Origin of the sequence: Chrysiogenes arsenatis DSM 11915 (genome assembly GCF_000469585.1) — a bacterium.
GTDB classification, from domain to species: domain Bacteria; phylum Chrysiogenota; class Chrysiogenetes; order Chrysiogenales; family Chrysiogenaceae; genus Chrysiogenes; species Chrysiogenes arsenatis.
On sequence record NZ_AWNK01000009.1, the window covers coordinates 1 to 113,295 of the forward strand.

Genomic DNA, 113,295 nt, shown 5'->3' on the forward strand with positions numbered 1-113,295 from the left:
GAAAGCGGCTCTTAATCAGTTTTGTATTTTCTTTGAGGGGAGGGTGCCAATGCAAAATTGATGTCTGCCGCTACTTACACAAAATTATTGACAGACCCAAAAAACTGGTCAGAATATCTGCTTCTCCGCTTAGCAATGCCTGTTGTGCTTCGAGAAAGCTGGTGTCAATAAAGCGAGCATGGAAACCAACTTCAGAACTGATCCAACGTGCAAGCTCAATCATCATCCCACTGCGCGTTCCATAGTCGTCGATAAACTCAAACGGTGGGTAGTGTGTTTGACTGACAAAGACAATTTCGTGATGCGAATCAAGGAACTCTTTTTCCGCAGGTGTAAGCTGAAGCCCTTCTGGGCGCGCAAAAGAATTCTTTACTGCGAAAACGAGTAGGCAGCACAGGAAAGTGAACCCAAAGAAATGGCGAGTGGTGCGACGTAAAGGTTGCATATATAGTTAATTCCATTGTGGAGTGAATGACATATTGAACGTATCACGTGGAGGCGATCCCGCGCAATTGAGATATTTATGTGATATTATTTGCTTTTGGGAAGCGATGAGTACTGGACATACGTGCTTCGCGCGAGATCAGCAACCCACAGCGTCGTAGGGTTTGCAGTGTAATGTTTGAGGTCGTCAAAAGAAACCCAGCGACAGGCGAAAACGTCCGAACTGGCGCGTAACTCTCCATTTACATAGCGGCACAGGTAATCAAGAATGACATAATGGTGTGGGAAGTTGGGGGAGTCGAGCCCCATTTTTTCAATGGCACAGAGGGGAATTTGAGGTGTTAAAACCTCTATTTCAATATTGCACTCTTCGCGGATTTCGCGCTGTAATCCAGCTTCAAGTGTTTCGCCCACTTCTAATTTCCCGCCAGGAAATGTCCACGTCCCTTTGGCTGGTTCCTGTCCACGTTCAGCAATACACACCTCTCCTGCGTGATTTACTATGACAGCCGCCACGCCAATTACGGGATATACTGGTTTTGTCGTCATTATTTTCCTCCATCTGCTTCGTGTTGCGCTTCTGTGTTGACCATGGTACTTTTAGCACGAAAAAAGGGGGCATAGATGCAAAGAAGACACTTTCGCGTTCCATGTAGGTATAGTATTTCGACGTTGATTCTCTTGCTAATCGCTTTCTCTTTCCTCGCGGGCTGCGCGAAACGCCCACCGATTCAATCGCGACCGACCACCTATGATATTCCAACGGATCGCGACTACGGTACTCCGGCACGCGATACCCCCGCAACTTTGCGCCCGTATGTTATTAAAGGTGAGAAGTACTACCCGATATCGAATGCCGATGGGTATGTTGAAGAGGGGAATGCTTCATGGTATGGACACCCGTTTCATGGTCGCAAAACCAGTAATGGTGAAACCTATAATATGCATCACTTCACCGCAGCACATAAAACACTCCCCATGAATCTCTATGTGCGGGTCACCCACCAATTGAATGGAAAGTCGACTATTGTTCGCATCAACGATCGTGGCCCGTTCGTTGCTGGGCGAATTATTGATCTTTCACGAGCCTCTGCTGAAGCCATTGACATGATTGGCAGTGGAACCGCGCCCGTATTAGTCGAAGTGCTGGGGTATCATATCGGCGATCCACGCGCTCGCGTGACAACGTATAACCCTGCCGAATTCCGCAGTGCTGGCGATGTGACCCATGGCAACTTTACGCTGCAAGTTGGTGCCTTTGCGCAGCGCGATAACGCCAATCGCTATGCCGACAGGTTCCGTAGTCAATATTCAAATGTCCACGTTGTGCCGTATGATTCTCCTGATCGTGGTATTCTCTACCGCGTCAGAATTGGCGGTTACACGACGCTTGAAGCCGCAAAAGCTGCCAGTATCCAGTTAGAAAATCATCGGATCGATAACTTTATCGTCGCCGAGTAGAGAGTATTCTATTTTAATGGAGGAACACTTGACGGAATTATCACCCTTGAAACGCCTTGTAACCGGAATGCAAATGCTCTTTGTAGCGTTTGGCGCATTGGTACTCGTCCCGCTTTTGACTGGTCTTGATGCTTCTGTTGCCCTATTTACCGCTGGAGTTGGCACGCTGATTTTTCAGATCGTAACCCGTCGCACGGTGCCGATTTTTCTCGCCAGTTCCTTTGCCTATATCGCGCCGATAATTTATGCCACACAAACGTGGGGGCTTGCCGGAACACTTGGCGGATTGATGGCCGCAGGTCTGGTGCAAGTGCTTTTCTCGTTTCTGATTCGGATCAAGGGTGATGGATTTCTGGAAAAATACCTTCCGGCGATAGTTATTGGGCCGACGATTATGCTGATCGGATTGATTCTTGCTCCCGTGGCGGTCAATATGGCGAAAGGGTTAACGGGTGATGGGTCGTTCGAACTAGTGCCCTATTCGCAAGCCATTGTGATTGCCACTATTTCATTGGCGGCAACCATTATCACGTCGCTGTGGGGCAAAGGGATGCTCCGCCTCATTCCGATTTTGGTCGGGGTTGCTTGTGGATACATTACCGCGCTGTTGTATGGTATCGTTGATTTCAGTAGCGTAACAAATGCCCCATGGTTTGCTATTCCCAACTTTACTGCGCCAACCTTTGAGCTGGCCGCTATCCTCTATATGATTCCTATCGCGCTTGTGCCAACCATTGAACATATCGGTGACGTTATGGCTATTTCGCGTGTGAGTGGAAAAAATTACCTTGAGAATCCAGGGTTGAAAAATACCCTGCTAGGCGATGGCTTAGCGACGACATTCGCCAGTTCCCTTGGTGGGCCGCCGAATACAACCTATTCAGAAGTAACTGGTGCCGTCGCACTCATTCGTATTTTTGATGTATCCCTGATGACGATAGCTGCTGTTGGTGCTATTGCGCTGGCATTCCTGGGAAAACTCGGTGCTTTTTTAAGCACGATTCCGGTTCCCGTTATGGGCGGAATTATGATTTTGCTCTTTGGTATGATTGTCTCTATCGGTATCAACACGATGGTGAAAGCCAAAGTCGATATGAGCATACCGCGCAACATGGTGATTGTCGCAGTGATTCTCGTATTTGGTATTGGTGGTATGACGTTTGGGTATGGTCACTTGCAACTTGGAGGGATTGGCCTAGCGGTCGTGCTGGGGATGATTCTCAATCTGGTACTCCCGAAACATTTTGGCGAAGAGGTGTAACGCATGCTCACCATTGTCGATCACCCGCTGGTGCAACATAAACTCTCGATTATCCGGGATAAACATACTTCGAAGAAAGAGTTCAAGGAGCTGGTCGAAGAAGTTGCCATGCTGATCGCCTACGAAATTACCCGCGATCTTGAGCTTGTGGAGTGTGAGGTGGAAACACCGCTTACAAAAACCATCTGTCGCTCGTTAGGGGGTAAAAAATTGGCGATTATCCCTATCCTCCGTGCAGGGTTAGGGATGGTAGGTGGTATCGAAAAACTGATCCCCAGCGTACGGATTGGCCACATCGGCATGTATCGCGATCACGACACCTTGCAACCCGTCGTCTATTACGCAAAATTGCCGCAAGATATGGCGCAGCGCGATGCGATTCTGATCGATCCAATGTTAGCGACTGGCGGCAGTGCTGTTGCCGCTATTGATTACCTGAAACAGCAAGGGGCGCGCAGTATCCGCTTTATGTCGCTGATTGCAGCTCCTGAAGGGGTGAAAATTGTGAGCGATGCCCATCCTGAGGTGCCGATCTACACCGCCGCGCTGGATGAAAAGCTGAATGAGTTAGGGTATATCCTCCCTGGTCTGGGTGATGCAGGCGACCGATTGTTCGGTACACGGTAACTTTCGCGAATGGCTAACCTTATTTTACTGGGATTTTGTTTTTTTATGGGCATGACGCTCCGTCGCATCGGTCGATTTCCAGAGTCGACCGCGACGGTACTCAATGCGTTTATCATCAATATCTCGCTCCCTGCACTCACGCTTTACCACATACATAACATCACTATCGATCGCGAATTGCTGATGCCGATGAGTATGCCGTGGGTGATTTTTCTTGTCGGGATTCCCTTCTTTCTGTTGCTCGGCAAGTTGTTGAAGTTGAAACGCGAAACCATCGGCTGTTTAATTCTGGTCGGCGGCCTCGGGAATACTTCGTTTGTTGGATTACCGATGATCGAAACCTTTTACGGGAGTGAGTTTGTCGGAATCGGCATTGTGGCTGATCAGGCAGGGAGTTTTATTGTTCTCTCTACCCTTGGAATAGTCGTGGCGAGTATTTTTGCGGCGACGGAACCGAATATCCGCTTTATCGCGAAAAAAATTGCCCTTTTCCCGCCGACACAAGCACTGGTGTTGGCATTGTTACTGCGCAGTTGGGAGTATCCCGTGTGGCTGAGTGCTATCTTGATGCGTTTGGGGGATACGCTGACTCCGATAGCTCTGGTTTCAATTGGATTCCTGTTTCACATACAATCAGTACGGCAGCATGCCCGTGCCTTGGTGCTTGGACTGAGTTATAAACTTCTTTTGGCTCCAGCGCTCATCCTGATGACTTTTATGAGTCTATGGGGTGCGAGTGGGAGTGTGTTTCAGGTGACCGTCTTTGAGGCCGCCATGCCACCCATGATTAGTGCGGGGATTATTGCTATGGAACATCGGTTAGATGTTTCACTGGTCAGCACGATTCTTGGTGTGGGTTTACTCATTTCCTTTCTTACTCTTGCGGGGTGGTGGTATATTCTACTGCCGTTGTAACCCACGTATTCAGGGTGACTTTTTCCGCTCATTTCGCTACGATTCGGCAATTGATTTTTTATACAAAGGTGATGTCTATGCTTGATATGAAGGCTCTTAGTGAAAATATCGATTTTTTTCAAACGCAACTTTCGCGCCGTGGTGGGTCGTGGTCGCTTGAACCCTTAGCGCAACTCAATAGTACAAAAAAAGCACTTACGGCGCAGATGCAAAAACTTCAGGAAGAACGCAATGCAACGAGTAAGCAAGTCGGGATCTACAAAAAAGAGGGGCGCGATGCCACACTGATTATGGAGCGGATGCGTGAAGTGGGTGAAACGATTAAAGAGCTCGAAGCGCAGGTAAAGGAACTGGAAGAGCAAGAGCGTACCATTGCTTTGGGATTACCGAATATACCCCACGAGTCGGTTCCGGCTGGTGCTGCTGAAGCCGACAATGTCGAAGTGAAACGGGTTGGCGCGATTCCGGTATTCGATTTTCCGGTTCGTTCCCATGACGATATCGGCACAGCGAACGATTGGCTTGATTTTCCGCGTGGTGTAAAAATTGCGCAGACACGCTTTACCGTTGTGAAAGGGGCTGCCGCTCGTTTAGAACGTGCGCTCATTAATTTTATGCTCGATATTCACACGCAAGAACACAACTATACTGAGGTTCAGGTGCCGCTATTGGTCAACCGTGAATCCATGACCGCTACCGGACAGCTTCCAAAATTTGAAGAGGATCTCTTTGCCTGTGAAGAGGGAAATCTCTTGTTGATTCCTACGGCAGAAGTCCCCGTAACGAATATTCATCGTGATGAAATTTTGTCATTGGCAGCGCTGCCAACAGGCTATGTCGCGTACACTCCGTGCTTTCGCCGCGAAGCGGGTTCGTATGGGCGTGACACCAAAGGGTTGATCCGTCAGCACCAATTCAATAAAGTTGAATTGGTCAAATTTTCCCATCCAGAGAGCTCATATGACGAACTTGAAAAGCTTCTTGCCAATGCCGAAACCATATTACAGCGGCTGGAACTTCCATACCGCGTTGTCGCTCTATGCGGTGGTGATCTGGGATTCAGTGCCGCAAAAACGTATGATATCGAAGTATGGCTCCCTTCGCAGGGGTGCTATCGTGAAATATCTTCATGCTCCAATTTCGAAGATTTTCAGGCACGTCGCGCGCAGATTCGCTTCAAGGATGAGAAGGGGAAAAATCGCTTGGTGCATACGTTGAATGGCTCGGGTCTTGCAGTAGGTCGGACACTCGTAGCGATTATGGAAAACTATCAGCAGGCCGATGGCTCAGTGAAAGTGCCGACGGCATTGGTGCCATATTTGGGTGGCGTAACCATACTCGCTGCAAAATAGCGACGAAAATGATCTGATCAAAAGAGGTGTTTGATGTTGAAGAAAAGTTTAGCGCTTCTGCTTTTGGGAGTAAGTTGTGCACTACCGTCTTTTGCATCACCTGATTACGACCATTTGCGACAAGGAGTACGTGCCCTTTTAAAAAACGATTTTCATCGCGCGGGTGAAGTGCTTCTTCCAGCAGTGCAACACGCGTCTGAATCGGTGCAGGACGTCTTGCTGTATGTTTCAGCGCAAACCCTCTTCGGGCAGGAGCAATATGCCGATGCACATGCGCTGTTTACGCAAGCTATTGCGAAGCGGCAGAGCGATTCGTTCCTCAATCGTGCTCGGTATTATCGTGCGCTCTGTGCCGCACGGCTGGGGATTACGTCGCAGTTTATGTTGGATGTGGCTGACGTAGATATCGCGTTACTCACTCGGGCAGAGCAGGCGGAATTGCTGATGTTGCAGGCGGATACTCTGGATAAAAAGCAAGCGATAGCGTTTGACTATCCCGACACGGCAGCTGGCCGTGAGGCGCTCAAACACGTTGCAAAGCCGCTTACCGCGGCACAGCGCACTGTGTTAGCAACGGTGCTCTATCAGCATAAATACTACGATCAAGCCATTCAGCAGTACGAAGCGATTGGCCGTTCAAAGCTTGATCTGACTTCATTAGAGCGGTTAGCGCGCAGCTATTTTTCCCGTCGCGATTATCCGAAAGCGACCGTGGTATTTCGTGAGTTATATGCGCGTGATAGCAAGAACGTAGAAGCCCGTTCTAGTGCGCTGTATTATTTGTCTCGCATCTATTTGCGTGAAGATAAAGACGAAAACGCCATTATCAACCTGCGCCGTTTAGTCGAACACTATCCTGAATCGCGCGATGCCAGTAACGCATTGTGGCTTCTCGGGAATCACTTCCGCAATCGCGACCCGCAGCAGGCGCAACACTACTATCAATGGCTGTTTAAGTCGTATCCCGAATCACGACATGCTGGCGAAGGGATGTGGCGCTTAGCGTGGAGCGATTATCAGCAAGGGAAACTTGATGTTTTTCGCCAGCGGGCAGAGCTGATTGCCGAGCGGTACGATGATGGCCATTATTTAAATCATACCGCGCGGTATTGGATTGCCCAAAGTCACCGATTGGAAGGTGATACGGCGACCTATCGCAGCACGTTACATACTCTGACAGAGGCTCCATCGGTGAGTTATTATGTGATGATGGCTGCGCGTGATTTGAATATTGCGCCACGCTTTCTGGAAAGTGCGATCCATTCATCAGGCGACACGGCTGCGTTGTTGACTCCCGTTTTGCTTGAACGGTTTCGTGTGCTGGCGCGTTTGGGGTTATACGAGTTGGGTGCGATTGAAATTCAAGCACTACTCGCGCAAACGCCCGCCGAACAAAAGGTACTTTTGAGTCGTGAACTTTTAGCGACGGGTATTTATCACCCTATCATTCGCAATTTTTCGCGCTCTTCACCGGAGGCGTACCCCCTTGCCTATTGGGATCGGGTTTCACCGATTGCCGAACGGTACCAGCTTGATCCTTTGTTAGCTCTGAGCATAATGCGTGAAGAAAGTGCGTACGATCCACAGGCCACCAGTTGGGTCGGGGCGATGGGTTTGATGCAACTGATGCCCTATACCGCGGAAGATGTCGCGAAGCGAATAGGGCTTCCATTCGGGAATCCGTCCGAAGCCTATGATATCGATACTAACATAACGCTTGGTATTTCATATCTTTCGTCGCTGGTTGCGTCACAAGAGATACTGCCGTTTGCTATTGCCTCATATAATGCTGGGCCGGGCAACGTGAATCGTTGGAAAACGCGCTACGGAACGGACGATATCGAAGCATTTATCGAAAATATCCCATTTGCAGAAACACACGCTTATGTGAAGCGGGTGTTGACAAGTTATGAGATATATAAGAGATTGTATCAGCGATAGTTACAAACACTGTTCTCTTATGCTCCTAAATGCGCTATATTTCGCAGGGAACAAGAAAAATCAAGGAGAGGTACATGAAGCGGGAAAAGACCGATTACATTGTGCAGTCAGTATATAATGCGCTTGACATACTTGAAGCATTTCGCGAGAGCCACAGCGGAGAATTGGACATTACCACTATTCGTGAAAAATTCGGATTGAGTAAAAACACCGTTATACGACTCCTAGCAACACTCGAAAAACATGGGTATGTCGAAGAGAATCACTATACAAAAAACTACCGTCTTGGCCTGAAAAACTTCGAAATTTCACAGGCGTATATCAGTAAAATCGATTTATTAAAGATGACTGAGCCTATCTTGCAAGAAATCGTCGATACCGTTGATGAATCAGCGTATATCGGAGTGCTTCGCGGGAAGCGGGTGGTCTATCTTAACGTCGTTGAAACGACACAGGCGGTTCGGATTATGCCGCGTATTGGTATTGTCGGTCAGGCTTACTTTACCGCGATTGGCAAAAGTCAGCTTAGCGACTTTTCAAATCAGCACATTCTGGAACAGCTTGAGAAGGAAAATCTAACGATCTGTTCTTCTGGGAAACCATTTCAGGGGAATGAATCATTTCTGGCTGAAATGGATCGCGTGCGCGAACATGGATTTTCGATGGATGATGAAGAGTTTGAAGAAGGAGTACGTTGCGTTGGTGCGCCGATTCGCAATTATACCGGAAACATTGTGGCTGGACTGAGTATCTCCGGCCCTGTGCAACGGATGAGTGATGAGCGCATCGCTCAGGAAATAGCACCACTGGCGAAACTTATGTCGGAAAAAGCAAGTCGCAAGCTGGGCTATAATGGTGGCCATATACAGTTTGACCACGTAAGTACACCCTGAACAACAGTAGAACACCCACCATAAAACGGAGCACAGACGTTTCAAGTGGTGGGTGTTTGCCTTTTTATCTAAAAGGAATACGCTCGTATCTCTTCTATTCATCTGATGTTCCAGCCTCACAACCGCTCGTGTACGGAGCGAACACCACCTTGCTAGGAAACCCATGACAACTAACGAGAGTATTCCGGCATCTTATATTGAAAAATTGCGCGGTTTCGATGAAATGCTTGATGCGAATAGTGACATTCGGCCACATTGGAATTCATTTATGTCGCTCGCAACAGGCCTTGAGGCTGGGTTTCTGGAGCGCAGTGCTCAGGAAATTCGCCGCCTGTTACGCGAAAATGGTGTGACCTATCACTTTCATGATGACGCGGCGAAAGATCACCGCCCATGGGAACTCGATATAGTTCCTTTACTGATATCGAGCGAGGAGTGGCACACCCTTGAAAAGGGTTTGACGCAACGCGCCGAGCTATTAAACCTTATTTTGGAAGATATCTATGGGCCACAAAACCTTATCCGCCAAGGACACCTTCCGATGGAAGTGGTCTATGCGCACAATGGATTTGCGCGCCAGTGTGCTGGAATCCGGCTACCCGGCAATCATCAACTCATCATCTATGGTGCCGATATTGCTCGCTCGACCGATGGCGTGCAGTGGGTTATGTCAGACCGTACGCAAGCCGTCTCAGGATTGGGCTATACACTCGAAAACCGCACCGCCATGGCGCGTACGTTGCCAAACTTATTACGTGAATGTAAAGCGGAGCGTTTGGCACCGTTTTTCCGTTCCTTACGCGAGTCATTGAGTGACATAACACCAGAACAAAAGGCCAATCCGCGCACCGTTTTATTAACGACTGGCCCGATTGATCCCACCTATTTTGAACACGCCTATTTGGCGGCGTATTTGGGATACACACTGGTTCAACCAGATGATTTGACGGTGCGTGATGGCCGGCTTTGGTTGAAGTCCATCAACGGCCTGCAACCCGTAGATATTATCTTGCGCCGTACCGAAGACAGCCAATCCGATCCTTTAGAACTCGGGCGACTTTCCTCTGTTGGTATTCCGGGGCTTATCGAAGTAGTACGACGGGGCAATGTTGCGGTCGCGAATCCTATTGGCAGTGCAGTGCTCGAAAATCCTGGATTATTCCCTTTCCTGCCGACTATTTGCAAAGTACTGCTTGGAGAAGAAATACTGCTTCCATCGGCACCAACGTGGTGGTGTGGTCAGCCGTTGGAGCTTGGATATGTGCTGGAACACCTGAATGAACTCGATATCCTCTCCATTCATCAAGTAGGCGATTCACACGTGGTGGCTCACGGGCCACTGCTGAGTAAACGGGAGTTGGAAGCACTCCGCCGTCGCATACTGGCACGGCCATACCTCTACGCTGGGCAAAGGAAACCGACCATTTCAACTTCTCCGACATTGGTTGACGGAAACCTTACGCCAAGGCCGACGAAATTCCGCACTTTCATGACCGCGTCACTCGACAACTATATTTTGATGCCGGGAGGGCTGGCACGAGCTGCGACGAGCGAGCCAGAAATGGCGGCGGGAGCCGCATCCTACACCATCAGCAAAGACACGTGGGTCATATCAACCAACGTTCAGCGGCACCAATCGTTGTGGCACCAAGGGAGTAGCCTCGCCGCGACGCCAGGCTATTCAGAAGACAGCAATCTTTTACCAAGTCGCACTGCCGAAAACCTTTTCTGGGTTGGGCGCTATTTGGAGCGTGCCGAAGGGACGGCTCGTTTTCTGCGTACAACGGTTCACCGCCTGTTAGAGCAGGGTGAAATGGAAGATGAAACGGTAGAGCAGTGTCGCCATACCTTACTGATGACCCTTTCGCACTTAACCGGGACATTACCTGGCTTTACTGGTGTCGAAGGGGAACATCTGCGTGCCAATCCCGAAGCAGAAATCCTCAGCCTGATTTATGATCGCAACCGCGTCGGGAGCCTTGCGTTTACGCTTCATAGTATGATCCATGCGACGTCAGCGGTGCGCGAACGGTGGTCGAGCGACTCATGGCGGTTGATTGATGAAACCGAAGAGCGGTGGGGGAAAATCAGCCGTAGCAGCAATCAACAAAAGAAACTGCCACGGGCGCTGGATGACATTAGTCAATTGATCACCAACCTTGTCGCGTTCACCGGTTTAACGCTTGAAAGTATGACGCGTGAAATGGGATGGGTGATGCTTGACCTTGGCCGTCGTATTGAGCGCGGCATGCACGTACTGGAAGTGCTACGCCTCGTATTGTCGCAACACTACGACGAAGCATTGGAATATCAGGTGTTGGAATCTATCTTGGCGGCCAACGAGAGTTTGATTACCCATCGCCGGCGCTATCGCTCGTATCTGAAACCGCAAACGGTGCTCGAATTGCTCCTTTTCGATGCCTCGAACCCACGTTCGTTGGCCTATCAGATCGAACAATTGCAGCACCATATTTCCCTGCTGCCTGGCGAAAAACGGGGCTTTGCGCTGCGCGAAGTGGAACGTGATGCGTTGAAAGCATTTAGTACTCTCAAACTCTCCCGTATCGAAGAGCTTTTAGCAACCGAAAATGGCGAAGCAGGTACGCCAGTGAAACTCGAAAAATTTCTTGAATCGATAGAAACCTGCTTGGTTAATAGTGCCAATAGCATTAACCACACGTTCTTTACCCACGCGCTGCAACGTCAGCAACTCGTTGCCAAACCAGCAGAGGCGGAATTATGAGCCATTATCGCATTACACACACCACGTCCTATCACTATTCGGACATGGTTAGCCTTTGTTACAATGAAGCCCGCTTAATTCCGCGTACATTTGCGGGGCAATCGTGTCTGAAATATGAACTGCAGATCGAACCACTCCCCGCTGATTATCAAGAGCGGCTCGACTTTTATGGCAATAAAGCGAGTTATTTTAGCATTAGTACACCACATTCCGTGATGTCAGTGACCGTTCAATCAGAAGTACTTGTCCATAGCTCATTTGATCGTGCCGCCTTAGAAGGGACTCCGACGTGTAGCGAAGTGACCAAAGCCCTCTTTTGTGCCGATAGTGATCCTGCTCTTATTGAGCCACGTTCAATGATGCTAGAGTCTCCGTACGTCCCGCAAATGAGTGAGCTGGCGAGTTACGGGCGCGAAATTTTTACTCCCACGAAGCCTTTTGGTGTCGCGGTGCATGAGTTGATGGAAAAAATTTTCCGTGAATTCCGCTATACACCTGGCGCGACATCGATTGCGACACCACTGCGCGAAGTCTTTACCAAAAAGATCGGCGTGTGCCAGGATTTCGCCCAAATCGCTATTGGCATCTTGCGTTCGCTCGGCTACAGTGCCCGCTACGTGAGCGGATACTTGGAAACTGTTCCTTTGCCGGGACAAACCAAGCTGATTGGATCAGATGCCTCGCATGCGTGGTTTGCCGCATGGATACCTGGGCTTGGCTGGGTCGATTTTGACCCAACCAATAATACCATGCCAACCGGACGGCATATAACCTGTTCATGGGGCAGAGATTACTCGGATGTTATACCACTTGGCGGGGTAATTTATGGTGGTGGCGACCATATTCTGAAGGTCAGCGTTGACGTCCATAATCTTGATACCGATAAGCGTGGTCAATAACTCTGAGTACAGTAGTGAAAGGATAACGAGGATGTTTAAAGGAACGACTATTCTGTGCGTTCAACGCGATGGAAAAGTAGCCCTTGGCGGCGATGGCCAGGTGACACTGGGCAATACTATTATGAAAGCGACTGCTCGTAAGGTGCGTCCTATGGCAGAAGGAAAAGTTATTGCTGGCTTTGCGGGGTCAACTGCCGATGCGTTTACTCTTTTTGAACGTTTTGAGGCGAAATTAAAAGCGCACAATAATCTGTTGACACGTGCCGCCATTGAAATGGCCAAAGAGTGGCGTTCTGACCGGATGTTGCGTAAGCTCGAAGCTATGCTCATCGTCGCGAATGCCGAACATGCGTTTATTATCAGTGGTACGGGAGATATCATCGAACCTGAAGATGGTATTCTTGCTATCGGTTCCGGTGGCGCGTACGCCATGGCCGCCGCCCGTGCTCTGATGCGCCACAGCCAACTCAGTGCACGGGAAATGGTTCAGGAATCCCTGACTGTCTCTGGTGAAATTTGTATTTATTCTAACTGTGAACTCACGATACTTGAACTGTAAAACTTTGAGGAGATACTGAGAGTGGAACAACTTACCCCGCAACAAATCGTTTCAGAACTCAATAAGTATATTGTTGGTCAATCGAAAGCCAAGCAAGCCGTAGCGATTGCACTGCGCAATCGCTGGCGTCGTCAACAACTTGATGATTTTCTACGCGAAGAAATTTCACCCAAAAATATCATCATGATTGGTTCCACGGGGGTGGGCAAAACAGAAATTGCACGCCGGTTAGCCAAGCTGACCCAATCGCCATTTTTGAAAGTAGAAGCCAGTAAGTTTACCGAAGTGGGGTATGTCGGACGTGATGTTGAGTCAATTATCCGAGATCTGACCGAGATCGGGGTGAAAATGGTGAAAGATGAGCTCACCGAAAAGCACGCTCAAGCAGCGGAAGAAGCCGCTATTGAACGAGTGCTGGACGCGCTTATTCCGCCGAATGAAAGCCCAAATTACAGCGAAACACGGCAGAAATTCCGCAAAAAACTGCTCGAAGGGAAATTTGACGAAAGCGATATTGACATAGATGTCGCCGTTGCTCCACCGAAAATCGAGATGATTGGCGCCACTTCCGGCGGGCAGATGGATGATTTTGCCTCTGGCATTAAAGATATGCTGGGCGGCATGTTCAGCAACCAACGCAAAGAACGGAAGATGAAGGTCAAGCATGCGCTGAAGGTGCTGCGTGATGAAGAAGCGTCGAAAATGGTCGATATGGATGAACTGAAAGCGCAAGCGATTGATCGTGTTGAACAAACGGGGATCGTCTTTTTGGATGAAATTGACAAAATCGCTTCGTCACAGGAAAATCGCCGTAGCGGAGCCGATGTCAGTCGTGAAGGGGTGCAGCGGGATATTCTGCCAATCGTAGAAGGTTCTGCCGTTTCGACAAAATATGGCATTGTCAAGACCGATCATATCCTCTTTATTGCGGCAGGTGCGTTTCATGTCTCCAAGCCAAGCGATCTGATTCCTGAATTGCAAGGACGATTTCCTATCCGCGTCGAACTAGAGTCTCTTGGGAAAGACGATTTCATCCGTATTCTTACCGAACCTCGGAGTGCATTGATTAAGCAGTATCGTCATTTGCTCGAAACCGAAAAAGTGCAGCTCGATTTTAACGAAGAAGCGGTGGCCGCGATTGCGGAATATGCCGTACGGGCGAATGATAAAATGGAAAATATCGGTGCGCGGCGCCTGCATACGGTATTAGAAAAATTACTCGAAGAAGTGAGCTTCCACGCCCCTGATATGGCGGGAACCACTCTGATTATTGATCGTGATTACGTGGATCGTAAATTACGTGACCTTGTGGAAGACGAAGATTTAAGCCGTTACGTTCTGTAAGATCGCGTTCATATGATGAGGGGGCAAAGAGAACTGCTATGAATTTCACCGCAGCTATCGATCCATTTATTCTGAAAACTCAGAAGAAGCACCACTTGATGGTGATACTTTTTGTTTCAGTGGTACTGATTGCTATGGCGGCGACGTTTCTCGATGTTGCGCGGCGGAACCACATTGAACAAACCATTGCTGCGTATCAAGGATCGCAAGAGATAGCGTGGCGCTCGATGGTGCAAATCCATAAAAATTCTCTGTCTGAAGATGAATATTCCTACACACATGACATCACCCTCCCGCTCGCAAGTTTAATGCACAATATGCAGCGCCTGTATCCAAAGCGATCCTTTTTCTTGCTCATCAAAGAAGAGTATCTTCACCGAGTAGCGCTTGATTTTCTTTTGCAAGTCGACCTAGAGTGGCCATCGCAATTTTCGCTCAGAACAGTTGAATTTCAAAATCGTTCTCTTGCCGAAGCGCACCCACGAGATAATAGACGGTTAATTCAAACCTTGTCGCAGTATCCCGCGCTCCAAAGTGCGGTACGCTATGGTACGAGCGATGTTGTCTATAGCTCCCCGCTCGGTCTTCCTGCGGTATCAATTATTAATCCGATTGTCGATTTGCAAAATAACGTTTTTGGATACGTTATCGGCTACGAAGAAACAAACCAGTTTTATAAGGAAAACCTCACATTTTGGATGCATTTATTGATAGCGGCGCTGCTCGTTTTTATGGCGGGATACGCGTGGTATGTCGTTTTGAAAAGTCGACTGGATAGCGAGCGTCAAAAGCAACGTCTCGAAGCTATCAGTGACACGATGGACGAAGGGATGTATGTGATTGATCGTGCGGGTGTTGTCATCTATGCCAATGCTGCTGCTGAGAGAATTCTTGAATATCCCGTCAGTGAAATGGTTGGCAGAAACGCGCATCAACTTTTTTGCCATAACGTAGACACAGAGCTTATGGCATGCCCTATTTATCAAACGATTGAAATCAACGCGCCATATTTCGGGGAAAACAGGTACACCCGTCGTGATGGCTCATTTATCATCGCACGGGTCGCAACGCGGCCATTATTGGAAAATGAAAGTGTTGTTGCTGCCGTAACGACTTTTTTTGATATCACGGAACAACAACTGACGCAAAAACAACTGGAACGCTCGGAGCAAAAACTCCGACTGACGTTCGAGGCGGCGGCTATTGGAACATGGGACTGGGATATTGCCACGGGTGTTATCGAGCTCGATCACTGCTGCTATACTATTCTTGGATATCCGGATAAAGCGTTTGTGTTCTCTCTATGGCTTTGGAAAGAGATGGTGCATCCTGATAATACGGAAAGTTTGTTTGATCAAATATTGCGCCACGTGCATGCGGGAGAGCCTTTTGTAGTGGAGTTTCGCCTTCGCTGTGCCGATGGCTCGTGGAAATGGATTCAGCAACGGGGACGTGTCGTTGAGAACACCGATGCGACGGTAACGACCCGCCACGTGATTGGTACCATTATCGATATCACGGAGCGGATGGAATATGAGCAGGCCTTGATTATCGCTACACAGCAAGCAGAGTCGGCCAATCGTGTGAAATCGGAATTTCTTGCCAACATGAGTCATGAAATACGGACGCCGCTGAATGCGATTCTTGGTCTTACCGAAATAGGGGTTGATGAATGTGCCGGCAAAGAGTGCCACGGACTTTTTGAAAAGATACATAGCTCGTCACGACTGCTGCTGGGGATATTGAATGATATCCTTGACTACTCGAAGATCGAAGCCGGAAAACTTGAAATCGAAAAGCGAAATTTTCAGTTAGAAGAAATTATCGGACAACTCACCATCCTTTTTGAAAATATGGCGGCGAGTAAAAATATCAGTCTCCATTTTCCTGATCTTAGGCGACTATCTCGTTGCGTTGTAGGTGACTCGCTACGCATTACGCAGGTGCTGACAAATCTCCTGAGCAATGCGCTCAAATTTACGGAAACCGGATCAGTCACTCTTTCCATTGATGGGTCGGGCGAGGGAGAGAACTACTTGTTGACTTTTTCCGTAATAGATACAGGTATTGGTATGGATACCGCGCAAGTCAACACGATTTTTTCCCCTTTTTCGCAGGCGGACTCATCAACGACCCGCCGTTTTGGAGGTACGGGACTGGGGTTGACTATCAGTCGAAAATTGGTTGAGGCGATGGGAGGAGTGCTATCGGTTGTCAGCGAGCCGGGAGTTGGGTCAACCTTCACGTTTACTCTCCCTTTGCCCAGTGAAGTATGTACTGAACGCCGTACTTTCAAAGTAGCCGAAGTGAACACGTTCGATACGCTCAAGGGGATACGTGTGCTATTGGTGGAAGATAATGAATTGAATCAGCGTGTTGCCAGCCGCCTGTTACAGCGCAAAGGGATACTCGTTACCACGGCCTCTAACGGTAAAGACGCGGTAGCCATGGCGCTCGCAAATGAATTTGACCTTATTCTGATGGACTTACAAATGCCAATTATGGATGGGTACGAAGCGGCGAAGCAGATTCGAAAAAACAATAAACACGTGCCAATTATCGCACTGACGGCAGCGACGCTTGCAACAGAACGGCAAAAGGTGATTGATTCGGGGATGGATGACCATCTCGCGAAACCAATTAACTCGGAAAACATGTTCAAAGTTTTAACGCGCTGGACGACAAAAGAAGCGTAATTTACGGTATAAACAGCATGCGCGGCAAGAAGAGGAAGGGCACTATGGGGTATTCTCGACTCGTTAGAATCATTTGTGCGGTGCTCACTTTTTTAAGCGCTGTTGCCTCTTCGACGTATGCCGCAGAGAAGGTTGTACTGCAACTCAAGTGGTATCACCAATTTCAATTTGCGGGCTATTACGCAGCGCTTGAAAAAGGCTTTTTTGCCGCAGAAGGGTTGCAAGTTGAACTCCGCGAACGTGATCGCTGGAAAAATAATATCTCAGAAGTGCTTGATGGTCAGGCTGACTATGGCGTAGCCGACTCCGCCCTGTTCCTCTATACCACGCACAATGCAGGAATTTTCATTGTCGCGCCGATTTTCCAACATTCTCCAAACGTCCTTATTACCCTTAAATCGAGCAATATTCAAAGTCCGTTAGATCTCATTGCCAAGCGCGTTCGCCTGTATAGCAATAATGCTGAAGGGTTTTCAATCATGGCGATGCTTGCTGAACATGACGTGCTTAACCGCGTTATTCAACAACCCTTTACCACCGATTACAATGTGCTTATTTCCGGCGAAACTGACGCTATCTACGGCTATAGCTCGAATGAACCCTACCAATTGCGTGAGCGCTATGGGGTTGATGTTAACATCATGAATCCAATGAATTTTGGGGTCGATGTCTACGGCGATATGCTGTTCACAACGAAACACGAAGCTCAAACACATCCCGAACGTGTTGCCGCCATGCGCCGCGCCGTCATAAAAGGGTGGGAATACGCTTTGGATAATAAAGAGGAAATGGTCGAACTGATACGGGCCAAATATTCCACCGAAAAATCCTACCAGGCGCTTATGTTTGAAGCACATGGTATTGAGCAGGCTGTTGGGCGATTTGCCACACCGCTTGGTACAATGAACCCCGGTCGCATCGAATATATTACCCAGATCTTCGCAAAGCATGGACTTTTGAACGAAGAGAACTTCAAGGCGGAACAACTTTTTTATCAGGTTTCCCATGCTGACGAACTGGCGCTGACAGAAAAAGAACAGGCCTTTCTGAATACTCATCGCACTATCAAAGTCGGTGTTGATCGTGACTGGGCGCCAATTGAATACGTTGATAATCGGCAACGTTATCGTGGTATTGCTTCGGAGTATCTTGAAAGTATTTCCCTGAAAACCGGTATCGCATTCGAAATCGTGCATGATGCGCCGTGGAATGAACTTTTACGAAAAGCCAAGTCGCATGAGATAGATGTGCTCGCAGCGGCTGCCATCACGCCGGAGCGGGCACGCTTTCTGAGTTTTACGCGACCGCATATCACCTCGCCCATGGTGCTGGTGACAGATAAATCGGTTGAGTATGTTGATCGTCTCAAAGGACTTACTGGGAAAAAAATTGCTGTTGTGAATGGGTACGCCTCGCACGAATGGTTACTGGCGCATCATCCAGAAATTGTCACGGTTGTCGTCGATTCGACCAGTGATGGGTTACGCGCGGTCAGTGCTGGCGAGGTGTTCGGGTTGATAGACAATCTCATGGTTGTTTCGCACATGATGAAAGCGCGTGGCTTCGCGAACCTGAAAATTTCCGGTCAAGTTCCCTTTACGTTCGACCTTTCGATAGCGGTGCGCGACGATTGGCCGGAGTTGCACTCTATTCTGCAAAAAGGGTTAGATGCTATTTCGCCCGAGGAAAAAAGTACTATTGCCAACCGTTGGCTTACGGTGGAGTATACAACAGGGACGAATTTCAAGGCCGTGATGCCGTATTTTTTCGTTGGTGCACTGGTGCTGTCTATCGCGCTTATTTACTCTTTTCGCTTGCGACGGCTCAACTATCAGGTGCAGGAAGCTCACCGGAAACAACAAAAACTTGCGGCAGATGCCGAAGCGGCGAATAAGGCAAAATCGGAATTTCTCGCCAATATGAGTCATGAAATCCGTACCCCGATGAATGCTGTTATCGGCCTTTCAGAAATGGCACTGGAGCAGTGTCGTGATTGCGAGCAACAAGAAAATCTGACGAAAATTCATCGCTCATCGTTACTCTTGTTAGGGATTATCAACGATATTCTGGATTTTTCAAAAATCGAAGCAGGAAAGTTAGAAATCGAATATTCGCCGTTCCAACTGAGTCAGGTTATTGATTCGCTCTCTATCCTTTTCTCCGATACGGCGCACCACAAGGGGCTGGAGTGGCGCGTGCATATCGACTCCAATGTTCCTCCTACGGTTGCGGGCGACGTGCAACGCGTTACCCAGATTTTGACGAATCTGGTGGGGAATGCTATTAAATTCACTGATCATGGTTTTGTAGCAATAGAAGTCTCGCGCATTGAAGATCCCCATCATGCACTCGTGTTGCAAATTCGGGTTTGTGATAGTGGCATCGGTATGAATCAGGAACAGGTGTCACGCCTTTTTACTCCCTACACTCAGGCCGATAGTTCTACCACGCGACGCTATGGGGGAACGGGACTTGGCCTTACTATTGCGCGCCGTTTAAGTGAGCTGATGGGTGGTGCTATTGCGGTTGAAAGCACGCTCCATGTCGGGAGTGTTTTTTCGGTGACGCTCCCGTTTCAGGTAGTAGCGGAAACGGTAACAGAGGAGGCGAATGCTCACGTGCATACTGGAGCGTCAAGTGCGGATCTTGCTGGCCGTCATGTGCTGGTGGTTGAGGATAACCCTATCAACCAAGAGGTGGCACGACACCTTTTAGAGCAATTCAAGATGAGCGTGACAACTGCCGATAATGGTGCAGAAGCGGTAGCACTTGCATCGAAAGAGCCACACTTTGATGTTATTTTAATGGATATTCAAATGCCGATTATGGATGGATTTGAAGCTACCAAACGTATTCGGCAGGTGTTGCCGGATATTCCGATTATCGCTGTAACGGCGGCGGTATTTTCCGAAGATCGTCGTAAAGTGTTAGCGTGTGGCATGAATGATCACCTCAGTAAGCCAATCAATCGACATAAAATTTTTGATTGTCTGTGTAAATGGATAGCACCGTCCGTTATAAACCCATCACATTCGAAAGTGCAGGAAAAAATGGAAGAGAAACCGTCTGCAAGGCACGATGATCCAGCCGGAATTGATTTTACAATCGCGCTACAAATGGTTGATGACGATCGAGAATTTCTTGACTCATTGTTGGCGAAGTTTGCCAACCAGCTCGCCACAGTCTTTACTCCTTTGCCGCACTTAGTAGCGACGGGTGCGACAACCGAAGCTTCAGCTCTCTGTCACTCGCTCAAGGGGGTGGCGGCGAATCTAGGCGCAACACGACTTCATGCCATTGCCTCCGAAATTGACCAATGCTACAAGCAACACATCCCTATCGAAAAACATTTACAGGAAGAGCTTCAAACGGCGCTGGGAGAACTTCGCGCCTCGTTGGAAGTGTACTGTGCGAAATAAACATTTTCGCACCATATTGTTTTTTCTGGCGTTTGCTTTGCTCTGTGTACCATGGAACGTGCCTGTGGCTGCGCAAGCGTATGAGCCTGTCAAGCCCCTCGTTATATCAGGCAGTACGACCCCTCAACCATCTATCGAAGCGGTTGCCTCGCTCTTTACCAGCGAAACTGGAATCCATCTTTATATTTTTGGCGAGGGGAGCGAAACCGGTTTGCAGAATATGCGTAACGGCACAACCGATGTAGCCATGGTCAGCCGTCCGCTTTCGCCAGAGGAACACAAGGAATTTGCCTCCGTTGTGATAGGGTATGATGCGTTAGCGATCATTGTAAATCAACGCAATCCGATCGAGGGCCTTGACTTTGCCACACTGCAACAAATCTATGCTGCTCCAATCCAGAATTGGAATGAAATTCCAGCGGGTGACGATCGTCAACTGATTGTTATTTCAAAACAGCTCAATCGTGCCACCTTGCGTATTTTTGAGGAGTATATCGGTCTCAAGTCACTTCGCCCTGATATGAGTACCGCAGAAGCAACCACAACTATTCGCGCTGACGCGTGGTTAGGTGATTCAAACGGAAATATCACCTCGTGGGTGGGTGGGATTCCCGGTGCTATCGGGTATGTTTCGTATGGTACCGCGCTGATGCATCAGAAGGCTGGTATGCCGATAAAATTTATTGCGCTCGATGGGGTGCTTCCCTCATTTTCAGCGATTTCCAATGGGCAATATCCTATGCGCCGTGAGCTCAATCTCGTCTACCTACCGGGAAATCAACGAGCAGATCAGTTTGCTCACTGGATGCTCGGTCAATCCGGGCAAATGGCTATTACTGCGGAAGGTTTTGTGTCAAGTGTCGATACGCTTCTTTCCGCCCCTGAAGCGAATCGGCCATGAATAAAAAGCTACTTTTTGCCAAACTGGTATTGCCAACATTTGCCGCGGTTCTTATTGCCCTCGCTTCGTTTGGGACGATTTATTCGTTTCTTAATCAAGAGCTGGACAGTACGTTAATTGAACGCGAGCACGTATTTCGTATTAAAGAGAGTATTGATGATATGGCCAAGGCAATGCAGCAATCAGTGTTAGCGCGGGAAATTGCGCTTCTTGCCGAAGCTGCACAGTTGTCGTTATTGGTCTATGATCGCATTGATACCCTGAACGATCGCAATCCCCAGCATGCCCATTCTTTGCGAGAGATGTATACCGACTACTATCAGCAACTTTCCATTACGATGACATTACTGCAAGAAAATCGTTTTGACGAAGGGAGACCACAACGGGTTCTGACGGCTGAAATTCATGATCATCTTCAAATAATGCTGGATCAGGTTATTTTTGAAATTGAATCGAGGCGACAGAGTACGACGCAAAATGTCAACATACTGATTTTCATTTCAACAGTTACGTTATGCGTCGTAGTACTGCTGAATGCCTTGTATCTCATACCATTTCGGGTCATTAAACCAATGACGGAACAGCTCGAAGCGCTTCAGGAACATCAGCAGAAGTTGCAAAATTTATTAACAACCTTACAAGCACGGATCGACGATGCGGTTACCAAAGCACGTGAGCAGGATCGCTTAATTTTTGAACAAAATCGTCGCCAATCCTTGGCGACTCTGCTGATAAATCTGGCTCATCATTGGCGCCAACCGCTGAATATTACCGGGTTACTGATTCAAGAAATCGAAGAAGAATTTGCTGAAGGGACTGTTGATCAGGAATGGATACACAAACAAGTTGACGCGGCCATGGAACATCTCACCCGCCTTTCTGACTCTCTGACAAGCTTTACTGATCTTTACGCCAGTAGTAATGCTACCTTACGCAATTATTATGTGATAACGGCTATGGAGCATGCCCTTGCCTTTGCCTCAGCGGCTCCATGGTACAAACGGATTACGATTCGTACTGATATTCCGCCACACGCCCATATTATGGGGATTCCAAGCGATATGGTTGAAATATTCAGCGAGCTCCTGCAGAATACCGGAGAGGTCGTCGATGCGCGAAACCTCTTCAATGTGACCGTTACGATTAAGGTTGTAGAAGTTTCGGATGATACACTTTCGGTTGAGTATCGCGATACTGCAGGCGGTATTGTGCCGGAAATTTTGCCGCAAATTTTTGATCCTTATGTGACAACGGCATTTAAAGCACGGGAAAAAGGGCTTGGACTCTTTATGCTTAAACGACTTATTCAAGAACGGTATAATGGAACGATAGCGGTGCAAAATGAGGGTGAAGGGGTACTTTTTACCTTAACACTCCGCAACAACAGCACGAAGCATAACACGACCATTTTTCGGTAAGTGAAGAGAGGGTAACATCATGGATACAAAACGAATGATCCGCATTGCCATTGGGAGCACTCTATTTATTGTGTTTATCGTGCTTTGTGTGGTTTTTTACGATAAGAATCGTGAAATGGGCAAAGGTTTCAGCGAAATGGTACGCCAGAAAAACGAAAATATGAAACTGCGCGAAGAGACCTCGCGTCGTCCATGGGGTGCTGTTCAATAGTCGTTTTCACTCAGTTCTGGCGTATCCAAGGGTGCGAGTACCATCCGTAGCGACCACTCCCGTCGGCCATTGGAACCGTGCAATTAAAGCGGTTTCGTTTCTGCGTTGCACTCACAAGTGGGGCGTTGGTGCTCATGGTAAATATCCCCGGTTCCGGCCTCTTCATCGTCAGAGGTGTGCCATCAAACGTAAAGCATGCCACTTGATTCCAGCGAAACGGGCTTGCCTGATTGACTTGAAGTGTGAGTGTCGCGCCGCTGCCAGAGAGTAACAATGGCGAAAGAGGCACTACCTTTTGAATTGGTAGTGCTACGGTACGTGCTTTTCTCGCAAACTCATCTATCTGGGCGTAGCGCTGTGCCATGGGGAAACGAGGGAGTGGTACTGGACTGATTCCTGCAGGAATGGCTCCTGAATGTTGTCCGAACGCAAAATACCCCATTTCGGTCACTATGGCGTGGGCTTCAGAACGGTACTCGCCATATGGGTAGGCGAAAAGCCGTGGTTGGGTTCCAAGTTCTTGGTCGATTCGTTGTTGTGCGCCCTCCACTTCGCGATGAATGCGGGCATGATATTCGCTGTCACTTTCTTGTGCTCCGCGTTCGGCAAATGAGGTGTGGCTCAGGGTGTGATTGCCGAACACGATTCCGTGCGAGGTCATTTCGCGCATCTGATCCCAGCTCATATAACCACGAAGGTTGCTATCAATAGCATCCGTTGGCACAAAAACCGTTGCCGGGAATTGATACTGTTGCAGCAATGGGAATGCTACCACGTAGACAGACGCATAGGCATCATCGATGGTAATTGATACGGTGCGCGGTGGAATCGCTTCTCCATGAGTACGCGCAGCAATCAGCCGCTCCAGTGGCCACACAGAAAAATCGTTTTGTGCAAGGTACGCAAGATGCGCGGCAAACTGCTCATGTGTGACATTGGTCGAAGGGTGTATATTTTCGCCAAAACGGTGATACATAAACACCACCGCGCTGGGATATTCGTCAGATTGTGTCGTCGCATATCCACCCTGCACCACACCGAGAGCACAGCAGAAAAGCACACTATAAAAAAAACTGACTGCCAAGGATTTCATTCTTTGTGCCCATCTTTCTTGAGTATCTTGCCCAACTTATCAAAATACTTGTCAGCCACGCGCACGACACCATCCATCGTTTTGCGATACACGCGCATAATAGGAACTTCGTTGATAAGCATCGCACCGCTTTCGTTACGGTTCAGCATCATACTGTCGCCGGGTTTCAGGTGCGTGAGATGTTCATAGTTTTCTGGGCCGGTGCCAATCAAGAAACGGTAATTTTTCTTCTCATAGGCCGCCTCAAAAACGACCAGCACGTTTTGCGGTGTGCCGCTTTTCCAGTGGAATTTACTGGTGCTGGCAACTATGCGCGCCTTAATTTCATGCTGATCGCTAAACAAGGTTTCAAGCGAGATGTGCTTCGGGCGCATCTGGTTCGCTTTGGGCAGATCGGTCGGGCGGAACGGACGGTTGGGGCGGTTTTCGTAGTGCACGGTGTTTTCAAGTATGATGACAACGTTATTATTGATCGGGCCACCAATCGAATGGCTGATGGCGACCTTTAGTCTATTGTTCTGCCGCAGAATGTCAAAGTTTTCAGCAATTTGTACCATGCCAGTCGCCCCGAGAGGGTGACCGCGCCCTTTCAGACCACCAGTCAGATTCGTGGCAAAGCGGCCATTTTCACCGGAGATCGCTTCGTCAAGCAAGAAGGTAAAGAGTTCACTGCGATCACTAAAGCCCAGATCGACCATATTGATCGGGCCAAAACCGTTGAAAGGATCGTGCATATTGATGTGAACGCGGTTTTCCAGTTCGCGCACCTGACGAATACCCGCCATGCCATATGCATGACGCGACGCAATCACGGTTGCGGGAAAAGTGGTGAGCGACGTCCGTTCTGCTATCGTTGGAATATCAGTCGCTGAACCGACGCCAGCAACGATGATATCTTGCGGTGTGGCCGTCAGAATACACGCCGAAACGGCATCGCTCATGGGGCAGAAATCGTGATAGCGCAGCGGTTCGTAATACAGGTAATTTTTCCCTTCAGCAATATCAGAGAAATACTGCTCCGTCGGGAGAAGAAAGTTGTTATGCGCTTTCGGATTCTGTGCGGCATAGTGATGCGCGCGAGCCGTGAGTTTGGCGCTGAATTCGCTCCATTTTTCGTTGGATAAATTGTTTTCATGCATCAGGGCGCGTGCTACCAAGGCGCCACAGGCAGGCATGGTCAGCCCGTACTCACTCTCTTCCTTATCAATAACGCCAGCGATGATCTTGGTCGCATTTTCGGTCGAAATATCGGACATTTTTTGGATGCCAATCACAAGGACGTTTTCATAGCGTCCAGAAGCTATTTCAAGGTAGCCGTTTTCAAACGCGCTGGCACCAGAGCTGGAAGCGGTGTCAAGCAGAATGCTTTTTGCACCCGAAATACCCAAAATACCAGCAATTTTTGCGCCGAGGTTATCCACTCCGTTAAAGGCAAAAGGGTTCTGTGAGCCGACGACGACAGCATCAATTTGCGATTTGTCAATCGGACTATTCAGGAAGACTTGCTCGGCTTGTTCAGCCAAAGCAAAAAAGTCGAGCTTCTCTTTTTCGCGACCGTTATATTTCCCCACTTCACTTGACATAGCAGCGGCGACATAGACTTTTCGTCCACGATACATACTCATTGATTTCCTTCTTTCTCTCGCTGTGGTTCGCGGGTGCGTTCGCTTGAGGCGGTGCGTTCCAGAGAAACAATCCGCCCCTGTGCATGACCGATGACCTCTTCGGCGCTGACGCTGGAATTGCCGGTCACTAACGCCATCCGAAACGTTACCGGGAAATCCTTGCCATCAACTTCAATAATCTCTTTTTCGACGTGCTCGCGTAAGGAGAGCAAGTAGCGTTGTTGATCTTGTTCCGGGCAATCCGCTGGAATAACGACGGCAAATTGCCCTGGCTTAAAGGCCGCCACGACCATGCCAAAGTATGAAATCTCTTCGAGCCACGAAGCAAACTTCCGCAACAGTTTTTCTATAGTACTGTAGCCATATTTCTTGACAAGCTTATCAACGCGCAGCATTTCAATGTAAGCAACTTGCACCGTGCCATCTTTCTTGGCAAGTGTTTCGTAAATACGGCGAAAGTATTTTTCATTATAGAGTTTCGTAAAAGGATCGGTTTCGTTGAACTTCTGTTTTAGGTTAATGTATTCGCGGGTAATGGTGGCGTAATTGGCAATAAATTGCAGCGTCGCCTGATCGGTTGGACTAAAAAATTCTTCTTCCGGGCTAGCCAGTGCCAGTACCATAACGGCTTTTCCCGCCTGCAAAATAGGGTAACCAAGGAACGATTGCAGTTGGCAGTCCTCGTTGCGTGAGTAGACGCAGGTAGCGTTCGAGCTGTGTTTGATATTGCCCAGCAGTAAGGGACGAGTGTTTTGTACCACCCAGCCAATCAAACCATCGCCAATCGGTACGTTGGGATGGACTTGTTCGTAAAAGCTTTTTTCAGTCGAAAAAGTGATGGTGTAACTGGTCTGTTTTTCATCAACCACGGCTAAAAAGCCGTGCTCGATCCGCAGTGTGTCGCAGAGCAGGCGGATGGCTTTAATCAGAATAAGATTGAGATCGTACCCTTCACCAAGAATTTTACTGAAGGCATACAGGATATCAAAATAGCCCGCTTTTTCGTCCATGTACATGAACCGTTGATAGTTGTAAATGGCGCGTCCCATCTGTTCCGCAAACATGTTCAATATTTTTTTGTCGCGATCATTAAAACCAAACTGCCGTTTTGAATCGATAATGAGAATGCCGCGATTGGATACCGGAATACCAAGGAATGACTTGATATCTTCAGTCTGCGAATAATAGGGGAAGCGGCTGAGGTCGCGATCCACTTTGGAAATGTCATACGTTTTGCCGTACTTATAGATGACGCCCAGAAAGGAATCTTCCACAGGGACAACGGCATTGGGCAGCAGGTTTTTGCTCAAACTATGACTGGCAACCATTTTCAGTTGGGTTGACGAGGTGTTGACCACAAAAAAGGCTGCTGTGAACGCATCCGTTACCGAGGCGATAATTTTTATCAGGTGGTCGAGTTCTTTATTGATATCCACGTTCGATCGCTCCTGAGGGTACGAGGTCATTGTATCGAGTTTTTGGTGGCGCAGCGCCTGGTCGCGAAACTATCCCGCGACCGATTTCATAAAGTGTTCGTCGATGATAGATAAATCGACGCTGACGATTTTACTGACACCGGGTTCTTCCATCGTCACACCGTAAAGCCGATCAGCCGCTTCCATCGTCCGCTGATTATGCGTGATGATAACAAACTGTGTGCCGTGTGCCAACTCTTTGACCATTTCGCTGAAACGGATAACGTTGGAGTCGTCGAGCGGCGCATCAACTTCGTCCATAAAACAAAATGGACTCGGTTTCACAAGGAAAATAGCAAAGATGAGTGCTGCTGCGGTCAGTGTCTTTTGGCCGCCACTGAGTAAGTTGAGTGTTTTCGGGCGTGTGCCGGGTGGCTCGGCGATGATTTCGAGCCCGGCTTCCAGCACATCGTCGTCGGTGAGCTTCAGGTACGCTGTGCCGCCACGGAATAGGCGCGGGAAAACGATCTGGAATTGTTCATTAACCGCATGAAAGGTTTCCATAAAACGTTTTTTAGTCGATTGATCTATTTTGTTAATTCCCTCTTCAATCGTAGCGACACTTTTTTCCAGATCCTCTTGTTGCGCTATCATAAAGGTATAGCGGTTTTCTATCTCTTGGTAGGCGTCGATCGAATCAAGGTTGACACTGCCAAGCGATTGCAGTTTTCCCCGCAAATTCCCCAGCTCCATCGTTGCTTCTTTTTCGTCGAAGAGTTCCGGGCCGAGGGCGTACCGTTCGAGATTTACCAACTCAATGGATTTTTCCTCTGCCTGACGGGTCAGGTTATCGAGGAGGATTTTATGGCGTTCGATTTCGAGGTGAACCGCATTGGCTTTCTCCTCGAGCTTGGCAAGTGAGTCGCGGAAGGCGGCTAACCGTGCTTTGAAGCTTTTGGCCTCTTCGCCCATTTGGTCGAGTTCGCCATTCACTTCTTGCAAAATGGTGTTGTTTTCGTCCAACGTCCGTGCAATCACGTCTAGGCGCGTGGCGATTTGTTCCATCTCGGTTTTGGCATCGGCTTCGCGCTGGCGAAAATCGGCCATACGGGTCGTTAAAGCCGCGATGCGCGTAGTGGTGTCGTCGAGTTTTGCCTCTTTGTCCTTCAGCGTATAGGTTTCCGCCTGAATGATTTCTTCGATACGCGCTAGGCGGATGCGCGAGTTATTGACGTTTTCCATCTCCTGTTCGATTTCCGGTTGGATATACTCGATGGAATGGGCGATATCTTCGAGTTCAAACTCAAGGTCTTGTTCGCGCGAACCGAACTCTTTGATTTTTTTCTTGAGCGCGTCGATTTGTTCGTTGGCTTGTGCCGCACGACTTTCGATCCGTTCACGATCATGCGCGATGGTAGCCAGATGGCGCTGCAACATCCCAAGGCGCGACGCATATTCGGCAACGGTGCGGCGACGAGCATCGCCTTCTGGTGCCAAACTTTGTGTGCGGTGTTGCAGTTCCGCCACCGCCATTGCGCTGGTGCGGGTGGCAGCCTCGCCATTGATGAGCTCTGCATCAAGGCGCTGCACAACCTGTTCGGCGTCAGCAATCTCGCTTGCGAGTGTGATGAGCTGCGTTTGCAGGGCGTAAATGTCGGTTGCGGCACCCGTTCCCGCACCAAAACAACAGTTCGCGTGGTAGAGAACCCCCTGTTGGTTCGCAAAAATTGCGGTGGGATGCTGTCTGGCGAGGCTGGCGGCAGCGTCGGCATAGTAAAGATTCGGCGGAAACGCAAATGGGGGTTGTTCGTCGACCAAGGTGCTAATGTGCTGCGCGCCGTCTATTGTTACCGGTTGAGTGGTAGCGCCCGTCGCAATCTGTGCCCCTTCACCTTGAAAACTGTCTGCAACAATGTATCCGTAGGCGGCGGCTCCCAAGAGGGTGAAAAATGGTGTTTCATAGCCGGGGCGAATTTTGAGTGTACTCAGTACGTCGCCTTGGTGTTCGTCGGGTGGCGCTGTCTGCGCTTTGGCAATCATTTTTTTCAGTGTTTCGCTTTGCGAGAGCCGTTCGTACAGGGTTCCTTTGGCTTCGCCCTGTTGGCGTCGCAGCGAGTCGAGTTGTTCGGCAGCGGCATTTTTCGCCGCTTCAGCCGCCTGTATTTGCTCGCGCAACGCGGCAATTTCCGTCTCAATCTCAGTGAGGGCGAGGGTTGCTTGATGATGTTCGTCGGTCGCGGTCGCTACTTCCTGACGGACTTCGTTTTCTTCTTTTTGACATTTTTCGATGTCAGAAACGGTTTGTTTTAACGCGGATTCCAGGTCGATAACACGGTTGCGGTTGTTGGTGATTTCGGTCTTGGCGGTAAACGAATCTTTGCGTGCGAGTTCGAGTTCTTCGCGCAGACCTTCCAGCTTTTTGCGCTTCATCAGGAGCGCTTTCTCCTGTTTTTCCATCTCTTCGCGCAAGGTTTGCTGACGGCTTTGGTTCTCGGTGGCTTTGGCGCGGAATCGTTCGACTTCGCCTTCCAGTGCTTCGCGCATCCGGTCAAGTTCGGTCAACTCTACCGATTCTTGCCCGGCATAGGTGTCAAATTGCGTGAGCGAGTGGGTGATGCTTTCCTGCTTTTGTGTGAGGAGTAAATGCTCGCGCGTGAGTTCTTCTTGCTGCTTCAGGTGCCATGTTTGTTTCGCTTCCAGACGAGTCATGTGCGCGTATTCGGTGCTCAAACGCTTTTGGAGATCGTCCATCTGCTGTTGTTGCGTTGTCCGTTGCTCGGCAGTCTGCTTGGCCTGCTCAAGGTACGCTTGCAGGCGCGCGCTGTTATCGTGGTATTGCTTGGAAAGGATTTGTGTTTCGAGTTCGTAGATTTCCGCTACCAATTCTTTGTAGCGGAGGGCTTTGCTCGCTTGGTTTTTTAGGTAGTTGTATTGTTTACGGACTTCTTCGGTCACATCTTGCACGCGCAAAAGATTGGTGCGCACCCCTTCGAGTTTGGTGAGCGCCTCTTTTTTACTCTCTTTAAATTTATTGATTCCTGCCGCTTCTTCTATAACGGCGCGCCGCTCTTGTGGCCGTGAGGTGACGATTTGGTGGATTTGTCCCTGTTCGATGATCGACATGGCACGAGTGCCGACGCCGGAATCGAGAAAAATACTCCGCACATCGCGTAAACGCGCCGCGGTGCCGTTAATCATATATTCAGAGCCACCGCGTGTGGTGAGGCGACGGATCACTTCGAGTTCTTGGAATTCGTTATAAGGGTGCGGGAAGGTTTCAGAGACGAGGCGAAGTTTCACTTCCGCCATTTCGGCTGGTGGGCGGCGTTGCGTGCCACCAAAAATAACATCGCTCATACTGGTGCCGCGCAAATCTTTGGCTTTTTGCTCACCCATTACCCAGCGGATGGCATCGGAAATATTGCTTTTGCCGCAACCATTTGGTCCAACGATACTGGTAATTCCATCGCGGAATTCCAGCACCCCTTTGTCGGCAAATGATTTGAAACCACGGATTTCAAGACGTTTAAACTTCACTCAGCACTCTCATCAGCGATATTGGAAATCAGGTGTATAGATACTATAAAAGCGCGGTGGTTTCACGAAAATAAAACATCGCTCTACGAACTTGGCAATAGTGGCTTATGTTTTCGGGAGAAAGTGCCGACAAGTGAGGCAGCGGTGCGTATCGTCGTCGCTTGAGTTGTCAGCATATTTCAAGGAGGAAATCATGCGCACTTTGATTATTACAGGCTTGATCCTGTTCAGCTCGGTGGCTCTTGCCAATACAGCCAAAACGCTTCCACCTTCGCCACCGATGGGCGGAATGGTCGCTCCAGCGCCTCAGTATTCCTATCCGCAAGCCAGCAGCATGTACTATGGTGGCCAACAAGCCGGATACTATCAACAACCACCCGTCGCGACGTATTCCTACACCCCACAGCCAGCGTACGAGGAAACCGAGGTCTATGTGCCGGTCATTCGGTACGAAAAACGGAAGGCGTTTAAGCCAGTTGGGGCGGTAATGCCGGGGCAATTGCCAACGATTCAGTCGCATCCGGTAGGAGCGATGCCGCCGCAGTATCCAGCGTATCGTTAAGACTAAAAAAGTTGAAATGGGTTACTGCAACGCTGACTCTTCACCATTTCTAGGGGAAGATTGAGCGGTGTTAGCAGTGATTCCATCAGATCAGCAAAAATATACTCACTCCCAAAATGGCCGCAATCAATAAGATTGAGGCCATTTTCGCGTGCCCACACCGCATCGTGATACTTAATGTCGCCGCAGAGGTAGACATCCGCCTTTTTGCGTGCCGCTTGTTGCACCGCACTGCCACCGGAGCCCGTGAGAATCGCGATGCGCTGGAGCGGTTTGTCGTTCGCCTGCGTCGCGATCACGTAGGGGAGATTCAGGGCGTGTTTGACTTGCTGGCACAACGTGGCCAGTGAAACAGGCGTTGCCAGCCGTGCCATGCGGCCGATGCCGAATATTTTTTGAGTATCAAACATACGGGCGAGTTTTTCGGCATGTGCTGGCGCAACGGTTATCTCTTCTAATACTCCTTCAATGGTCGCGCCAATGAGGTGTGCTAGATAGTCGGATAATCCGCCGGGCACAATATCCAGATTGGTATGGGCGGAATAGATTCCAATTCCTTGGCGTAGCGCACGGCACAGGACAGCGACTTCCGGTGTTGATGCGACAATTTTTTGGAGTCCGCGAAAAATCACGGGATGATGCGTGACAATCAGCTCAGCGCCACTGGTCTCGGCTTCATCAAAAACGTCACGTGTGAGTTCGAGAGAGAGAAAGATTTTCGAGACAGTTGGGCTGGGAGCGTCAATCAGGAGGCCGCAGTTATCCCAATCCTGTGCCAGGCAGAGTGGAGCGATGGTGTCGAAGTGGTGCAGTAGCGTGCTGGTTTTAATAGGCATGCGGTATCCTTCACTGTTTTTTGGTTAATCAATACGGCCATTGCCTTCAACTATTTCGTGAAGTTCGGGGTTGTACGAGTAGGTGCGACCGGTGAGTGGTGTGAAAATGACTTGCTGCAGCCCATAGGTATCAATTACGGTCATAGCAGCAATTTTCCCAGGAATATTGATCGTTCCGACGCACTTTTTCATGGTGCTTTTAATTGCCGAACGAAAACGCCTGAGGAGGCGAAAGTTTTTCAAAAATAGATTTGCGATATTTTGTTGATCGTGCGAGAGGCGCGTCAAATCAAGCTCTCCCGCCAGTAATTTGCTATGATCGACCTTCAGGTCAGTCATTTGCAAAGAAAGGAGTTCCTGCCGGAATTTGATATTGGAATATTCACTGCGGAGCTGGTTGAGCCATTCGAGTACATTCGGGTCGTAGCGCAACGTCAGATGAGTGGGTACCATGTCCGAAGGATTCACCACAAGGATACTTAATGACTCATACGCCGTAACGTAAGAGGCTGTAACCATATCGATATCAACTGACTGTCCAGTAAGACGTGAGCGAAGCGCTTTTTTAACCGCTATCGATCGTCCAGCACTAACCGTGGCACGTTCTAAAAAAGAGGCTTGCAGATTGCGACGGGCGTGCACGATCCCATAGCACCCTTTTTTCAGGACGACGTTATTCCCTTCAATGACGGCCTTGGACTCGACAAATCCTTCTATGAGCACATCTCCTTTCGCTTCAACGCGAAAGCCCCCCAGTACGTTCCCTGAGACAACGACGGATCCATCAAAGCGTATATGACCTGTGCTATAATCGACATCTTGATTAATTCGAAGTACCTGACTAACGCTGAGCTTGGTGCGTAAGAAGAGTGCTACCCCTTTAATGGCAGCAAAATAACTTTTTCCTAACGGAGTTTCTTCCACGCGCACTCCGCCATCAAGCTCAACTAACGTGCGCTCATCGCCATCATTCGCTTCAATTTCTTTGCCAAAAATATTCTCTCCGGCGATTCCAAGTGTTGGCTTATGTACTTCCAGTAAAAGGGTGCCTTCTTCAACTTCTTTGACGAGGTCGCGCTCTTTAAAGTCCATTACGCCAGTTTTAGGATCAATTTTTCCTGGCGACATGTTGAAATCAACGTGGAGTACGAGCTGTGATGGTGCGCCATGTTGCGGAGCAACACCCTGAGCGAGGATAAAATCTCTTTGCTCACCGCTCTTGGCCTCCCGCGCAAAACGGGCGATATCTTCTGATAAATTTTTGACATAGCGTGGTTCGATACGGCATTTTTCTGCTGCCCAGCGCCAGAGGTTTGGCGTGACAAAATCGGCACGTTTTTCCTGAGTATCGGGGCAAATAATAGTGAGAATGGCCTGCAGCGAATGCTTGGTATAGGTAACTGAAGCTGCGGCATTTATTGTGATGCTGTTTGCCATCTCCTCGCTCTCATATAAAGATTTGCTAATGCGATAGGCCATAAACTGTGTTATATCTTTTTTCTGGTAAAAATTCAGAAAAAAATGGCGGACGAGATGAGCGATCGACGCGTATATTTGATTTCTGTTGACGATTTACTGCCTGGACAAATTACCGCCGAACCAATTTATACTCCAGACGGACTTTTGGTTGTCGCATCGCAAGCCCGCTTAACCGATGCGCTTATCATGCAGTTTGAGCAGTTAAAAATACCTCATGTTAAAGTTCATATGCCTGTGGTCGATGATGAAGAGAGCGCAGGGATCCCTTTTGCGTTGCCTGACTCCACTACTGTGGAGTTGCGTGAAGATACTCCTCTCCAGATTGAATTTAAAAATGGCAAAGAGGCCTATCTTGTGCTGGCTTCTATGCTGAATGTCGCACGCACGCAAGTGATAGCTGGGAAATACCCTTCGCTCCCTGAAAAAACCATTCGGCTTAAAGTTGAACAAATGATAGGAACTTACCGGCGCAACTATCGCGCCTTAATGATTCTGTCGCGCACCAATATGCGTCAGCATGAATCGGTACAGCATGCGCTCAACCGGGCTATCGTCAGCCTTGCAATCAGTATTCAAATCACCAACGATCAAGAAGAGATAATCGATACGGTTATTGCTGCATTAGTGGCTGATATTGGCATGTATTCGATTCCTGATTCATTGACAAAAAACCCAGGTAAACTCTCTGCCGAAGATAAAAAAATTATCGAAAGCCACCCGCTGGTATCCGCAAAGCTCTTGCGGACGAAAGGCTTTTCCAATAGAGTGCTCACGAACGTACTTGATCATCATGAACGGTTTGATGGCACCGGTTATCCGCGCGGCATGCAGGGTTTTGAAATATCGGTTGGTGGTGCCGTCATTGGACTGGCTGACACCTATTGTGCCATGACATCAAAGCGGAGCTACAAGGGTTCTTTTAGTCCGACAAAAGCGCTTTCTGAGCTAAACAGTAAAAGGAATGTGGCGTTTCAGGGCGATCTGGTTGAAGTCCTGATTCGCAATGTCGGCATTTTCCCTATCGGTACGCTCGTCGAACTGAGTAACGGTGAAGTGGGTATTGTGAATCGCCCGAACCCTGACGATCCGCTTTTACCGCGGGTAACTCTGGTAATGGGTAGCGAAGGAAAGAGAAAGAACTATCTAACACAAATCAATCTTGCCGATCTTGAAGATGTGCAGATTGTTAAGGCGCTTGACCCCGACAAGTTCGGAATGGATGTATCGAGCTTCCTTTTTATGCCTTGAGTGAGGGAGAAAATGGACAAGCAACTGCTCTATAGTGCTCTTGATGCTCAAAAAAGTATAATACTGGTGTATCAGCGGGATGTTTTGGTCTTTGCGAACCGCCGGTTCTTTCAGGTATTTCCACAGTTCTCTTCCCTTGAAGAGTGCACGCTGAACCATCGGTGCGTTAGCGAGCTGTTTACTGATATTGATGGACAGGATTTATCAGTAGAGACTTTTGATCAGAATGAAACGTTGATGGCGCGAATCAAGCACGCAGAGGGTCTTATTACCGTGTATCAAATTGATACGCAACTGATAGAGAATGGCAAAGTGTTAACGATTAGCGAAGTTTCTTCAACCGAAACGGCTATGTCGTGCAATCTCGCGCATCGGTCACTCTATGACAATATTGACGTGATTGATACACTGGTGATGATGGTACGCGTGGATGAATTTGGTCGCATTATCAGTGCCAGCTCGGCTTTCTTGCGACTTTCGGAATTCGAAGCGGTTGACCTGATTGGAAAACCGATGAGTATTATTCGCCGCCCGAACATGCCGCAACGGACGTTTACCCGTTGGTGGAAAACTATACAAGAAGATCCGCGCTGGTCCGGTGAACTGAAGCTTCGTAAAAAAGATGGCACGCTCTATTGGGTGTATACCGCTGTTGCACCCGCCTACGTTTCCCCATCACAAACCAAATCGAATGGGTATTTTTTTGTGATGGAAGAAATCACTGGCCAAAAAGAGATGGAACAAACATTGATTAAGCTGTACGAGGTGCGGCAACTTTCCATGACCGACCCGCTTACCCAACTGTATAATAGGTATAAATTGAACGATTCCATCACGCGGGAAATTGAGCGGACGCGCCGCTACGATGTCCCGCTATCGATGATTCTGATTGATATTGATCACTTTAAGCCGATTAACGATAATTTTGGCCATTTGGTGGGCGATCAGGTGCTTGTTGAAATGTCAAAACTGCTGAAAGCACATATACGCACCTCAGATATTTTGGGACGGTGGGGTGGCGAAGAATTTATTATTCTTCTGCCACATACGGTGAAAGAACATGCTGCAGCAAAAGCAGAAAGCATCCGTTGTGCCATTGAAAAAAGAGTGTTTGCTTGTGGCAATATAACCGCCAGTTTTGGTGTAACACAATTCCGTCTGAGTGATTCGGAGGATGACTTTATCCGTCGCACGGATGATGCGTTGTACGAAGCAAAAGGGAGTGGTCGAAATATTGTGATAGTTGTTTAGACGTTTTATTTTTATTTACTTACAATCGGAGGTTCGTATGCGTACCGTAAGTCGTACAGTCGGCATTCTTCTTGCTCTTGTCGTGATTATTGTTGTGGCAGTCAAGATGTATGCCGGTTCTGTGATTAAACTCGCTGTTGAAACGGAAGGTTCCAAGCAGCTGGGAGCGAAAGTTGATGTTGCCAGTGCATCAATGACGTTTTTCCCTGTCGGTGTTGAACTGTTTGGCGTCCAAGCGACCGACCCGACGAACCCCATGAAAAATATGGTTGAAGCGAAGCGCATTGCTGCCCGTGTCGAAATCGCACCCCTCTTTCAACAAAAAGTGGTTATTCCCGAAGCGTTTCTTGATAATTTACTATTTAACACCGATCGCGCACACTCAGGCGCACTTCCAGGTGTTTCTGCCGCGCCAAGAATGCCTGCACTTTCTTTGACACTTCCTGACCCCGCTACAATTATCGCCCAACTTGATCTTGAAACACTGCGTGTTGTGCAGGCGCTTCAAGATGAACTTGCCAGTGGTAAAGAACAATGGATGGCGAATGTCGCGCAACTTACAAATACCGCAAAAATAGATTCTTGGAAAAAACGGACGGATGATATCCGCGCCAATGCGTCCGGTGGAGCTGCGAAAACGGTTCAGGCTATCAGCGAGGCGCAGCAAATTCTGAAAGAGGTGCAGGGAGAGTTTCAGGCACTTGACTCTACCGAAAAGCAATTTCGGAGTGATGTAGCCCGTTGGCAACAATTGGCGCTAGCGGCATCCAAAGCGCCAGCGGCTGACTTGCAGGCCATTAAAACACGTTTCCCTTTCAATGCCGCTGGGGCAACTGCCTTAGGTGAAATTCTCCTTGGTCAGGAAATTCGCCCGTGGGTTGAGCGTCTGGCGCCATTCTTTGAAGCGAAAGAACCACAAGCGCCATCCGAAAACCCTTGGGTGGTCTTTGTTAATCAATTAAATGCAACTGCAAGCCATGACGGTGGCACACTTGCACTAACAGTGCGCGGTATCAGCACAGAAACCGTGATGAGCACTCCCGTTGCTGTACTGCTTAATGCGGAAAACTTCGGCATCCTCAGTGCTCTGAGCGGCGAAGGGGAGTTTAGCGCGGCGAATATCAGAGCAAAATTTAACGGTGCACTTGCCTCGCAAGCCTTTGCCGATAAAATCACTGTATCGCAACCACTGGTAGCCAGAGCACTACAGGGAGCGCTTAAGGCTCAACCGAGAGTACCAATTGAAGCTGAACTGACTGGCAACTGGGATCAATATGCTTTGCGGATTCGTTCCGCAATTGACCAAATCGCGGGACAGGCATTAAATAACGCTCTCAATCAACAGCGCAAAGAGTGGGAAGGTAAAATACAAAGCGCCATTACCAGCGCAACGAGTGGCGATTTGCAAACGCTACGCCAAGAGCTGAGTGACATGCAAAATTTACAACAGCACTTTACCAATCAACGTACTTCACTCAAGGAACTAGAGACGCAACTGATGTCAATTGGCAAAGGTGGGTCTCGAGTCAATATAAAAAATCTATTCCGGTAAGAGTCTAATCCGCCGGAGTTACATCCCTTATTCAGGAGCTTTCATGTCATTTCAACCACGCGGTGCGCTTCTCAAACAGTGCGCCGCAAACGCTATTCTTTGTCTTGATGGTGCCACTGGAACAGCTTTACAAAATTATCAGCTCACGGCAGCTGATTTTGGTGGTGAAGCGTTGGATGGGTGCAATGAGCACCTCGTGCTGACGCGCCCTGATGTCGTGCAGGATGTTCATCGCCGCTATCTTGAGGCGGGTGCCGATATTATTGAAACGAATTCTTTTGGCAGTACGGCGGTTGTCCTGCGCGAATATGGACTCGAAAATCAGGTGGAAATTCTCAACGTTACGGCGGCACGTTTGGCGCGTGAAATAGCGGAACAGTATTCTACACCAGAAAAACCACGGTTTGTCGCCGGTTCTATGGGGCCAACTTCGAAGTCGTTGTGTATTACGGGTGGCATCACGTTCGCTGAACTTATCACGGCGTTTGCCGATCAAGCCGCCGCCTTACTGCGCGGTGGTGTCGACTATCTGCTCCTTGAAACGTGGCAGGATACGCTGAACCTCAAAGCAGCCTTGATCGGTTGTACGCAGGCGATGCAGACAACGGGGTTGGAAGCACCGATTGCCGTCAGTATCACCATTGAACCGATGGGAACGATGCTGGCGGGTCAAGGGGTGGAAGCGCTCTATACCGCGATTGGTCATTATCCACTGCTCTATGTTGGTCTGAATTGTGCCACGGGGCCGGAGTTTATGACCGACCATATTCGCACGTTGAGCGAAATGGCAACCTGTGGTGTGGCGTGTGTGCCGAATGCGGGTCTGCCCGATGAGCAGGGAATTTATCAGCAATCCCCAGCCGATTTTACCGCTAAAATTGTTGATTTTGCCCGTCATGGCTGGCTGAATTTTGTGGGCGGTTGCTGTGGCACGACCGACAAACACATTGCAGCATTGAGCCATGCTATTGCCAATCAACAACCCCGCTGCGCACCAGCGCGCCGTCCCGATGGGTTATCGGGCATCGACTACCTCCCCTTGCAGGCTGGTGAGTTGTATTTGATTGGTGAACGGACGAACGTAATCGGATCGCGCAAGTTTAAACGGCTGATTGCGGATGAGAATATAGACGAAGCGGTTGAAGTGGCGCGGAAGCAAGTGCGCTCAGGCGCACATATCATTGATATCTGCCTTGCTAATCCTGATCGTGATGAATTTACCGATATGCAAACCTTTCTCTCGGTGCTCATGCATCGTGTGAAAGTGCCGCTGATGATCGATTCCACCGATCCGGCGGTGATTGCGATGGCGCTGCAATATTGCCAAGGGCGCGGCATTATTAACTCGATTAACCTTGAGCAGGGGGAAGAGCGTTTCGGGCAGATTATCCCCTTGATCCGGCAATTTGGAGCCGCTGTTGTGGTGGGGACGATCGACGAAGATCCTGAACATGGTATGGCAGTGACCGTTGAACGGAAACTGGAGATTGCCGAGCGCAGTTATCAACTTTTGACGGAGCACTATGGCTTGCAGCCGGAAGATATTATCTTCGATCCGCTCGTCTTTCCCGTGGCGACCGGTGATGTTAATTACCGCTTGGCGGCTAAGGCAACGATTGACGCTATCCGCCTGATACGCCAGAAGTTTCCACGTTGTCATATCACGATTGGGCTTTCGAACGTCTCCTTTGGTCTGCCACCCGCCGCACGCGAAATTGTCAATTCAATATTCCTGCATCACTGTGTCGATGCGGGGCTAAATATGCCGATCATCAACACCGAAATGATGGTGCGCTACAGCTCAATTGCGCCGGAAGATAAACAATTGGCTGAAGATTTGCTCTTTGCGCGAACCGATGATCCGATCACTCCTTTGGCAGCCAAGTTCAAGGATCGTTCGGCGGCGGCCAAGAGTGTGGTGCATAATGAACACCTCAGCATCGAAGAAAAACTGGTGAGTAATATTGTTGAAGGATCGAAAGAGGAGTTAGTGGCACGACTCGAAGCGGCCTGTGCCAAATATCGCCCGCTTGAAATTATCAATGGCCCGTTGATGGAAGGGATGGCGACGGTCGGTAAACTCTTTAATGAAAACCAGTTAATTGTTGCCGAAGTGTTGCAATCTGCCGAAGTAATGAAGGCCGCAGTCGACTATCTTTCGCCGAAACTCGATAAATCCGAAACGGTACACCGTGGCACGATGGTGCTGGCAACGGTCAAGGGCGATGTGCACGATATCGGAAAAAATCTCGTCGATATTATCCTGACAAATAATGGTTTTAAGGTGATCAATCTGGGGATTAAAATCCCATCTGAAACGATTCTGGCGGCAGTGCGTGAACACTCGCCGGACTTTATCGGTTTAAGCGGATTGCTCGTCCGCTCGGCACAACAGATGATAGCGACCGCTTCAGACTTGCGCGATGCTGGGATCAATGTTCCGATTTTCGTCGGTGGTGCGGCGTTATCAGAAAACTTCGCGGCCAATCGTATTCAGCCGGAATATAACGGCACGGTTATTTACAGTAAAGATCCGATGGAGTGTTTTGCCACGGCGCAGCGGCTTATTGATCCAAACTTGCGTGCTGATTTTGAAGCGGAACTGAGCGAAGTGCGTCAAGCCAGAGCTTCCAGTAAAAAAGCCACGCCACAGGTTACGCCAACAATACCGGCGACCATTGCCGAAATAACGCCACCGACTCCGCCGGATTTTGAGCGACACATCGTGACGGTCAAAGGAGATCAAATTCGTGAGATTTTTGAGTATATCAACCCTGCCATGCTTTTTGGCAAACACCTTGGCTTCAAAGGGTACACGCAAGCGCTTGAGAGCGGTGATCCGAAAGCGCTGAAATTACGCGACAGTGTGCAGGTGTTACTCGATGAATTGGTAGCAAATCCTGCGGTGCAACTGCAAGGGGTCTATCAGTATTACCGTGCGCAACGGACGCAGCCGGAAACCGTTACGATTTATGTGGGCGAAGCGACAAAACGCGAACTTCGCTTCCCGCGCGATGAACGACAGGGGATTTCGCTGGCCGATTACCACCGTGCCGAGGGTGGTGACAACCTCGCGCTGATGGCCGTTACAGCAGGAGCAACGTTTTCTCAATTAGCTTTGGCGGCAAAAGATCAGGGCGAGTATTTACGCAGTCATATTATTTGGTCGTTGGCGCTCGAACTAGCAGAAGGCTTTGCCGAATGGCTCCATTATCGCTTACGGGCGGCATGGGGCATTGGTGAGTGTTGTGTGCACTCCAAACAGGAACTTTTCAGCGCGAAATACCGTGGGCGGCGGTATGCTCCAGGCTATCCAGCAATTCCCGACATGGCACGGCAACGCGATATTTTTGCTCTGCTTGCGCCGGAAGAAATTGGCATAACATTAACCGAAAGCGACATGATGGATCCAGAAGCAAGCGTATCGTGTGTCGTGCTCCACCATCCACAGGCAAAGTATTTTTAACTACTTGAGAGTAAAAAGGCCGTATCGCAGAGGATACGGCCTTTTTTACTAACGACGACCGAAATATTTACTTTCCGGCGTTATCGACACGAGAAATTGATTGGCATTGGAAGCGACTCCATAAGGAGTGACCCCCGTACCTTCGGCGGTTGCCTCTATATAGAAGCCCGTTCCGGCTTGCAAAATATAGGGAATCCACAGGAGATCTGTGCGGATGGCACGTCCATCCCCTTTGACGGCAAAAAAGCTGTACACTTCCATATCGTCTGTGTTGACTTTGCGTATGGAGGTCGCCATCCCCATTTCAGGAAGTTCAGCATTTTGACTCAACGACTGAAATTTAGCTGTGGTAATTGCAAAAAGGCGCTCAAAGTTACCGGATGTTTTCGTTTGATTGGCTTTTTCAACACGGTTTGTACTCATTCGTACGAGGACATGTGTGGTGCCATTTTGGTAGTGATATAAAAACGGGGTGCGAATCGATGAATTAGCCGTCGAAAAAATCCCACTTTGATACGAAAATGGCTCAGGAAGCATGCCTGTTGCGACGCCAGGAATGATAACGGGCAGCGGCAACGGAGAAAAGCTGACTTCGCGCACCTCAAGACATGCATTTTCATGTGAAGGGGCAATACGCAAACTTACCGGTTGCAATGTGTTTTGGTCGAAAGTGTTGGTCGATGGGGTGAAGTTTTCGTTTTCAGACGTTTCGCGGTAGATGGCCAGCTCGTAAGTATCATTTGCAAGCGAGAGCATCAGCCGGACTTCACGTTCATAGATAATTTTTACTGGCGGGCCTGGCAGTTCCGATGTTTCAATTTCACTATAGACCGGGAAAAGTTCAGTGCTGTCAAACTGCACTGAATTGATGCCGATGCGCGATGATGAAATAGCGAACAATGAGGTTGAATCAGCCGTATCAAGTGTTATTCCATATGCGGAAGCGCTGAACAGAGCGAGTGAAAGAGCGATACTTCTAATAATTATTGGCATAGCGGTTCCACCTTTGGCGCAAAAGTATACAGCAGGGTGTTGACGCGATTTTCGTTTTCACCGTCCACCGTATTGGCATAGTCATAACTATTGGAATGCTTCATATCGAGTATAAAGTACGTGCAACGCAGCGAAGCATTCGTGGTCATTATTTTGGGGAATATAACAGCAGTACGGCGATATGAGTCGGCGTAAATTCGGTCAAGCTCCGTATCCACAAGATTCTCTTTTCCGCTCATTTCCCACATCACATATCTGGTATCAGCGAGATAGCCAGGATTTGGGGTAAACGATGTCGAAATAATCTTCTCTGCGTACTCTTTTTCATAGCGAGCAAGAACTTGGGAGAAGAGCGTCGTGTAATTATCATGCCCAATATTGATATACAGCGCCCCTTTCGGATAGGTATACAACGGTTTATTATGAATATTCGGGATAATTTCTTTCGGAATTTCTTCTGGTTCCGCATCCAGAAAATGGAGCGAATCCTTCGTGCGTGTGCTGATAGTAAACAATCCCCGTAAATCTATTTCAAAACGGGAATCGCTTGTCCACATTTCACCCTCTGGATTTGGTGGGCTAAGAAACTGCACTCTTTCGGGGGCAAAGCATTTTTGTTCCTGATTCCAGCCATAATCAATATTCGCCCGAATCACGTCCCCCGTGGGTGTTACGCCAGGGCTCGCACCACTTGCATCGCGCAAAACAACGCCCTGAGTCGTGACGATGGCAGCAACATCGCTATTTGTAAGTTCAAGCGTGTTAATCTGAATACTTCGTCCATCAATATAGCGTAAGCTCTCTTGCGTATCGGTCATCGTAAACGCTAAGACAGAAGAAAATCCGGCAAACAAAAAGAGAGTAATCATTATTGCACGCATAACGCCTCCGTGCTCGACTGCGTGCAAATGGTCACCTGATCACCATGAAAAACAATTTCATAATCAAGTTTCGTCCCATCAGCACTGTATAAAATAGCTGATCCATACTTTTCGCCCGTTGCGGCCAGCGTGTTGACCGTATACAAATAATAATTACCGGACGAAGTAACCATCTGCCCTGACGCTTGCACGTCTCCACTGCCATTCGCCACCTCAGATACATCGCTCAGCGTTGTAACCGTGCCAACACCTGGCGTTGACGGAATCTGAGAGCCGATTGCCATGCTCGTAACATAGGCTGATTGGGTCGGATTTGATGTGATTGGCTTGGGCGGAACGGTGTTAGCGCCTCCCCCACCGCCGCAGCCGCTAAGCAGCGCTCCGCAGAGGAGGAATCCATAAAGAGTCGTTTTTTGCATACCGTAGAACCTCTCAAAATAGTAGGTATAAAGAAAGAAATGGCGTTGTATACAAGAAAGTCGTTGCGTCTCACACAGCGAACAGTTAGAAATAGCACCACTGTTTCGTATGATACTACCGGAGGATGATTTTATGAACAAGCAGATTATCGCAACTGACCAAGCACCCGCAGCTGTGGGGCCATATGAGCAAGCAATTGTGTACAATGGTGTGTTGTACGCTTCTGGCCAAATCCCACTGAATCTTGCTGGTGAAATGGTTGCGGGGGATGTGAGCGCTCAGGCACGTCAATGCCTAACGAATCTTCGTGCCGTATGCCAAGCCGCTGGAACTTCGCTTGAGAATGGGTTAAAAATTACTATGTTTTTGACTGATATGAACGATTTTGCTGCTGTGAACGCCGTGTATATTGAGTTTTTCACCGGCGCAAAAGCTGCCCGATCTACCATTGCGGTGAAAGCACTACCAAAAGGTGCACTGGTCGAAATCGAAGGTATATTCGCTGTTCCAACGTCAAAATAATAGGAGACTCTATTGATGAAAACAACATTCTGGATGATCTGTAGCTCTTTATTTATACTTTTGATACTGGCCACGGATAGTTTTGCACGCCTTGGTAAAGGAGGCAGCTTCGGCCCACGGCAAAGCTCGCCGATGTTCAGTACACCCAAGAAAAGTGAACCAACGCAGGTACAGCGCCCTGCAACAACGCAGCCGCAAGTACAACGTCAGGCAGGCACTCCGGCGCGTGCTGGATTTTTTGGCGGTGGAATCGGTGGATTTCTTGTCGGTGGGATGATCGGTTCGCTCCTTTTAGGTGGCGTAGCCAGCGCGGCTGGTGGTGCTACTGGTGGCGTAGGACTACTTGACCTGATCTTCCTTGGCGCGATGGTTTTTTTCTTGGTGAAAGCTTACAAAAGTCGAACGCAAAACCGTCAGGATCCTAAAAGCGACCCATGGAGCATTGGCTCACCACAGCAAGCGGAGCCGTTAACGGAGTCCGAAATAGAAGAAGTGCGCCCAACTGAAGCACAAAACCGAGATGTTGCTCGGTCGGCTGCGGTCTCAAGCGGTTTAGCGCATATTCGCCAGATGGATTCCGGATTCCGCGAAGATGAGTTTCTACGCGGGGCACAAGAAGCATTTACGATGTTGCAAACTGCCAATGCAAATCGTGAGATTGAAAAAGTTGATTTCTTGCTCGATAGTGCTTTATTGCAGGATTTTATTCGATTGCAAAAAGAGGCTGAAGTACGCGAAGAGAAACACGCATTCGAACAACTTGAGATTCTTTCGGCGCAGATTGTCGAAGCGCTGCAACAGTCCGGTGCCGATTCTATTACTGTTGAGTTTACTTTTTCGGTTATCGATTTCACCTGCGATAAAGACGGGCGCATTATCGATGGCAGCATGGATCCTGCACAATTTACCGAATACTGGCGCTTTATGCGCAATATAGGTGATGAAGCGTGGCAGGTTATTTCGGTGTTACAACCTGAGGAATATAAAAAGTCATGATTAAAGCGGCTATTATCGGTGCAACTGGGTATACCGGAGCAGAATTGGTCAAGCTGTTGCTTGCGCATCCGGACGTTACATTGGTAGCGCTGACCAGTGAAAGTTCGGATGGAGAGCGGCTCATTGACCACTACCCTGCGCTTACCGGTCGTTGCTCGTTGCGTTTTCAGAAAAATGACCCGGACGCGATTGCGCCGCAGTGCGATGTTGTTTTCTTGGCGCTTCCCCATGGCGAAGCGATGGCAAATGGTGTTGCTTATCGTGAGCGTGGTGTGAAAGTGGTCGACCTCAGTGCGGACTTTCGGCTCGATTGCCCCGAAATCTACCGCAAACACTACCATCTGGAGCATGTCGGTGCTGCGTATTTATCACAAAAGGTCTATGGACTGCCTGAAATAAACCGCGAGAAAATCAAAGCGACATCACTGGTAGCAAATCCAGGTTGTTATCCGACCTGCTCTTTGCTGGGCTTAGCGCCAGCTTTGCAAAATAACTTTATTCTCCCTCGTGTGATTATTGATGCGAAAAGTGGCGTGAGTGGCGCGGGGAAGAAACCGAGCACTAAAACCCATTTCGTCGAAGTGAATGAAGGATTTAGCGCATATGGTGTTGGTACACATCGTCATCATCCCGAGATAGTGCAGGAAATGGGGAAGTTGATAGGGACTGCGCCCAGTGTGGTCTTTACGCCACACCTGCTCCCGATGAGCCGTGGGATGCTTTGCACGTCCTATGCAGATCTTGCTGGTGGCGTGAGCGCTGCCCAAATCGTTGACGCGTATCAAACATTTTGTGCACATGAACCTTTTGTCCATTTTCTCGGGCGTGACTGTTTCCCTAATGCCAAAGACGTCCGCGGCTCAAATAACTGCTTTATCGGAGTGCATATCGACGAAAATACCCAACGGTTGATCGTGATAAGTGTCATCGATAATCTAGTCAAAGGAGCGTCGGGGGCAGCCGTGCAAAATATGAACCTGATGTTTGGGATAGAGGAAACGACAGCATTGCTCCATTGTGGACAAGTGTTGTAACGTAGTAAATGTCTATTAAGTACACTGTAAATATGGAGGCCTTTGTTATGAGTAAGTCTTTTGTTGTTCTTTGTTGCGCACTCGCTTTGGTAGCTGCTGGTTGTTCTGAAAAAAAAGAAACCAATCTCGGACAAGTACCGGCACCAGCACCAGCTGCGGCATCAGTACAAATTGAAACCCCACCGACCCCTCCTGGAATGATGATGCCAGAAGGTCATCCTGCTGTTGCCGCAGTACCGCAAAGCTTTGATTTTTCCGATATTACACCGCTTGAAGGTGGCCTGACGATCGAAAATATTTTTGCTCAGTCGGCTGAACTTTCCGGCAAAGAAGTGACACTGCGTGGTAAAGTAGTGAAGTTTTCTGCCGATATTATGGGAAAAAACTGGGTTCATGTTCAAGATGGTACTGGAGCTGAAGGGACAAACGACCTGACCATTACGACTGCAGCGACGGTGAACGTTGGCGATATTGTGGTCGTAAAAGGAACCGTCACGACGGAGAAAGATTTTGGCTATGGCTATTTCTACAATCTTATCATTGAAGATGGAGAAATTACGGCGGAATAGGCTCACGTCTCTGTTCTGAACCACGTATATTACCGAAATAAGAAAAAAGCCATCGAGAAATCTCGGTGGCTTTTTATGAATGTATACCTAACGTCAACGTTACAATCTATTCGCGTCAATAATCCGATCAATACTATTCTTATCCATCACAAAACGTTGCGACTCGTTGAGTTCGTCCTGCGAATCGGTGCGGTAATGGGCACCAATACTCTTTTTGCGGGTTATGGCAGCGGCGATAATAGCGTTGCAGAGTGGATGCCACGCCGCATCGGCTTGAGCATGCAACTTCGCAATCCCTTTTGCTAAAAGATCCTGTGAACGGATAATGCCAGCGTGTCGCCACATGGTCTGTCTGATACTCTCTGGAACCGTATCGAGTGAAGCCGATTGATATGGTGCCCCTTTTTCTAGGGAGCAGTTCTTATAACCGCTTTGTGGTGCATCTTGCAGTGCGCTCAGAGCAGCTTGCTCGCCAAATACCAACCCTTCAAGGAGCGAATTGGACGCAAGGCGATTCGCTCCATGCACGCCGCTACAGGCTACTTCTCCTGCAGCATAGAGCCCTGTCAATGATGTTCTGGCGCTCACGTCAGTCAGTACGCCACCCATGCAATAATGGGCTGCTGGTGAAACAGGGATTGGTTCCATGCTGATGTCCATGCCGTATTTAAGACAGGTTTGGTAGATCGTAGGGAATCGTTGCTGAACAAACTCTTTCCCAAGATGCGACACTTGTAAGTACACATCTTGTCCAGTACGTTCCATTTCAAAATTGAGCGATCGGCTCACCACGTCACGAGGAGCGAGTTCCAGCATTGGTGAATAGCGTTCCATAAAACGCTCTCCAGCTTTGTTCAGGAGAATTGCTCCCTCGCCACGCATCGATTCTGAAAGGAGAAATGGCGGGCAACCCGCTACATTTAACGCAGTAGGGTGGAATTGAATAAATTCCATATCGACTATTGAAGCACCGGCACGGAGTGCAAGAGTGATTCCATCGCCCGTAGCGACTGTTGGATTCGTGGTATAGGCGTAGAGCTGTCCCATGCCGCCTGTAGCTAAAATGACCCCGCAGGTATACACATGGTGAGTTATTCCCTCGTGGCACAAGGCAACGCCGCGAGCAACCCCTTTTTCTGTTAGTAATTCCAACGCACGTGTGTTTTCCCAGATCGTAATGTGCGGCATGTTATGTGCTTTCGCACTGAGCGCTCGTTGAATTTCATTCCCCGTTGCGTCGCCATTTGCATGCAGAATGCGGTTTGTGCTATGAGCCGCTTCGCGAGTAAATTTGAGCTTACCGCCATCTTGGTCAAAATACGCTCCCCACTGAATGAGGCGTTGAATCAACACAGGCCCCCGCTCTACTAAGTAGCGAACGGCCTCAATATCATTCAGGTGAGCTCCCGCTTCAAGCGTATCTTGAATATGCAGACCATAATTATCTTCTTCATGAAGTACGACCGCCACACCACCCTGTGCATAGCTGGTATTCGTCTCTTGAAAGGACGACTTGTTGACAACCAACACTGAGCGTCCATGTTCGGCTAAAGTAATGGCTGCAGCAAGGCCAGCAGCGCCGCTCCCAAGAACAACAAATTCGAAAGCATCCATGATTTGACCTTTCGCAAAACAAAGTAAAAACAGAAAAGAAACCTTGTTTATAAGTATACGGCAAACCCGAAAGGATACTCAAGCATGAAGCTTCGGATTGTATACAATTTCCAATGGCAGATGAGATGTCAGCACAAAACCATCGCTTTTGGTTGGGGTGAATCTGTGTGATCGCTTACTCTTTGTGTGATTTACAATAGCCCTTTCAGTTCAGCCAAAATATCGTGCGCGGTTTGAGTACTCTTCGTCTTCGCTGTGGACTCCGCTTCGTTATTCAATGGTAAATGTTCCTGTAATAAGTGGTTCGCGAGCCCAGCGATCGTCGGAAAATTAAACAGAGTTGCCACAGTAAGGGAAATTTGAAGCTCCTTCACCAGAGCGTTGCGTAAATCGACCGCCATAAGTGAGTCAAGACCCAGTTCGACGAGTGGTGTTGTGGGATTGAGGTGGCTCGCATCGATTCCTATGATGGCGCCTGCTTGTTGTTGAATACAATGAATCATGAGCTGATGGCGCTCTTCTAACGTAGCGGTTTGCAATTGTTCGAGTATTGATGCCACCGGTGACGTTGCGGGGTGGTTGTCGTGTGTTTGAGACGAAGTGAGCAGCGAAGCCAGCCAGCGAGTATTGGAAAGCTGATTGATGCGTGTGTACTGTGTCCAGTCGCAAGCGAGTGCTGCAACAGCGGCGACTCTTGATTGTTGCGCCTGCTGCAGAAGTGACACAAGAGCGTGCGGTGGAAGATAACGAAATCCCTGCCGTTCAACCATGCGCCGCACGGTATCCGAGCTTTCTGCCATGCCACCGCCCGCCAGTGGCCCCCATGCGATGCTGATCGCCGGAAGTCCATGTTGTTGGCGCAAATACGCCAAGCCATCGAGAAAGGCGTTCGCAGCGGCGTAACCAGCCTGACCGCGGTTGCCCAGCACTGCCGCCGCAGAGGAAAAGAGTACAAAGCTGTCGAGTTCAAGGTGTGCGGTCAGTTGGTGTATGTGCCACGCCCCAGCACTTTTTGCCCCCAAGACTCGCTGGAGTTGTGCGGCGTTGAGTTGTGATAGTGGCGCATCGTCGAGAACGCCAGCGAGGTGAAAAATCCCTTTGAGGGGTGGCACTGTTGCCTGAATTGTCTGGAAAAGTTGCTCGCACTCCGACGCCACAGCTACATCAGCACGGAAAAATACCACGTTGGCCGCCGTGCAAAGCGACGCTATCCGTGCGGCAACCGCGCCAGTAGGAGCATGTCGTCCGACAAGAGCGAGGTGTTTAGCCCCTGCCGCAACACAGGCTTCGGCCAATGCCAAACCAAGCGCGCCTGTGCCACCACTGATCAGATAGGTCGCCTCTGATTTGAGCGCGAACGCGGGATTGGTCTGTTTTGGTGCAAGGCGAACGACACGTGGCAGCCAAAGTTGAGTGCCACGGATGACCCCTTCCCGCTCTCCTTGTGGGTCGGCGACAAATGCGACGAGCGTAGCGAGCGCGGCCACCGACAATCGATGTTCAAGATCGATACTGCCACCCCAGAAGTGCGGGTATTCCAAAGCAGCGCTGCGCGCAAACCCTTGCCATGCGGATTGAAATGGATCTATCGCGACGTTCTGGCGCGGCGTGGCGTTTGTGGTGATAAGCCAAAAGCGCAGAGCAATGGGCTGTGGGACGCGTTCACCGATCTGGGCAATCACTGCTGCTGCATGGGCAAGCGATTCGGCCAGAGCATGAACGTCGTTTTCGTTTTGCGGCACAGGTGTAAAGTACAACAGAATTTTTCCCTCTAGGTGTGGCAACCACCGATCAACTCTTTCGGGAACTGCAACTTCGCATGTGCCACCAAGCTTGAGAATGCCAGCTGCATAGAGGTCGGTGGTACTGCTTTCGCCTAACAACAGAAATGACGCGTTTGCCACATCGCCATGCGGCATGGTTTCCTGCCACGTGACTTGATAGAGGAGATCAGCATGCGTGTCAGACGCAAAGAGAGTCTGGCGATCCGTGCGCCGCAAACTAAACCCTGTGATAGCCAGTAAATGCGTACCGTCAGCCGCATAAACATTGACGTCACCCTCAATGGCATCGCCAGTCGTTTGCGAGCGGGAGTGACACCAAATTTCTGCAGTAAACGGAGCGAGAAGATGAATCTGCAGCGCACCCATCGGGATATAAATGCGCTCACCACCTTCGATGGCCTGTCGGAATTCGTCTGAGGCGGAGGCCATACTTTGCAGAATAGCATCCATCAACCCCGGATCGGGTGCACCGCCATCCACAACACCTTCAAGCCGACATAACGATTCGTCATCTCCCGCAAATATCTCGCGAATACGACGATACGATGACCCAACACGATAGCCAGCGGCCAGAAAAGCGTTGTAAAATGATGTAGGATCGTGCGCAACCGTACAGCGTTGGCGCAGGTTTGCGAGCGATGCGACGGGTGATGGTGGTGTGGCAGGAACCACCGTTGCCTGACAATGTTCCTGCCATTCGGTTTTTGCTTCACCGTGGGCGCGGCTCACAATGCGCGCCGCGCGCGTAGATTGATGGCTTGGAGCGCCAAGTATTACCTGCACGTCACGCCCGGCCTGATCGACCAGGAGTGGACGGACGAAGTGGACATCCTGCAGCCGTAGCGGCGTTCCTCCTTCATCACAAACCGCGAGCCCAGCGGCCAGCAACATACAGATATGCGCGGCGGCAGGCGAAAGGACACGATCAAAGATGATGTGTTCCGCTAAAAATTGCGGTGTATCCGGCGTAAAATGGGTTTCAAACAGCACTCCATCGCCCAACGCTGGCGACTCAATGCGGGTGCCGAGCAGCGGATGACCGTGACGCACCAGCGATGCGGTGAGAGTAACGGCTGGTGGTTGCGGCGTTGTCCAATATGGTGTCCGCTGAAACGGGTAGGTTGGCAGCGTCGCCGTCCGTCTTCCAGATTCTGAGTAATACACCGCACTGGAAGCAAGGTTGCGTTCGATACAGTGGCACAATGACGTTGCACTCTGCTGGAGATCATCCTGACCAGCGCGGAGGCTGGGAAGCCATTCCACATGAGCCATTTCCCCCATCATTTTGCCAAAACCACAGAGCACGGGAGTAGGGCCTATTTCAAGGAATGTTGTATACCCATCTTGTAAAAGCGTTTGTAAAGCATCGGCAAAGCGTACCGGTTCGCGCAACTGGCGTCGCCAGTACGCAGGTGTACAAAGGTCGCCGTTTTCAGCTATTTTTCCGCTCAAAGTTGATACTATGGGGAATTGCGTGGAATTCATAGGGACAGTAGCCGCAGCCGCTTCAAAGTCACGTACGATTGGTTCCATCGCCGGCGAGTGGAAGGGGTGCGATACGGTCAGGTAACGGGCACTTTTGCCCATCGCTTCATACTGCCGAACGATCTGGTGCACCGCTTCGGCGTCGCCAGAAATAACCACACTCTGCGGCGTGTTCACGGCTGCAATCGCCACGCGGTCGCTGACCCCAGCTAGCAGCGGCAGCACCTCACGTTCCGTCGCCTGCAGCATCACCATCACCCCACCTGTAGGCAAAGAGTCCATCAGTTGTGCCCGCCGCGCGACAAGCCACACGGCATCGGGTAGCGACATCACTCCAGCTATGCAGGCGGCGGCAAATTCGCCAATGCTATGGCCGATAGCGGCAGCTGGAGTCACCCCCCATGATTGCCACAAGGCGCAGAGGGCGTATTGCAGGGTAAACAGTGCGGGCTGAGTATAGACTGTGCGCGCCAGAAGTGCCGCATCGTTTCCATACATAATGGCGCGAATGGAACATCCAAGGTGAGGTGCGAAGAGTTGGTCGCACTCGTCAACCGCTTGTTGAAAGCAAGGCCACGCGCGATACAACCCCTGACTCATGCCGGGGTACTGTGACCCTTGTCCGGTGAACAGAAAAACAACTCCCTTGGTATGGGAAGCATCAGGAGATTGATTGACAGTAGTCAGACGTTTGCGCAATGCCTCAGCCAGCTCTGCAAACGTCTGGCCAGCGACCGCCAGACGTGCCGGAAACCGAGTGCGCCCGTGGGCGGCGGTGCGGCAAAATTCGCCGACGGTGCCGGTAGCCGTTTGAAGCGTATCAAGGTAGCGTTTACCTGCTGCTTGCAGTGCGCCTGGAGTCCGTGCTGAAATTTCAAGAATGTGACACGGAAGATCCTGCGGCGGAGCCACGGGAGTCGTTACGGGAGCTTCTTCGATAATCACATGAGCGTTCGTACCGCTAAAGCCAAACCCACTGAGCGCGGCACGGCGCGGGGCGGTCGATGGCGGCCACGGTGTTGCGTGCGTGACGATTTGGAGCGGCAACGTTTCCCACGCAATATGGGGATTTGGTGCCTGAAAAGCAGCTTGCGGCGGAATCGTGCCGTGTTGCAGCGCCAGCACGACTTTGAGCAAGCTCGCCATCCCCGCAGCTCCTTCAAGGTGCCCGATGTTCCCTTTCACCGAACCAAGCAAGAGTGGCCGTTTACTCGTACGGTTCTGGCCATACACACCACTGATGCCGGAAACTTCGACGGGATCGCCAAGCGGTGTGCCCGTGCCATGCGCTTCGATATAGTCAATATCAGCCGGGTGCAAGTTGGCATCGGCCAAGGCGCGCTGAATTACTTGTTGCTGCGCTAAACCACTGGGAGCGGTGAAGCTGGAACTCGCACCGTCTTGCCCAATAGCGCTCCCACGTATGATGGCCAAAATAGTGTCGCCATCGCGCTGCGCATCGGAAAGTCGCTTCAGCAACACCGCGCCACACCCTTCACCGCGACCATAGCCGTTGGCCGCGGCATCAAAAGGCTTGCAACGTCCATCGGGCGAGAGAGCGCCGAGTTTTGAGAAGTAAACAAATAAGTGTGGTGACAACAGTAAATTGACACCAGCCGCCAGCGCCGCCGTACATTCGCCAAGCCGTAGTGCTTGACAAGCGAGGTGCAGGGCGACCAGCGATGAAGAACAGGCGGTATCGACCGACAGATTCGGCCCCGTAAAATCAAGAATGTACGAGAGACGTCCACCGGAAGAGCTAAACATTGAACCTGATCCGGAGTAGGCATCAATGCGGTCAAGCGTGCCGGAATAGAGGTGAGCCGTTTTGTAGTCATCCGAGCAGATCCCCAGATAGACGCCAACATTTTCCCCTTTGAGTTTTTCCAGCGGGATATTGGCGTGCTCGATGGTTTCCCACGCAACTTCCAAGAGTAAACGCTGTTGCGGATCAAGGGCGCGGGCTTCGCGGGGAGGAATGCGGAAAAATGGCGCGTCGAATTGATCGAGCTGATCTGGCACCAGAAAACCACCGTGCTTCACTGTGCTTTTCCCCGGCACTTCCGGATTGGGATCGTAATATTCCGCAACATCCCAACGGATGGTCGGGATTTCGGAAATGGCAACGGCACCACGTTTCAAAAGATCCCAATACTCCTGCGGCGAATTCGCTCCACCCGGAAAACGGCACCCCATACCAATAATGGCGATAGGTTCATTGTTTTCTGCATGGTGCGAGAGTGCGGCTTCCGGTTTTACTGTTGTCACTCGACCAAGGCATTTTTCAAGATGAGCGGCCAACGTGGCTGGTGTGGCATGATCGAAGAGTGTCGTAACAGGGAGCGTGAGGCCAAGTGACGCTTCGAGTTGCCGCGTAATCACGATACTCATCAACGAATCGACGCCCTGATCAAAAAAACCGGTGTGCGGATCGACGGTGTGGAGATCGTTGTTACTCGCTTTGCGAATAACTTGTTGGATATGTGCAAGTAGGTCAGGAATATCTTGGGTGGGCGCGGTGGCGCGAGGAGCATTGTACTGTTCTGCGGCACATTGAATAGAGGCGCTTTCGTCGCCTCTCGCTTCACGCCAGCATTCATGGAGGGCAACCTGCAAAACGGGATGCGGCGAAACTTCGATGAAATGGGAAGAACCATCGCGCAAGAGCGCAGCCATTGCCGTTGCAAATTGAACCGGTTCGCGGAGGTGTCGCACCCAATACTCAGCTCCAAAGTCGCTGGCATGAGCCTGAGCACCACGCCAAGACGAATAGATAGGCGTATGTGGGGTTTGTGGCGCAATGCCATGCAAAGCCTTATAAAATCCTGCTAAGGCGGGATCAACGTGCGCGCTATGAAAGGCCACATCAGTGGGCAGTTCGCGGTGAAATATCTGGCGCTGTTCGAAGAGCGCCAGCGCAGCAGCGATCCCGTGATCACCTGAAAATACCACCGAGCGCGGACTATTGATGGCAGCAATCGTTAGTGGTAACCCTTCTGAGTCGAGAAACGATTGCGCTTCATCGGCTGACAGGGCGGCAAACACCATGCGACCACGGCCACCTATTTGCTGCATCACACGGCAGTGAGCGGCAATGATCGTGACGGCGTCTGGCAATGTGAGGATGCCTGCAATATGCGCGGCGGCTACTTCGCCCCCGCTATGCCCCAGCACCGCCGTTGGCTTCAGACCGCGCGCCGCCAGTTGTTGCGTCAGACCGAGTTGAACAGCAAAAATAATCGGATGCGCTACCCAAGGGATATGAAAACGCGAGTTTTCCGCCGAAGCGCCTATTTCATCGTGGAGTGATATACCAATCGCTTCACGAAACAGTGGCGTAAGTTGCTCTACGACGGCGCGAATATGCGGATTTGTGTGCAGCACATCGGCACTGGTCTCTTTCCATTGCGCCCCCATGCCGGAATAGATAAACGCGCGTTGTTGCATATGTTTCACACCTTGAGTGCTTTTTCGGGCACGGTTATTGTTTGATCGAAGGTAATGTGGTGGCCTTCTCTTCTCCATGAGTCAACATGTGAATGATCGTATTGATGAGGCCGCTATTCAGGTCGGAACGGACAGCAATTTCTTGGGTAGACGGTTGCACTCTGGCGGCAATGGCACCCACTTTGTAAAGTGTATCGGGCGGCAACGTTGCGATCGTCACACCTAAATTATTCGGATCACTTTCAAAATACGAATAACGGTTGGTCATCACCACGATGTATGCGTCGAGCGGGGCCAGCCAGTAGGACGCAACGTTATAGCCCGCAAATTGCCCACTGTGACCAAAAAGTGAGTTGTCGATGCGAGCCAGTCCGCGCGCGTACTGAAATGTCGTGTTGGGGTCGAGTGGTGCTCCACTCACCCAGTAGGCAGATTCCTGACGGCTTTGCACGCGACTAACCATGACATGCTGCAGAAATTTCATCAGGTCAGAGGCGTTAGAAACCATCCCGCCGGTTGTCCACGCAAAGGAGGGATCAACTTCAGAGAAGTCTTCCAGTGTGCCATCACCATTGATGTAGGGTTGTGCGAGCAGGGTACTGTCGGGTGTGTCATTGGTGCGGAATTTGAGAAGATCGGTGTCAGATGAATCGTAGGGAGCATTAAAATAATCAGCATACCCGTGAACAAAAGGCGCACCACCACGGAATTGCCGTTCACCCGGAATAGGTAAATAGGTTTGGGTCAGGTTGAGTGGCGCGGTGATCAGGCGCGCAACTTCGTCATGCACGGGATTACCCGTGGCTTTTTCAATGATCAGTCCGAGCAAATAATAATTGGTGTTGGAATATTTAACGGTTGATCCGGGAGAAGAGGTCGGATTGGTTCCGTAAGGGGTGCCGACACTATCGCCAGTAGCCGTTGTGAAAGAGGCTGGTGCATCAAACGTATCAACGAATCCGAGTATTTCGCTGCTGTCCCACGTTTTTTGTCCGTGACTCATCACAAATTGATTCATCGGCATTTGCATGTCGGGCGAATCCCCGTGCACCAGACGCGCATCGGTGGTCACATAGCTATACAGGCCACTGGTGTGGTTGAGCAGCATGCCAATGGTAATCACACTTCCCTTGCCGGCGTTGATACCGGTCAACGTGCCAGGCAACCATTTTTCAACGGTATCACTCAAGGAGAGTTTCCCTTCGGCGGCGAGTTTAACGACGACATCAGCAATAAACATTTTTGTGACACTGGCAATGCGAAACGGCAAATCAATGGTCATAGGCGTATAACAGGTGTTCGGAGCGGCAGTATCAATTTCCGCGCATCCGACGGCATAATACCACGGTTGATAACCGTTCAGGTGAACCGCCACAATGGCGCCGGGGGTTTGGCTACCGGTGGCATTGTGATAGTATTGGTTCGTGCCATAAAAATAATCATTTACCGATTGTTGCAGTGCGGCATTCGTAGTCGCTGTCACAGGAGGCGGCGTGGAAGCATCACCGGAAATATAATTTTCCCCTCCACCGCATCCAATAAGCGTGAAGAGTAAAACAGTACAGAGTGTGACCCAAATACGTGAACCAGTGGAAGCAAGCAGAGTGCATGTTGGCATACGTTTCTCCTGTGTCGCTAGGCGGATGAGCCGCTGTTAGGTGAAAAGAACGGAACGTCCTGAGGGCGTAATGGTCGTAAATCACTGAACCAATCGGCATTTGCATCGTATTCAGCACAAAAAATCCGCAAAACCTGTGCCGCATCTGGCGACTGCAGGTAGCGCAGCAACAGGGCAGGTTTCCCGTTGATCTCTTGCACATCGACCACTTGCACTTTGCCATGTGGGGTAGACATACATGGCCCACGCGCCGTGCGACAAATGCCACTGACGTTCCCCCAGGCGGTGCGGTAGATTTCAAGCGCTTCGACTAAAGGGACGCGGAAATAGTGACGCGCTCCGGTATCGCGCACGATAAATTGATAGTATGGGATGATTCCAAGGCGAACTTGCTCTTGCCAGAGGTCGACCCATGTTGTCGCTTCGGCATTGATATGGCGGAGTAACGGTGACTGTGCGCGAATTTCAGCTCCCGTGGCTCGTATACGTTGAACGGCCTGCTGTACGGCTGGTGTGGCAAGTTCACGCGGGTGGTTCATATTGGCGACAATAGCAAGATGTTTTCCACTCGCAATAATGCGCTCAAAAGTTTGCAAAAGAGAGTCGGCGTCAGGGTCGGTCAGGAAACGATATGGCCAATAGGTAATGGCTTTGGTGCCAAATCTGATGGCATTCAAATGGGGAATATTAGCAGCAAGAATTTTATCCACATATTCGGCAAGTATGTGAGCGGGCATCACCATTGGATCGCCACCAGTAAACAGGATATCGCGCACTTCTTGGTGCTGTGCCACATACTGCACCAGGGCGTTGATATCGGTGCTAACAAAAATTTCTTTTTCTCCGCCAACAAATTGGAGCCAACGGAAGCAAAACGTACAATGGGCATGGCACATTTGCCCTTCAGCGGCAAAGAAAAGGACAGTTTCGGGGTAGGAATGGATAATTCCCTGCTGTTTTAATCCGTCAATAATCGGCAAGGTAGCATCCATGGTTTGTACGGAATGGGGGTTCAAATCCTGTCGAATTTCGCGCACCGCACGAGCAATGACCTGTTCCGTTTCGCCTTGGTGGAGTAACGATGCCAGCCGTTGATAATGATGTGGCTGGAGCATGTCACGGTTAGGAAAATTTAAACGGTACATGGGATCTGATTCGGGATGCTTCCAGTCGATAACTTCATCGACCATGTATCGGTTCGTGCGGAAGGGAAACACGCGCCCAACCACAGCCGTAGCTTCCTGCAATTCAGCCGAAAGGTGTTGCCACTGCGGTAACGTGTGAATCGTTTCTCGGGTATAGGCACGAAATGTTTTTTGCACGGGATGTTATCTCTCAGTAGGCAAATTTAAATCCGGTTAAAAATTCGGTGTCCCGTTTTGCGGCAACCGGCCAAGGGTTATTGTCAAACGCGACGGCGTACTGAATCAGAAAACCGACGTATTGATTGAGGGAAAATTCGAGGCTGTTTGTCCAACGCCAGTCATAGCGCTTAGTAGTACCAAGGATGATTGCTTTTTGTTCATCAAGGCCGGCTTGAGGGATGGTGGTTAACCCGTAAATATTGGTAGCGTCCAGGGCGCGCTTCATGTTGAATTCCTGGCGGTAACGCAACATGTCAGTGAGGCGATGCGTGTAATCGGCACGGAGGTAGATACCATCATATTTTTCTGAATCATTCTGAATTAAGGTAGCAACCATCGGTGCGTACTCGTCGGAAATACGACCCAGTCCGAGGCGTATACCAAGGCGGTAGCGATTTTTGTCAACAACATCTTGCAGCACATTGTACGAACCGACACCCACAAAAGGGATAGTACGACTTTGAATGAAAATGGGGCTTAAACGCTGCCAAAACAGGCCTGCTTCGGCAAAAAGATAGCGGTTCAATTCGTACTGCAAGGTTTCTTCAAAATTCTGCACGTCTTTTTCTGAGACATTGCCGTCAGGATTTTGAATCTCTTTTTTGTCAATGCTATAGGCTAAATGGTTCGTGAATCGACCTTTGCGAAGTCCAAGATACATTCCGCCATTTTTGACGGTACCATCGTCGTTGCCACTGAGTTCGGCAAAAGAGAATTTAAGGTGCGTGTGCTTTAGGAAATATGGGTATTCGGGGCTATATTCGAATGAGCTGTGTTCCCACCACTCTTCGGGTTGATTGGGTTGAAAGGTAGGGTGTGAAAAGAAACCCTGATACTCGCCGTACGGTTTTTCTGGGTTGATTTGCGGGGGAAGTTTTGGTGCGGATTGAATTTGACGGTACAAGTCGGGATAGTTTTCGCGAATGTACTCCGGTGTGAGTTCAAGGCTCTGCGCGGAGGCGGCCGCGAAAAGGCAGAACGTTAAACTGGCCAAGCTCCATCGCAACATTGCCGAAACACGGAAGGCGGCTGACTTGAAAGGCGGGGTGACTCTCCTCATACTTGCTCCTTTGCACTCCATGGCGTTAAACCGTGACGAGAAAGATAGATGCGCTCTATAACACACGAAGATGGCTTTTCAGTAGTCGCAACATGAGCACAATAGTCGAATCCGCAGGAGAATTGCCGGATATGCCAACGCTCATGGTGTACGGTAGCCGTGTCCTCCTTGATAATGACTTCTTCCAGCGGCAGAAGTAACCCTTGGCCAGTACCTTTCAGAACAGCCTCTTTCGCCGTCCAGTAGGTATAAAACTGACGTTGGCGCGCGGCGGGGTCGAGCGCTTTGAGTTCCGGCAAATGTCCCACGAACTCATCAAATGCGATCGGACGAATCTGCTCAACATCAACGCCTACCTTACCCGAGCTGGCACATGCAAGCACGACGACCGCTCCTGAGTGGGAGATATTAAACGACCAAGCACCTGCAATGAAAGGTTTTTTTGTATCAGTGTAGGTAATATTTTCTAAAGGATTGCAGAGTGTTACGTGTCGCGCGCCGCGTTGCTCTATCGCATAGAGCAACAGAAGTTTGCCAAGTAGCGTAGCACGTTGATCTTCCGGGCGTCGATAACGATGACATTGCTTTTGGAGTGGCTCAGGAAGAAGGGCAAGCAAAGAGTGTTGCTGAGTCGCCGAGAGTGGAGCATCGCACGCGATCCAAAAGATTTGCAATTTCATGCTTCGGCCAAAGTCGCTTGTATGAGGGTGCCGATGGCATCGACATGGTCAAAAAGGAAAAAATGACCTCCAGTATACGTGACAACGCGACAAGCACGGCTGGTATATTTCTGCCACTGCCACGCCTGTGCAAGGGTCGTACTTTCCTGATCGCCGATCAGGACTGTAATGGGAACTGGCAGAGGTGGTAACGCGGCGTGCTGATATTCTGCTACCACACGCATGTCATCGCGAATAATCGGCGCAAAATACTCCATCAATTCACGGTCATTAGCAACAGCTGGCGGGCACCCGCCTAACGTGATAAGTTTTTGCTTAAATTCTTCTAAGGGAAGAGTATACCAGCGAGCCTCGACGCTTGTTTGATCCGGAGCACCTTTGCCCGAAAGAAAAAGATGGCGGGGAAGTGGAAGATTGTTTTGCATCAACTTGTGCGTGGCCAAATAGATAACCAATGCCCCCATGCTGTGACCAAAAAGTGCATAGGGCTGCTGAATGGATGGAGCCAGTTGCGAGGTCAAATCAGACGCCATGGCGTCGATATCAGTCAGGCGCGGCTCCTGCCCTCGGCGCCCCCGACCAGGAGGCTCAAAGGTGACGACAGGCACCGTTGGTGATATGTTTTGTGCCAGTGGGCGGTAGGAATACACATTGCCACCGGCAAAGGGAAAACAGAAAAGTGATGTGGTTAAGTGAATCATACTCTTGCTTTCGAACACGAATCGTTTCTCTATATAGCTGAGGTAAGAGCTTCGCGCTGGTGAATTTGCGTTGCTATTTGCAGCATCGTTTCACTTGAGCGCAATAATTTTTCAGCCCACGAAAGCCCAATGATCGGTTGATGCGTAACCGAGTCGCAAAAAGGGAGTTTAACCTCCGGTCCCAATAAATATCGATAATCGACTGTGATCTCTTCTCCTTGCAATAAATCCCTTTGGGCAAACAGAAAACCTAAATGCCACAGACAACTCGGGGTGAATGAATGATTGACAAAGCACTCGTCAGGCCATTCAGGGGATATTGTGCAATGGTTTTCGAACCAGCGAATCGATGATTCCGCATGCGGATGGTCGGGCACGGCAGTGAGTTCTTCAAGCGTAATAGTTTCGCTGATATGAGTTGGTGCAACAACGACCCTGCCGATATCAACTTTTTCAGACACAAAAAGCCCTTTTCCAGCCAGAGGAATTAACGAGTCGGCAACGTAATACGGGATATTTATCATGTCCACTCCTAGGAAAAGTCAGCGTCAATGGATATGGCGACAGATGAAAGTCGGTTAATTCCGCGACTCTCGAATACTCCGTGTCAATAAATTTTTGTATACCAAAAAATCTACTGCCAAAAGTGCCGCATTGGCAAGTACATTTATGTGCAGCCGGAGGATGTGATGTTTCCGTTATTTTTTAGGTAACTCTGTGTTTTATGGGGGATCATGCACTCAAAGGCATTCGATTGCATGTTAAAATGGCGGAGAGCGAGGGATTCGAACCCTCGATACCGCTATTAGCAGTATACTCGCTTAGCAGGCGAGCGCCTTCGACCTACTCGGCCAGCTCTCCGTTTGCGCGTGAGCGCGTTTTTGGACAGGCGGGATACTACCGTAACTGAGCCTTGAATGCAAACTTTTATTCGTCCTCAAAGCAATAATTCCGTATTTTCCCGCCATAAAAACATTTACTACTCGTAAACGCGTATTTTCCCAAGCGAATCGATCTCGACGATCTTTAATGGTGAGACATCACCACTGTCACGTGTGATCATGGTTTCCAATTCTGGGAGTGTTTCCAAAAACTTTTTTTGACTTTGCGCGATAGAAGCAATGCGAATTTCCCAAGGGAGTCGATGGGCATTTTCAACCAGAATTTCTGTCGCTATGATTTTTTCTCCAATAGTGCGTAGAGCGGGCGCAATTTCTTTGGCCTGCGTGCCAACGAAAAGGATGGCAAGCGTGGCGCCGTCATAACGTCCAACCAAATCAGAAGACCTGACATGGCACTGCACGAGCCTTGCGACGTCTACCATGACGCGGTCGCCTTGGCTCACGCCAAACGTATCGTTGACATGCTTGAGTGATTGCACCCGCAAGAGCGCTACCACAATATTGCCATTGGCACGTTCGGCGGCGCGAAATATTTTTTCACCGACGTCAAGGAGCGTTTCACGATTCCACATACCGGTCAGCAGATCGCGCCCCAGCAGTGGTCGCATGGCTTGCAGTTGATGCGAACGGGTATCATGCGTGACTATTCTGGCGAGAACGGCGCTCTTTGCCCATGTCGTATCGAAGCACTCTTGCACCCCGTAACGGAAAAATTTTGCGGCAAGTTGTGGTTTGACGGTTTCGCTAAACACTACAATGCCGACTTCTTCCGCAAGATAATGCTGGCGGATAGTACGCACCAATGCGTCGGTGTTGATGTCTCCATGAAGCGTGGCGGCGCAGCACACCCACGGAGCAATGTTGGCGTGCGCGGTGACAAGCGATTCGGCTGCTTCGCTGACCGACACATCAAGGGCGGACAGCACCGCTTCGCCATTTTCGCACTGAATCACGCTCATGCCGCACTGCTGGCTCCATTCTAAAAGTACAGGGGGAATATCTCCCACCACAAGGAGCGGCTGATGAGAGCGCCGCTCGATGAATGTCAGCAAATCAATAACGTAGCTGCGCTCGCCATCATCGCGCACGGTGAAGATTTCCGTCCAAGGGAGCAACGATGCCGATGGGTGGCGGTCGCGTTTTTGTGCAGTAAAGCCAATCAAAGGAAGTGGATTTTCTTGAAGGTAGCAGGCCAGTGCTTCTGCGCTAGTGCCCATGCCATCCATACTCACCAGTATCCCTTTAACTGATTTGTTCTGCGGCGATTGTAGCATAACAAGCAGATCGGATACCGAAGCCGTGCGACAGATTTCGATCCGTGGATCGTTCAGGGTATTGCGCCACAGATAGGTACTGATCAGGGCGTCTGAAAGCGATTCGCAAACAAGAAACATCTTAGTGAATCTCCTGCTTGATCAGCGCATAGAAGGCTCGCACACCGCTACCGGTAGCCCCTTTGCCTTCAAAATATTCTTTTTTGACGTCCCATGCGGTGCCGGCTACGTCGAGGTGCATCCACCGTGTCCCTTCCGGAATGAATCGCTGCAAGAACAACCCTGCGGTAATCGTTCCGGCCTCTTTACCGCCAACATTTTGCATGTCAGCATATTCGCTTTTGAGCTGTTCGTCATACTCGGCAAAGGCGGGCATTTGCCACAAGGCTTCGTGGTACTCAGCCGCGAGAGTACGCACGTGCTGCGCCATCTCGTCAGTATTACTGATCACACCAATAGCGTGGGAACCCAGTGCAACCACACACGCGCCGGTCAGTGTCGCAATGTCGACGACCATTGAAGGGCTAAACCGCTTAATGCCATAGGCTAAAGCGTCGCATAAAATTAAACGTCCTTCGGCATCTGTATTGATGACTTCAATCGTTTTTCCGTTATACGCGGTGACAATATCGCCGGGCTTGCTGGCGCGACCACCGGGCATATTTTCGGTAGCGGGGATAATCCCCACCACGTCGGCTTGTATGCCAGCTATCCCCATCGCTTTGAAGGTGCCAAGGACAGCGGCTCCGCCACACATATCGAATTTCATCTCTTCCATGCTGGCACTTGGTTTAATGGAAATACCACCCGTGTCGAATGTCAACCCTTTCCCAACCAAGAGAATTGGCGGCTTCGGTGTTGCCGAGGTATTGCGCAGCACGATAAGTTTTGCGGGTTGCTCGCTCCCTTTCGCGACCGAAACAAAGGCTCCCATGCCCATCGCTTCGATTTGCGCAAAGTCAAACACTTCCACCGCGAAACCATATTCTGCCGCCAGCGCTTCGGCTTGAGCGGCCAGATAGGTCGGTGTCGCAATATTGCCAGGGAGGTTTCCCAACTCGCGCGCATAGTTCATGCCACTCGCGATACTTTTCGCCTCCTGCACGGCATCTTCAAAGCCAGCAATTGTGATCGTTTCGAGCACAATAACCGGACTTTCTGGGTCGGCGCTTTTGGTGGTGCGATAGGTGTACGATGCCAATAACGCTCCCAGCGCTACATCACGCGCTTGCGCGGCTTCCGTGACGGTTTCGAAAGTAAGTGCCGTGTAACGCGCATGGCGAGCACATTTCCACGCTACTGCGCCGGCGATCATGAAACGGTCGCTCCCTTTTTCGGCCACGCCAACGTACATAACAGCACGGCCGTCTTCAAGTGTCAGTAGGCTGGTTTTGGGTACCGCACGAAAGCCAAGTTGAGCCAACTGCTCTGCGTGAGCCAGCGATGCGAGCGATGACTTTGAAACTATCCGAACAATGGCATTTGACATATTTTACTCCTTAAAGGTGAATTCAAGATGGTTACAAGCGATGCTCAAGAATCCCATTACCCTTTCCAGCTACTCTTGAGGCCGACGGTGCGGTTAAAAACCGGCTGCCCTGGAGCGGTATCGGGATCGGCACAAAAGTATCCGTGCCGTAAAAACTGGTACGCGCGCCCTTGTTCTGGAGTGGCAAGTTCCGGCTCGCCAAGAGCCTGTACGACGCACAATGAGTTGGGATTCAGGTTGGCCGTGAAATCGCCCCCTGCGGCAACATTTTCCGGATCATCCTGCGTAAAGAGATGATCGTACAGCCGCACGTCAAGTCTCACAGCATGAGCCGCCGATACCCAATGTGCCGTCCCTTTTACTTTGCGCCCGTCGTCCGTCCATCCACCACGGCTGGCAGGATCGTAGGTGCAATGGATTTCAGTAATATTCCCCGCAGCATCCTTGGCCACATGCTCGCAGAGCACGTAATACGCGTGCTTGAGGCGTAACTCTTTGCCGGGTGAAAGGCGATGGTATCCCTTGGTTGGAACCTCCATAAAGTCATCACGTTCGATATACACTTCGCGGCAAAAAGGGATTTGCCGTTTTCCATCATCAGGATTTTCCGGATTATTATCGGCGTCGAGCCACTCCACCTGATTTTCAGGGTAATTCGTAATCACCAATTTTACGGGATTGAGCACAACCATGACGCGGCGGGCGTGACGATTCAGGTCTTCGCGCAGGCAGAATTCGAGTTGGCCAAATTCAACCGTGCTGTTGGACTTGGCGACTCCAATTTCTTCGGCGAAGCGCCGGATCGCTGCAGGCGTATAACCGCGGCGACGCAGACCCGCAATGGTTGGCATGCGCGGATCATCCCAACCGCTCACATGTCCCTCTTCAACCAGCTTTAACAGCTTGCGTTTGCTCATCAGGGTCGTGGTTAAGTTCAGGCGGGCAAACTCTATTTGCTGGGGATGATGCACGCCAAGCGTGTCCAGAAACCAGTCGTACAATGGACGGTGATCTTCAAATTCTAGGGTGCAAATCGAATGGGTGATCCCTTCAATGGAATCTTCCAAACCATGCGCGTAGTCGTACATCGGATAGATGCACCACGTTGTACCGGTACGGTGGTGTGGCGCATAGCTAATACGATACATAATCGGGTCGCGCAGATTGAGGTTCGGCGATGCCATGTCAATTTTGGCACGCAAGACACATTCCCCCTCGGCGAATTTTCCCTGTTTCATGTCGTCAAAAAGGGCGAGGTTTTCGTCAACGGTGCGTTCGCGATACGGGCTGGGTTGACCGGGCTCTGTCAGCGTGCCGCGATAACGCCGCGTCTCTTCGCCGCTCAGATGACAAACATAGGCTTGTCCTTGGCGAATCAGTTGCAAGGCGCATTGGTAGAATTGTTCAAAGTAGTCCGAAGCGTACAATGGTTGCAAGGCATCAAAGCCGAGCCAAGCGACATCGCGAATGATCGAAGCCACATACTCTTCGCTCTCTTTTGCGGGATTGGTGTCGTCGAAACGGAGGTTACATTTTCCGCTAAACTCTTCCGCCAGTCCGAAATTCAGGCAGATAGATTTCGCATGTCCGATATGCAGATAGCCGTTCGGTTCCGGCGGGAAACGGGTATGAACGCGGCTAGCAAAGCGTCCCTGCTCGATATCTTGCGCGATAATGGTACGAATAAAATTTGCTTTTGGAGTTGTGGCGGGTGTTTCAGTAGTCATCCAGCGTCCTTTATGAAAGAGTATTCAGCGCGCGAGTAAGGCGTTTTTGTATGGTATCTGAGGCAAGGTGTTCCAGAATGGCAACGAGGTCGGGGCCGCTCAAGCTTCCGGAAAGGGCAAGGCGAACGACCGGATTGATTTTACCCGCTCCGATTTCTAACGTTGTGGCACAGTTTTCAAGCCAAGCGTGATATCCGGCTTGTGTGCGATCCGTCAGTTTTTCGAGAGAGGTGAGCAGGGTTTGTAAAACGGGCTGCGCCGCAGCGGTAAAATGTTTTTTCGCTGCTTTTTCGTCATAGTTTTGTGGATCGATAAAGAACAACTCGCTTTGCGGAACAATTTCCGTCACGCGACGCGAGCGAACTTTCAAGAGGTCTATGATAGCGCACAGTCGAGTAGTATCTGTCGCTTCGCTTGTTTGCGTAAACCAGCTTTGTTGTTCCCATTGTGGCTGAACCAGTGGCAACAGCGATACGGCACTCGCCAGTGCGAGGTATTGTCCGTTCATCCATTCCAGTTTGGTTTCGTCAAACACCGCCGGTTTGGCGCTAATTCGCTCAAAACTAAAGAGTGTTTCGGTTTCATGGCGTGATATAATTTCCCGATCATCCCCCGGATTCCAACCGAGTAACGTGAGAAAGTTGACCAGTGCTTCAGGGAGAAACCCACCTTGCTGATAGTCCATCACGGATGCGGCCCCTTTACGCTTCGAGAGCTTGCCACCAGTCGGCGAAAGGATAACCGGAAGGTGCGCAAAAATCGGCGGTTCCCAGCCAAAGGCGCGATAGAGATAGACGTGACGCGGCGTACTGGCAATCCATTCATCGCCGCGCATTACATGCGTAATCTGCATGGCGTGATCATCGACAACGCTGGCAAGATGGTACGTGGGGAAGCCATCGGTTTTTAGCAGCACGGTGTCATCAATTTGCGAGTTTTCCGTGGTAATCGCTCCGCGAATGGCGTCATCGAATGTTACGTTGCCACTTTCCGGAACTTTCAAACGGACAACCGAGCGTTCCCCCGCATGAAGACGAAGCTGTACTTCGTCAGGTGCCAGATGGCGACACAAACGATCATATCCGGTCTGCGGAATACCCGCCGCCTCACGTTCCGTGCGTAATTGCTCCAGGCGTTCCGTCGTACAGAAACAATGGTAGGCAGCACCACTATCGAGAAGGTGTTGGGCATGGTCACGATAGAGGGGCAATCTTTCTGATTGAACATACGGCCCGCATGAGCCGCCAACCTCAGGGCCTTCGTCCCATTCTATACCAAGCCAGCGCAGGCTGGTGAATATTTCGTGAAGCGAATCTTCTTGGAAGCGGGTTTGATCAGTATCTTCGATACGCAGGAGGAATTTTCCCCCTTGCGAACGGGCGAAAAGGTAGTTGAATAACGCGGTACGGGCTCCGCCAACATGGAGATAGCCGGTGGGCGATGGAGCAAAGCGGACGCGAACGGTTGGTGTGGCCATAGTATCTCCTGACTAGTGTAACGATAATACATATATCGGAGTATACATGAGCTGCGCAAATCTGGCAAACGGCAGAAGAGCAACAGGCTCTGTTTAATTTGGGAAAATCAGTTGCAATTCGTGTGAAAAAATATCAAAATCAAACGCTGAATTATATTGCTAGAAATGCATTGAATCGCATTACTTAACCGTATGAGTCATTTACGTTCTTATAGTAGACACGAAGGAGTTTCGCATGACCAAGAAGCGTTCGAGCTTAGGCTTTAAGCTGACTATGATTCCAATTACGGTATTTGGAGCTTTCTTAATTATTGGTTTATTCGTTCTTGCCGCCTTAGAAAACGTCATGGAAAAGAGTAAAGAAAATCAGCTTCGCTCAGTAGTGGAGACCTCATACGCGGTGGTAAGTCGCTTTCACAAGCTGGAAAAAGAAGGTGGGCTCTCCCGTGAAGCCGCACAAGCTCAAGCGGCTTCTATCATAAAATCAATGCGCTATGATGTTGTTGAATATCTCTGGATTAACGATCTTGGCCGTCCATTCCCCATGATGATTATGCATCCCACGGTGCCAGCACTTGACGGCAAAACACTGGATTCAACGAATTTTAATAAAGCTACCATGATGCGCAATCGTGATGGATCAGCCAAAGCGCCACTTGATAACAAAAACCTCTTTATAGCCTTTGTTGATGCGGTAAATACATACAACAAGGAAGGATTTGTAACGTATGAATGGCCAAAACCAAAGGTTGGCGGTGGGGTAACCCAAGAGCTTTACACGAAGCTCTCCTATGTAAAGCTCTTTGATGAATGGGGTTGGATTATCGGTTCGGGCGTCTACATCGACGATTTGCGTGAAACGTACTGGAGTCTTGCACGGTGGATTATTGCGATTGGTGCTGCAGGGATGCTCCTTGTCACCGGTATGGCGCTGTATGTCAGGCGGTGGGTGCTTGGTCGACTTGGCGGAGATCCACAACTGGCTTTAGTTGTGGCAAATCGGATATCTTCTGGCGATCTCGTTACCGAAACGCCCCAACGTAAGCGGAGTGCCGACCAAGAAAATCTCCTTTCCGCACTTGAAGATATGCGGCAGAATTTACACCAGATTATCAGTACGATTGTCAGTAGTTCGCATGAGTTGACGAAAGATATGACGATGCTGGCGGCGAAAGCTTCCGAAATGGGAGTAGGGTTTCAACTTCAGCGCGAATCAAGTGATCAGGTCAGTGAATCCGTCGCACAGATCAGTACAAATATCGAAAATGTTGCGCATCTTGCAACCTCTACTCAGGAGCATGCTGAAGGGGTGCAGACCTTGACCATTAATGGTGAAAAAATGGTTATGGAGTCATCCGCCAGCATGCAAAAAATTGCAATGACGGTGGAGCAATCAGCCAAGAGTGTTCAACATTTGGCTGAACAATCCGACAAAATTGGCAGTATCCTGAGTATTATCCGTGATATTGCCGATCAAACCAACCTGCTCGCGCTGAATGCGGCAATTGAAGCGGCACGGGCTGGCGAACAAGGGCGTGGATTTGCGGTAGTTGCCGATGAAGTGCGTAAGCTCGCCGAAAGAACAGGTGGTGCTACGGGTGAAATATCGAGCATGATCGAGCAGGTTCAAAAGGAAACGCTTGTCGCTGTTGCCGGACTCAATTCCGTAACCCCAATTATTCAGCGCGGCGTAGAAATTTCTCATGAAACTTCAGATCTCCTGCTCGCGATTCGTCAAGCATCACGCGATACGCTCGATAAAATGGAGCAGCTTTCAAAGCTCGTTAGTGATCAGGTGCATCTCACTGAAGAAGTTGTTTCGCAGGTAGAAGCCTCAAACGACGTAACGCATAAGGCTGAATCACTCATCCAAACGACCGAAGACATTGCCACGCGTGCGGAAAAATCAGCGAATGAACTCGAAGAAGTGGTGCAGTGCTTTAAGATTGCTGGCAGCGAAAACCTGCGTCCAGTAGCGGAGTTGAATGCCGCACCAAGCGCGACACTCCTTGAATGGTCACCACAGTTAGCGGTTGGCGTGAATATTATCGATGAACAGCATAAGGAGTTGGTCAACCTCTGCAATGCGTTCTATGCCGCCACCGGCAGTGCTAGCGGGAAAGAAAAAATTAAAGGGATACTGGAAGAGTTGGTCAAATACACGCTCTACCACTTTGACACCGAAAAGCAGCTTATGGGACGCCACAACTACAGTGATAGTGCGAATCATCTGGCACAACACGATAAATTGGTCGCAAAAGTAGTTGAATATAAGCAGCGGTTTGAAAAAGGCGAATCAGTAGGAGCCGAACTTTCACGGTTCTTGCGCGATTGGCTGGTGCAGCACATTATGCGCACCGACAAAGCTTTTGCGAAAGAGTTACGGTCAAAAGGGGTGAAATAGTCGAAAAGAAAAATGGCGCGCCCGGTATGAATCGAACATACGACCTTTGGTTCCGGAGACCAACGCTCTATCCCCTGAGCTACGGGCGCCAATATTGCAACGGGACGGGATAATACTCAAATCATACCGCCACGTCTAGGAAAAATAAGATTTCGCTGAAATTAAATTCTTTGATGTAGCCTGAAATTGACGATCAATTGTGATTCTGCTAAGTTCCAGCCTTTCAGTTCAGTTTGTATTTTGATGTAATGTTCATATTTCCGGAGGTTCTATGCAACAAGCAGCACTACAATTTGCGACCCGTGCGCGGAATGCAAAAACAGCGTTGGCATTACTTGATGCGGCAAAAAAGCGCAAGCTAATCTATCGTATGGCCGAGCAGCTGGTGGCGCATAGCGATTTGATTTTAGAACATAATGCTATTGATATGGCTGAGGGACGTAAAGCGGGACTTTCGAAGGCGCTTCTTGACCGCCTATTGCTAAGTCCGGAACGCATAGAAGAAATGGCGCAATCACTCCGAGAAATCGCCGATCTTGATGACCCTGTCGGCGAAATGTATGAATTCAAACGACTTGATAACGGCTTACAGCTGGCGAAAATGCGTGTTCCTATTGGAACCGTGCTGATCATCTATGAATCGCGCCCTAATGTCACGTCCGATGCTGCTGGGTTGTGCATCAAATCTGGCAATAGCTGCATTCTGCGTTGCGGCAAAGAGGCGCTCAATTCAGCCAATGCGATCGGCAAAGTGCTACAGCAGGCGCTCTCGGAAATGAAATTGCCAGTTGATGCTATTACCGTTATCGACGATTCAAGCCGTGAACTGCTTGAAGAACTGCTGAAACTCCATAAACACATTGACTTGGTGGTGCCACGTGGCGGCGAAGGGCTCATTCAATTCGTTACTGACCATTCAAAAATACCGATCGTCAAACACGACAAGGGTCTGTGCCATATCTATATTGACGAACACGCTCAAATCCCTATGGCGAAAAGTATTACACTCAATGCTAAAGTGCAGCGCCCTGGTGTCTGCAACGCCGCGGAAACGCTCTTGGTGCACCAAAACATTGCGGCACGTATTTTGCCAGAGCTTATTGCCGATCTTATCGCGAAGGGTGTTGAAATACGCGGGTGTGAAATTACACGTGAGCTTTCTAAGAATAGTGCGGTGGTCACAGCTCAAGACGTCGATTGGGATACCGAATACTTGGATTTGATTCTCAGTGTGCGCGTTGTCCCTTCACTACAAGCAGCGATTGATCACATCAACACACATGGCTCACAACATTCCGAAGCAATTGTTACTGACCATTATGAAAATGCACGCCACTTTCAACAAGCGGTCGATTCGGCAGCGGTGTACGTCAATGCCTCGACGCGCTTTACCGATGGCGGTCAATTTGGCATGGGTGCTGAAATCGGTATTTCAACCCAAAAACTTCACTGTCGCGGCCCAATGGGTGTGCGCGACCTAACCAGCTCTAAATTCGTTATCAATGGGAATGGCCAAATTCGATGATAGGCTTGCTTGGCGGTTCTTTTAGTCCAGTACACCACGGCCACCTCTACCTTGCCGAGTATGCACGCCATACTTTTGGTTTGGAAAAGGTGGTTTTTTTGCCGTCAGGACAACCCGCCCACAAGGAAGTTGATTTGCTTCCCGCCCAAGATCGCTTCGCCATGTTACAATTGGTCGCGCAAACAAATCCCGCCTTTGAAGTGTGGGATCTCGAAATGCAGCGTGCCGGATCAACCTACACGATGGATACCCTCCGCCAGCTCGACGATCCCGACCGTTACTTTTTTATTACGGGCGCCGATATTTTTGCCACCATTATGCGCTGGAAAGAGTACGAATCGATACTGGATACCATCCGCTTTATTGTGGCCAGTCGTCCTGGCGCGGTCACTCTTTCGCAAATCCAGGATTGTGTCCCTGAGTGGTATCAGCAGTCTATCTCCAGCGATCCAACGGATACCGATAAGCGGTGTTTTTTGATGGAAATGCCGGGGCTTGAAATTTCGAGCACTTATATTCGTCATGCCTTACGACATCAGCTACCCGTGCGCTATTTACTCCCAGAAGTCGTGTATCAATACTTGAAAAATTAAATGCGTATTGGCAATTCGGAGGTTCCTTTGTTTTCAAGAATTTTATTTCTTTTGATACCGTTCACGTTTTTCTTTGCAGGGTGCTCATCACAACCTTCTCCCTCGGCCGCATCAAGCGCAACGGTGGCGAAAACTACGAAAAACGAGGTTGCCGAACATGATCGTTATGGCGACCGCATTGTCATCCCTTCGCTGGGGTCAGCTTCTGGCTTACTGCCAGAACTCTACTCTGATAGTGCCTCGCACCAGTTTGGAAGCAATATTTTCAGTGGTTTAGTGAAGTATGATGAGAACTTACTCGAAACAGGTGATCTCGCACACCGTTGGGATATTGCTGATGAAGGCAAGACCATTACCTTCCACCTACGGCAGGGAGTCACTTTTCACGATGGCGCCCCGTTTCGCGCAAGAGATGTCCTTTTTACCTTTAACGCCATTATCAATCCCGACTTCCCCTCCCCGTATAAACGGGACTTTGAACAGGTCGATACGGTCGAAATTATTGATGAGTATACCGTACAAGTTCGCTATAAAAACGTCTATGCCCGTGCGTTGATTGGATGGTCAAAATCAATCCTCCCGCGCCATATTTTAGAAGGAGTTGACATCCCTACGAGCGACTTTATGCGCCACCCTATCGGTACTGGCCCGTATCGTTTTGTGGAATGGCAAAAAGGGCAATTTCTCCGCTTGGCTGCTTTTGAAAACTACTATGAAAAAAAACCGTATATCACGGAACTGATTTATAAAGTGATACCGGACACAACCACCCAGTTTATGGAGCTGCGCAATCGCAGTATCGATATGATGGATTTAACACCCGTTCAATTTAGCCGCCAGACCGAAAATGACACCTTCCGAAAGGATTATGTCAAGTATCGCTACCCATCTTCAGGGTACACCTATCTTGGGTATAATTTGCGTAACCCCTTATTTCAGGATAAACGTGTGCGACAGGCATTAAGTTACGCCATCAACCAACAAGAACTGATCGATGGCGTGCTTATGGGACTTGGCGTTGCCGCAACTGGCCCCTACCGCCCTGATAGTTGGGCCTATAACCCTGACGTGCGTCGCTATACCTACGACCCGGCTCAAGCGTTGGCGTTGTTTGCGGAAGTCGGGTATCAGCTGGTCAATGGAGTTTTGCAGAAAGATGGGGTTCCTTTTCGCTTTGAGATAATCACCAATCAGGGGAACGATTCGCGCCGCAAAAGTGCCGAAATCATCCAGCGCCGCCTTCAGGAAATTGGTATTACGGTCACCATTCGCGTGATTGAGTGGGCTTCTTTTATCAACGAATTCATCAATAAAGGGAAATTTGATGCGACCATCTTAGGGTGGAATATCTTACCTGATCCCGATATATACTCTGTATGGCACTCGCCCGGCGACAATCAACACAGCCTGAACTTTACCGCATACGCTAACCCGCGTGTTGACGAATTACTGGAGCTCGGAAGATCCACCCTCGACCAAGAAAAACGTAAGCACTACTACGGTGAAATCCAACAGATACTTGCCGAAGAACAACCGTATACCTTCCTGTACATTCCTCAGGCGCTCCCAGCGGTTTCGCGGCGCTTTGAAAACATTTACGAAACACCAGCCGGGATTACGCATAACTTTATTCATTGGTATGCGCGCCCCGAAAATCGGATGATACCATAACGATGTCAAACGTATCCGTACCACCACTCGAAATTTGCAATGCTTTGCCTGACGAAGTGCGCCAATGGTTTAAAGAGCAAGGCTATCCTGCCTTCCGTGCCGATCAATTGCTCGGCTGGGTCTTTCAAAAGGGCGAACGCAACATTGACAACTTCAGCAATATGTCGAAAACGTTGCGTGATGAATTGCGCGATACCATCATCCTGCCGCAGTACACCATTGTCGAAATCCAGCGTTCCGCCATCGACAACACCCGCAAAATACTCTTAGAACTCCCAGACGGCGCGCGGATTGAAACCGTCATTATCCCCGTGCGCGAAAAACTCAGCCAGTGTCTTTCAACTCAAGTTGGCTGCCGCATGGGGTGCACCTTTTGCGCCACAGCAGGAATGGGGTTTGCGCGCCACCTGAGCGCTGCGGAAATTTTGGCTCAAGTCTTTGCCGTGCAGGATATACTTGAGCCAGAAGAACGTATTACCAATTTTGTTTTTATGGGAATGGGCGAACCGCTCGACAACTACGATAACACCGTGCGCGCTATCCGCATCATTACCGATCCCGACATGCTCGGCTACTCCCATCGCCACGTAACCCTTTCTACCTGCGGATTAGTGGACAAAATCAAACGACTTGGCGACGAAAACGTCCCGTGCCACCTTGCCATCAGCCTGCATGGCGTGACCGACGAACAACGGAGCAAAATCATGCCGGTCAATCGTGCCGGAGGCGGTTTACAGGGGTTGCTTGATGCCTTGCGGAGCTATCCAGTGCAGGGGCGCAAACGGATCACGATTGAATATATCCTGATTGGTGGCGTGAATGACTCCAGCGCCGACGCCAAAAAGCTGGCAAAGCTCTTGGCTCCAATACGCTGTAAAATCAATTTAATCCCCTATAATCCCCATCCCGGTGCGATATTTCAGGCACCAAGCGAAGCATCGGTGCTCGCTTTTCAAAAAGTGCTTATCGAAAAAAACTATACCGCCATGATACGTAAAAGTGGCGGCAGCGACATTGATGCCGCTTGCGGCCAACTGGCGGGAAAAAAAGCCAAAGGCGATTAACCCTTGCGCTCGACCCATTCCAGCATGGGTCGATAGATTTTTTCAGCCAGCGCGACAAAGCGATCTTGCTCGCTCTGCCACGGCGCAACACCACGCCATGCGATGCGTGCGAGTGATTCTTGCGCCTCCCCTGGTTGGGCGCGAAACGAATCGCCCTGCCAAAGCGCATCCATCTTGTTGAAAATAGCGTCATCCCATTGCCACTCTTTTTTCTGTGCCGCCTCGACACCAGCCCATGTGGCGCGAACCGGTAACGGAAGCGGCACGGTATGACCTTCGACGTAGCATTCCAACAGTTGACGCAAAAGAGCGTACGCACTGGCCGCACCAATCGGTGGTGCCATCCATATCTCAGCGGCATTGGCCTCGGCGTTCAAACAGAGAAGATAAGCCGCAAGCGCTGGCGAAGCTGACGTCTGCGACGCACAACGTAACAAGTGCGGTATCCACATTTCAAGGAGCCGCTTACCATTACATTTTCCCGGATTCACGAAAACCAGCGTTCCACCGTACAGCGTTAATTCACCATGCACAGTACAGTGGTGAGCCACGACATCAACCGAAACGGAAAACTCACAAACCTCGGCGGCGTGCTTGGCAGTGAGGGCTTCCCATGCTACCTGTAATGGCTGCACCGCAGCGTGAATACCTTCGATATCGCGTTCACCCCAGGTTCCGTGCGGTACTTTCCCCGTCGCACATAACATACGCGGTATGGTTTCCGCGTCATGGTGCGCGAGTGCGGATTGCAACGCCAGTGTGCGTAAAAACCACGTATCCAGTGGCGAGATATCAAAAGGCTCACTGTCAGGGATTTCGCGCGCTTCATTGGGAGCGGCTATCTGGTGATATTCCACATAGCGCCGTAGTGGATTGCCGAAAAACTGTACCAGCTCGTGGATATTCAATGATTCAGGCAGAGTAAACACAAGACGCTCCTGAAATGGGGGCAACGTTACCGGAGCACCGGCATTGCGCTGTTGCAGCAGGTGTGCAATCTCCCAGTGCTGCTGCGTATAACTAAAGAGCGCAGGGTTGCGTCCATCAAAAAGCGTGGCACTGAATGGAAGTGGCGGATGAATCCGCGTACAATGGCTGGCAACATCGCGAGCCGCTAAACCATCAATCGTAAATCCCGCATTGATCGTATCGCGCAGTTCCTGTACTACCACTGAAGGCGCCAGCACCGTACCGCGCCGCGCATCTTGCCCGACATAGCTGATATGCAATTGTTTTCCGGCACACAGAATCGCTTCTAAAAATAAGTAACGATCATCCTCCAGCCGGTTGCGGTCGCCACGTTGCGGAAAGCGCGCGACAAGATCAAAGCTTGAACTCAGGTGCTGACGCGGAAACTCGCCATCGTTCATGCCAAGTACCGCGATCATGGCAAATGGAATCGAGCGCATTGGCAACATGGAACAAATCGTAATTTTTCCGGCCATAAACCGATCATCTCTCCCTGTCGCCAGCAGTTTTTGCTGCAAAGCTGGCCATATCGCACCAAAAGGTATTGCTGTCGCAAAAGCGGCTTTTTCTCCTTGCAGCGCCATCTGAGCAATAGCCGCTAAGAGTGAATCTACCCCTTCCGCCCACGTTTCCGCTGCGCTCAAGAACGCAGCGACGCACTGTGTCAGCGCTTGCCGCCATGCTCCAAGCGATAGGGTCTGTTGCGAGGTTGTAACAAGGTGGGCGAGATCGTCAAGAAAGCGTTCAAACGTGGCCAGCACATCATTGTCATCAACCGTGACAGGAAAGAGCGCCGGTTCACTGAACTCCGGTGCAGCAGCGTGTAAAGCAGCCTGTTGCAGATTGAAAAGCGCCCAACGCAACGTATTGCGCGGTTCTGCAGCAAAACCGAGTTGTGCGCGGTGGCTGGCATCAATCCCCCACGCTGCACCCGCGCTGACAAGGAGCGTTTGTAAACGACCAATGGCGTGTGACGTAAGGCCATAGTTGGCCGTGATCGGCGGGAGCTCAAGCACTTCAAGCACAGCCGGAAGGGTGACCGACGAGGTAGCCAGCGTCAAGAGTTTGGCAAAAGCTTCGTGTTCCAGCCGATGTTCGGTACGATCAGCAATCGTACACGCGAGGGCGTTTTCCTGATCGCTCGTTACCTGAAACACAGCTTCAACCAAGGGCGCATAGCGTTCAAGGTTTGGCACTAACACCACAATATCGTGCAGTCCACACGACGGATGGCGCTCCAGAAAATCAAGTATCTGTTCTTTGAGCACTTCTACTTCGCGGAGCGGTGTATGTGCGCTATGAAGTTGAAGTGAGAGATCATCGGCAGCGATGGTTTGCGCCGCAACCTTTTCCGTTGATTCGTCGGAAACGGACACACCACGCCCCAAACGGTGCAGCATATCGTGCTGGAGCCATTCTAAAAGACTCTTTGGTTCAGGGTTCTGCCAATACTCATAGGTCTGAATGGCACCATCAAACGCCAAGAGCAGTTCCTGAAAGTCGCGCCCGACTTTACCCAAAGAGGCCAATAAACGGTTCGTGTCATTGGATTCCTCGTTGTTGCGCCGCCCAGGATGATCTCCCCAATACTCTTGGCACGGGCTGAGCACAAAGAGGTGCACGTCGCAAGAATGTCCAATCAGTGCCAGTGTTTGCAAATGGGCAGGCGGAAGCAGGGTAATCCCAAAAACAAACAAGCGAGGCGGTGTCCACAACAGTGGTTTTCCGGCAGCGAACTGTCGTAGAAAGGCCTGATGCGCTTCGCCGCGATGGACACCGCCAAGGCGCTGCCGGAGCGCACGCCACAGCACTTGCTGCCACGGAGCGTGCGGATGGTCAACCGGATTTTCCCCTTTTTCCCACGCCAGAAGCCACTCGGGACGATAGAGTTGATAGCGGTCAAACGTGTCAGCAATTTGATCACAAAGCTCAAAACGGGTTTGCGCATCCTCTTGAGCAGCCATCACGCGCAACGGCGCAAGTTCAGGGAGCGCCAGCACGTCATCAAGCAAATCATAGAGCACCCACCGCAGCTGTTCGCGAGCGTATTGATCATTCGGAAAAAGCGCCCCCAGATTATTCCGGTAGAGTTCCCACAACCATGCTTCGGGAAACGGAAAGCGAATGTTCGCGCACACTCCAAGCGTTTGGGCAATGTGAAGCTCTAACCAGCGATCCATCCCGCGGCTTTGCACCACAATCGTCTCTGGTACAAGCGGAGCCAGTGGCTCCGTGCGCATCAGCGCGACCAAAACATCGGCGAGTTGCGTCAGCGAATTGCCAGTATGCAGCGTCAGCACGTTTCGAGCTCCAACGACATGAGGTACATCTCCTCGCCATCCAGAACCGTAATATGTGTACTCAAGCACTGGGGACAGTGATAGGCGCGTTCATTGACCGTGCTGGTGCCACCACACTGGTGGCACTCCAGTACCAGTGGCTGCACAATCAGCTCTAGGGGTGCTGCCGCACAGAGCGTACCGAGACGGAACGTTTCATACGCCTGCCGGAATAACTCCGGCTCTACCGCACTCATCATGCCAATCTTGACCGTTACGTGCGTCACACTGGTAGCGTTATGCGCAGCGGCCTGAGCTTCACACTGATCAAGTAAGGCGCTGACTAAAGAAAATTCGTGCATGGCAATACCCTTAGCTATCTTTCGCGCTGCTCTTCGCTTTTCAATCCCAACGCCCACCAGTATGGTTCAAATCCCCGCTGTACGCATAAGGCGACCAAAGCGATAAAGTTGCTATAATCACCTGTGCAGTGGGCTTTATCCAAGGCTTCGTAATACTCCAGCCGTTGTTCGACCAGAACCAAGGCGGCTGGAAATCCGGCTTTCATCAGCTCCAAGTTCATCAATAAGCGAGCAGTACGTCCGTTGCCATCGGTAAAGGGGTGAATTTTCACAAATTCGCCATGCACTCGCGCGGCTCGTTCTACAGGGTGAAGCACCATTGCTTGCTGGTTGGACCAAGACAGAAAGTCCTCCATAGCCTGCGGAACGTGCATGGCATCGGGAGGACGGTGCGTTGCGCCGGAAATCAGCACATTGATTTTGCGGTATTGACCAGCATTTTCGTTGTCGATATTTTTCAGTACCAACTGGTGCAAGGATTTGAGAGTCCATTCGTTCAAAGGCTGTTTATGGCTCACCAATTCTTCCACCATAAGGATAGCATCGCGGTGGTTAACGACCTCAAAGTGCTCACGCAGTGTTTTGCCACCGATAGTTATCCCTTCCAGAGCGACTTTCGTCTCTTTGAGCGTCAGGGTGTTTCCTTCGATGGCATTACTGTGATACGTCCATTGCAGCATGAGATGTTCGCGTAAATTGGCGAGTACCGCAGGCGGCAAAGGACGCTTCGCATCCAGCTGTGATTTTAGCTGATCAAGCTGCTTGAAGTCAGAATCATCTCGCATAATCAAATTCCTTTCGCCAGTAGAAAGCAGAAAAATTCATCCTCGGTCGTATGTGCTTCAGCATATCCTTGGCAGCAGTTCGCCGCCAGGCGGTTCCATCAGCCGTTTTGTCCCCCACTCACTTTTAAGAATCACTTTTCCGGGGTGTTCCGGTTGCAGTGTGCCAATGCAGGCGGCCTGCGTGCAACACGTTTGCTGGCGCAATACTTGCAGAACTGCGTCAACCTCAGTGGCCGGAACGGCCAACACAAACGTCCCTTCGTTGGCCAGATGCCACGGCTCAAAACCAAGGAGTTCACATAATCCCTGCACTTCGGGGCGCACGGGTATGGTGTGCGGCTCGATAGCGGCGGAAAGGTTACTCGCGGCCGCCCATTCGTGGAGTACCGCAGCAAGTCCGCCACGCGTGGCATCGCGCATCGCACGGATGGGCAATTTGGCGTCGATCAGTTTCGCGACAACTGGCCACAGGGTGGCGCAATCGCTGCGCAGCGCGCTTTGCATGGCAATTTCTTCGCGGCACGTATATATGGTGGCGCCGTGGTCACCAATCGGGCCAGATATAATCAGCGCATCGCCGGCACGTAAGGTTGCTGTGCCAAGTCCAGCATAGCGCACGCTCCCAAGGCCGGTCGTGTTGATATACACACCACCGCCATGACCGCGCGGCACGACTTTGGTATCGCCCGTTATAATCCGTGCTCCAATGGCACGCAGCTCGTGCGCCATGCTCTCCACAATGGTGCGCAGCTCAGTCAGGGAAAATCCTTCTTCGAGGATAAAGCCGCAGCTCAGATATTTTGGTTCTGCCCCCATCATCGCTAAATCGTTCACCGTGCCACAGGCCGCCAAAGTGCCGATGTTGCCGCCAGGAAAAAAGAGCGGCGAGACAACAAAGCTGTCGGTGGTCATGGCGAGCGGGGACGGGAGATCAAAAACCGCCGCATCGTCCGCCTGCCGCAGCACGGGGTTGTCAAACGCTTCGTAAAAAAGTTCGTGAATCAGGCAGCTCATTGCTTCGCCACCACTGCCGTGGGCAAGGGTTACGTGGCTCATGCTACCCTTTCTCACCACAAGCGGGGCACGTCGCGCGACGAGCAACTTTTACTTTGTGAAAATGGAGCAGGCGGGCATCGTAGCGCAGCAGGGTATTGATCATCGGTTCGCCGAACCCCGCCAACAGCTTGATTACTTCTGTCGCCTGCAAGGTGCCGATGGTACCGGCCACTGCGCCGAGTACACCGGCGCGAGCGTTCGCTTCAGGGGTTCCGGCGATTGGCTCATCCGGAAACAGGCAGCGGTAGCAAGCGCTTTTGCCGGGAAGGATAGTCATCATCTGTCCGGTAAACTCCTTGATACCAGCATGAATCAGCGGTTTTCCCGCCGCCACACACAGATCGTTCAAAAGGAATTTGGCGACAAAGTTATCGGTCGCATCCACCACAACATCGCACGAGGCAGCGAGCGCATGAAAGTTTTCGGCATTGACGATAGTTTGCTGCGCCTCGATCTGCACTGCCGGATTCAATGCTTTGAGCTTCGCAAGGCCAGAGTAGACTTTGGGAATGCCAAGATCGGCCGTAAAATGGAGAATCTGCCGTTGCAGATTGGAAATTTCGACGATATCGCCATCGGCAATCGTGATATGGCCAACGCCAGCAGCGACAAGGTAGTAGAGCACCGGCGAGCCAAGGCCGCCAACGCCGACCACCAGTACCCGTCCGTCGGCCAGTTTTTGCTGCCCTTCAATGCCAAGTTCTTCGAGCATATAGTGGCGCAGATAACGGTGATCTTCTTTCGTAACATGATAGGCGGTCATAGGCATCCTCCTTGGGTTTTCAAAGATCAATGTGTTCTATACTGGCGATTTCTTCGCCAAAAAAGAGAGTTGCAATTTCACGAAAGCGGCTAGAAGTATCCGTCATATAAAACGTGGAACGTGGCTGCTGTTCTGAACATTGACCCGCGAGGCCAGCTACCACTCGTGCCGTGGCGAGTGCGGAATCCACAAGTGCCACATTCGGCAATACGGCTGCTATATCGTTTTTTAGCAAAGGGTAATGAGTGCAACCAAGCACCAACGTGTCGATCACCGGAAAGCCACTCAGGTAACGCTCTAATGTCAAACGGGTCACTTCGGTACCCGTCCAGTTTTCTTCGACGAGCGGCACTAGCAATGGTGTGGCGATTTCTGTAACGTGCGCCGCTGGCAGTCGCTCCTGAATGCCCCGTTTGTAGAGTCCACTGGCAATCGTGGCGCTGGTGCCGATAACGCCGATTTTTCCACCGGTGGTCGTTTGCAGAGTAGCATCAATACCCGGTTCGATGACGCCTATTACCGGAATCGGGTAGCGCGCACGCACTTCGTGTAAACCGTAGGCCGTAGCGGTATTACACGCGATGACCAGCAAATCAACCCCTTGGGCGTAGAGGAACTGACTGACTTGCAGCGAATAGCGCAGGATAGTCTCTTTCGATTTCGTCCCATACGGCACGCGGGCGGTGTCGCCTAAATAGACGAGATTGCAATGGGGTAACGTATCTTTAATAGCACGCATGACGGTCAGGCCGCCGACTCCGGAGTCGAAAATGGCGATAGTACGCACGGGTAGGTATCCTTTATCGTGAAAAAAGATGGAGAGTTACAAAATCGCTTTATGCAGCGCGACAACACTACCATAAGAGTACACAAATGCGGAACTCCAATCCTTTTCCCCTTGCCAGAAAATGGTTCACACCGTATAACACACCCTGTTTTTTACCCTGCAATTCTATTACATGAAGGAGATATCTCATGGCAATGACCGTCTATTACGATGCCGACTGCGACCTTTCCATTATCCGTTCCAAGAAAGTGACCGTTGTCGGTTTCGGTTCTCAGGGACATGCCCACGCGGAAAACATGCGCGATTCCGGTGTTGATGTTACCATTGGTTTGGTTCGTCGTGGCAATTCTTGGGAAAAAGCGGAAGCCAAGGGCTTCAAGGTTATGACTGTTGATGAAGCGACCAAACAAGCTGACCTTGTTATGATCCTGCTGCCTGACGAGCTTCAAGCTGACGTGTACGATCAGTCCATCAAGCCGAATCTTAAAGCTGGCGCGGCTATTGCTTTCGCTCATGGATTTAACGTCCACTATGGGCAAATCGCTGCGCCGAAAGGCGTTGACACTATTATGATCGCGCCGAAAGGCCCAGGCCACACGGTTCGTAGCGAATTTGTTGGCGGCGGCGGCGTTCCTTGCTTAATCGCGATCGAGCAGGATGATACCGGCAAAGCAAAATCACTGGCGCTTTCTTACGCCAGTGCGGTTGGTGGCGGTCGCAGTGGCATCATCGAAACATCATTCAAAGATGAAACAGAAACTGACCTCTTCGGCGAACAAGCTGTTCTTTGTGGTGGCGCGGTTTCTTTGGTACGTGCTGGATTTGAAACGCTGGTCGAAGCGGGCTATCCAGAAGAAATGGCCTATTTTGAGTGCCTCCACGAACTTAAGCTGATCGTTGATTTGATGTATCAAGGTGGCATTGCCGACATGCGCTACTCCATCTCAAACACCGCTGAATATGGCGACATGGTTTCTGGCAAGCGGGTTGTTACCGAAGAGAGCAAAAAGGCAATGAAGGAAATCTTGACCGAAATTCAAGATGGCCGTTTTGCCAAAGACTTCATCCTTGAGCGTCGCGCTGGTTACCCACGGATGCATGCAGAACGCCGCAACTTGGCTGATTCGCAAATCGAGCAAGTTGGTTCGCGTCTGCGCGCGATGATGCCTTGGATTGGTAAAAGCAAAATCATCGACAAAGGGAAAAACTAAGTTTTCAGACTACCCAATTCACAGCCCCTTGCACCAAGCAAGGGGCTGTTTTCGTGATAATGCAAAGAATGAATACTCATCTCAAAACGAATGAACGCGAGCGTGAATATGAAAAAAATAATCCTTTTCTTCCGCATTATTCTCGCTTAAAGTGACTTCTCTGAGATTTACCGTCACAAATCGGGATGTGCCATGTCATCATTGCCGAATAAGCATGAATCTGCGATGACTGTGTCGCGTGATACTCTACTCGGGCTGAACGATTACTCAATTCGGAAACTGTATTCCCATGAGCTACAACAACGAATCTGCGAATTGGAACAAGCGAATGCCGCATTGCGCAGCAAGTTACAGGAACACGAACAAACGCAACGCGCACTAGAAGCGAGTGAAGCATGTCGCATACGGGTGTTTGAAAGCTCTTTGATTCCGATAATTGTCATGGATTATGAAACACTGAGATTCATTGACTGTAATCGTGCCGCGGCAAAAATTTTCCGTTTGCCATCTGTCGCAGATACGTTACACAAAACACTCATCGATATTTCCGCCCCGTTTCAGTATGACGGCACCAGCTCGCAAGAAAAGATGCATGCCTACATTCAGCAGGCATTTCTTCATGGAGAAGTGATCTACGAGTGGCGTCACCAGCGGCCAGATGGTGAGCTGTGGGATGGCGAAGTTCAATTGATGACGTTTCAGGCCGGCAACCGTTACCTGCTTCAATTTACTCTGCGCGATATTACGCTGCGCAAGCGCTACGAATTGCAGTTGCAACACCTTGCTACTCACGATGAGCTAACTGGGTTGGCGAACCGCACGCTCTTGCTTGATCGTTTAGATCATTGTATCCACCTTGCACATCGTGCATCACAAATGGTAGCCATTTTTGTGATGGATATTGACCGTCTTAAAGTAGTGAATGATAGTCTGGGGCACAGTTGTGGCGATCAACTCCTGTGCGCAATTGCGAGTCGTCTGCGCAAACAATTCCGCCAGGCCGATACACTGGCTTGTATGGGTGGTGACAAGTTTGTGGTTGTTCTTTCCGATGTACACGATATTGACCAAGTGCTTCATGTCGCAGGAAAAATTAATACGTTTTTTGAGCAACCGTTTCCTACCGATTCTCATGAAGTAACCGTCAGCGCCAGTACTGGTGTTGCTATATTTCCCAATGATTCCCGCGAGCCGGAACAACTCTTGCGCAACGCTGACCTGGCAATGGCACGTTCCAAAAAACTTGGCGGAAATATGCTGACGTTTTACTCGCCAGAAATGAATCAGCGGATTTTTGAAACACTCGAATTGGAAAATGGGATACGGCACGCACTTCAGCGTGAAGAATTCAGACTGTACTATCAACCAAAAGTCGACATCAAAAGTGGTAAAATAATTGGATGTGAAGCCTTGCTCCGTTGGGAGCACTCGAAGCGTGGTTTGATATCTCCTTTGGAGTTCATTCCCTTGGCAGAGGAAACCGGATTAATTGTGCCGCTTGGATCTTGGGTAATCAACGAAGCGATGCGGCAAGGCCAGCTCTGGCAACAACAGGGGCTGCCGCCTATTGATATCGCCATCAATATTTCCCCACGGCAGTTTCGCCAGGGCAACTTGCTGAACATCATGAAAGAAGGGATTCGTCGTTCTGGTATAGATCCTTGCCGGCTTGAACTGGAAATCACCGAAAGTGTCATTATGGATGAGCCTGAAAAAGCTTGTCACACGATGCGAGAACTGAAACAACTTGGTATACGACTCAGTCTTGATGACTTCGGCACAGGGTACTCCAGCTTTAATTATTTGCGCAAACTCCCCGTTGATGCATTGAAAATTGATAAGTCTTTTATCAATGACGTGACGACCGACTCCAGTGGTGCTTCGATAGTTGCCAGCATTATCGGTATTGCGAAAAATCTTGGATTGCAAGCGGTCGCCGAAGGGGTCGAACACTTTGATCAGTTGTATTTCCTTGTCGGATGCGAATGCGATAGCTACCAAGGGTTTCTTTTCAGCAAGCCAATCCCCGCCGATGAATTCACTACCCTCCTGAAAAACAGCAAATAATTCACTTTTCAGCAATTCGTTACCTAATTGAATATTTTACACCTGCATAGATTTGGAGTATAAAACGGCGTATCATTCGTCTCCCATACTGAAAATAAGGCGGTGCTGTATATGTCACAGACGCATCACTATCAGGACGCCATTCGGAAAGCTTCGGCCACAATCGAGCAACTGATAGCCGAAAACGAACGGCTCAAACACCGCGAGCGAGTGGCAATTATTGGTATGGCGTGCCGTTTACCGGGTGGGGCGAATTCGCCTGCTGAGTATTGGCAGCTATTGTCGGATGGAGTTGATGCCATTTCGCCCATTCCGGCTGAGCGCTGGGATGCTGCCCGATACTATTCTGCTGACCCCGAACAACCGGGAATGATGTACGTGCGCGAAGGGGGATTTCTTTCCACGTCGCCCTATGAGTTTGACCCCCGCTTTTTTGGCATTTCTCCGAAAGAGGCAAAATCACTTGATCCACAACAGCGGCTTTTATTGGAACTCGCGTGGGAAGCATTGGAAGATGCTGGCATCGATCCCAATTCATTGCAAGGGAGTCGTACGGGTGTCTTTATAGGCATGTGCAGCCATGATTATGACTTGCCGCATGTATGTGGCAATGATTTCTCCCGCATTGATCCATATTCACTCACTGGATATACATTTAGCACCGCCGCGGGACGTATTTCGTATACGTTCGGTTTTGAAGGGCCGAGTCTCCCTGTCGATACGGCGTGCTCGTCGTCGTTAGTTGCCCTTCACCTCGCCCGTCAATCGTTGCAATCAGGTGAGTGTGATCTGGCGCTCGTTGGTGGGGTAAACATGATGCTAACCCCTGATCCGTTAATTGCTTTTTGTAAACTACGCGCGCTTGCACCTGACGGTCGCTGCAAGACTTTTTCGGCTTCCGCCAATGGATATAGCCGCGGCGAAGGCGGTGGGATGCTGGTACTGCAACGGCATACCGATGCGGTGCGCAATCAGCACCGCATTCTGGCGCTAGTGTGCGGGAGCGCTATCAACAATGATGGCCGCAGTAATGGGATGACTGCCCCAAACGGCTTAGCACAACAACGGGTTATTGCCGCTGCTTTATCTGACGCTGGGGTAATGCCAAACGATATTGCGTATGTCGAAGCACACGGCACGGGTACGCCACTGGGCGACCCTATCGAAATAGAGGCTCTGGCAGCAGCGTTTGGCAGCACACGTCCAGCGCCACTCTTGGTTGGTTCAGTGAAAACCAATATCGGTCATCTGGAAGCGGCGGCAGGAGTTGCGGGTGTTATCAAGTTAGTGCTGGCATTGCAGCATCAGCAGATTCCGCGCCATTTGCATTGCTCCAATCCTTCACCACATATGGCGTGGGAGCGGATGCCAATCAGTATTGTGACGGATGGTGCGGCGTGGCCGCGTAACGAAAAACCACGCCGTGCTGGCATCAGTGGTTTCGGTTTTAGTGGAACAAACGCGCACATCATTCTGGAAGAAGCACCACCCTCACTCACGATAGCATCAACTGATAGACGCGACAGTTACATACTCCTGCTTACAGCGGCAGATGAATCTACCTTACGAAATCTTGCCAAACGGGTTGCCGAATATGTAGAGCGCGACGATGCGCCACCGCTCGCATCCATTTGCCACACCGCAGCGCTTGGTCGGCACCATTTTCCATCGCGTGTTGCGCTCGTGGGTGACACCCATGAGAAGATGCGTCAACAAGTACAGGCTTTCCAACAACAAGAATCATCTGAAGGGGTATACCCTCACACCAGTCTGTCATCAAGAACTCTGAATCCTGTTTTTCTCTTTACTGGCCAAGGATCGCAATATCCGGGTATGGGACGTACGCTTTACGAAACTTCTCCTGTCTACCGTGATGCGGTTGATCATTGTGATCAGCTTTTTACCCCACTACTGGGTCGCTCAATTCGCGATGTAATGCACACGGGAACGGAAGCCGAACTCGCACAAACCGTGTATACACAACCAGCTATCTTTACGCTGGAATATGCACTGGCACGCCTCTGGAAATCGTGGGGAGTGACTCCAGCAGCCGTTATTGGTCATAGTATTGGCGAATTTGTGGCCGCCTGCATTGCTGGAGTGCTGTCACTTGAAGATGCCATTACGTTGGTCGCTCATCGTGGACGGTTGATGAATTCCCTCCCAGCAGGAGGCGTTATGGCGGCAGCACTCTGCCCGGAAGCCCGTGTGCTCCCTGTACTTGCTCCGTTTGCCGACCATGTCTCGGTCGCTGCCGTCAATTCGCCAGCCACGGTGGTGGTGTCGGGCACCGCATACGGTGTCAATGCGGTAACGGATATATTGAAACAACAAGGAATATCGGTTCAATATCTTACCGTATCGCATGCCTTTCACTCGCATCTAATGGATCCCGTGCTTGATCAATTTGAACGCATAGCAGCCACTCTCACATATCATCGACCAACGCTTCCGGTGATTTCCAATGTGACGGGGCTTCCTGCGCAGGGAGAAGATCTCTGCACTCCAGCCTATTGGCGACGCCATCTGCGTGGAGCCGTTCGCTTTGGCGATTCTATTGCGTGGCTACAATCTCAGGGCTACAATCTTTTTCTTGAGATTGGAGCCAGTGCTACACTCTCATCCTTTGTACGGCATGTGCCGGGTGATTCCCGCTGTATCGCGTCGCTAAAGCGTGGCGTATCGCCATGGGTCACTTTGACGCATAGCATTGGTGAACTCTCCACGGCTGGGGTCAATATCAACTGGCAGCAGTATCACGCGCCATGGCCATATGCGCGGGTGGCGTTTCCCACGTACCCGTTTCACCGCGAACGATATTGTGTGAATCCAGTGGCGCAGCCTGCTCTTCACGCGCCAAGTGCGCCACACCAGCAGGCCGCTGTCGGCCATCCACTGTTGGGACTCTTGCTGGATTCCCCTTCGCCAGAACAGCGGTACATCAATACCCTTGATACGGTTCACCAAAGTTGGCTGAGTGGCCATGCGGCACACGGTTCGGTGATTCTCCCTGCTGCTGGATTTATAGAAATAGCGCTCAGTGTGGTGCAACGAGCGCACGCCACAGCAGCATCTTTACAACTCACCCAGCTCAATCTCCTGAATCCGCTGGTTGTGTGTGAAACTCCAACGGCAATCCAAACGCTTTACCATCCTTCATCGGACATGATTGAAGTGTTCAGTCAGCTACCTGACGGTAAATGGCAGTGTCATGCGCGTTTACATGGGCACGCTGCCGAAGCTCCACCCAGCTTGGTCGCATTTCCCGATCTCCTTTCTGGTCAACATTTTTCCGGCGCAACCCTCTATGCCGAACTGGAAAAGTACAACTTTTTCTACCGTGGAATGTTTCAGAGCGTTCGCGAATTCACCCTTGCAAACACAGCACTTGTCGGCACAGTAACCATCGATCCGCACGCCGTCTCCCCGTATATACTCCATCCAGCCCTGCTCGATGGTTGCCTTACTTTATCGGCTGCCATGCTGGTGTACAGTGCGGAACCTATTCCGGCGGGAGTCAGTTTCGCGCCAGCCGCCTGTGAATCATTGCAAATGACGGGAAAGGGTGCGGTAACGCTGAGGGTACATTGTCAATTACGGGAACGGTCACCCGTGCAGGTTATTTTCGATATTGCAGCGTTCGACGAACGTGGAAATGTCCACCTTACACTCCACGGACTTACATTGAAACGGTTTCGTCGCGAAACGCTCCCTGCATCAACGCCACCGTTACGCTATGACTTTGTATGGCGAACGGCGCCAGTAGCATTGGATAATCAACCGTTCCCATCGGGAAGATGGATCGTTTTGAGCGATGGATCACGCTGGGCGCATGCGCTTGCGAATGCTTTGCACGAACATGGTGCGACGGTGCGTATGCTCGATACTCAAGCCGCTTTACAGGCTACCGTAACGCAGGAATGGCTTGAACAGGAGCCGTTGCGCGGGATTCTCTCGTGCTGGAGTGAATCGGTCACGAAAAATCTTACGCTTGTGCACCATATGCTGGCACTCGGCATTACTCCGCCACTCTTTTTCATAACGGCGGGTGTGTTTAATCCGACTGGGATGGATCGAGCCATCTGCACATCAGGTGCGGCACTGTGGGGATTTGGTGCCAGTATTGCGGCAGAAAGAACGGAACTCCGCTGCACGCTAATTGATCTTTCTCTCTGGCCAAGCGCAGATGAAATGATCGCATGCTTGCACGAACTGGCAGCCAATACCAGCGAAGGGCGGATAGTTTTACGCGGAAGCAGTCGGTATGTGGCACGGTTAACGCCATCAACGGCAACCGTTTCGGCTCCTGAATCGCTCACACTTCCAATAACTGACGGCTTCTGTCTCGATATACCAACACGTGGAAGTATTGATGCGCTGGAAGTGGTCACGCGCTCGCGGCGTACGCCGAATGCAGGCGAAGTAGAAGTGCAGATTCACGCTGTCGGACTCAATTTTCGCGATGTACTGAACGTGTTAGGGCGATATCCCGGTGATCCTGGCATGCCAGGATTTGAATGCAGTGGTGTGGTTGTCGCCGTTGGCGATGGCGTGACCAGTATTGTCGCTGGCGACCGTGTCGTCGTATTGAATGCCGAAGGGTGTATTGCTGATTATATCACGGTTGCTGCAACGCAGTGCATGTCGATTCCCCAAAATTGGCGGTATGTAGAGGCCGCAACGATCCCAGTGGCGTTTCTGACGGCGTGGTACGGCGTGCATCATCTGGCTGGCATACGTGCGGGTCATCGCGTACTCATTCACGCGGCAACGGGTGGAGTGGGGTTGGCAGCCGTGCAACTTTGCCGTGCCGTGGGCGCCGAAATTTTTGCCACTGCCGGAAGTGAGGAAAAAAGAACGTTCCTGCGCGAAATGGGTGTGGCGCACGTTATGGATTCGCGCACGGTTGATTTTGCCGATACGATCCGACACCTCACTCAAGGTGCAGGGGTTGATAGTATTTTAAATTCGTTAGCGGGTGATGCTATTGACGCCAGCCTTGCCCTCCTGACAGAGGGTGGAACCTTTATTGAAATCGGTAAAGCCGATATGCGCAGTGATGCTGACATTGCAGCACGTTATCCGCATATCTCGTATCATCGTTTTGATCTGGCAACTGTCGCGCTGCAAACGCCACAGATACTGTCGACAGGCTTTGAAAGCGTCATCGCTGATATGGCGGCCGGTCGCTTGCTGCCACTTCCGATGACCGTTTTTCCGGTACAACGCGCGCGTGAGGCGTTCCGATTTTTGGCGCAAGCGCGCCAGATCGGTAAAGTGGTGATATCACTGGCCGATCGGATGCGTGAGCGAAACCTCTCTACCGTTGGCGTTATTGACACGGCGGCGAGTTATTTGATCACGGGTGGTTGTGGCGCTTTGGGACTGCTGCTTGTGCAATGGCTGGCTGATGCTGGGTGCCGTTCCATGGCGATTATCGGTCGGAGCGCTCCTACAGATGCCGCGAGCACTACCATTGAACATTTGCGCCAACAAGGGATAACCATATTGATCCTGCAAGGCGATGTTTCCATTCCAGCAGACGTCCAGCGTAGTTTGCGTACGCTTCGTAGTGCACTTCCGCCGCTCAAAGGGATTTTCCATGCCGCTGGCGTTTTAGACGATGCGTTGGTGTCAGAGCTTCATGATGAACGAATAGAGCGTGTGATGCGCCCTAAAATTGATGCGGCGTGGAACTTACACCATGCGACCGAACACGATGAACTTGATTTTTTTGTTCTTTTTTCATCTTTCACGGCACTCACGGGGAGCCCAGGACAAGCGAATTATGCTGCAGCGAATGCCGCACTGGATGGTTTTGCACGGTGGCGTCGCAGTCAGGGATTGGCTGCAACCTCGATGAACTGGGGGGCTTGGGGAGCCGTAGGGATGGCAACGCGAGGTGGTCGCGAAGAACGGTTAGCCGCACGTGGCATCCGGTCTATGGCACCTGACGACGCTTTCGCTGCTATGGAAGTAGCTCTTCGTACACACACAACACAATGTGCCATCGCGGATATCGACCCTGTGCAGTTGGCTTCATTTTTAGTTTCGACCGCTCACGACTTACTTGCTGAAGTACGCAATCCGAATGCCATCACTTCCGACCACACTGAGGATCCGGCCGCGATGTGGCTGGCACAATGCCGCGCAGCAGCACCGACAGAACAATCTGCGTGTATGCTGAAAGTTGTGCAGGTGTTGGCGGCGAAGGTTATGGGACAGAGTGATCCTGAACGAATAGAAATTGATCGTCCCTTGCAGGAACAGGGCTTTGATTCACTCATGGCGGTCGATTTACGCAATATGTTGGCGCGAACACTGGCCGTCGAATTGCCGGTTTCACTCCTCTTTGATTACCCAACACCCCTGAAAATGAGTCAGTACCTTTTACCTACCGTCGTCCCCTTGACAAATTGGAGTGAAACCACGTCGGAAAGCGATAGCGCGCACGAAAAGTCAGCCGATGATTTGGTTGATGAAATTGAGCGACTTTTGAACGGAGGGAGTGTGTAATCATGGAGAGCGAATTACTGGCGTTACAAGCCGAAAATTGCATTAAAAATCATGTGATTGCCGCCATGGGGATAGGACTCATCCCTTCGTCATTGGTGAATATCGCTGGCATTGCCGGGATCGAAGTGAAACTGATCCGCGATCTGGCAAACATCTACGCGTTTCCTGTACCGCACCAACTGGTCGCCTACAAAATACTTATTTCCCTGATCGGGAGTATTGGCCCGGTCTACCTCTCTACCAAAATGCATACGGCACTCAAAGGGGTGCCACTAATTGGTCATGCCGTGTATGTCGGCTTGCTCTCAATTACTGGTGGAGCCGCCGTGTATGCGGTTGGGAAGATATTTCAAAAACATTATGCCAGTGGCGGAACATTTCTGAGTAGTGACAATTCTGTGATTCGGAAATGTTTCAAGAAATATTATGCCGAAGGGAAGCAAGTGGCGCGTGCGTGTGCCATCAGTAGCGAAAAACGATAACACGAAGGGAGCCACACTCCATGCACAGCGCCCAAGAACAAAAGTACCGCGACACGTTGGCCAAAGCGAGCACGAAAATACAAGAGTTGATGGGACAACTCGCGACGATGCAAGGGTCGGGAAAAATTGCCATTGTCGGCGTTGCGTGTCGCTTTCCGGGGGGAGCCGATTCACCGGAACAATTCTGGTCGCTTTTGTGTGATGGGTTCGATGCAGTAGGTACGGTACCTGACGATCGCTGGGATGGCGATGCGTGGTGGAGTGCAGACCCGTCTTGTGCTGGCAAAAGTAGTACGAAACGGGGTGCCTTTCTGCGCGATGTCCGCACTTTCGATGCCGCCGCCTTCAATATGACTCCGATGGAAGCTGATTTTCTCGATCCGCAACAACGGCTTTTGCTGGAGCTATCCTGTGAAGCGTTAGAACGTTCCGGCATTGCCCCCGCTTCGCTGCGTGGGAGCCGTACCGGCGTGTACGTCGGGATGAGCAGTATGGACTATGCGCACTCTTCCATTTTCTCTGCTGATCCGAGCACTATTTCACCCTTCAGTTTGACGGGCATTCTTCCGAGCGTCGCCGCTGGTCGCCTTTCCTACTTTTTTGATATCACCGGCCCAAGCCTTGCTATAGATACCGCGTGTTCTTCTTCTCTTGTGGCACTGCTGACAGCATGCCGTGCTTTATCCAATCGCGAATGTGATGGCGCTTTCTCTGGCGGGGTGAATTTGATGCTTAGCCCCGTAACGTCGGTCGCGCTTTCGCGGATGAATGCCCTTTCGCCAGACGGGTTTTGCCGTGCATTCGGGGAAAATGCTAATGGATATGTGCGTGGTGAAGGGGGGGGCATTGTGTACCTCAAGCGGCTGGAAGATGCCGAACGCGAAGGGTTGCCGATTCTCGCGGTTATTTGCGGTGGCGCGGCGAACCACGATGGAAAAAGCAATGGGCTGACGGCTCCCAATGCCATTTCGCAGCAGGATGTTATCGAGCAAGCCCTAAAAACGGCGAACCTGACACCACTCGATATTGGGTATGTCGAGACACATGGAACCGGCACGCCACTTGGTGATCCCATTGAAGCGCGTGCGCTGGCGACAGTTTTTCAGAATCATCCCGCTTTGTGTATCGGCTCCGTCAAAAGCAATATCGGTCATTTAGAAGCAGCGGCGGGGATCGCTTCGCTGATAAAAGCGCTCCTCATTGTCCGTGAAGGGAACATTCCGCGCAGCCTTCATACCGATTCACTGAACCAGCACATTCCTTGGAAGACGATTCCCATACGCGTGGCAACGGAGAACCGTCCGTTTCCCGCTGATCGTCATGTGCGCACGGTCGGTGTCAGCTCTTTTGGTTTCAGCGGAACCAACGCTCACGTCATAGTTCAAGAGTATAGCCGTGCCGGTGGGAAAAAGTTCCCTTTGTCTGTTGCCACGCCACGGGCGCTCCAACGGAGAGATCACTGGTTACCGCTTGCTTTCTCGACCTCGCAGCCACCAGTTACCACACAAGTGGTTGCGAGCCATGAGGTACCAGACATTGTGAGATCATTAGTGCACATGGTGAATGTGGTATCAGGCCGCAATATTAGTGAACACGATGTAGATAGCAATCTTTTTGAATTGGGGCTTGATTCACTGATGTTGATTCAGTTGCGTGATACGGTCAATCGTGACTATGGTGTCACGCTGGAGCTTAGCCACTTAATGGAGCAGGCCAACACGCTACGCAAAGTGGCACAGTTCGCCGCTGATCATTCCATGCCACGCGCCAAGGTGGCACAACCGACCAAACAACAGGAACCAACGACGACTTCCCCTATCGAAGCGTTTTTCGAGCAGCAATTGGACGAAATCCGTAGTCTGATGCAGCAGCAATTAGCCACCATACAGCATGGTGGTGGAAGTATTGTACCCACTTCACACCAGAAAATGAATATTCGTGCACTTCGCCTGCAGGACGAAACCCCATCGTTAACCAACGAACAACGCGACTGCATCGCGCAACTTCTTGCACGTCATAATCAGCGGACAGCACGCTCGAAAGCGTTAGCACAGCAGCATCGCCCCCACTTGGCCGACTGGATCAATACCCTTGCGTACCGATATGTACTCAAAGAAATAGCCTATCCGATTGCGTCTGCGTCTTCCTGTGGTTCACGGTTTACCGACGTTGACGACAATACCTACATCGACCTTGCTATGGGATTTGGCGTGGCCTTTTTCGGGCATGCGCCGCAATTCATTACCGATGCAATTGGGCAACGGATGGCTCGTGGTATGGAACTCGCAACGCAGTTGCCGGAAGCGGGTGAGGCAGCGGAATTGTTCTGTCGTCTGACGGGGATGGAACGCGTTACTTTCTGTAATACTGGCTCTGAAGCGGTCATGATGGCGCTTCGCATTGCTCGTACGGTTACGAAGCGTGAACGGGTGGTTATTTTTGCCGGAGCGTATCATGGCACCAATGATGGGATTCTCGCCTTTGCTGACGATTCCGGCGCTGTATTTCCCGTCACACCTGGTATTACGTATGGTGCTATATCTTCGCTGACGGTTTTGCCATATGGCACTGACGACTCGTTGGCCATTCTTCGTGCCCAAGCGCATGAACTGGCGGCCATTCTGGTAGAACCAGTGCAAAGCCGTCGTCCTGGGTTTCGACCAGTTGAATTTCTCAAGGAGCTTCGCACGATTGCCGACGCGAGCGGTGCCGCCTTAATTTTTGATGAGATGATTACGGGTTTCCGTACCCATGCTGGCGGTGCACAGGCGGTGCTTGGCGTTAGGGCTGATATTGCGACCTACGGCAAAGCAATAGGTGGCGGAATGCCCATCAGTATGGTTGCGGGGAGTGCCCGTTTTCTGGATGCGGTTGATGGGGGATTTTGGCAATTTGGCGATACCTCACAGCCAGAAGCAGAAGTAACTTTTTTTGGCGGGACGTTTTGCCGACATCCATTGGCCTTAGCCGCTTCTCTGGCCGTTATGCGCCATTTAGAGGAACACGGCCCAGCACTACAAGCACAGGTGAATGCGCGAATGCAACGATTGGCAACGGCATTGAACCAGTTTTTTGTGGCTGAAGAAGTCCCAATGCTTGTCCAATATTTCGGTTCACTTTTTCGTTTTGAGTCCTATGGGCAGTATGCACAACTACTTCAACCACTCGAAGTCGATCTCTTTTTTGCCTTCCTGAAAGAGCGTGGCATCTACACGTGGGAGCGGCGCATCTGTTTTCTTTCCACGGCCCACAATGATGACGATATCGACCAGATCATTGTCGCCGTTCAAGAGAGTATTGCGGCTTTGCGTCGTGGTGGATTTCCTTTTCGCGGTGCACCACCGGAACCGCCAACGCCTTTTGTAAACGGAGATTTGCAGAGTGCTTCCACCACTGCTCCAAGCGTGTTTCCGGTTTCGGCAGCCCAAAAAAGGCTCTACATTTTGAGCCAATACGAAGAAGGCGAAGGGCCGTACCACCTGACGGGAGCGACGGCGGTTCATGGAGCACTTGATACAGAACGATTGCGCAAAGTATTCGCCGCTCTTATGCAGCGCCATGCGGCGCTACGCACCAGTTTTACGATGATTGATGGCGACTTAGTGCAGCAGGTTCATGAGTCGGTATCACTCGATTGTACCGTACAGCAGAGTTCTGAAGCTGAGGCTTCAGCCGCCATTACGCACTTCATCCGCCCGTTTGATCTTGCGTTTGCGCCACTTTTACGAGTGCTCGTGTTGGCCATTGCACCAGAGCGTCATATCATTGTCATCGACAGTCACCACATCGCGCTCGATGGTTTTTCGATGACGATTCTGGTACGGGAGTTGGTAGCATTGTACGGCGAACAACCGTTATCCAATGCGCCCCAACCATTTCATGCAGCGGTTGCCGCTGAGCAGCGGTATTTGCACAGCACGCACTGTGGCGAAGATGAGCGGTTCTGGCGTGAAAAGCTGGCGGGAGAATTACCGGTGATAGATTTACCCTGTGATTTTGCTCGCCCAGTGCGCCAAAGCTTTCGTGGCGATGCCGTGCACTTTCGCTTTACGCCAGAGCAAACTTCAAACCTCAAGCGTTTTGCTGCGACGCAGAGCACAACGCTTTCAATGGTACTCCTGAGTGGATGGGTTGCGCTGCTTCACCGTTTAAGTACTCAGGACGATATTCTGCTTGGCACATCGGTTGCGGGGCGCGAAGGTCATGAATTCCACGCCACGGTGGGGATGTTTGCCTCCACGTTGCCACTCCGTTTCCACGTTGATGCAATGCAACCTTTCCATAAATTTTTACAACAGATAACGCGAGAATGTTTTGCCTGTTTTGAACATCAGCGTTACCCGTTTGATAGGCTGGTTGAAACACTTGGGGTACGGCCAGACCCAAGCCGCAATCCTCTTTTTGATGTTTCTTTCGTGTATGAAAAAGCTGACGAACGAGCTATTACCCTGCCAGGGTTGACTACGACTCCGTGGGATATTCCGCAAACTACTGCTATGTTTGATATAACGCTCGAAGTGATAGAAGAGCAAGGGATGTTGCGCGCGAAGCTAGAATACGCGACTGCTTTGTTCCATCGCGCGACGATAGAACGTTGGCAGGAATACTATACGCGTTTGCTTACCAGTGTGTGTACGGCGCCAACCGTTCCCGTCGGAAGAATTGATTTTCTCCCGCCACAAGAACGGGAACATCTGCAACAGGGTGGGTTTACTTCAGCGCCTGAGTTGCTGTCGTCCGCCACGGTGCTTGATCTTTTGGAAATCGCAATGGAAAAAGATCCTCATGCGCCAGCATTGCTGTATCCTGTTGGCGACGACCTATACGGCGCGACAGAAGCGATATCGTACCGAGAATTCGGAATGCACGTTGATGCCATTGCGCAACTTCTGGTGCAACACTATGGCATTCGTCGGGGAGACCGGGTTGGCTTATTGGCGGGTCGTTCGTCAGAACTGGTACTGGTACTCTACGCAATAATCCGCTGTGGTGCTGCCTATGTGCCAATGGATGTCGGTTTTCCTTCTGAGCGAATTGAACAATGCCGACTTGATTCTCACTGGCAACTTTTGGTGACTGATCGCGCTGAGGTGTGTGACGGACGCACGGTTCTCTTAGCGACACTGTGTGCGGAAGCGCAACCATTTCGCGGAACCGCTTTACGCACTCGCCCTAACGGGAGCGATGCCGCCTATGTTATCTACACTTCTGGTTCTACAGGGCAACCCAAAGGGTGCGAAATCACGCATCGCAATTTGCTGAATTACGTGGCATGGGGCGCAGCTACTTACTTGCCTGATGGCAGTTGTGGCTGTTTTGCCTTTGCTACACCACTCTCCTTTGACTTAACCGTTACCACACTTTTTTTGCCACTTGTTGTTGGAAAACCGATAGTTATTTATCCTGAATCCGTCAGCATCGACGAAGCGTTGGAACATGCACTTGATCCGCGCACGCCGGTTGACAGCCTGAAAATTACCCCTTCACATGTTTCGTTGATAGAACATCTCCCGCTTTCCCGAACCAATGTCGCCTTAGCAGTTGTCGGAGGTGAGCAGTTCACTCGTGAGCAGATGCTGCGGTTGGAATCGCTGAATCCTGCGATGCGTATTATCAATGAGTACGGCCCCACCGAAACGACGGTCGGCTGTATTATTGCCGAAGTACACAGTCGTGACGAACGGGTCAGTATTGGCGTTCCGATTGCCAATACTGGGGCATATGTACTTGATGGAAATCGTGAGTTGGTGCCGTATGGCGTAAAAGGCGAGTTGTGCATTGCAGGAGTGGGGGTTGGGAATGGGTATCTGAACCGTCCTGAGCTTACGGCACAAAAGTTTATCGCTCATCCGTTTCAGCCCGATGAGCGGATGTATTGCACTGGCGACCTTGCTTTGCGGCGACCGGATGGCCAGTTTGAGTGTTTTGGTCGTCGTGACGGGCAGGTGAAAATCCGTGGGTATCGCATTGAACTTGGTGAAATTGAAACGACACTTTTGGCGCTTGATGGCGTGAAAGAAGCAACCGTATTGGTACGCGATATTCAAGGGGCTCAGGAAATAGTGGCGTTTGTGACGGGTGAGCCTGAGGCGTGCGGTACGGCTCGTGATAGCCTTTTACTACGACTACCAGCCTATATGGTGCCATTTGTTGTCGTGCGGTTGGACGCTTTCCCGCTCACCACGAATGGCAAGATTGACCGCAACGCGTTGGTAAAACATCATTTGCCGCAGACCGCAATAACAGAAAAGTCCGCAGCAAAACATATTTCTGCTCCGATATTGAGCGAAGCCGGTACACGTATTGCCGCTGTGTGGAGCGATGTGTTAGGGATGGAAAACATAGACCCAGAAGAGAATTTCTTTGCTCTTGGTGGTCAAAGTTTGAAGGCGATGGCAGTTATTGGCCGGCTACAAAAAGAATATGGATTTGACATTAAGCTGCGTGATTTTTTTGCCTCACCAACGATTAGCGCATTAAGCGCCGTGGTTGAGTCGCGTCGTCAGCAGAAACTCGTGCCAATTACGCGACACGATTCACATGCGTTGACTCCACTTTCACATGGACAAAAACGATTTTGGCTCCTTGACCAAACGGCGAATGGCAGTGCGGCATACAATATGTCTGGTGCGTGGCTTCTGGTTGGAGCGTTGAAGAGTGAGGCGCTCAAACAAGCCTTCTTTGCTGTAAGCAACCGTCATGAGGCTTTACGCACTTCGTTTGTGCTCCACGCCGGTCAACCAAGGCAATGTGTGGCTCAACAGGTTGAAATTCCGATCCGTGAAGTTGACATGCGCGATGCCGTCAATGCTGAAGCGGAAGCCAAAAAACTGGTACGACAAGATGGAGTGACGCCATTTAACCTTACCCAATCGCCTTTAATGCGAGTTTTATTGATCAAATTGCCCGCCGATACATCAGGGATCCCGCGTACGGTAGTATGTGTAACGCTGCACCACATCATCGCCGATGGGTGGTCTGTTGGCATTCTCATGCAGGAAATTTCGCAACTGTACGCAGGGGAAAACCCAGCCGCTCGTGTGCCGCTACCAATCACCTATCGCGATTATGTCCTTTGGCATAACGCCTTCATTGCAAGCGAAAGCGGCCAATCGGCACGCGCGTATTGGATGGAAGCGCTCACTGGTGATATTGAGCCACTGCATCTACCAACCGATTTTCCCCGTCCGGAACGCCTCAGTGACGCCGGTGCCAGCGTTCCCTGCTGTATGGGAGACGAGTTATCACAGCGCATACGTCACTTGGCAGCAACTCGACAGGTGACACTCTTTACCGTGCTGCTGGCGGCAATTACAACCCTACTCCATGTGCGCAGCGGGCAGCAGGATATAATAGTTGGCACACCAGTTTCCGGTCGGGAACACCCAGATTTAGTACGTTGCGTTGGGTTGTTTTTGAACACGCTGGCACTGCGCAACACGGTTGTGCCGGAGCTGAGTTTTGAGCAATTGCTCGCCAATGTAAAATCTACGGTGGAAAAAGGGTTTTCGCATCAGGAGTATCCATTTGATATGATGGTTGAAGCGCTGGGAGTACAGCCAGAAGCAGGGAGAAATCCCTTGTTCGACGTGCTGTTTGTTTTGCAGAACACCGAACCGGTGGAGCTATCGCTTCCATCACTCAGGGTAACACCTTTTACGGAAGGGGCGCTGGCCAGTAAATGTGACCTGATGTTTGACTTTGTGGATGATGATGTTCTTAGCGGTACGCTTGAATACAGTGCCGACCTCTATCGGCCAGAAACGGTTATTGACTACGGGGACTCATTGAAGAGGGTGTTGGAAATAGTAACGGCACATCCGGCTGTGTGTGTGGGTGAAATTGAACGTTTGCTGGTAGTTCCTGCTGAGAGTATATCCACAAAGAATCTCAAGAATGAGGCTATCGCCGAGATAAGCGAGGAGTTTTAAATCACGGCTCAGATGCTTCAAACCCATACAGCATCTGAGCGCCGTGATTATCGCGTTAACAGTTTGGGTACGTTTGATGCGTCCAGCAAGAGTTCCGGTGGAAATCCGATGATCAGGTTGCCCCAATGCTTGTGATCGAGGAAAATCGGCAACGCTAAATCGTTGAGGATTTCACCCGTATCGCGTACGTATGACTGAAGCAGGAATGGGGCAGTATTAGCGGCGCGCCGTTTTTCGGTTTCGTTCGCGTTGTAGATCCGTTGATGGCGACTATAGCGGAGGTTTTCATCGGGATTTTGCCCCATAGGACGCGAAAATTCGCTGTGGTGGATCGGCAAATACCCATTTACATCGACGACTAAGGCGTAGAGAACACCAGGAATGCTTGCTTTCCACTCATCGCATCGCGCTTGTAAGGCTCGAGTAAGGGCGTCGTTATAACCAACCTGATACTTTTGCGGATTCGTGTTGGCAATGGGACGGTAATTGCGCTCAAAGAGGTTTGTGCCACTCTGCTGCAATCCTTCCATAATTTCAGCCGCGTGATCGCGCCAGCCTCTGGCTTGCGAAACGACTGACTCAAACGCGCCAGAGCCGATAGTAAAGCGCGAAAGGAGTTCAAGTGTCTGTTCTGTTTTCTGGTTGAGCGAGCGCGAATGTGCGTCAGCCTGAATCATCTCTTGATTGATGGTCGTGCCAAGTTCGTAAATTTCACTCACGCTACTATGTACCTGACCATTTGTGATGGAAAGCTCTTCAATCGCCGAACTGATTTCGAGCAGCTGCCCGTTCGTCCGCTCAAAATCCTGCACCATCCGCTCAAATTGCGAGAAGGTTCGTTCAACAATAGTACGGGTTTCGGCACTATGGTCGCGGATCTTTTCGGTTCCAGTGCGCGTATCGTCCACCAACCCTGTCATCGCTTGCACGTTACCGGCAATCAACTCAGTCGCTTCGCGTACTTTTTCTGCGAGTTTGCGTACTTCGTCAGCAACAACCGCAAAACCGCGTCCAGCTTCGCCTGCCCGTGCTGCTTCAATCGCAGCGTTCAGTGCTAAGAGATTTGTTTGATCAGAGAAATCCTGAATCATTTGCAGAATGTTACGAATAGCGCGCGAGTTTTCGCTCAGTTCACTCACCGTTCCATGAAAGTGTTCAACCAGCGAACTGATTGAATGAATCATGCGAGTGACGTTTTCCAGTTCGCGCCCAGAAAGACGAGCTTCCTCGAGGTTTTGCGTATTTAATGACGATATAGACGTCGTGTGTTGCGCAATGTTTTGAATGGCTGATGTAGCCTCCGCACTCGATTGAAAAATAGTTTCGGAAAGGGATGATTGGCGAATCGTCGCCGTTTTCGTGTCGTTCATCACTTTACCGAGTTGCGTTGCGCCAACGGCTATCTCCATGTTTTTGTGGCGGATGTCTCCAACCAGCGTGCGAAGGTTGTCTAGGAAGTCGTTAAAGGCAATGGAAAGATTCCGATTTTCGTCATAGCTGAAAGACGGAAGTTCCTGCGATAAATCACCTGACGAACCCTGCATGTTGTCGAGGGTTTGTACCATCGAGCGAACCGGGATCAAAATAAGGTAACGCAAGAAGAGAATAACCCCAATTCCGGCTGACAGTACGATAACCTGAAAGGCGACAATCATGGCAAAAGACTGCCATATTTCCTGTTGAATAATAGACGTTGCCAAAGCGCTGACATTGAGTGTGGTAACCGTTTGGGCAAGCTGATGGTTAAAGAAGAAGAGTAATGCGACCGAGCAGAATTGCAGCATGATCAAAAACAACACATTGCCGATAATTTTGCGGGTGATTGTGTTGAAAAATCGTTGTTCCAAAAAGACATAGATGGAATGGATGAGGCTAATAAGGCACCTCCTGACGCTGAACTTTACATCACAGGTGTATATTCTCAGGTTTTACACCAGAGTGGTAGAATTTTTTTACATTTTCTACCACTCGGTGTAACTACCACCTGTTAATCGAACACGAGTGAAGGCAATCCGGTAATGATTTGTGGGAATATCATGACCAGTATCAGCGCTAAAAGTTGCAACATGACAAACGGGACAACCCCTTTGTAAATATGGCCAAGTGACATTGATGGCGGCGTAACACCGCGCAAATAGAAGATCGAATACCCAAACNGTGGGGTCAGGAATGACATTTGCAGGTTAATGCACACCAAGAGAGCAAACCAGAGCGGATCAAATCCGAGTTCGTATACGGCGATTGGGGTGAAAATCGGCACGCACAGAAGCAGAATCCCCAGCCAGTCGACAAACATCCCCAAAACAAAGATGATGAACATCATGACGGCCAGAATCACCCAACGATTATCGCTGATAGCATAGAGCATGCTGGTGAAGACTTCGCCACCACCTAAGCCCATAAAAATCGAGGTAAAGAAATTAGCGCCGACAAAAATCAGCATGACCATACAAGTGATTTTCATCGTGGCATAGCCTGCATCGCGAATCAGGCTCATATCAAGGCGTTTGTTGGCGGCAGCCAGAATAAGTGCGCCAAGACAACCAAGTCCAGCGGCTTCAGTCGGTGTCGCAACACCAGCACCAATACTCCCCAAAACGGCAAGAATCAGAAAGAAGGTCGGCAGCATAGACTTCGCGGTCATGGTAATCTTTTGACCAAGGGTATGCGTCCGCTCTTCTTTAGGTAGGGGTGGGCCGGCATTTGGCTTGAAATGACAGTATACAAGAACATAGACTAAGTATAGTCCGGCGAGTAGTAGACCAGGAACAATAGCGGCAATAAACAACTGACCAACGGAAATACCGACGAGCCCACCATAGATGACCAGCATGATAGAAGGTGGAATCAAGATTCCCAGCGTTCCGCCAGCGGTGACAACGCCCGCAATGAGTGGTTTATCGTATCCTTTGCTGAGCATTGATGGAATCGCCATGAGTCCCATTGCCACAACTGAAGCGCCGACAATACCCGTGGTAGCAGCGAAAAGTGTTGCTACGATAATTGTTGCCACGGCTAACCCGCCACGTATCGGTCCCATAACAACATACATGGCATCGTAGAGCTTTTCCGCCACCCCCGATTTATCCAAAAACTGAGCCATCAGGACAAAGAGTGGAACGGCAACCAACACATAGTTCGTCATCAGCCCATAGGTTTTGCTGGCAAGGATATAATAGACCCCATCGCCATATCCAAGAATACCAAAAATAAGCCCAAGGCCACCGAGTGTTATCCCAAGTGGATGCCCCATAAATACCGCAACCAAGAGGGATAAAAACATTAAAACGGAAAGTGTATCCGGACTCATCCTATTTCCTCCCCTTTGAGCTTCAATACATTACGCAGAAACTCAGCAATTCCCTGTATGAAAAGCAGCAAAAAGGAAATCGGCATCAATGTTTTGAACCAATACACAGGAAAACTCCATGGTGACTGACTCAATTCGTAAATATTCCACGCCTGAAGCGCATACTTTGTCGTGATCCACATGCCAATGCAGACAAAAGGAAAAAAGAAAACAAGATACCCAACAATACCAAAAGCCCCTTGCAGTCGGGGACGAAATTTCTGAGTGAAAATATCAATAGCAACGTGCATTCGATGCTTGAGCGTATACCCAAAACCTAGCAGAAAAAATGCTGCCATAAGAATATAGCTTGCATCAAAACCCCAGACGGTAGGCCTACCAAAAATCTTTCTGGCGACGACCTCATAGAGTACGACTACCAGTAAGAAATAGGCAAAGGAGCTGAGGATTCTTCCGGTCAGATCGCTGAATCGGTCAATCAGGTGAATTAAGGTTCGCATAGCAAGCTCCAGTAGAAAAAGAAAGGAGGGGCAAAATCACCCCTCCTTTCAGATAGAAGGAATCAATATAAAAAAAGAAGGCTGTATGGGTAAATGTTACAAGAGATTACTCGGTGTGTGTGCCCTTCATGTAGTCTTCATAAGGATACGCAGATACGCCGCTACGGATTTCTTTCCATACGCTGTACTCTTTTGTAAAGGCATCTTGTGAAGCCATAACTTTATCAAGGAAGGGGTGCTTCGCGCGCAGGCCATCCATGTATTCTTTGGTGGTCTTGCGAAGTGCCATGAGCGATTCTGAGTCAAGTTTATTAAAGCTTACGCCAGCTTGCTTGTACTTTGCAATAGTCTCAGCGTTGCCTTTTTCAGAACGAGCCAGATCCCACAGTTGTGTTTCATATGAAGCAACTTTGAGTGCGGCTTGTAAGTGGGCAGGAAGTGCATCCCATGCTTTTTTGTTTACAGTGAACATGTTCTGAACGGCAGGTTGGTGCCAGCCAGGAACCATGACGTTTTTCGCAATTTCTTGGAAGCCCATGGGGAAAGTAACGAATGGTGTACTGAATTCAGCACCATCAAGAATGCCACGCTCGAAAGCAAGGTAGATCTCGCCACCGGGAAGTGGAGTTACCGCAGCGCCAGCATTTTTCAGGATGTCGCCACCCCAGCCAACAGTCCGTACTGTTTTGCCTTTCAAGTCTGCAATTCCACTGAGTGGTTTCGCAGTGAAGAATCCCATCTCTTGTCCAGAGTTTCCGCCTAAGAGAGGCACGGTGTTAAAACGGCCATACAGCTCGTTTGCAAGCTCAAGTCCGCCGCCAGAAATCAACCACGTAGTATATTCAACATTGTTGAGACCGAAAGGAACGGATGCGAAAGCAACAAATGCTTCATCTTTCCCTTTCCAGTAGCCCGGCCAGTCGTGACCCATCTGCACAACGCCATTTTGCACGGCGTCGAGGAGTTCAAATGCAGGAACGATCGCTTCTGCTGGGAACACCCGAATTTCAAGTTGGCCATTCGTAATCGTTTTCACTGTTTCAGCGAAATGAATAGCTGTGTCTTGCCATGGAAGACTGGTTGACCATGTTGTTGCCATTCTCCAACGAACCTTCTTGTCGTTCGCCACAGCACCGGTCGCCAGGAGCGTTACTGCGCAGAGTGCTAGCAGCAACAGTGCCAGCGGTTTCATACGTTTCATCATAAAACACCTCTCGTTCTTTTTCGGTCACCAGAATTGGTAATACCACGATTCATGGTCAGACTGTATGGAATGATAAAGTACCTGTCAAGAACTTTCTGAATATAAAAATGTGTTTGTTTTTAATTCACAATTGAAGAATATTTAATTCATGGCAAATAGAAATTGAAAGAAACTACGCTTAATATGTTTTAATAATTATAGTTAACATCCATTGTTTGGCAGCAGGTCAAATAGAACTTGAATGCAAAACTGAGTATTGACGGCTTGCTAAATAGAACCGGTTACAAAAAATAATAGTTGACGATTGTGCCATAAAATACTATTGGTCTTACCAAATCAAATGCCATGCCGAAAAAAGGAGAAATGACATGCTTCCAGTGGCGTATAAAAAATATTACGATGAACTGACAACCTTCATAGACCGCAATCGCTTGATTACCGACCCACTTCGCGTACTGGCATATGGTACTGACGCAAGCTTTTACCGATTAGTCCCGAAAATTGTCATCAAGACTGAGAACGAGCAGGAAGTAGCGCGGATTTTACAACTCGCAAGCTCGCACCGCTTGCCAGTAACCTTTCGTGCCGCAGGCACCAGTCTTTCCGGGCAGGCCATTAGCGATTCAATTCTTGTACTGGCAGGCGAAACATGGAATCGCCGGACTGTCGAAGAAAATGGAACGAAAATCAGGCTTCAACCTGGGGTAATCGGCTTTCAGGCAAATTTAGCATTGGCACCGTATGGTAAAAAAATCGGCCCTGATCCCGCTTCAATTAATGCAGCCATGATCGGCGGCATTGCTGCGAATAACGCGAGTGGTATGTGTTGCGGCACGTCAGAAAATAGCTATAAAACGATAGCTGGAATGCGGATACTCTTGTGGGATGGGTCAATTCTCGACACCCGCGATCCCGCCAGCAAACAGCACTTTCGCGAGACGCACCGTGAATTTCTAGATCAAGTACAGGAGTTCGGGCGCGCGACGCGTGACAACCACGCATTAGCTGACCGAATTCGCCATAAATTTAAAATGAAAAACACGACTGGCTATAGCTTGAATGCTCTCGTCGATTACGAGGATCCCTTTGATATTATTGAACACCTTATGATCGGTTCGGAAGGGACACTCGGCTTTATTTCAGAACTCACCTACCATACCGTAGTCGAACATCCGTGCAAGGCAAGTTCGCTGATGATTTTCCCTGACATGGAAACGGCCTGCCATGCAGTAGTTGCACTCAAAACTTCCCCAGTGGCTGCGGTAGAACTTATGGATAGAGCCGGACTCCGCAGCGTAGAAAATAAATCTGGCATGCCGGAGTGGCTCAAAGGACTCTCGACTACCGCTACTGCATTATTGGTAGAAACTCGTGCTGAATCACCAGAAATACTTCAAAAACAAATACAAGCGATAGTGGAAGCACTCTCATCTCTGGCAACGGAACGACCAATAGAATTTACCGATATTCCCGCTGAATATTCCCTTCTCTGGAATATACGCAAAGGACTCTTTCCGGCTGTCGGTGCAATCCGTAAAATGGGTACAACGGTTATTATTGAGGACGTTGCATTTCCGATACCCGTGCTGGCACCAGCTACCTTAGAACTGCAATCGCTCCTCAGTAAATACGGCTATCATGAAGCGATTATCTTTGGTCATGCGTTGGAAGGGAACCTCCATTTTGTGTTTACACAAGATTTCGGAATCGAAAGTGAAGTGGAACGCTACCGCATGTTTATGGACGAAGTGTGCCATATGGTTGTGAAAAAGTATGATGGCGCACTCAAAGCGGAACACGGCACTGGGCGCAACATGGCACCATTCGTTGAACTGGAATGGGGAAGCGAGGCATTCGAATTGATGCGTTCGTTGAAAAAACTTTTCGACCCTCACAATCTACTCAACCCCGGCGTTATTCTGAATGACAATAAACTGGCACACATCACCAACCTCAAACCACTGCCACAGACCGATCCGCTTGTCGATAAATGCATTGAATGCGGTTTTTGTGAACCACTCTGCCCTTCGCGTAACCTCACATTAACACCACGCCAGCGGATAACGTCACGCCGTGCCATATCGCACTTGCGGATTACCCGTAGCGATACAGAACGGCTCCAGGCAATGGAAGCATCGTATGTGTACGAAGGGGAGCAGACATGTGCCGCGGATGGTTTGTGCGCCCTTGCTTGTCCTGTTGAAATCAATACCGGTGATTTAACGAAAGAGTTGCGCCGCCGTTCCGTCAGTCAGCAAAAGCGATTGCAAAAAACTGCTGACTGGTGCGCTCATAATCTTTCCGGCATTTTGACCGGTGCACGATTTGCACTCAAAGGGGCGAATATGCTGCACACGATTATAGGTACGCGTGCCATGAGTGCGCTTACCAAAGGGGCGCGTTCCCTTTCTGGCAATGCCATCCCTTTATGGAATCCGTATATGCCGATAGGGGTTGCGGGGCCTGAACCCATTCGAGCGAGCTCAATGTCACGCCCGAAAGTCGTTTATTTCCCCAGTTGTATCGCGCAGAGTATGGGCGCTGCAAAGGGCGACCCTGAACAAGAATCCCTCCATGTTGTAACGTTACGTTTACTGCAAAAAGGTGGGTATGATGTGATTTACCCAAAAAATATGTCAAACTTGTGTTGTGGCACGCCGTGGGAAAGCAAAGGGTTCATGGATCAAGCAAATACGAAATCGACTGAATTAGAAAAAGCCTTGCTCGAAGCCAGCAACTACGGTGAATATCCAGTTTTGTGCGATACCAGCCCTTGCATCTATCGGATGCGGCGCGTCATGGAACCCCGCCTGAAGCTGTACGAGCCAGTTGAATTTGTGCATGATTTTTTACTCGATAAAATTTCTTTACAACCAGTAGCGGAAACCGTAGCGATTCACCCGACATGCAGTGCCAAGAAAATGGGCATTGATGGTAAAATGAAAACCCTTGCCCAGCGCTGTGCGGCAAAGGTTATTGTGCCAGAAAATGTCGGCTGCTGTGGCTTTGCCGGTGATCGCGGATTCAATTATCCAGAACTCAATACAGCGGCTTTAGAAAACCTTAAAGAGGCACTTCCTTCTGAATGTCAGGTAGGGTACTCTAATAGTCGCACCTGCGAAATCGGCCTTTCGCTGCATAGTGGCCGATACTATAAATCGATACTGTATTTGGTCGACCGGTGCTCTGTATAATTCTGGAGTTTACGTTATGAAGCATCGATATGCGCCTCATTGGCTTGGCTGGCTTATGTGGGGCTTGGTCGCAAACCTTTATCTGGTAGGATTTTTTCAGCGAGTCGCCCCCGNCCCCCGCCGTAATGGTCGACGAACTGATGACGGATTTCCATATCGGTGCCGCCGTATTGGGAAATCTCTCAGCTACCTATTTTTACACGTACGCCATCATGCAAATACCGAGCGGATTGCTGGCCGATACGATTGGCCCACGACGACTGGCGACTGGAGCAGCTTTTCTTGCAGCAATTGGGATATGTATTTTTGCTTTCGCGCCAAACCTTTGGATGGCTTACATTGGCCGAGGATTGGTTGGAGCTTCTGTTGCGGTCGCGTTTGTCGCGTGCATGAAATTAGCTGGACATTGGTTCCCTACAAATCGCTTTGCGACTGTCACTGGTGTAGCACTCTTACTGGGAAACATCGGTGGAATATTGGCTGGGGTGCCACTTTCTGAAGCGGTGGCCACGTTTGGCTGGCGCGTCGCTATGATGGTGAGTGGCGTGGTCACACTTGTCGGTGCGATTCTTATTTGGACTATCGTACGTGATGACCCCAGCGAACGCGGGTATGCCAGCTATGATCATGTTAAAGCAACCAAGCAAGCGAATATTGCTCCACGTCAGGCGTTACGATTGGTTGCGAGTGAACCAGCCACGTGGTGGCTTTTTGCGGCAGCTGGACTTTCCGCTGCACCCGTATTGGTTTTTGCCGGTCTGTGGGGTGTGCCGTATTTAACACAAATCTACGGCATGGAGCGTTCGCAAGCCGCCATGTTTACTTCAACGATGTTGCTAGCATGGGCAGCAGGCGGGCCAGCGTTCGGCGCGCTTTCGGATTACATTGGTCGGCGGAAAGCACCATACCTGATAGCAAATATCCTTGCCGCGTGCTTTTGGGGAATTTTCTTATTTGTCGATGTGCCTCAGGGGCTGCTGTATCCACTTTTCGCGGCCATTGGCTTTACCTCTGGCGGTTTAATCGTCGGCTTCGCCTACTCACGTGAGGTGAACCATCCCGCAGTGTCAGGGACTGTTGGCGGGGTCGTGAATATGTCAGTACTTGGTGTTGCCGCACTCCTCCAGCCACTCTTAGGCAGTGTGCTGGATTACTATTGGGACGGAACTGTCCTTGCTGGTGTGCCGATATACTCTGCCGATGCATATTTTACCGCTTTTGCGATTCTTTTGGGCTGTGTCGTTGCTTCGGCGTTCATGCTCACTCCGGTAAAAGAATCGTACTGTACCATGCGATCAAACTAGCAGGGCTATGAATAAAAGTGCAATTTATATTGATCGATAAACTGCATCAGCCTATAGTGCTTGCGCCTCATGCTTACAAAAACACTTTATTGAATACTACAGAGGAATATTGAAGAATGTTTCAGAAAATCAAACCCAAGAAAATCAGCGATGAAGTGTACCTTCAGATCAAAGAATTGATCCTTTCGAATCAAATTACCCCTGGTAGTAAGCTGCCGCCCGAACGTGAGTTGGCAATGCAACTTGGCGTAAGTCGCCCATCACTGCGTGAAGCGATTCAAAAACTGGACGCGCAAGGCTTCATTAGTCAAATCCAGGGTGATGGCACGTATGTCCGTTCAATCACGGCAAATTCGATTGATCCCGCATTGGAAGAATACCTGAAGCGTGATGATGCTATTTTTGAACTGATGGAATTGCGTAAAATCTTGGAAACATGGGCCGCTTCTGAAGCTGCCGCGCGCGCAACCGATGCCGAACTTGCTACAATGGAAAACTATTTAAACCAAATGCGCGAAGCGCGCGACCAAGGGATGATCGGCGATAAGCCGGATGCAAGTTTTCACGCCACTATCTCGTACGCAACGCATAACTTACTTCTGATTCACATTATCAACACGATTTCGCAATGGATTGCGCGGGTATCTTTTGAGGTGCGTTCGCGCATGTACAAGGATCAGGATGCCCATCAATTGATATACTCTCATCATGATAAAATTTTTAACGCCATTGCGATGCGCAATCCGAGCGCGGCGTATGAAGCCATGCGCGAACACCTTGAATATGTCGAAGGGGAATTGCACAAGATATACTCTATGGATACAACTGCCAGTGCGGGTTGATTGAGAGGATGGCTGGTTAGTACCGAAGTACCTTCTGTAGGAAATTTTGCAATGAAGCGGTTTGCGGTGTATCAAAAAAAGCCTTTGCGCTTCCCCATTCCGCAATTTGTCCTTCTTCCAAATACAAGCAGTAGTCACCCACATGACGGGTAAAGCCCATATGGTGGGATGCAATGATAATGGTTTGACCGGTTTGGCGTAACTGCATGATCATATCGAGCACTTCGGTTGTCATCAGCGGATCAAGTGCCGATGTTGGTTCATCGAAAAGAAAAAATCGAGGTTCAATCGCCAGTGCTCTTGCAATGGCGATTCGTTGTTTTTGTCCTCCCGAAAGTTCGGCGGGCATTTTTCGAGCATGTTCTTGCAAAGAGAAGCGCTGCAAGAGGCTCCATGCGCGTTCATTAGCCTCTTGGGGCTTTTGCTTATGCACCTTAATGAGTGGTAACGTAATGTTTTCCAGTGCACTTAAATGGCTGAAAAGATTAAACTCTTGAAACACCATCCCGACCTGACAGCGGTACTGACGAAGTTCCTCTTCACGAGTGCATAACGTAACGCCATCAATACTGATTTCGCCAGCAGTTGGCAGAAGTAGACCTGCTAACATTCGCAATAATGAGCTTTTTCCCCCTCCAGATGGCCCAACTATCACAAGGCATCCAAAGTCAGGTGAGATAAAGTCGATTGGCCCAACAACAGTTTTGGAGCCGTATTGCATACAAAGCTGACGAAGCTCAAGTTGCATACGCAAACCTTTTTTCCAATTGGCGACTCCATAATGAAATAGGCAAAGTGAGTGCCAAATATCCGAGCGCTAAAGGGAGATAACTTTCCAACGTACTAAACGTAAAAGCATTTACCTCTTGAGCATTGAGCGTAAATTCGCTTATGGCAATGACAGATAAAAGCGATGAATCTTTAATGAGCGAAGCAAACTGCCCTGTTAGGGGTGGCAAAATGCGGCGTAGCACTTGTGGCATAATAATGTATCGATACATTTGGTACGTCGTAAAACCGAGTGAACGTGCCGATTCAATTTGTGATTGACCGATACTTTCAATGCCAGCACGAATTATTTCTGAAATATACGCTCCGCTGAAAAGCGCCAAAATGAAGACCCCAGCGATATAGCGATTTTGCAACCCAAAGGCATCCGCTACCACATAAAAAAAGATCAAAATCTGTACCAGAAGTGGTGTGCCACGAATAATTTCAACGATCATCCGTCCACATTGTCGCATAATAATCAAAGGACTGCGCTGTGCAGCTGCGAGCAGAAAGCCAAGACACATACTTGCAAGCAAACTCGCGAAACTCATAAGGAGCGTTACGCGCCAACCATGCCAGAATTTTTGCCGATACTCATACAACACCATCCAGTTCCATTCGTAGTGCAGAGCATGAAAGGCATACGCAAAAAAAAGCGAGGTGATGAGCAACAGGAGGCAAAAATTACCTCCCTGCACATACCATGAGGTTGGCCTATGCGGCGAGCACAAAAAAAAGCGAGTGAGATTTTTCAAAAATAAAACCCATACCCAAGCGCTTTAAAGGCTTTTTTCTGTTCGGCAAGGTAGGTATCGCCAAGTGCTTCAAAGAGACCACTGTGCTGCAAATGAGCGAGAGCATGGTTGATGGCTGCCAATAACTCCTCATTCCCTTTTTTCACCCCAATAGCCCACTGTTCTTGCTGGAAAGGCTTTAAAATTGCCCGCGTTGTTTCTTTATTGCGCTGCCAATGAGAATAAATTGACATTTGGTCATAGACAAAGGCATCAACTTTCCCTTGGATAACCTCCAATACGGCGGTAGCCTCTTTGTCGAGCACTAATAAGGTGGCATGTTTTACGTTTTGTGTAGCATAGACATGCCCAGTAGTCCCTTTTTTAACAGCTATGGTCGCACCAGGTCGGTCAACATCGGCCAGCGAATGAGCCGTGCTTGAAAGGTTAAGCAGTAAACAAAGTCCAGTGGTAAGGTATGGCTCAGAAAAAGCAATCACTTGCGCACGTTCTTTGGTGGCAGTCATGGACGAAAGAATAATATCGATTTTTCCTGTCCGGAGAGCTGGGATCAAACCATCAAATGCCACATTTTGAATAACAACTTCCCGATTGAGGTAAGCACCTATAGCGTATGCCATATCTACGCTGATACCGCTTGGCTTGCCATTTTGGTCTGTCATTTCAAAAGGCGGATAGGCAAGCTCCATGCCTACGATAAGCTTTGGTGATTGTGCACTGACGGATGTGGCAAGTGTCAGCAACAAAATAAACACAAGAAGCCCAGAAAGTATCAATCGCATTGGTTACCTCGCAGGATATAATAATCGTTTCAACTGTGTTATACGTTCGAACGGTAGGATTGACAACCGTGATATCGAAATTCGTCGATAAATTGTTACACTTTACGCCCAGTATACAATCAGTGTATATATCTCAAAAAAATGTCGGATAATCGAGGAGGTGCAATGCGGGATATTCCTTTTGAACAATTAGTTCCGGGCATGGAACTCAAGGAGTGTGTAAAATATTTTGTGTAAGTGGCCATTTAAGATACTATTCTGATCATATCTCAAGGAGTATCCCATGGCCATTTCCGATGAACTTCTCGACCAGCTTCTTGTCAACTATAAAAAGCCTGAAGATCTTGTAGGCGAAGGCGGTCTACTCAAAGAGTTAACGAAGCGACTTGTAGAGCGTGCAATGCAGACAGAGATGACAGACCATCTTGGCTATGCCAAACATGGAAAGTCAGACAAGCAGGCTGGAAACTCACGCAACGGCAAATATCCAAAGACTATTAGCGGCGAGTTTGGTGAGCTTCAGATCAATGTCCCCCGTGACCGCGACGCCAGTTTTGAGCCAAAAATTATCCCCAAAGGTCAAAGCCGTTTTCATGGTTTTGACGATAAAATCCTCTCTATGTACGCGCTGGGCATGAGTACACGGGACATTCAAGTTCACTTGGAAGAAATGTATGGTGTGGAGGTTTCCCCCACCTTAATATCCCAAGTAACCGATGCTGTGATTGACGATGTGAAATCATGGCAAAACCGTCCCCTTGATGAAGTTTACCCCATTGTTTATCTGGATGCTATCAGGGTGAAAGGGAGACAAGGCGGACACATTATCAACAAAGCAGTGTATCTCGCGTTGGCTGTCACCATGGAGGGACAAAAGGAAGTTCTTGGCATGTGGATCGCGGAAAATGAAGGGGCAAAGTTCTGGCTTAGTATTCTTAACGGACTACAAAACCGTGGAGTTAAGGATATTTTCATAGCTGCGT

75 protein-coding genes and 2 tRNA genes are annotated in these 113,295 nt (G+C 50.0%); 39 read left to right on the forward strand and 38 right to left on the reverse strand.

What is annotated here, in order from left to right; all coding sequences use genetic code 11:
* Nucleotides 1-70 precede the first annotated feature (70 nt).
* Entirely contained in the window at nucleotides 71-445 is a 375-nt protein-coding gene (locus P304_RS0107760; RefSeq protein ID WP_027390080.1) for a transporter substrate-binding domain-containing protein, read from the reverse strand.
* A gap of 86 nt (nucleotides 446-531) precedes the next feature.
* Complete coding sequence (locus P304_RS14645) at nucleotides 532-993, reverse strand: NUDIX hydrolase (RefSeq protein WP_051321521.1); 462 nt, start codon at nucleotides 991-993, stop codon at nucleotides 532-534.
* A gap of 75 nt (nucleotides 994-1,068) precedes the next feature.
* Here P304_RS14645 and P304_RS14650 point away from each other — a divergent pair, with 75 nt between their 5' ends.
* The 16 genes from P304_RS14650 (at nucleotide 1,069) to P304_RS0107845 (ending at nucleotide 23,084) form a co-directional block, all read left to right on the forward strand.
* Nucleotides 1,069-1,905 (forward strand): septal ring lytic transglycosylase RlpA family protein, encoded by an 837-nt coding sequence (locus P304_RS14650; protein WP_051321522.1) that lies wholly within the window; start codon nucleotides 1,069-1,071, stop codon nucleotides 1,903-1,905.
* A 16-nt stretch (nucleotides 1,906-1,921) separates the two neighbouring features.
* Nucleotides 1,922-3,166, forward strand: a complete 1,245-nt coding sequence (locus P304_RS0107775) for a solute carrier family 23 protein (RefSeq protein ID WP_051321523.1) — start codon at nucleotides 1,922-1,924, stop codon at nucleotides 3,164-3,166.
* A 3-nt stretch (nucleotides 3,167-3,169) separates the two neighbouring features.
* Entirely contained in the window at nucleotides 3,170-3,793 is a 624-nt protein-coding gene (gene upp, locus P304_RS0107780) for a uracil phosphoribosyltransferase (RefSeq protein ID WP_027390082.1), read from the forward strand.
* A gap of 9 nt (nucleotides 3,794-3,802) precedes the next feature.
* The gene (locus P304_RS0107785) at nucleotides 3,803-4,708 is read left to right on the forward strand and encodes an AEC family transporter (RefSeq protein WP_027390083.1); all 906 of its coding nucleotides are present in this window, start codon (nucleotides 3,803-3,805) and stop codon (nucleotides 4,706-4,708) included.
* Nucleotides 4,709-4,785: 77 nt separating this feature from the next.
* The gene (gene serS / locus P304_RS0107790) at nucleotides 4,786-6,060 is read left to right on the forward strand and encodes a serine--tRNA ligase (protein ID WP_027390084.1); all 1,275 of its coding nucleotides are present in this window, start codon (nucleotides 4,786-4,788) and stop codon (nucleotides 6,058-6,060) included.
* Between the two features lie 33 nt (nucleotides 6,061-6,093).
* Nucleotides 6,094-8,001 carry a lytic transglycosylase domain-containing protein gene (locus P304_RS0107795; RefSeq protein ID WP_027390085.1) on the forward strand — a complete coding sequence of 636 codons (1,908 nt, stop codon included), beginning with the start codon at nucleotides 6,094-6,096 and terminating at the stop codon, nucleotides 7,999-8,001.
* Between the two features lie 74 nt (nucleotides 8,002-8,075).
* Nucleotides 8,076-8,894 (forward strand): IclR family transcriptional regulator, encoded by an 819-nt coding sequence (locus P304_RS14655; RefSeq protein WP_084417619.1) that lies wholly within the window; start codon nucleotides 8,076-8,078, stop codon nucleotides 8,892-8,894.
* A 163-nt stretch (nucleotides 8,895-9,057) separates the two neighbouring features.
* Nucleotides 9,058-11,637, forward strand: a complete 2,580-nt coding sequence (locus P304_RS14660; RefSeq protein WP_034764759.1) for a circularly permuted type 2 ATP-grasp protein — start codon at nucleotides 9,058-9,060, stop codon at nucleotides 11,635-11,637.
* On the forward strand, nucleotides 11,634-12,536 hold the full coding sequence (locus P304_RS0107810) for a transglutaminase family protein (RefSeq protein ID WP_027390086.1): 903 nt from the start codon (nucleotides 11,634-11,636) through the stop codon (nucleotides 12,534-12,536). Before P304_RS14660 ends, P304_RS0107810 begins: the two co-directional genes overlap by 4 nt.
* A gap of 31 nt (nucleotides 12,537-12,567) precedes the next feature.
* The gene (gene hslV, locus P304_RS0107815; protein ID WP_027390087.1) at nucleotides 12,568-13,095 is read left to right on the forward strand and encodes an ATP-dependent protease subunit HslV; all 528 of its coding nucleotides are present in this window, start codon (nucleotides 12,568-12,570) and stop codon (nucleotides 13,093-13,095) included.
* Between the two features lie 21 nt (nucleotides 13,096-13,116).
* Nucleotides 13,117-14,439, forward strand: a complete 1,323-nt coding sequence (gene hslU / locus P304_RS0107820; RefSeq protein WP_027390088.1) for an ATP-dependent protease ATPase subunit HslU — start codon at nucleotides 13,117-13,119, stop codon at nucleotides 14,437-14,439.
* Nucleotides 14,440-14,477: 38 nt separating this feature from the next.
* Complete coding sequence (locus P304_RS0107825; protein WP_027390089.1) at nucleotides 14,478-17,135, forward strand: hybrid sensor histidine kinase/response regulator; 2,658 nt, start codon at nucleotides 14,478-14,480, stop codon at nucleotides 17,133-17,135.
* A gap of 44 nt (nucleotides 17,136-17,179) precedes the next feature.
* Nucleotides 17,180-20,554, forward strand: a complete 3,375-nt coding sequence (locus P304_RS0107830; protein WP_027390090.1) for an ABC transporter substrate-binding protein — start codon at nucleotides 17,180-17,182, stop codon at nucleotides 20,552-20,554.
* Nucleotides 20,544-21,455 (forward strand): substrate-binding domain-containing protein, encoded by a 912-nt coding sequence (locus P304_RS0107835; protein ID WP_027390091.1) that lies wholly within the window; start codon nucleotides 20,544-20,546, stop codon nucleotides 21,453-21,455. The genes P304_RS0107830 and P304_RS0107835 overlap by 11 nt, the downstream gene beginning before the upstream one ends.
* On the forward strand, nucleotides 21,452-22,873 hold the full coding sequence (locus tag P304_RS0107840; protein ID WP_027390092.1) for an ATP-binding protein: 1,422 nt from the start codon (nucleotides 21,452-21,454) through the stop codon (nucleotides 22,871-22,873). Before P304_RS0107835 ends, P304_RS0107840 begins: the two co-directional genes overlap by 4 nt.
* Nucleotides 22,874-22,892: 19 nt before the next feature.
* A complete protein-coding gene (locus P304_RS0107845) occupies nucleotides 22,893-23,084 on the forward strand; it encodes a hypothetical protein (RefSeq protein WP_027390093.1) in 192 nt (63 codons plus the stop codon).
* Between the two features lie 10 nt (nucleotides 23,085-23,094).
* Here the strand turns inward: P304_RS0107845 and P304_RS0107850 are convergent, their stop codons facing one another.
* From P304_RS0107850 to P304_RS0107865, 4 genes are all read right to left on the reverse strand, one after another.
* A complete protein-coding gene (locus P304_RS0107850) occupies nucleotides 23,095-24,168 on the reverse strand; it encodes a polysaccharide deacetylase family protein (protein WP_160165035.1) in 1,074 nt (357 codons plus the stop codon).
* A gap of 5 nt (nucleotides 24,169-24,173) precedes the next feature.
* Complete coding sequence (locus tag P304_RS0107855) at nucleotides 24,174-25,802, reverse strand: thiolase family protein (RefSeq protein ID WP_027390095.1); 1,629 nt, start codon at nucleotides 25,800-25,802, stop codon at nucleotides 24,174-24,176.
* Nucleotides 25,799-27,238, reverse strand: a complete 1,440-nt coding sequence (locus tag P304_RS0107860; RefSeq protein ID WP_027390096.1) for a sensor domain-containing diguanylate cyclase — start codon at nucleotides 27,236-27,238, stop codon at nucleotides 25,799-25,801. The genes P304_RS0107855 and P304_RS0107860 overlap by 4 nt, the downstream gene beginning before the upstream one ends.
* A 69-nt stretch (nucleotides 27,239-27,307) precedes the next feature.
* Nucleotides 27,308-30,754, reverse strand: coding sequence for an AAA family ATPase (locus tag P304_RS0107865; protein ID WP_027390097.1), 3,447 nt, complete (start codon nucleotides 30,752-30,754; stop codon nucleotides 27,308-27,310).
* Nucleotides 30,755-30,947: 193 nt separating this feature from the next.
* Here P304_RS0107865 and P304_RS0107870 point away from each other — a divergent pair, with 193 nt between their 5' ends.
* Nucleotides 30,948-31,316, forward strand: a complete 369-nt coding sequence (locus P304_RS0107870) for a hypothetical protein (RefSeq protein WP_027390098.1) — start codon at nucleotides 30,948-30,950, stop codon at nucleotides 31,314-31,316.
* Nucleotides 31,317-31,318: 2 nt separating this feature from the next.
* Here P304_RS0107870 and P304_RS0107875 read toward each other — a convergent pair whose 3' ends face one another.
* Complete coding sequence (locus tag P304_RS0107875) at nucleotides 31,319-32,152, reverse strand: Nif3-like dinuclear metal center hexameric protein (protein ID WP_027390099.1); 834 nt, start codon at nucleotides 32,150-32,152, stop codon at nucleotides 31,319-31,321.
* A gap of 24 nt (nucleotides 32,153-32,176) precedes the next feature.
* Nucleotides 32,177-33,631 (reverse strand): flagellar assembly protein A, encoded by a 1,455-nt coding sequence (locus P304_RS0107880; protein ID WP_084417623.1) that lies wholly within the window; start codon nucleotides 33,629-33,631, stop codon nucleotides 32,177-32,179.
* Nucleotides 33,632-33,685: 54 nt separating this feature from the next.
* Here P304_RS0107880 and P304_RS0107885 point away from each other — a divergent pair, with 54 nt between their 5' ends.
* Genes P304_RS0107885 through metH form a run of 4 tightly spaced genes read left to right on the forward strand, consistent with a single transcriptional unit; the run spans nucleotide 33,686 to nucleotide 41,148 of the window.
* Complete coding sequence (locus P304_RS0107885) at nucleotides 33,686-34,879, forward strand: HD-GYP domain-containing protein (protein WP_027390101.1); 1,194 nt, start codon at nucleotides 33,686-33,688, stop codon at nucleotides 34,877-34,879.
* 12 nt (nucleotides 34,880-34,891) lie between these two features.
* Nucleotides 34,892-36,130, forward strand: coding sequence for a sensor domain-containing diguanylate cyclase (locus tag P304_RS16200; RefSeq protein WP_051321524.1), 1,239 nt, complete (start codon nucleotides 34,892-34,894; stop codon nucleotides 36,128-36,130).
* A gap of 37 nt (nucleotides 36,131-36,167) precedes the next feature.
* Complete coding sequence (locus tag P304_RS0107895) at nucleotides 36,168-37,682, forward strand: hypothetical protein (RefSeq protein WP_027390102.1); 1,515 nt, start codon at nucleotides 36,168-36,170, stop codon at nucleotides 37,680-37,682.
* Nucleotides 37,683-37,725: 43 nt separating this feature from the next.
* A complete protein-coding gene (gene metH, locus P304_RS0107900) occupies nucleotides 37,726-41,148 on the forward strand; it encodes a methionine synthase (RefSeq protein ID WP_027390103.1) in 3,423 nt (1,140 codons plus the stop codon).
* A 48-nt stretch (nucleotides 41,149-41,196) separates the two neighbouring features.
* Here the strand turns inward: metH and P304_RS0107905 are convergent, their stop codons facing one another.
* Genes P304_RS0107905 through P304_RS0107915 form a run of 3 tightly spaced genes read right to left on the reverse strand, consistent with a single transcriptional unit; the run spans nucleotide 41,197 to nucleotide 43,441 of the window.
* Nucleotides 41,197-42,141: a hypothetical protein gene (locus tag P304_RS0107905; protein ID WP_027390104.1), complete on the reverse strand. Its 945-nt coding sequence runs from the start codon at nucleotides 42,139-42,141 to the stop codon at nucleotides 41,197-41,199.
* Nucleotides 42,132-43,022, reverse strand: a complete 891-nt coding sequence (locus P304_RS0107910; RefSeq protein ID WP_027390105.1) for a hypothetical protein — start codon at nucleotides 43,020-43,022, stop codon at nucleotides 42,132-42,134. Before P304_RS0107910 ends, P304_RS0107905 begins: the two co-directional genes overlap by 10 nt.
* Entirely contained in the window at nucleotides 43,010-43,441 is a 432-nt protein-coding gene (locus P304_RS0107915) for a hypothetical protein (protein ID WP_027390106.1), read from the reverse strand. Before P304_RS0107915 ends, P304_RS0107910 begins: the two co-directional genes overlap by 13 nt.
* Nucleotides 43,442-43,574: 133 nt before the next feature.
* Here P304_RS0107915 and P304_RS0107920 point away from each other — a divergent pair, with 133 nt between their 5' ends.
* The 4 genes from P304_RS0107920 to P304_RS16205 are packed head-to-tail and all read left to right on the forward strand — an operon-like array spanning nucleotide 43,575 to nucleotide 46,563.
* Entirely contained in the window at nucleotides 43,575-43,964 is a 390-nt protein-coding gene (locus P304_RS0107920) for a Rid family detoxifying hydrolase (RefSeq protein WP_027390107.1), read from the forward strand.
* Nucleotides 43,965-43,979: 15 nt separating this feature from the next.
* A complete protein-coding gene (locus P304_RS0107925; RefSeq protein ID WP_027390108.1) occupies nucleotides 43,980-44,960 on the forward strand; it encodes a Tim44 domain-containing protein in 981 nt (326 codons plus the stop codon).
* A complete protein-coding gene (argC, locus tag P304_RS0107930; protein WP_027390109.1) occupies nucleotides 44,957-45,994 on the forward strand; it encodes an N-acetyl-gamma-glutamyl-phosphate reductase in 1,038 nt (345 codons plus the stop codon). Before P304_RS0107925 ends, argC begins: the two co-directional genes overlap by 4 nt.
* Before the next feature lie 47 nt (nucleotides 45,995-46,041).
* Entirely contained in the window at nucleotides 46,042-46,563 is a 522-nt protein-coding gene (locus P304_RS16205; RefSeq protein ID WP_051321525.1) for a hypothetical protein, read from the forward strand.
* Between the two features lie 99 nt (nucleotides 46,564-46,662).
* On the opposite strand, the gene nadB is transcribed toward P304_RS16205, so the two are convergent.
* The 13 genes from nadB to gltX all read right to left on the reverse strand — a co-directional run bounded on the left by nadB (nucleotide 46,663) and on the right by gltX (nucleotide 67,185).
* Nucleotides 46,663-48,177: an L-aspartate oxidase gene (gene nadB / locus P304_RS0107940; protein ID WP_027390110.1), complete on the reverse strand. Its 1,515-nt coding sequence runs from the start codon at nucleotides 48,175-48,177 to the stop codon at nucleotides 46,663-46,665.
* A gap of 191 nt (nucleotides 48,178-48,368) precedes the next feature.
* Complete coding sequence (locus P304_RS0107945; RefSeq protein ID WP_027390111.1) at nucleotides 48,369-54,893, reverse strand: type I polyketide synthase; 6,525 nt, start codon at nucleotides 54,891-54,893, stop codon at nucleotides 48,369-48,371.
* Between the two features lie 34 nt (nucleotides 54,894-54,927).
* Entirely contained in the window at nucleotides 54,928-56,511 is a 1,584-nt protein-coding gene (locus tag P304_RS0107950) for a serine hydrolase domain-containing protein (protein ID WP_027390112.1), read from the reverse strand.
* 17 nt (nucleotides 56,512-56,528) lie between these two features.
* Nucleotides 56,529-57,833, reverse strand: coding sequence for a KamA family radical SAM protein (locus tag P304_RS14675; RefSeq protein WP_034764768.1), 1,305 nt, complete (start codon nucleotides 57,831-57,833; stop codon nucleotides 56,529-56,531).
* Between the two features lie 13 nt (nucleotides 57,834-57,846).
* Nucleotides 57,847-58,935 carry a DUF481 domain-containing protein gene (locus tag P304_RS0107960; protein WP_027390113.1) on the reverse strand — a complete coding sequence of 363 codons (1,089 nt, stop codon included), beginning with the start codon at nucleotides 58,933-58,935 and terminating at the stop codon, nucleotides 57,847-57,849.
* Nucleotides 58,932-59,615, reverse strand: a complete 684-nt coding sequence (locus P304_RS0107965) for a 4'-phosphopantetheinyl transferase family protein (protein ID WP_027390114.1) — start codon at nucleotides 59,613-59,615, stop codon at nucleotides 58,932-58,934. Before P304_RS0107965 ends, P304_RS0107960 begins: the two co-directional genes overlap by 4 nt.
* A complete protein-coding gene (locus tag P304_RS0107970) occupies nucleotides 59,612-60,316 on the reverse strand; it encodes a thioesterase II family protein (RefSeq protein ID WP_027390115.1) in 705 nt (234 codons plus the stop codon). Before P304_RS0107970 ends, P304_RS0107965 begins: the two co-directional genes overlap by 4 nt.
* 29 nt (nucleotides 60,317-60,345) lie before the next feature.
* Entirely contained in the window at nucleotides 60,346-60,840 is a 495-nt protein-coding gene (locus tag P304_RS0107975; RefSeq protein ID WP_027390116.1) for an SET domain-containing protein-lysine N-methyltransferase, read from the reverse strand.
* Between the two features lie 243 nt (nucleotides 60,841-61,083).
* Nucleotides 61,084-61,177 (reverse strand) — tRNA-Ser (locus tag P304_RS0107980).
* Nucleotides 61,178-61,295: 118 nt separating this feature from the next.
* On the reverse strand, nucleotides 61,296-62,612 hold the full coding sequence (locus P304_RS0107985) for a GGDEF domain-containing protein (RefSeq protein ID WP_027390117.1): 1,317 nt from the start codon (nucleotides 62,610-62,612) through the stop codon (nucleotides 61,296-61,298).
* Between the two features lies 1 nt (nucleotide 62,613).
* The gene (locus P304_RS14680; RefSeq protein WP_051321526.1) at nucleotides 62,614-63,981 is read right to left on the reverse strand and encodes a leucyl aminopeptidase; all 1,368 of its coding nucleotides are present in this window, start codon (nucleotides 63,979-63,981) and stop codon (nucleotides 62,614-62,616) included.
* Between the two features lie 56 nt (nucleotides 63,982-64,037).
* Nucleotides 64,038-65,708 (reverse strand): glutamine--tRNA ligase/YqeY domain fusion protein, encoded by a 1,671-nt coding sequence (locus tag P304_RS0107995; protein ID WP_027390118.1) that lies wholly within the window; start codon nucleotides 65,706-65,708, stop codon nucleotides 64,038-64,040.
* 10 nt (nucleotides 65,709-65,718) lie between these two features.
* Nucleotides 65,719-67,185, reverse strand: coding sequence for a glutamate--tRNA ligase (gene gltX / locus P304_RS0108000; RefSeq protein WP_027390119.1), 1,467 nt, complete (start codon nucleotides 67,183-67,185; stop codon nucleotides 65,719-65,721).
* Nucleotides 67,186-67,420: 235 nt separating this feature from the next.
* On the opposite strand from gltX, the gene P304_RS14685 reads away from it, so the two are divergent.
* On the forward strand, nucleotides 67,421-69,589 hold the full coding sequence (locus P304_RS14685) for a bacteriohemerythrin (RefSeq protein ID WP_051321527.1): 2,169 nt from the start codon (nucleotides 67,421-67,423) through the stop codon (nucleotides 69,587-69,589).
* A gap of 13 nt (nucleotides 69,590-69,602) precedes the next feature.
* Here P304_RS14685 and P304_RS0108010 read toward each other — a convergent pair.
* Nucleotides 69,603-69,678, reverse strand: a tRNA-Arg gene (locus P304_RS0108010).
* Between the two features lie 182 nt (nucleotides 69,679-69,860).
* Here P304_RS0108010 and P304_RS0108015 point away from each other — a divergent pair.
* The 4 genes from P304_RS0108015 (at nucleotide 69,861) to rlmN (ending at nucleotide 74,442) form a co-directional block, all read left to right on the forward strand.
* Nucleotides 69,861-71,114, forward strand: a complete 1,254-nt coding sequence (locus P304_RS0108015; protein WP_027390120.1) for a glutamate-5-semialdehyde dehydrogenase — start codon at nucleotides 69,861-69,863, stop codon at nucleotides 71,112-71,114.
* Nucleotides 71,111-71,707, forward strand: a complete 597-nt coding sequence (gene nadD, locus P304_RS0108020; protein ID WP_034764774.1) for a nicotinate-nucleotide adenylyltransferase — start codon at nucleotides 71,111-71,113, stop codon at nucleotides 71,705-71,707. Before P304_RS0108015 ends, nadD begins: the two co-directional genes overlap by 4 nt.
* Nucleotides 71,708-71,830: 123 nt before the next feature.
* Entirely contained in the window at nucleotides 71,831-73,378 is a 1,548-nt protein-coding gene (locus tag P304_RS14690) for a peptide-binding protein (protein ID WP_034764804.1), read from the forward strand.
* A 2-nt stretch (nucleotides 73,379-73,380) separates the two neighbouring features.
* Complete coding sequence (gene rlmN / locus P304_RS0108030) at nucleotides 73,381-74,442, forward strand: dual-specificity RNA methyltransferase RlmN (protein ID WP_034764777.1); 1,062 nt, start codon at nucleotides 73,381-73,383, stop codon at nucleotides 74,440-74,442.
* On the opposite strand, the gene recC is transcribed toward rlmN, so the two are convergent.
* Genes recC through murI form a run of 6 tightly spaced genes read right to left on the reverse strand, consistent with a single transcriptional unit; the run spans nucleotide 74,439 to nucleotide 81,443 of the window.
* Nucleotides 74,439-77,711: an exodeoxyribonuclease V subunit gamma gene (gene recC / locus P304_RS0108035; RefSeq protein WP_027390122.1), complete on the reverse strand. Its 3,273-nt coding sequence runs from the start codon at nucleotides 77,709-77,711 to the stop codon at nucleotides 74,439-74,441. The two genes, rlmN and recC, sit on opposite strands and share 4 nt — an antisense overlap.
* Nucleotides 77,705-78,052: a hydrogenase maturation nickel metallochaperone HypA gene (gene hypA / locus P304_RS0108040; RefSeq protein WP_027390123.1), complete on the reverse strand. Its 348-nt coding sequence runs from the start codon at nucleotides 78,050-78,052 to the stop codon at nucleotides 77,705-77,707. Before hypA ends, recC begins: the two co-directional genes overlap by 7 nt.
* 14 nt (nucleotides 78,053-78,066) lie before the next feature.
* Nucleotides 78,067-78,837 (reverse strand): Fic family protein, encoded by a 771-nt coding sequence (locus P304_RS0108045; protein ID WP_027390124.1) that lies wholly within the window; start codon nucleotides 78,835-78,837, stop codon nucleotides 78,067-78,069.
* A 57-nt stretch (nucleotides 78,838-78,894) separates the two neighbouring features.
* Nucleotides 78,895-79,893 carry a hydrogenase expression/formation protein HypE gene (gene hypE, locus P304_RS0108050; RefSeq protein WP_027390125.1) on the reverse strand — a complete coding sequence of 333 codons (999 nt, stop codon included), beginning with the start codon at nucleotides 79,891-79,893 and terminating at the stop codon, nucleotides 78,895-78,897.
* Between the two features lies 1 nt (nucleotide 79,894).
* A complete protein-coding gene (locus tag P304_RS0108055) occupies nucleotides 79,895-80,656 on the reverse strand; it encodes a HesA/MoeB/ThiF family protein (protein ID WP_034764781.1) in 762 nt (253 codons plus the stop codon).
* 19 nt (nucleotides 80,657-80,675) lie between these two features.
* Complete coding sequence (gene murI, locus P304_RS0108060) at nucleotides 80,676-81,443, reverse strand: glutamate racemase (protein WP_027390127.1); 768 nt, start codon at nucleotides 81,441-81,443, stop codon at nucleotides 80,676-80,678.
* 188 nt (nucleotides 81,444-81,631) lie between these two features.
* Here murI and ilvC point away from each other — a divergent pair, with 188 nt between their 5' ends.
* From ilvC to P304_RS0108085, 5 genes are all read left to right on the forward strand, one after another.
* Entirely contained in the window at nucleotides 81,632-82,654 is a 1,023-nt protein-coding gene (ilvC, locus tag P304_RS0108065) for a ketol-acid reductoisomerase (protein ID WP_027390128.1), read from the forward strand.
* A gap of 192 nt (nucleotides 82,655-82,846) precedes the next feature.
* On the forward strand, nucleotides 82,847-84,721 hold the full coding sequence (locus tag P304_RS14695) for a putative bifunctional diguanylate cyclase/phosphodiesterase (protein ID WP_051321528.1): 1,875 nt from the start codon (nucleotides 82,847-82,849) through the stop codon (nucleotides 84,719-84,721).
* Nucleotides 84,722-84,832: 111 nt separating this feature from the next.
* The gene (locus P304_RS0108075) at nucleotides 84,833-91,237 is read left to right on the forward strand and encodes a type I polyketide synthase (protein WP_027390129.1); all 6,405 of its coding nucleotides are present in this window, start codon (nucleotides 84,833-84,835) and stop codon (nucleotides 91,235-91,237) included.
* Between the two features lie 2 nt (nucleotides 91,238-91,239).
* Nucleotides 91,240-91,719 carry a DUF697 domain-containing protein gene (locus P304_RS0108080; protein WP_027390130.1) on the forward strand — a complete coding sequence of 160 codons (480 nt, stop codon included), beginning with the start codon at nucleotides 91,240-91,242 and terminating at the stop codon, nucleotides 91,717-91,719.
* Nucleotides 91,720-91,739: 20 nt separating this feature from the next.
* Complete coding sequence (locus tag P304_RS0108085; RefSeq protein ID WP_027390131.1) at nucleotides 91,740-99,650, forward strand: non-ribosomal peptide synthetase; 7,911 nt, start codon at nucleotides 91,740-91,742, stop codon at nucleotides 99,648-99,650.
* Between the two features lie 47 nt (nucleotides 99,651-99,697).
* Here the strand turns inward: P304_RS0108085 and P304_RS0108090 are convergent, their stop codons facing one another.
* The 4 genes from P304_RS0108090 to P304_RS0108105 all read right to left on the reverse strand — a co-directional run bounded on the left by P304_RS0108090 (nucleotide 99,698) and on the right by P304_RS0108105 (nucleotide 104,664).
* Complete coding sequence (locus tag P304_RS0108090; RefSeq protein WP_160165036.1) at nucleotides 99,698-101,434, reverse strand: methyl-accepting chemotaxis protein; 1,737 nt, start codon at nucleotides 101,432-101,434, stop codon at nucleotides 99,698-99,700.
* 203 nt (nucleotides 101,435-101,637) lie between these two features.
* Nucleotides 101,638-102,960 carry a TRAP transporter large permease gene (locus P304_RS0108095; RefSeq protein WP_027390133.1) on the reverse strand — a complete coding sequence of 441 codons (1,323 nt, stop codon included), beginning with the start codon at nucleotides 102,958-102,960 and terminating at the stop codon, nucleotides 101,638-101,640.
* Complete coding sequence (locus tag P304_RS0108100; protein ID WP_027390134.1) at nucleotides 102,957-103,460, reverse strand: TRAP transporter small permease subunit; 504 nt, start codon at nucleotides 103,458-103,460, stop codon at nucleotides 102,957-102,959. Before P304_RS0108100 ends, P304_RS0108095 begins: the two co-directional genes overlap by 4 nt.
* Nucleotides 103,461-103,566: 106 nt before the next feature.
* Nucleotides 103,567-104,664 carry a TRAP transporter substrate-binding protein gene (locus P304_RS0108105; RefSeq protein ID WP_027390135.1) on the reverse strand — a complete coding sequence of 366 codons (1,098 nt, stop codon included), beginning with the start codon at nucleotides 104,662-104,664 and terminating at the stop codon, nucleotides 103,567-103,569.
* A gap of 368 nt (nucleotides 104,665-105,032) precedes the next feature.
* Between P304_RS0108105 and P304_RS0108110 the strand changes: the two genes are divergently transcribed.
* The 3 genes from P304_RS0108110 (at nucleotide 105,033) to P304_RS0108120 (ending at nucleotide 110,004) form a co-directional block, all read left to right on the forward strand.
* Nucleotides 105,033-107,858 carry an FAD-binding and (Fe-S)-binding domain-containing protein gene (locus P304_RS0108110; RefSeq protein WP_027390136.1) on the forward strand — a complete coding sequence of 942 codons (2,826 nt, stop codon included), beginning with the start codon at nucleotides 105,033-105,035 and terminating at the stop codon, nucleotides 107,856-107,858.
* A 140-nt stretch (nucleotides 107,859-107,998) separates the two neighbouring features.
* Complete coding sequence (locus P304_RS14700; RefSeq protein ID WP_160165038.1) at nucleotides 107,999-109,162, forward strand: MFS transporter; 1,164 nt, start codon at nucleotides 107,999-108,001, stop codon at nucleotides 109,160-109,162.
* Between the two features lie 116 nt (nucleotides 109,163-109,278).
* Nucleotides 109,279-110,004, forward strand: coding sequence for a FadR/GntR family transcriptional regulator (locus P304_RS0108120; protein WP_027390137.1), 726 nt, complete (start codon nucleotides 109,279-109,281; stop codon nucleotides 110,002-110,004).
* A 16-nt stretch (nucleotides 110,005-110,020) separates the two neighbouring features.
* On the opposite strand, the gene P304_RS0108125 is transcribed toward P304_RS0108120, so the two are convergent.
* The 3 genes from P304_RS0108125 to P304_RS0108135 all read right to left on the reverse strand — a co-directional run bounded on the left by P304_RS0108125 (nucleotide 110,021) and on the right by P304_RS0108135 (nucleotide 112,312).
* Nucleotides 110,021-110,752, reverse strand: a complete 732-nt coding sequence (locus P304_RS0108125; RefSeq protein ID WP_027390138.1) for an amino acid ABC transporter ATP-binding protein — start codon at nucleotides 110,750-110,752, stop codon at nucleotides 110,021-110,023.
* Nucleotides 110,742-111,383, reverse strand: coding sequence for an amino acid ABC transporter permease (locus P304_RS0108130; protein WP_084417628.1), 642 nt, complete (start codon nucleotides 111,381-111,383; stop codon nucleotides 110,742-110,744). Before P304_RS0108130 ends, P304_RS0108125 begins: the two co-directional genes overlap by 11 nt.
* A gap of 143 nt (nucleotides 111,384-111,526) precedes the next feature.
* On the reverse strand, nucleotides 111,527-112,312 hold the full coding sequence (locus P304_RS0108135) for a transporter substrate-binding domain-containing protein (protein ID WP_027390140.1): 786 nt from the start codon (nucleotides 112,310-112,312) through the stop codon (nucleotides 111,527-111,529).
* 283 nt (nucleotides 112,313-112,595) lie between these two features.
* Here P304_RS0108135 and P304_RS0108140 point away from each other — a divergent pair.
* Nucleotides 112,596-113,295: IS256 family transposase (locus tag P304_RS0108140; protein WP_027390141.1), on the forward strand; the 700-nt coding region annotated here is incomplete at its 3' end.

Excerpts from the sequence above, each read along its gene's own strand:
- P304_RS0107760 (WP_027390080.1), bottom strand. The coding sequence starts at position 445 with ATGCAACCTTTACGTCGCACCACTCGCCATTTCTTTGGGTTCACTTTC.
- P304_RS14645 (WP_051321521.1), bottom strand. The coding sequence starts at position 993 with ATGACGACAAAACCAGTATATCCCGTAATTGGCGTGGCGGCTGTCATA.
- P304_RS14650 (WP_051321522.1), top strand. The coding sequence starts at position 1,069 with ATGCAAAGAAGACACTTTCGCGTTCCATGTAGGTATAGTATTTCGACG.
- P304_RS0107775 (WP_051321523.1), top strand. The coding sequence starts at position 1,922 with ATGGAGGAACACTTGACGGAATTATCACCCTTGAAACGCCTTGTAACC.
- upp (WP_027390082.1), top strand. The coding sequence starts at position 3,170 with ATGCTCACCATTGTCGATCACCCGCTGGTGCAACATAAACTCTCGATT.
- P304_RS0107785 (WP_027390083.1), top strand. The coding sequence starts at position 3,803 with ATGGCTAACCTTATTTTACTGGGATTTTGTTTTTTTATGGGCATGACG.
- serS (WP_027390084.1), top strand. The coding sequence starts at position 4,786 with ATGCTTGATATGAAGGCTCTTAGTGAAAATATCGATTTTTTTCAAACG.
- P304_RS0107795 (WP_027390085.1), top strand. The coding sequence starts at position 6,094 with ATGTTGAAGAAAAGTTTAGCGCTTCTGCTTTTGGGAGTAAGTTGTGCA.
- P304_RS14655 (WP_084417619.1), top strand. The coding sequence starts at position 8,076 with ATGAAGCGGGAAAAGACCGATTACATTGTGCAGTCAGTATATAATGCG.
- P304_RS14660 (WP_034764759.1), top strand. The coding sequence starts at position 9,058 with ATGACAACTAACGAGAGTATTCCGGCATCTTATATTGAAAAATTGCGC.
- P304_RS0107810 (WP_027390086.1), top strand. The coding sequence starts at position 11,634 with ATGAGCCATTATCGCATTACACACACCACGTCCTATCACTATTCGGAC.
- hslV (WP_027390087.1), top strand. The coding sequence starts at position 12,568 with ATGTTTAAAGGAACGACTATTCTGTGCGTTCAACGCGATGGAAAAGTA.
- P304_RS0107825 (WP_027390089.1), top strand. The coding sequence starts at position 14,478 with ATGAATTTCACCGCAGCTATCGATCCATTTATTCTGAAAACTCAGAAG.
- P304_RS0107830 (WP_027390090.1), top strand. The coding sequence starts at position 17,180 with ATGGGGTATTCTCGACTCGTTAGAATCATTTGTGCGGTGCTCACTTTT.
- P304_RS0107840 (WP_027390092.1), top strand. The coding sequence starts at position 21,452 with ATGAATAAAAAGCTACTTTTTGCCAAACTGGTATTGCCAACATTTGCC.
- P304_RS0107845 (WP_027390093.1), top strand. The coding sequence starts at position 22,893 with ATGGATACAAAACGAATGATCCGCATTGCCATTGGGAGCACTCTATTT.
- P304_RS0107855 (WP_027390095.1), bottom strand. The coding sequence starts at position 25,802 with ATGAGTATGTATCGTGGACGAAAAGTCTATGTCGCCGCTGCTATGTCA.
- P304_RS0107870 (WP_027390098.1), top strand. The coding sequence starts at position 30,948 with ATGCGCACTTTGATTATTACAGGCTTGATCCTGTTCAGCTCGGTGGCT.
- P304_RS0107875 (WP_027390099.1), bottom strand. The coding sequence starts at position 32,152 with ATGCCTATTAAAACCAGCACGCTACTGCACCACTTCGACACCATCGCT.
- P304_RS0107880 (WP_084417623.1), bottom strand. The coding sequence starts at position 33,631 with ATGGCCTATCGCATTAGCAAATCTTTATATGAGAGCGAGGAGATGGCA.
- P304_RS0107885 (WP_027390101.1), top strand. The coding sequence starts at position 33,686 with ATGAGCGATCGACGCGTATATTTGATTTCTGTTGACGATTTACTGCCT.
- P304_RS16200 (WP_051321524.1), top strand. The coding sequence starts at position 34,892 with ATGGACAAGCAACTGCTCTATAGTGCTCTTGATGCTCAAAAAAGTATA.
- P304_RS0107895 (WP_027390102.1), top strand. The coding sequence starts at position 36,168 with ATGCGTACCGTAAGTCGTACAGTCGGCATTCTTCTTGCTCTTGTCGTG.
- metH (WP_027390103.1), top strand. The coding sequence starts at position 37,726 with ATGTCATTTCAACCACGCGGTGCGCTTCTCAAACAGTGCGCCGCAAAC.
- P304_RS0107905 (WP_027390104.1), bottom strand. The coding sequence starts at position 42,141 with ATGCCAATAATTATTAGAAGTATCGCTCTTTCACTCGCTCTGTTCAGC.
- P304_RS0107910 (WP_027390105.1), bottom strand. The coding sequence starts at position 43,022 with ATGCGTGCAATAATGATTACTCTCTTTTTGTTTGCCGGATTTTCTTCT.
- P304_RS0107915 (WP_027390106.1), bottom strand. The coding sequence starts at position 43,441 with ATGCAAAAAACGACTCTTTATGGATTCCTCCTCTGCGGAGCGCTGCTT.
- P304_RS0107920 (WP_027390107.1), top strand. The coding sequence starts at position 43,575 with ATGAACAAGCAGATTATCGCAACTGACCAAGCACCCGCAGCTGTGGGG.
- P304_RS0107925 (WP_027390108.1), top strand. The coding sequence starts at position 43,980 with ATGAAAACAACATTCTGGATGATCTGTAGCTCTTTATTTATACTTTTG.
- argC (WP_027390109.1), top strand. The coding sequence starts at position 44,957 with ATGATTAAAGCGGCTATTATCGGTGCAACTGGGTATACCGGAGCAGAA.
- P304_RS16205 (WP_051321525.1), top strand. The coding sequence starts at position 46,042 with ATGAGTAAGTCTTTTGTTGTTCTTTGTTGCGCACTCGCTTTGGTAGCT.
- nadB (WP_027390110.1), bottom strand. The coding sequence starts at position 48,177 with ATGGATGCTTTCGAATTTGTTGTTCTTGGGAGCGGCGCTGCTGGCCTT.
- P304_RS0107945 (WP_027390111.1), bottom strand. The coding sequence starts at position 54,893 with ATGCAACAACGCGCGTTTATCTATTCCGGCATGGGGGCGCAATGGAAA.
- P304_RS0107950 (WP_027390112.1), bottom strand. The coding sequence starts at position 56,511 with ATGCCAACATGCACTCTGCTTGCTTCCACTGGTTCACGTATTTGGGTC.
- P304_RS0107960 (WP_027390113.1), bottom strand. The coding sequence starts at position 58,935 with ATGAGGAGAGTCACCCCGCCTTTCAAGTCAGCCGCCTTCCGTGTTTCG.
- P304_RS0107965 (WP_027390114.1), bottom strand. The coding sequence starts at position 59,615 with ATGAAATTGCAAATCTTTTGGATCGCGTGCGATGCTCCACTCTCGGCG.
- P304_RS0107970 (WP_027390115.1), bottom strand. The coding sequence starts at position 60,316 with ATGATTCACTTAACCACATCACTTTTCTGTTTTCCCTTTGCCGGTGGC.
- P304_RS0107975 (WP_027390116.1), bottom strand. The coding sequence starts at position 60,840 with ATGATAAATATCCCGTATTACGTTGCCGACTCGTTAATTCCTCTGGCT.
- P304_RS0107985 (WP_027390117.1), bottom strand. The coding sequence starts at position 62,612 with ATGTTTCTTGTTTGCGAATCGCTTTCAGACGCCCTGATCAGTACCTAT.
- P304_RS14680 (WP_051321526.1), bottom strand. The coding sequence starts at position 63,981 with ATGTCAAATGCCATTGTTCGGATAGTTTCAAAGTCATCGCTCGCATCG.
- P304_RS0107995 (WP_027390118.1), bottom strand. The coding sequence starts at position 65,708 with ATGACTACTGAAACACCCGCCACAACTCCAAAAGCAAATTTTATTCGT.
- gltX (WP_027390119.1), bottom strand. The coding sequence starts at position 67,185 with ATGGCCACACCAACCGTTCGCGTCCGCTTTGCTCCATCGCCCACCGGC.
- P304_RS14685 (WP_051321527.1), top strand. The coding sequence starts at position 67,421 with ATGACCAAGAAGCGTTCGAGCTTAGGCTTTAAGCTGACTATGATTCCA.
- P304_RS0108015 (WP_027390120.1), top strand. The coding sequence starts at position 69,861 with ATGCAACAAGCAGCACTACAATTTGCGACCCGTGCGCGGAATGCAAAA.
- nadD (WP_034764774.1), top strand. The coding sequence starts at position 71,111 with ATGATAGGCTTGCTTGGCGGTTCTTTTAGTCCAGTACACCACGGCCAC.
- rlmN (WP_034764777.1), top strand. The coding sequence starts at position 73,381 with ATGTCAAACGTATCCGTACCACCACTCGAAATTTGCAATGCTTTGCCT.
- hypA (WP_027390123.1), bottom strand. The coding sequence starts at position 78,052 with ATGCACGAATTTTCTTTAGTCAGCGCCTTACTTGATCAGTGTGAAGCT.
- P304_RS0108045 (WP_027390124.1), bottom strand. The coding sequence starts at position 78,837 with ATGCGAGATGATTCTGACTTCAAGCAGCTTGATCAGCTAAAATCACAG.
- hypE (WP_027390125.1), bottom strand. The coding sequence starts at position 79,893 with ATGAGCCACGTAACCCTTGCCCACGGCAGTGGTGGCGAAGCAATGAGC.
- P304_RS0108055 (WP_034764781.1), bottom strand. The coding sequence starts at position 80,656 with ATGACCGCCTATCATGTTACGAAAGAAGATCACCGTTATCTGCGCCAC.
- ilvC (WP_027390128.1), top strand. The coding sequence starts at position 81,632 with ATGGCAATGACCGTCTATTACGATGCCGACTGCGACCTTTCCATTATC.
- P304_RS14695 (WP_051321528.1), top strand. The coding sequence starts at position 82,847 with ATGTCATCATTGCCGAATAAGCATGAATCTGCGATGACTGTGTCGCGT.
- P304_RS0108075 (WP_027390129.1), top strand. The coding sequence starts at position 84,833 with ATGTCACAGACGCATCACTATCAGGACGCCATTCGGAAAGCTTCGGCC.
- P304_RS0108080 (WP_027390130.1), top strand. The coding sequence starts at position 91,240 with ATGGAGAGCGAATTACTGGCGTTACAAGCCGAAAATTGCATTAAAAAT.
- P304_RS0108085 (WP_027390131.1), top strand. The coding sequence starts at position 91,740 with ATGCACAGCGCCCAAGAACAAAAGTACCGCGACACGTTGGCCAAAGCG.
- P304_RS0108090 (WP_160165036.1), bottom strand. The coding sequence starts at position 101,434 with ATGCTGCAATTCTGCTCGGTCGCATTACTCTTCTTCTTTAACCATCAG.
- P304_RS0108100 (WP_027390134.1), bottom strand. The coding sequence starts at position 103,460 with ATGCGAACCTTAATTCACCTGATTGACCGATTCAGCGATCTGACCGGA.
- P304_RS0108105 (WP_027390135.1), bottom strand. The coding sequence starts at position 104,664 with ATGATGAAACGTATGAAACCGCTGGCACTGTTGCTGCTAGCACTCTGC.
- P304_RS0108110 (WP_027390136.1), top strand. The coding sequence starts at position 105,033 with ATGCTTCCAGTGGCGTATAAAAAATATTACGATGAACTGACAACCTTC.
- P304_RS14700 (WP_160165038.1), top strand. The coding sequence starts at position 107,999 with ATGACGGATTTCCATATCGGTGCCGCCGTATTGGGAAATCTCTCAGCT.
- P304_RS0108120 (WP_027390137.1), top strand. The coding sequence starts at position 109,279 with ATGTTTCAGAAAATCAAACCCAAGAAAATCAGCGATGAAGTGTACCTT.
- P304_RS0108125 (WP_027390138.1), bottom strand. The coding sequence starts at position 110,752 with ATGCAACTTGAGCTTCGTCAGCTTTGTATGCAATACGGCTCCAAAACT.
- P304_RS0108130 (WP_084417628.1), bottom strand. The coding sequence starts at position 111,383 with ATGGTGTTGTATGAGTATCGGCAAAAATTCTGGCATGGTTGGCGCGTA.
- P304_RS0108135 (WP_027390140.1), bottom strand. The coding sequence starts at position 112,312 with ATGCGATTGATACTTTCTGGGCTTCTTGTGTTTATTTTGTTGCTGACA.